Annotated in this window: 123 protein-coding genes, 1 tRNA gene, 1 other RNA gene, 1 pseudogene and 1 other annotated feature (1 of these 127 only partly in view); of the genes and pseudogenes, 53 read left to right on the top strand and 73 right to left on the bottom strand. The window is 60.1% G+C overall.

Features of this window, described 5'->3' with window-relative positions:
• The 4 genes from B7Y89_RS06835 to B7Y89_RS06820 all read left to right on the top strand — a co-directional run.
• Positions 1-137, top strand: partial view of a TonB-dependent receptor gene (locus B7Y89_RS06835; RefSeq protein ID WP_292936992.1) — the final stretch only. The gene continues 2359 nt to the left of window position 1, outside the view; the window shows 137 of its 2496 coding nt (coding positions 2360-2496); its start codon lies beyond the left edge, outside the window; it ends in the stop codon at positions 135-137.
• Between the two features lie 82 nt (positions 138-219).
• Positions 220-735, top strand: a complete 516-nt coding sequence (locus B7Y89_RS06830; protein ID WP_292936990.1) for a Rid family hydrolase — start codon at positions 220-222, stop codon at positions 733-735.
• A complete protein-coding gene (locus tag B7Y89_RS06825; RefSeq protein ID WP_292936988.1) occupies positions 732-1178 on the top strand; it encodes a cytochrome c in 447 nt (148 codons plus the stop codon). The genes B7Y89_RS06830 and B7Y89_RS06825 overlap by 4 nt, the downstream gene beginning before the upstream one ends.
• Before the next feature lie 33 nt (positions 1179-1211).
• A complete protein-coding gene (locus tag B7Y89_RS06820; RefSeq protein WP_292936986.1) occupies positions 1212-2804 on the top strand; it encodes a flavin monoamine oxidase family protein in 1593 nt (530 codons plus the stop codon).
• A gap of 73 nt (positions 2805-2877) precedes the next feature.
• On the opposite strand, the gene B7Y89_RS06815 is transcribed toward B7Y89_RS06820, so the two are convergent.
• Positions 2878-3189, bottom strand: a complete 312-nt coding sequence (locus B7Y89_RS06815) for a UrcA family protein (RefSeq protein ID WP_292936984.1) — start codon at positions 3187-3189, stop codon at positions 2878-2880.
• A gap of 251 nt (positions 3190-3440) precedes the next feature.
• A complete protein-coding gene (locus tag B7Y89_RS06810) occupies positions 3441-3896 on the bottom strand; it encodes a peptidylprolyl isomerase (protein WP_292936982.1) in 456 nt (151 codons plus the stop codon).
• Between the two features lie 111 nt (positions 3897-4007).
• On the opposite strand from B7Y89_RS06810, the gene mgtE reads away from it, so the two are divergent.
• From mgtE to B7Y89_RS06790, 4 genes are all read left to right on the top strand, one after another.
• A complete protein-coding gene (gene mgtE / locus B7Y89_RS06805; protein WP_292936980.1) occupies positions 4008-5456 on the top strand; it encodes a magnesium transporter in 1449 nt (482 codons plus the stop codon).
• Positions 5457-5471: 15 nt separating this feature from the next.
• Positions 5472-5879 (top strand): DUF1489 domain-containing protein, encoded by a 408-nt coding sequence (locus B7Y89_RS06800; RefSeq protein WP_292936978.1) that lies wholly within the window; start codon positions 5472-5474, stop codon positions 5877-5879.
• 91 nt (positions 5880-5970) lie between these two features.
• A complete protein-coding gene (locus B7Y89_RS06795; protein ID WP_292936976.1) occupies positions 5971-6243 on the top strand; it encodes an antitoxin of toxin-antitoxin stability system in 273 nt (90 codons plus the stop codon).
• A 2-nt stretch (positions 6244-6245) separates the two neighbouring features.
• Positions 6246-6530: a type II toxin-antitoxin system RelE/ParE family toxin gene (locus B7Y89_RS06790; RefSeq protein ID WP_292936974.1), complete on the top strand. Its 285-nt coding sequence runs from the start codon at positions 6246-6248 to the stop codon at positions 6528-6530.
• Positions 6531-6662: 132 nt separating this feature from the next.
• Here the strand turns inward: B7Y89_RS06790 and B7Y89_RS06785 are convergent, their stop codons facing one another.
• From B7Y89_RS06785 to mutY, 5 genes are all read right to left on the bottom strand, one after another.
• Positions 6663-7589 carry a restriction endonuclease gene (locus tag B7Y89_RS06785; protein WP_292936972.1) on the bottom strand — a complete coding sequence of 309 codons (927 nt, stop codon included), beginning with the start codon at positions 7587-7589 and terminating at the stop codon, positions 6663-6665.
• A 72-nt stretch (positions 7590-7661) separates the two neighbouring features.
• A complete protein-coding gene (locus B7Y89_RS06780; protein WP_292936970.1) occupies positions 7662-9158 on the bottom strand; it encodes a SulP family inorganic anion transporter in 1497 nt (498 codons plus the stop codon).
• Positions 9159-9221: 63 nt separating this feature from the next.
• Positions 9222-9277, bottom strand: a sequence feature (sul1 is cis-regulatory element that is thought to sense ions involved in sulfur or methionine metabolism; They are found in Alphaproteobacteria).
• Between the two features lie 52 nt (positions 9278-9329).
• Positions 9330-10211: an NAD(+) diphosphatase gene (gene nudC / locus B7Y89_RS06775; RefSeq protein WP_292936968.1), complete on the bottom strand. Its 882-nt coding sequence runs from the start codon at positions 10209-10211 to the stop codon at positions 9330-9332.
• Entirely contained in the window at positions 10211-11506 is a 1296-nt protein-coding gene (locus tag B7Y89_RS06770; RefSeq protein ID WP_292936967.1) for a serine hydrolase domain-containing protein, read from the bottom strand. The genes nudC and B7Y89_RS06770 overlap by 1 nt, the downstream gene beginning before the upstream one ends.
• Positions 11503-12570 (bottom strand): A/G-specific adenine glycosylase, encoded by a 1068-nt coding sequence (gene mutY, locus B7Y89_RS06765; RefSeq protein WP_292936966.1) that lies wholly within the window; start codon positions 12568-12570, stop codon positions 11503-11505. Before mutY ends, B7Y89_RS06770 begins: the two co-directional genes overlap by 4 nt.
• A gap of 29 nt (positions 12571-12599) precedes the next feature.
• Between mutY and B7Y89_RS06760 the strand changes: the two genes are divergently transcribed.
• The 5 genes from B7Y89_RS06760 (at position 12600) to B7Y89_RS06740 (ending at position 19128) form a co-directional block, all read left to right on the top strand.
• Positions 12600-13193 (top strand): DUF721 domain-containing protein, encoded by a 594-nt coding sequence (locus B7Y89_RS06760; protein ID WP_292936965.1) that lies wholly within the window; start codon positions 12600-12602, stop codon positions 13191-13193.
• 1 nt (position 13194) lies between these two features.
• Positions 13195-13911 carry a thioredoxin domain-containing protein gene (locus B7Y89_RS06755; RefSeq protein ID WP_292936963.1) on the top strand — a complete coding sequence of 239 codons (717 nt, stop codon included), beginning with the start codon at positions 13195-13197 and terminating at the stop codon, positions 13909-13911.
• 86 nt (positions 13912-13997) lie between these two features.
• On the top strand, positions 13998-14747 hold the full coding sequence (locus tag B7Y89_RS06750) for a thioredoxin domain-containing protein (RefSeq protein WP_292936962.1): 750 nt from the start codon (positions 13998-14000) through the stop codon (positions 14745-14747).
• Between the two features lie 30 nt (positions 14748-14777).
• The gene (smc, locus tag B7Y89_RS06745; protein WP_292936960.1) at positions 14778-18218 is read left to right on the top strand and encodes a chromosome segregation protein SMC; all 3441 of its coding nucleotides are present in this window, start codon (positions 14778-14780) and stop codon (positions 18216-18218) included.
• 79 nt (positions 18219-18297) lie between these two features.
• Complete coding sequence (locus B7Y89_RS06740) at positions 18298-19128, top strand: arylamine N-acetyltransferase (RefSeq protein ID WP_292936958.1); 831 nt, start codon at positions 18298-18300, stop codon at positions 19126-19128.
• On the opposite strand, the gene ubiA is transcribed toward B7Y89_RS06740, so the two are convergent.
• The gene (ubiA, locus tag B7Y89_RS06735; RefSeq protein WP_292936956.1) at positions 19107-20021 is read right to left on the bottom strand and encodes a 4-hydroxybenzoate octaprenyltransferase; all 915 of its coding nucleotides are present in this window, start codon (positions 20019-20021) and stop codon (positions 19107-19109) included. The genes B7Y89_RS06740 and ubiA overlap by 22 nt on opposite strands.
• A gap of 47 nt (positions 20022-20068) precedes the next feature.
• Here ubiA and B7Y89_RS06730 point away from each other — a divergent pair, with 47 nt between their 5' ends.
• The 3 genes from B7Y89_RS06730 (at position 20069) to B7Y89_RS06720 (ending at position 22573) form a co-directional block, all read left to right on the top strand.
• Entirely contained in the window at positions 20069-20821 is a 753-nt protein-coding gene (locus B7Y89_RS06730) for a 16S rRNA (uracil(1498)-N(3))-methyltransferase (protein ID WP_292936954.1), read from the top strand.
• Positions 20822-20900: 79 nt separating this feature from the next.
• Positions 20901-22274, top strand: a complete 1374-nt coding sequence (locus B7Y89_RS06725) for a glutamate--cysteine ligase (RefSeq protein ID WP_292936952.1) — start codon at positions 20901-20903, stop codon at positions 22272-22274.
• Positions 22274-22573 (top strand): putative quinol monooxygenase, encoded by a 300-nt coding sequence (locus tag B7Y89_RS06720; protein WP_292936950.1) that lies wholly within the window; start codon positions 22274-22276, stop codon positions 22571-22573. The genes B7Y89_RS06725 and B7Y89_RS06720 overlap by 1 nt, the downstream gene beginning before the upstream one ends.
• 2 nt (positions 22574-22575) lie before the next feature.
• Here the strand turns inward: B7Y89_RS06720 and B7Y89_RS06715 are convergent, their stop codons facing one another.
• The 5 genes from B7Y89_RS06715 to B7Y89_RS06695 form a co-directional block, all read right to left on the bottom strand.
• The gene (locus B7Y89_RS06715; protein WP_292936949.1) at positions 22576-23910 is read right to left on the bottom strand and encodes an isoprenylcysteine carboxylmethyltransferase family protein; all 1335 of its coding nucleotides are present in this window, start codon (positions 23908-23910) and stop codon (positions 22576-22578) included.
• A 152-nt stretch (positions 23911-24062) separates the two neighbouring features.
• A complete protein-coding gene (locus B7Y89_RS06710) occupies positions 24063-25409 on the bottom strand; it encodes a PQQ-like beta-propeller repeat protein (protein ID WP_292936947.1) in 1347 nt (448 codons plus the stop codon).
• Between the two features lie 20 nt (positions 25410-25429).
• Positions 25430-26200, bottom strand: coding sequence for a tetratricopeptide repeat protein (locus B7Y89_RS06705; RefSeq protein ID WP_292936945.1), 771 nt, complete (start codon positions 26198-26200; stop codon positions 25430-25432).
• Positions 26201-26328: 128 nt separating this feature from the next.
• Entirely contained in the window at positions 26329-27483 is a 1155-nt protein-coding gene (locus B7Y89_RS06700; RefSeq protein ID WP_292936943.1) for a glycosyltransferase family 4 protein, read from the bottom strand.
• Positions 27480-28337 (bottom strand): alpha/beta hydrolase, encoded by an 858-nt coding sequence (locus B7Y89_RS06695; protein ID WP_292936941.1) that lies wholly within the window; start codon positions 28335-28337, stop codon positions 27480-27482. The genes B7Y89_RS06700 and B7Y89_RS06695 overlap by 4 nt, the downstream gene beginning before the upstream one ends.
• 84 nt (positions 28338-28421) lie before the next feature.
• Here B7Y89_RS06695 and B7Y89_RS06690 point away from each other — a divergent pair, with 84 nt between their 5' ends.
• Positions 28422-29831 carry a protein adenylyltransferase SelO family protein gene (locus B7Y89_RS06690; protein ID WP_292937052.1) on the top strand — a complete coding sequence of 470 codons (1410 nt, stop codon included), beginning with the start codon at positions 28422-28424 and terminating at the stop codon, positions 29829-29831.
• A gap of 99 nt (positions 29832-29930) precedes the next feature.
• Positions 29931-31346, top strand: coding sequence for a succinylglutamate-semialdehyde dehydrogenase (gene astD / locus B7Y89_RS06685; RefSeq protein ID WP_292936939.1), 1416 nt, complete (start codon positions 29931-29933; stop codon positions 31344-31346).
• A gap of 19 nt (positions 31347-31365) precedes the next feature.
• Here astD and B7Y89_RS06680 read toward each other — a convergent pair whose 3' ends face one another.
• A complete protein-coding gene (locus B7Y89_RS06680; RefSeq protein ID WP_292936937.1) occupies positions 31366-31596 on the bottom strand; it encodes a hypothetical protein in 231 nt (76 codons plus the stop codon).
• Positions 31597-31702: 106 nt separating this feature from the next.
• Positions 31703-32137, bottom strand: coding sequence for a glycine zipper 2TM domain-containing protein (locus tag B7Y89_RS06675; protein WP_292936935.1), 435 nt, complete (start codon positions 32135-32137; stop codon positions 31703-31705).
• Positions 32138-32341: 204 nt separating this feature from the next.
• Between B7Y89_RS06675 and rarD the strand changes: the two genes are divergently transcribed.
• Positions 32342-33235, top strand: a complete 894-nt coding sequence (rarD, locus tag B7Y89_RS06670) for an EamA family transporter RarD (RefSeq protein WP_292936933.1) — start codon at positions 32342-32344, stop codon at positions 33233-33235.
• Here the strand turns inward: rarD and pyrC are convergent.
• Entirely contained in the window at positions 33215-34249 is a 1035-nt protein-coding gene (gene pyrC / locus B7Y89_RS06665) for a dihydroorotase (RefSeq protein WP_292936931.1), read from the bottom strand. The genes rarD and pyrC overlap by 21 nt on opposite strands.
• A gap of 38 nt (positions 34250-34287) precedes the next feature.
• Here pyrC and B7Y89_RS06660 point away from each other — a divergent pair, with 38 nt between their 5' ends.
• Positions 34288-35013, top strand: a complete 726-nt coding sequence (locus B7Y89_RS06660) for a folate-binding protein (protein WP_292936929.1) — start codon at positions 34288-34290, stop codon at positions 35011-35013.
• Here the strand turns inward: B7Y89_RS06660 and B7Y89_RS06655 are convergent.
• Positions 34997-35584: a helix-turn-helix domain-containing protein gene (locus B7Y89_RS06655; RefSeq protein WP_292936927.1), complete on the bottom strand. Its 588-nt coding sequence runs from the start codon at positions 35582-35584 to the stop codon at positions 34997-34999. The two genes, B7Y89_RS06660 and B7Y89_RS06655, sit on opposite strands and share 17 nt — an antisense overlap.
• Before the next feature lie 37 nt (positions 35585-35621).
• Between B7Y89_RS06655 and B7Y89_RS06650 the strand changes: the two genes are divergently transcribed.
• Positions 35622-36506: a metal-dependent hydrolase gene (locus B7Y89_RS06650; protein ID WP_292937050.1), complete on the top strand. Its 885-nt coding sequence runs from the start codon at positions 35622-35624 to the stop codon at positions 36504-36506.
• Between the two features lie 317 nt (positions 36507-36823).
• On the opposite strand, the gene B7Y89_RS06645 is transcribed toward B7Y89_RS06650, so the two are convergent.
• The 3 genes from B7Y89_RS06645 to rplU all read right to left on the bottom strand — a co-directional run bounded on the left by B7Y89_RS06645 (position 36824) and on the right by rplU (position 38222).
• The gene (locus B7Y89_RS06645) at positions 36824-37399 is read right to left on the bottom strand and encodes a GNAT family N-acetyltransferase (RefSeq protein ID WP_292936925.1); all 576 of its coding nucleotides are present in this window, start codon (positions 37397-37399) and stop codon (positions 36824-36826) included.
• 232 nt (positions 37400-37631) lie between these two features.
• The gene (rpmA, locus tag B7Y89_RS06640; protein WP_292936923.1) at positions 37632-37901 is read right to left on the bottom strand and encodes a 50S ribosomal protein L27; all 270 of its coding nucleotides are present in this window, start codon (positions 37899-37901) and stop codon (positions 37632-37634) included.
• 24 nt (positions 37902-37925) lie between these two features.
• Positions 37926-38222, bottom strand: coding sequence for a 50S ribosomal protein L21 (gene rplU, locus B7Y89_RS06635; protein ID WP_292936921.1), 297 nt, complete (start codon positions 38220-38222; stop codon positions 37926-37928).
• A gap of 191 nt (positions 38223-38413) precedes the next feature.
• On the opposite strand from rplU, the gene B7Y89_RS06630 reads away from it, so the two are divergent.
• The gene (locus B7Y89_RS06630) at positions 38414-39013 is read left to right on the top strand and encodes a hypothetical protein (protein ID WP_292936919.1); all 600 of its coding nucleotides are present in this window, start codon (positions 38414-38416) and stop codon (positions 39011-39013) included.
• A 19-nt stretch (positions 39014-39032) separates the two neighbouring features.
• Here the strand turns inward: B7Y89_RS06630 and B7Y89_RS06625 are convergent, their stop codons facing one another.
• The 15 genes from B7Y89_RS06625 to coxB all read right to left on the bottom strand — a co-directional run bounded on the left by B7Y89_RS06625 (position 39033) and on the right by coxB (position 51118).
• Positions 39033-39476 carry a molybdenum cofactor biosynthesis protein MoaE gene (locus tag B7Y89_RS06625; protein WP_292937048.1) on the bottom strand — a complete coding sequence of 148 codons (444 nt, stop codon included), beginning with the start codon at positions 39474-39476 and terminating at the stop codon, positions 39033-39035.
• A 1-nt stretch (position 39477) separates the two neighbouring features.
• On the bottom strand, positions 39478-39714 hold the full coding sequence (locus tag B7Y89_RS06620) for a MoaD/ThiS family protein (protein ID WP_292936917.1): 237 nt from the start codon (positions 39712-39714) through the stop codon (positions 39478-39480).
• Positions 39715-39717: 3 nt separating this feature from the next.
• Positions 39718-40731 carry a GTP 3',8-cyclase MoaA gene (gene moaA, locus B7Y89_RS06615; protein WP_292937046.1) on the bottom strand — a complete coding sequence of 338 codons (1014 nt, stop codon included), beginning with the start codon at positions 40729-40731 and terminating at the stop codon, positions 39718-39720.
• 2 nt (positions 40732-40733) lie between these two features.
• Positions 40734-41498 carry an SDR family oxidoreductase gene (locus tag B7Y89_RS06610; RefSeq protein WP_292936915.1) on the bottom strand — a complete coding sequence of 255 codons (765 nt, stop codon included), beginning with the start codon at positions 41496-41498 and terminating at the stop codon, positions 40734-40736.
• A complete protein-coding gene (locus B7Y89_RS06605) occupies positions 41498-41872 on the bottom strand; it encodes a dihydroneopterin aldolase (RefSeq protein WP_292936913.1) in 375 nt (124 codons plus the stop codon). The genes B7Y89_RS06610 and B7Y89_RS06605 overlap by 1 nt, the downstream gene beginning before the upstream one ends.
• A 379-nt stretch (positions 41873-42251) precedes the next feature.
• Entirely contained in the window at positions 42252-43136 is an 885-nt protein-coding gene (locus tag B7Y89_RS06600) for a class I SAM-dependent methyltransferase (RefSeq protein WP_292936911.1), read from the bottom strand.
• 5 nt (positions 43137-43141) lie between these two features.
• A complete protein-coding gene (gene thrC, locus B7Y89_RS06595; RefSeq protein WP_292936909.1) occupies positions 43142-44548 on the bottom strand; it encodes a threonine synthase in 1407 nt (468 codons plus the stop codon).
• A 62-nt stretch (positions 44549-44610) separates the two neighbouring features.
• Entirely contained in the window at positions 44611-45177 is a 567-nt protein-coding gene (locus tag B7Y89_RS06590; protein WP_292936908.1) for an SURF1 family cytochrome oxidase biogenesis protein, read from the bottom strand.
• Positions 45177-45560 carry a DUF983 domain-containing protein gene (locus B7Y89_RS06585; protein WP_292936907.1) on the bottom strand — a complete coding sequence of 128 codons (384 nt, stop codon included), beginning with the start codon at positions 45558-45560 and terminating at the stop codon, positions 45177-45179. The genes B7Y89_RS06590 and B7Y89_RS06585 overlap by 1 nt, the downstream gene beginning before the upstream one ends.
• Positions 45560-46381 (bottom strand): cytochrome c oxidase subunit 3, encoded by an 822-nt coding sequence (locus tag B7Y89_RS06580; RefSeq protein ID WP_292937044.1) that lies wholly within the window; start codon positions 46379-46381, stop codon positions 45560-45562. The genes B7Y89_RS06585 and B7Y89_RS06580 overlap by 1 nt, the downstream gene beginning before the upstream one ends.
• Positions 46382-46462: 81 nt before the next feature.
• A complete protein-coding gene (locus B7Y89_RS06575; RefSeq protein ID WP_292936906.1) occupies positions 46463-47092 on the bottom strand; it encodes a cytochrome c oxidase assembly protein in 630 nt (209 codons plus the stop codon).
• 1 nt (position 47093) lies between these two features.
• Positions 47094-47264, bottom strand: a complete 171-nt coding sequence (locus tag B7Y89_RS06570) for a hypothetical protein (protein WP_292936905.1) — start codon at positions 47262-47264, stop codon at positions 47094-47096.
• Positions 47264-48178, bottom strand: coding sequence for a heme o synthase (locus tag B7Y89_RS06565; protein WP_292936903.1), 915 nt, complete (start codon positions 48176-48178; stop codon positions 47264-47266). The genes B7Y89_RS06570 and B7Y89_RS06565 overlap by 1 nt, the downstream gene beginning before the upstream one ends.
• 189 nt (positions 48179-48367) lie before the next feature.
• Positions 48368-50059 (bottom strand): cytochrome c oxidase subunit I, encoded by a 1692-nt coding sequence (gene ctaD / locus B7Y89_RS06560; RefSeq protein WP_292936902.1) that lies wholly within the window; start codon positions 50057-50059, stop codon positions 48368-48370.
• A 30-nt stretch (positions 50060-50089) separates the two neighbouring features.
• Complete coding sequence (coxB, locus tag B7Y89_RS06555; protein ID WP_292936900.1) at positions 50090-51118, bottom strand: cytochrome c oxidase subunit II; 1029 nt, start codon at positions 51116-51118, stop codon at positions 50090-50092.
• A 267-nt stretch (positions 51119-51385) separates the two neighbouring features.
• Between coxB and pyrE the strand changes: the two genes are divergently transcribed.
• From pyrE to B7Y89_RS06505, 10 genes are all read left to right on the top strand, one after another.
• Positions 51386-51967, top strand: coding sequence for an orotate phosphoribosyltransferase (pyrE, locus tag B7Y89_RS06550; protein WP_292936898.1), 582 nt, complete (start codon positions 51386-51388; stop codon positions 51965-51967).
• A 6-nt stretch (positions 51968-51973) separates the two neighbouring features.
• Positions 51974-53086 (top strand): serine hydrolase domain-containing protein, encoded by a 1113-nt coding sequence (locus tag B7Y89_RS06545; RefSeq protein WP_292936896.1) that lies wholly within the window; start codon positions 51974-51976, stop codon positions 53084-53086.
• A complete protein-coding gene (locus B7Y89_RS06540) occupies positions 53083-53826 on the top strand; it encodes a pyridoxine 5'-phosphate synthase (RefSeq protein WP_292936895.1) in 744 nt (247 codons plus the stop codon). Before B7Y89_RS06545 ends, B7Y89_RS06540 begins: the two co-directional genes overlap by 4 nt.
• A 10-nt stretch (positions 53827-53836) precedes the next feature.
• Positions 53837-54256, top strand: coding sequence for a holo-ACP synthase (gene acpS, locus B7Y89_RS06535; protein WP_292936893.1), 420 nt, complete (start codon positions 53837-53839; stop codon positions 54254-54256).
• Positions 54257-54288: 32 nt separating this feature from the next.
• Entirely contained in the window at positions 54289-55155 is an 867-nt protein-coding gene (gene lepB, locus B7Y89_RS06530) for a signal peptidase I (RefSeq protein ID WP_292937043.1), read from the top strand.
• A gap of 6 nt (positions 55156-55161) precedes the next feature.
• On the top strand, positions 55162-56235 hold the full coding sequence (locus B7Y89_RS06525; protein ID WP_292936891.1) for an AI-2E family transporter: 1074 nt from the start codon (positions 55162-55164) through the stop codon (positions 56233-56235).
• Between the two features lie 16 nt (positions 56236-56251).
• Positions 56252-57370 (top strand): DUF3089 domain-containing protein, encoded by a 1119-nt coding sequence (locus B7Y89_RS06520; protein ID WP_292936889.1) that lies wholly within the window; start codon positions 56252-56254, stop codon positions 57368-57370.
• Entirely contained in the window at positions 57346-57834 is a 489-nt protein-coding gene (ruvX, locus tag B7Y89_RS06515; protein WP_292936887.1) for a Holliday junction resolvase RuvX, read from the top strand. Before B7Y89_RS06520 ends, ruvX begins: the two co-directional genes overlap by 25 nt.
• Positions 57835-57981: 147 nt before the next feature.
• Positions 57982-58401, top strand: a complete 420-nt coding sequence (locus B7Y89_RS06510; RefSeq protein WP_292937041.1) for a PaaI family thioesterase — start codon at positions 57982-57984, stop codon at positions 58399-58401.
• Positions 58398-58817 carry a PaaI family thioesterase gene (locus B7Y89_RS06505; protein ID WP_292936885.1) on the top strand — a complete coding sequence of 140 codons (420 nt, stop codon included), beginning with the start codon at positions 58398-58400 and terminating at the stop codon, positions 58815-58817. Before B7Y89_RS06510 ends, B7Y89_RS06505 begins: the two co-directional genes overlap by 4 nt.
• Positions 58818-58842: 25 nt before the next feature.
• Here the strand turns inward: B7Y89_RS06505 and B7Y89_RS06500 are convergent, their stop codons facing one another.
• Genes B7Y89_RS06500 through B7Y89_RS06485 form a run of 4 tightly spaced genes read right to left on the bottom strand, consistent with a single transcriptional unit; the run spans position 58843 to position 61822 of the window.
• The gene (locus B7Y89_RS06500) at positions 58843-59175 is read right to left on the bottom strand and encodes a DUF2794 domain-containing protein (protein WP_292937040.1); all 333 of its coding nucleotides are present in this window, start codon (positions 59173-59175) and stop codon (positions 58843-58845) included.
• 35 nt (positions 59176-59210) lie between these two features.
• Positions 59211-59930, bottom strand: coding sequence for a serine O-acetyltransferase EpsC (epsC, locus tag B7Y89_RS06495; RefSeq protein WP_292936883.1), 720 nt, complete (start codon positions 59928-59930; stop codon positions 59211-59213).
• Between the two features lie 26 nt (positions 59931-59956).
• Positions 59957-60568, bottom strand: coding sequence for a DnaA/Hda family protein (locus B7Y89_RS06490; protein WP_292936881.1), 612 nt, complete (start codon positions 60566-60568; stop codon positions 59957-59959).
• Between the two features lie 33 nt (positions 60569-60601).
• Complete coding sequence (locus B7Y89_RS06485; protein WP_292936879.1) at positions 60602-61822, bottom strand: heavy-metal-associated domain-containing protein; 1221 nt, start codon at positions 61820-61822, stop codon at positions 60602-60604.
• Between the two features lie 160 nt (positions 61823-61982).
• Between B7Y89_RS06485 and purM the strand changes: the two genes are divergently transcribed.
• Together purM and purN are read left to right on the top strand one after the other, a co-directional pair.
• On the top strand, positions 61983-63089 hold the full coding sequence (purM, locus tag B7Y89_RS06480) for a phosphoribosylformylglycinamidine cyclo-ligase (protein WP_292936878.1): 1107 nt from the start codon (positions 61983-61985) through the stop codon (positions 63087-63089).
• Positions 63082-64023 (top strand): phosphoribosylglycinamide formyltransferase, encoded by a 942-nt coding sequence (purN, locus tag B7Y89_RS06475; protein ID WP_292936876.1) that lies wholly within the window; start codon positions 63082-63084, stop codon positions 64021-64023. Before purM ends, purN begins: the two co-directional genes overlap by 8 nt.
• A 9-nt stretch (positions 64024-64032) precedes the next feature.
• On the opposite strand, the gene B7Y89_RS06470 is transcribed toward purN, so the two are convergent.
• From B7Y89_RS06470 to ndk, 3 genes are all read right to left on the bottom strand, one after another.
• Entirely contained in the window at positions 64033-64290 is a 258-nt protein-coding gene (locus B7Y89_RS06470) for a hypothetical protein (RefSeq protein WP_292936875.1), read from the bottom strand.
• A 101-nt stretch (positions 64291-64391) separates the two neighbouring features.
• Entirely contained in the window at positions 64392-66719 is a 2328-nt protein-coding gene (locus B7Y89_RS06465) for a TonB-dependent receptor (RefSeq protein ID WP_292936873.1), read from the bottom strand.
• A 216-nt stretch (positions 66720-66935) separates the two neighbouring features.
• On the bottom strand, positions 66936-67358 hold the full coding sequence (gene ndk, locus B7Y89_RS06460) for a nucleoside-diphosphate kinase (protein WP_292936871.1): 423 nt from the start codon (positions 67356-67358) through the stop codon (positions 66936-66938).
• Between the two features lie 198 nt (positions 67359-67556).
• Between ndk and B7Y89_RS06455 the strand changes: the two genes are divergently transcribed.
• Positions 67557-67856 (top strand): GIY-YIG nuclease family protein, encoded by a 300-nt coding sequence (locus B7Y89_RS06455; RefSeq protein ID WP_292936869.1) that lies wholly within the window; start codon positions 67557-67559, stop codon positions 67854-67856.
• A gap of 107 nt (positions 67857-67963) precedes the next feature.
• Here the strand turns inward: B7Y89_RS06455 and B7Y89_RS06450 are convergent, their stop codons facing one another.
• Genes B7Y89_RS06450 through B7Y89_RS06440 form a run of 3 tightly spaced genes read right to left on the bottom strand, consistent with a single transcriptional unit; the run spans position 67964 to position 70011 of the window.
• Positions 67964-68395 (bottom strand): DNA polymerase III subunit chi, encoded by a 432-nt coding sequence (locus tag B7Y89_RS06450; protein ID WP_292936867.1) that lies wholly within the window; start codon positions 68393-68395, stop codon positions 67964-67966.
• Complete coding sequence (locus tag B7Y89_RS06445; protein ID WP_292936865.1) at positions 68395-68547, bottom strand: DUF2256 domain-containing protein; 153 nt, start codon at positions 68545-68547, stop codon at positions 68395-68397. Before B7Y89_RS06445 ends, B7Y89_RS06450 begins: the two co-directional genes overlap by 1 nt.
• A 6-nt stretch (positions 68548-68553) precedes the next feature.
• On the bottom strand, positions 68554-70011 hold the full coding sequence (locus B7Y89_RS06440; RefSeq protein WP_292936863.1) for a leucyl aminopeptidase: 1458 nt from the start codon (positions 70009-70011) through the stop codon (positions 68554-68556).
• A gap of 174 nt (positions 70012-70185) precedes the next feature.
• Between B7Y89_RS06440 and lptD the strand changes: the two genes are divergently transcribed.
• From lptD to rsmA, 4 genes are all read left to right on the top strand, one after another.
• Positions 70186-72432, top strand: a complete 2247-nt coding sequence (gene lptD / locus B7Y89_RS06435; RefSeq protein WP_292936861.1) for an LPS assembly protein LptD — start codon at positions 70186-70188, stop codon at positions 72430-72432.
• 184 nt (positions 72433-72616) lie between these two features.
• Complete coding sequence (locus tag B7Y89_RS06430; RefSeq protein WP_292937039.1) at positions 72617-73903, top strand: peptidylprolyl isomerase; 1287 nt, start codon at positions 72617-72619, stop codon at positions 73901-73903.
• Positions 73904-73941: 38 nt separating this feature from the next.
• On the top strand, positions 73942-74943 hold the full coding sequence (gene pdxA / locus B7Y89_RS06425; protein ID WP_292936859.1) for a 4-hydroxythreonine-4-phosphate dehydrogenase PdxA: 1002 nt from the start codon (positions 73942-73944) through the stop codon (positions 74941-74943).
• Complete coding sequence (gene rsmA / locus B7Y89_RS06420) at positions 74940-75764, top strand: 16S rRNA (adenine(1518)-N(6)/adenine(1519)-N(6))-dimethyltransferase RsmA (protein ID WP_292936858.1); 825 nt, start codon at positions 74940-74942, stop codon at positions 75762-75764. Before pdxA ends, rsmA begins: the two co-directional genes overlap by 4 nt.
• 185 nt (positions 75765-75949) lie before the next feature.
• On the opposite strand, the gene B7Y89_RS06415 is transcribed toward rsmA, so the two are convergent.
• Positions 75950-78079 (bottom strand): malate synthase G, encoded by a 2130-nt coding sequence (locus B7Y89_RS06415; protein ID WP_292936856.1) that lies wholly within the window; start codon positions 78077-78079, stop codon positions 75950-75952.
• Positions 78080-78266: 187 nt separating this feature from the next.
• Here B7Y89_RS06415 and B7Y89_RS06410 point away from each other — a divergent pair, with 187 nt between their 5' ends.
• The 4 genes from B7Y89_RS06410 (at position 78267) to B7Y89_RS06395 (ending at position 82190) form a co-directional block, all read left to right on the top strand.
• A complete protein-coding gene (locus tag B7Y89_RS06410; RefSeq protein ID WP_292936854.1) occupies positions 78267-79472 on the top strand; it encodes a hydrolase in 1206 nt (401 codons plus the stop codon).
• On the top strand, positions 79472-80509 hold the full coding sequence (locus tag B7Y89_RS06405; protein WP_292936852.1) for an arginine N-succinyltransferase: 1038 nt from the start codon (positions 79472-79474) through the stop codon (positions 80507-80509). Before B7Y89_RS06410 ends, B7Y89_RS06405 begins: the two co-directional genes overlap by 1 nt.
• A 28-nt stretch (positions 80510-80537) precedes the next feature.
• Complete coding sequence (locus B7Y89_RS06400) at positions 80538-81803, top strand: N-succinylarginine dihydrolase (RefSeq protein WP_292936851.1); 1266 nt, start codon at positions 80538-80540, stop codon at positions 81801-81803.
• Between the two features lie 138 nt (positions 81804-81941).
• Positions 81942-82190, top strand: a complete 249-nt coding sequence (locus B7Y89_RS06395) for a hypothetical protein (protein WP_292936849.1) — start codon at positions 81942-81944, stop codon at positions 82188-82190.
• A gap of 31 nt (positions 82191-82221) precedes the next feature.
• Here B7Y89_RS06395 and B7Y89_RS06390 read toward each other — a convergent pair whose 3' ends face one another.
• Genes B7Y89_RS06390 through B7Y89_RS06370 form a run of 5 tightly spaced genes read right to left on the bottom strand, consistent with a single transcriptional unit; the run spans position 82222 to position 85747 of the window.
• Positions 82222-83001, bottom strand: a complete 780-nt coding sequence (locus B7Y89_RS06390; RefSeq protein ID WP_292936847.1) for an SDR family oxidoreductase — start codon at positions 82999-83001, stop codon at positions 82222-82224.
• A 22-nt stretch (positions 83002-83023) separates the two neighbouring features.
• The gene (locus tag B7Y89_RS06385) at positions 83024-83575 is read right to left on the bottom strand and encodes an NUDIX hydrolase (RefSeq protein WP_292936845.1); all 552 of its coding nucleotides are present in this window, start codon (positions 83573-83575) and stop codon (positions 83024-83026) included.
• Positions 83572-84252, bottom strand: coding sequence for a hypothetical protein (locus B7Y89_RS06380; protein ID WP_292936844.1), 681 nt, complete (start codon positions 84250-84252; stop codon positions 83572-83574). The genes B7Y89_RS06385 and B7Y89_RS06380 overlap by 4 nt, the downstream gene beginning before the upstream one ends.
• Before the next feature lie 12 nt (positions 84253-84264).
• Entirely contained in the window at positions 84265-85098 is an 834-nt protein-coding gene (locus B7Y89_RS06375; RefSeq protein WP_292936842.1) for a YgcG family protein, read from the bottom strand.
• Position 85099: 1 nt separating this feature from the next.
• Complete coding sequence (locus B7Y89_RS06370) at positions 85100-85747, bottom strand: LemA family protein (protein WP_292936840.1); 648 nt, start codon at positions 85745-85747, stop codon at positions 85100-85102.
• Between the two features lie 176 nt (positions 85748-85923).
• On the opposite strand from B7Y89_RS06370, the gene mscL reads away from it, so the two are divergent.
• Together mscL and ssrA are read left to right on the top strand one after the other, a co-directional pair.
• Positions 85924-86367, top strand: coding sequence for a large conductance mechanosensitive channel protein MscL (gene mscL, locus B7Y89_RS06365; protein ID WP_292936838.1), 444 nt, complete (start codon positions 85924-85926; stop codon positions 86365-86367).
• A 44-nt stretch (positions 86368-86411) separates the two neighbouring features.
• Positions 86412-86780, top strand: a transfer-messenger RNA (tmRNA) gene (gene ssrA, locus B7Y89_RS06360).
• 222 nt (positions 86781-87002) lie between these two features.
• On the opposite strand, the gene B7Y89_RS06355 is transcribed toward ssrA, so the two are convergent.
• Positions 87003-88115: an S-(hydroxymethyl)glutathione dehydrogenase/class III alcohol dehydrogenase gene (locus B7Y89_RS06355; RefSeq protein ID WP_292936836.1), complete on the bottom strand. Its 1113-nt coding sequence runs from the start codon at positions 88113-88115 to the stop codon at positions 87003-87005.
• 97 nt (positions 88116-88212) lie between these two features.
• Between B7Y89_RS06355 and B7Y89_RS06350 the strand changes: the two genes are divergently transcribed.
• The 5 genes and pseudogenes from B7Y89_RS06350 (at position 88213) to B7Y89_RS06330 (ending at position 93823) form a co-directional block, all read left to right on the top strand.
• Positions 88213-89100: a LysR family transcriptional regulator gene (locus B7Y89_RS06350; protein ID WP_292936834.1), complete on the top strand. Its 888-nt coding sequence runs from the start codon at positions 88213-88215 to the stop codon at positions 89098-89100.
• 204 nt (positions 89101-89304) lie between these two features.
• Positions 89305-90099 (top strand): thioesterase family protein, encoded by a 795-nt coding sequence (locus B7Y89_RS06345; protein ID WP_292936832.1) that lies wholly within the window; start codon positions 89305-89307, stop codon positions 90097-90099.
• 13 nt (positions 90100-90112) lie between these two features.
• Complete coding sequence (locus B7Y89_RS06340; RefSeq protein ID WP_292936830.1) at positions 90113-91345, top strand: serine hydrolase; 1233 nt, start codon at positions 90113-90115, stop codon at positions 91343-91345.
• 35 nt (positions 91346-91380) lie between these two features.
• Positions 91381-92619: pseudogene (locus B7Y89_RS06335) on the top strand (3-hydroxyacyl-CoA dehydrogenase NAD-binding domain-containing protein); the annotation flags it as partial.
• Between the two features lie 28 nt (positions 92620-92647).
• Positions 92648-93823 carry an acetyl-CoA C-acyltransferase gene (locus B7Y89_RS06330; RefSeq protein WP_292936828.1) on the top strand — a complete coding sequence of 392 codons (1176 nt, stop codon included), beginning with the start codon at positions 92648-92650 and terminating at the stop codon, positions 93821-93823.
• A 7-nt stretch (positions 93824-93830) separates the two neighbouring features.
• Here B7Y89_RS06330 and B7Y89_RS06325 read toward each other — a convergent pair whose 3' ends face one another.
• Both B7Y89_RS06325 and der read right to left on the bottom strand, forming a co-directional pair.
• Entirely contained in the window at positions 93831-94256 is a 426-nt protein-coding gene (locus tag B7Y89_RS06325; protein ID WP_292936826.1) for a DUF983 domain-containing protein, read from the bottom strand.
• 12 nt (positions 94257-94268) lie between these two features.
• Complete coding sequence (gene der / locus B7Y89_RS06320) at positions 94269-95657, bottom strand: ribosome biogenesis GTPase Der (protein WP_292936824.1); 1389 nt, start codon at positions 95655-95657, stop codon at positions 94269-94271.
• 124 nt (positions 95658-95781) lie between these two features.
• Here der and B7Y89_RS06315 point away from each other — a divergent pair, with 124 nt between their 5' ends.
• Positions 95782-96555, top strand: a complete 774-nt coding sequence (locus tag B7Y89_RS06315; RefSeq protein WP_292936822.1) for a CHAP domain-containing protein — start codon at positions 95782-95784, stop codon at positions 96553-96555.
• Positions 96556-96561: 6 nt separating this feature from the next.
• On the opposite strand, the gene mmsB is transcribed toward B7Y89_RS06315, so the two are convergent.
• From mmsB to B7Y89_RS06290, 5 genes are all read right to left on the bottom strand, one after another.
• Positions 96562-97431: a 3-hydroxyisobutyrate dehydrogenase gene (gene mmsB / locus B7Y89_RS06310; RefSeq protein ID WP_292936820.1), complete on the bottom strand. Its 870-nt coding sequence runs from the start codon at positions 97429-97431 to the stop codon at positions 96562-96564.
• Between the two features lie 128 nt (positions 97432-97559).
• A complete protein-coding gene (locus tag B7Y89_RS06305) occupies positions 97560-98342 on the bottom strand; it encodes an enoyl-CoA hydratase-related protein (RefSeq protein ID WP_292936818.1) in 783 nt (260 codons plus the stop codon).
• Complete coding sequence (locus tag B7Y89_RS06300) at positions 98339-99385, bottom strand: enoyl-CoA hydratase/isomerase family protein (RefSeq protein WP_292936816.1); 1047 nt, start codon at positions 99383-99385, stop codon at positions 98339-98341. Before B7Y89_RS06300 ends, B7Y89_RS06305 begins: the two co-directional genes overlap by 4 nt.
• Positions 99382-100524 carry an acyl-CoA dehydrogenase family protein gene (locus B7Y89_RS06295; protein WP_292936814.1) on the bottom strand — a complete coding sequence of 381 codons (1143 nt, stop codon included), beginning with the start codon at positions 100522-100524 and terminating at the stop codon, positions 99382-99384. The genes B7Y89_RS06300 and B7Y89_RS06295 overlap by 4 nt, the downstream gene beginning before the upstream one ends.
• 135 nt (positions 100525-100659) lie before the next feature.
• Positions 100660-102078, bottom strand: coding sequence for an aldehyde dehydrogenase family protein (locus B7Y89_RS06290; RefSeq protein WP_292936812.1), 1419 nt, complete (start codon positions 102076-102078; stop codon positions 100660-100662).
• A 186-nt stretch (positions 102079-102264) separates the two neighbouring features.
• Here B7Y89_RS06290 and B7Y89_RS06285 point away from each other — a divergent pair, with 186 nt between their 5' ends.
• A complete protein-coding gene (locus tag B7Y89_RS06285) occupies positions 102265-103158 on the top strand; it encodes a LysR family transcriptional regulator (RefSeq protein ID WP_292936810.1) in 894 nt (297 codons plus the stop codon).
• A 17-nt stretch (positions 103159-103175) separates the two neighbouring features.
• Here the strand turns inward: B7Y89_RS06285 and B7Y89_RS06280 are convergent, their stop codons facing one another.
• Entirely contained in the window at positions 103176-103502 is a 327-nt protein-coding gene (locus B7Y89_RS06280; RefSeq protein WP_292936809.1) for a DUF3297 family protein, read from the bottom strand.
• Between the two features lie 97 nt (positions 103503-103599).
• Here B7Y89_RS06280 and B7Y89_RS06275 point away from each other — a divergent pair.
• Positions 103600-103674 (top strand) — tRNA-Val (locus tag B7Y89_RS06275).
• 16 nt (positions 103675-103690) lie between these two features.
• On the opposite strand, the gene B7Y89_RS06270 is transcribed toward B7Y89_RS06275, so the two are convergent.
• The 13 genes from B7Y89_RS06270 to B7Y89_RS06210 form a co-directional block, all read right to left on the bottom strand.
• Positions 103691-104905, bottom strand: coding sequence for a tyrosine-type recombinase/integrase (locus B7Y89_RS06270; RefSeq protein ID WP_292936807.1), 1215 nt, complete (start codon positions 104903-104905; stop codon positions 103691-103693).
• A gap of 139 nt (positions 104906-105044) precedes the next feature.
• Positions 105045-105290, bottom strand: coding sequence for a phosphopantetheine-binding protein (locus B7Y89_RS06265; RefSeq protein ID WP_292936805.1), 246 nt, complete (start codon positions 105288-105290; stop codon positions 105045-105047).
• Positions 105287-105580, bottom strand: a complete 294-nt coding sequence (locus tag B7Y89_RS06260; protein ID WP_292936803.1) for a hypothetical protein — start codon at positions 105578-105580, stop codon at positions 105287-105289. The genes B7Y89_RS06265 and B7Y89_RS06260 overlap by 4 nt, the downstream gene beginning before the upstream one ends.
• The gene (locus B7Y89_RS06255; RefSeq protein ID WP_292936801.1) at positions 105573-105812 is read right to left on the bottom strand and encodes a hypothetical protein; all 240 of its coding nucleotides are present in this window, start codon (positions 105810-105812) and stop codon (positions 105573-105575) included. The genes B7Y89_RS06260 and B7Y89_RS06255 overlap by 8 nt, the downstream gene beginning before the upstream one ends.
• Entirely contained in the window at positions 105809-106417 is a 609-nt protein-coding gene (locus tag B7Y89_RS06250) for a hypothetical protein (protein WP_292936799.1), read from the bottom strand. Before B7Y89_RS06250 ends, B7Y89_RS06255 begins: the two co-directional genes overlap by 4 nt.
• Positions 106414-106542, bottom strand: coding sequence for a hypothetical protein (locus B7Y89_RS06245; protein WP_292936797.1), 129 nt, complete (start codon positions 106540-106542; stop codon positions 106414-106416). Before B7Y89_RS06245 ends, B7Y89_RS06250 begins: the two co-directional genes overlap by 4 nt.
• A complete protein-coding gene (locus tag B7Y89_RS06240) occupies positions 106539-107006 on the bottom strand; it encodes a hypothetical protein (protein ID WP_292936795.1) in 468 nt (155 codons plus the stop codon). The genes B7Y89_RS06245 and B7Y89_RS06240 overlap by 4 nt, the downstream gene beginning before the upstream one ends.
• Positions 107006-107242, bottom strand: coding sequence for a hypothetical protein (locus B7Y89_RS06235; RefSeq protein ID WP_292936793.1), 237 nt, complete (start codon positions 107240-107242; stop codon positions 107006-107008). The genes B7Y89_RS06240 and B7Y89_RS06235 overlap by 1 nt, the downstream gene beginning before the upstream one ends.
• A gap of 88 nt (positions 107243-107330) precedes the next feature.
• Positions 107331-107576, bottom strand: a complete 246-nt coding sequence (locus B7Y89_RS06230; protein WP_292936791.1) for a hypothetical protein — start codon at positions 107574-107576, stop codon at positions 107331-107333.
• Positions 107576-107980, bottom strand: a complete 405-nt coding sequence (locus tag B7Y89_RS06225) for a single-stranded DNA-binding protein (RefSeq protein ID WP_292936789.1) — start codon at positions 107978-107980, stop codon at positions 107576-107578. The genes B7Y89_RS06230 and B7Y89_RS06225 overlap by 1 nt, the downstream gene beginning before the upstream one ends.
• A gap of 11 nt (positions 107981-107991) precedes the next feature.
• On the bottom strand, positions 107992-108648 hold the full coding sequence (locus B7Y89_RS06220) for a hypothetical protein (RefSeq protein WP_292936787.1): 657 nt from the start codon (positions 108646-108648) through the stop codon (positions 107992-107994).
• The gene (locus tag B7Y89_RS06215) at positions 108645-109274 is read right to left on the bottom strand and encodes an ERF family protein (RefSeq protein WP_292936785.1); all 630 of its coding nucleotides are present in this window, start codon (positions 109272-109274) and stop codon (positions 108645-108647) included. Before B7Y89_RS06215 ends, B7Y89_RS06220 begins: the two co-directional genes overlap by 4 nt.
• A complete protein-coding gene (locus B7Y89_RS06210) occupies positions 109271-109468 on the bottom strand; it encodes a hypothetical protein (protein ID WP_292936783.1) in 198 nt (65 codons plus the stop codon). The genes B7Y89_RS06215 and B7Y89_RS06210 overlap by 4 nt, the downstream gene beginning before the upstream one ends.
• Between the last annotated feature and the right edge of the window lie 92 nt (positions 109469-109560).

Genomic DNA, 109560 nt, shown 5'->3' with positions numbered 1-109560 from the left:
ACCTTCTGCCAGTGGCGGTCGGTCCGGGCATTTCGCCCTATATCAACGGCGGCACAACCGTGAACAGCCCATACGGCCACGGCACGTATGGTAGCAACGGCGGGTATTACTACGCGCGCATGAACTTCAAGTTCTGATCAACTGCGGGGCGGGGTTGGCACGATGCCTTCCCTGCCCTGCCCATTTTTAAACCTGAAAAGAACAACGCGAGGATTTGAAATGATGAGGAAACTTCAGGCGCTGGTGTTCACTGCCGCATTGCTGGCGGGCGGCATGGGTTCCGCGCAAGCCGCATCACCCAAGGCGAAAGCCAAGCCTGTTGTAACCCGCACCAAGAGCAACCCGAATTCGCTGATATCATCATCGGCAACCATCCCGCCGGGCAGCACGATCATTTACCTGTCAGGATCAACCGCATCACCGATTGATCCGGCCAAGCCCGAAGAACTGGGCGACACGCGGCAACAGACGCTGAACATTCTGACCAAGATGAAGGCGCAACTGGAATCACTGGGTCTTGGCATGGGCGATCTGGTGAAGATGAACGTGTTTTTGGTGGGCACGCCTGAAAATGGCGGACGGATGGATGCGCCTGCCATGAACGAAGTGTTCAAGACCTTCTTTGGCACCCCCGAACAGCCCAACGCACCAACACGTTCAACCGTGCAAGTGGCAGCGCTGGGCCGCCCTTACGTGCTGGTCGAGATCGAAGGCATTGCAGCCAAGGCACCATGACGATGGGTGTGATCATGCGGTTGGGCGCGCTGGGCCTTGGCGCGGTGACACTGGCCGCTGCCGTAGGTTTGCGCGCACAAGATGCGCCGGGCGGCGGGCCTTCTGCGGTGGAAGTCTCGGCCGAGGGCAGGCAAGTGTACGAGCAGATTTGCCAGGCCTGCCACATGGCCGATGCAATGGGCGGCGGCGGAGCAGGCGCAAAAATACCGGCGCTGGCAGGCAATCCGCGCCTTGCCGACAAGGATTACGGTACGATCATCCTGCTGAAAGGCAGAGGCGGGATGCCGTGGTTCTCCGACATTCTGACGCCGGAGCAAATGGCGGCCGTGCTGACTTATGTGCGCGGTCATTTCAACGATTACAAAGACCCGGTCACCCTTGCCGATGTCGAACGGGTGAATGTGGCGTCGCCGCCGGTTCCGGATTGTAACTGCACACAGTGATTTCCGGCATCTGCCGGCACCTCAGGGGGTTTTATGGACGATACAGTAATGCCGCAGACGCGGCGCGACCTGCTGCGCATGATCGGCACGACCGGAGGCGGGCTTGCCATGTATCAGGCGATGACGGTGCTGGGCCATGCCGCCGAGACGCAGTTTACCGGGCCGCCAATGCTTTCAGGCGCGCGCAAAGGGGCAAGCGTGCTGGTGCTGGGCGCGGGCCTGGCCGGGATGCTGGCCGCCTATGAACTGACCAAGGCAGGGTACAAGGTGACCGTCCTGGAATTTCAGGACCGGCCCGGCGGGCGCAACATCTCTATCCGTGGCGGCGACAAAGTGGCCGAGACAGACGGATCGGTGCAGGACTGCACGTTTGCGCCGGGCAATTACCTGAACCCCGGCCCATGGCGCATACCCCACCATCACCGCACGCTGCTGCATTATTGCAAGCAGTTCGGGGTAGAACTTGAGCCGTTTATCCAGTTGAACCACAACGCATTTGTCCACCGCACGAAAGCCTTTGGTGGCAAGCCGCAGCGCTATCGTGAAGTAGCGACCGATTTCAAGGGCCACGTTTCCGAATTGATGGCCAAGGCACTTAACGCCGGGTCTCTGGATGACAAGCTGACCAAGGAAGACAAAGACAAACTGCTGGTGGCAATGCGCGAATGGGGCATGCTGGACAAAAACATGGCCTATACCAGCGACCTCAAGGTTTCAGGCCAGCGCGGCTATGACAAGGCGCCCGGCGGCGGCGTGGGCGGTGCACCGACGCCATCGACCGTAAACAGCTTGCCCGATGTGCTGGCATCCAATGTGTGGACGCAGATGGGCTTCTTCTTCACCAATGTGATGCAAACGACGATGTTCCAGCCCAAGGGCGGCATGGACATGATCGGCAAGGGTTTTTATCGCCAGATCGCCAAGATGGTGCGGCTGAACACGCGCGTGACGGCGCTTTCGCAGAACGCAACGGGCGTGACCGCTGCGTGGGAAGACGCCAAGACCGGGCAGAAGGGATCAACCAGCGCGGACTATTGCGTCTGCACGATTCCGGCGACGATCCTGAACCAAATCGAATTGCAAGTGGGTGCGCCGATGAAGGCAGCTTTGAAGGCCCTGCCCTATTCGAACTCGGTCAAAATCGGCCTCGAAATGCGGCGCCGGTTCTGGGAGGAGGATTATTCGATCTATGGCGGCCACAGCTTCACCGATCAGGCAATTGGCCTGATTTCCTATCCGAACAACAACTTCTTCAAGGATGGCCCCGCCGTGCTTCTGGGATCTTTTGCCAGTGGTGCGGGCGGGTATCAGCTGGCGGGGATGACTCACGCCAAGCGCATTGAAGCAGCGCTCGAGCAAGGATCGGTGTTTCACCCTGCGGAGTATCGCAAGGAGTTCGTCTCGGGCACGTCCTATGCATGGAGCCGCGCGCCGTGGATTATGGGATGCTGCGCCACCTGGACCGAAGAAAGCCGCGCAGCGCATTACCAGAACTTGTGCGCAATGGATGGCCGCATCGTGATGGCGGGCGAGCATGCGTCCTATTATGGCTGCTGGATGGAAGGCGCACTGTTATCTTCGCTGGATGCAGTGACGCGGTTGCACCAGCGGGCTTTGGCTGGATAGCTTGATCGGGCGGGCCAAAATGAACGGACCCTCCCCCGGCCCCTCCCGCATGCGGGAGGGGGGAAGAAGGGGATTACAGGCCCGCCATGCGCTTGTTGGCAGCATTGGTCAGGGCGGCGATTTTAATGGCTGCATCGCGGCGCATTTCTTTGCGGCACTGCAGGTTTGGCTGCGGGCCAACACTGAGTCGGTCAGTGGGGTTGCACGCTTCGATGATGGCAAGATCGATCTGCTTGCGAAGTTTGGTGACTTGGCCCGGATCGGTCAAATCATAACCATCGCTGGCAATAGCGAGATCGAAGGTTTCACGCTGGGACGTGGCTGATGCCGGCAGTGCGGTGCACAGCGCCGCAGCAGCCGCAAGGGCTGCAACAAAGGTTTTCATTTCAACACTCCTGCGAAGGAAATGGACCATTTTTGGCCCTGTTTTATCGCCCGACTGCCAACGTGATTGGTGGCCCGCCAGCATCCCGGACAAGTGTCAAGATATACCTCTGCGTGTTTCGCTGCAAGGGGCGACGTTTTGCAAATTGTTGCGGGATGGATTTAACCAATGTACGCAGCATAAAGGCGGTGCGCAGCAAAAAGGGGCGGTGGCCGCGTGGCCCCGCCCCTTTTCAATGCTTTGCGATGAAATCAGGCAGCTACGATGGCAGCCTTGCTGATGGCACCTGGCTTCGCTGGTGGCTCACCCTTGGGCAGGGCATCGACGTGTTCCATGCCGCTGATGACCTGACCCCAAACGGTGTACTGCTTGTCAAGGAAGCGGGCATCATCAAAGCAGATGAAGAACTGGCTGTTGGCCGAGTTTGGTGCGCTGGTGCGCGCCATTGAACAAACGCCGCGCACATGCGGTTCGGCGTTGAATTCAGCCTTGAGGTCTGGCTTGCTTGAGCCGCCCATGCCGGTGCCCTGCGGACAGCCGCCCTGCGCCATGAAGCCGGGGATTACGCGATGGAACTTTACGCCATCGTAAAAGCCTTCGCCAACCAGTTCCTTGATCCGTTCAACGTGACCGGGCGCAAGGTCTGGACGCAACTTGATTACTACATCGCCTGAATCGAGCGAAAGTACGAGATTTTCGTCAGCCATTTGTCGCAATTCCTTCCTGTTTGACGCCGATATAGGGCGTTGGAAAAGAAAGTCACGCAAAGCAAGCCAAGGCGGTTTGCTTTTATCGGTCAGGAGGCTAACCCCGCCGCAATGCAGCGCGATGAAGACCTTCTTGAATCACGGCTTTCGGGCGTGGACGATGATGTCCCGGCGGCAGAGCCTGCGCGCAATGCCGAAAGCCTTGATGAACAGGACAATACCCTGCGCCCCGGCTTTGTCCGCAAAGTTTCAGAAGCGCTGGAAAGCGGCGATCACGAACGGGTTTACAACCTTGTAGAGCCGCTGCACCCCGCCGACATCGCCGATTTGTTCGAGCTGATTAATCGGGATGAGCGCGTTGCCTTGGCCCGCGCCATCAACGATCTGATGGGCGGCGAAGTCTTCGCCGAGTTGAACGACCACGTCCGCGAATTGCTTGTCGACGAGCTTGACCCCGATGAAGTGGCCGAGCTTGCCGAGCAGATGGAGACGGATGACGCCGTCGCCCTGATCGAAGACTTGGACGAGGAAGACCAGCAGGCTGTCCTTGCCGAGATGGAGCCGGAAGACCGCGCGGCCATCGAATCAGCCCTGTCCTACCCCGAAGAAACCGCCGGCCGCCTGATGAGCCGCGATCTGATCGCGGTGCCCGAGGCGATGACGGTCGGCGATCTGATCGATTTCCTGCGCCGCAACGATGATCTGCCGACCGAATTCTGGGAAGTGTTCATCGTTGATCACAAGCACCATCCGCTGGGCACGTGCCAGCTTTCGTGGATATTGCGGGCGCCGCGCGGAGTACTTCTGGCCGATGTGATGAAACGCGACCAGACGCTTATCCCGGTGGCGATGGATCAGGAAGAAGTCGCGCTGCGCTTCCAGAAGTACGCGCTGATTTCGGCCGCCGTGGTCGATGAAAGCGGGCGGCTGGTGGGCCAGATCACCGTCGATGACATTGTCCACATCATTCAGGAAGAGGCGAGCGAGGATATCCTGCGCCTGTCCGGTGCCGGTGATGGCGACATTAACGAGCCGATCATGCTGACAGTGCGCACGCGCCTGACATGGCTGGTGGTGAACCTTGGCACGGCATTGCTGGCGGCATCGGTTGTGGGTCTGTTCCAAGGCGCGATTGCCAGATTTGCGCTGCTGGCGGTGCTGATGCCGATTGTATCGGGCATGGGCGGCAATGCGGGCACGCAAACGCTGGCCGTGATCGTGCGCGCAATTGCCACCAATCAGCTGACCAGTTCAAACACGCTGCGCATGATCTTCCGCGAATTGCGCATCGCCACGGCCAACGGGCTGACGCTGGGTGTGCTGGTGGGCAGCGGCACCGCGCTGCTGTTCGGCAATCCGTTGCTGGGCGCGGTGATTGGCACCGCGATGATCATCAACAATCTGGTGGCGGGCCTTGCCGGGATCATGGTGCCCGTTACGCTTGACCGGCTGAAAGTGGACCCGGCTGTCTCATCTGCCGTATTCGTGACAATGGCCACCGATGTCATGGGCTTCTTCTCGTTCCTTGGCCTTGCCGTGTTAAGCGGGCTTGCTGCCTGATCTGGAAGAACCCCAATGCCGTTGCACATGACCAAAGTCGCCTATGGCGCGCAATCGCTGGCCGAACTGCACGAATGGTTTGCGGCAGGCGGACGGCGCGGCGATGCCAAAGCCGCGCGGCTGACAACCAAGAACCGCCCCAAGCGCGCCGATGAAATGATCGGCAGTTCGCTTTTCTGGATTCACAAGCACCAACTGGTCGCGCGCTCCGAAATCCTCGGCTTTGAAGAGGCTGAAGGCGGTCGCACCAATATCGTGATCTCCACCAGACTGATCGACGTCCACCCCCGCCCCAAACGCGCCCACCAAGGCTGGCGCTACCTCGAAGACTCCGACGCTCCCCGCGATCTGGCCGATGGCGAAACAGGCGAAGTGCTGCCCGCGCAAATTGCGGCGGATCTGGCGAAGCTGGGGTTGGTTTAGGGGGTTGGAAAGTGGTCAGGGAGCGCGCCCGCCTTGCGACAATGGTAGTGACGGTGTATACACCATGTCATTACTTAAGGGAGTTGCAGTCATGGCCAAGGAAGCCGTTTTCACGATGAAGCTGGAAGCCGATCTGCGGGCAGATTTCATGGCTGAAACAGATGCCCTGCATCGACCCGCCTCGCAGGTCGTGCGCGAATTGATGCGCGACTTTATCGAGCAGCAGCGCCTCAAACGGGAACATAGCGCCTTTGTCGAGCGCAAGGTGGTCAAGGCCCGCACGTCGATGCATGCAGGCGACGGACTTGGCAATGATGAGGTTGAAGCGGAGTTCGCCAACCGCCGCGCGCGCGTTTCCCGCTAGCGATGAAAGTTCTCTGGACGCCCGAAGCGCGCCAAGACCGCGCCGAAATATGGGACTATCTTTCTACGCGCGATAGCCGCGCTGCCATCAGGCTTGATGACCTCTTCAGCGAGGCCGCTGCCCGACTTGCTGATTTCCCGATGCTGGGTCACGAAGGCGAAGTGTCCGGTACGCGCGAACTGACGCCACATGCCAGTTACCGATTGGTCTATGAGATTTACAGCGACACCGTCTGGGTTCTCGCCATCATTCACACCAAGCGCCAGTGGCCACCGCTTCGCGATTGATGATCTGGTTTGAGTTTGGCGGGTTGATGGCGCGATGCTATGGTTATCGGTGTTAAGTCCGCTGAATATCATCAGCCAACGGCAAAATGCTGAGCTTTTTACACCCGCCACCGTCATGCCAAGTAAAGAGCCTCATGCTTCGTCTGCAAAGAAGTCTTCGTCCAAGCGCTTTACTTCGATTATTCGGCTGGCACGAACACCGACGCCGAACTCCACCATCAATTCTGTAAGTCGTGCGCCATCGATGAGAATGATGCGCTGCTGCAAACCTCGCGCATAGGCCAAAGCTTGCTTGCTGAAGGTTGACGTGGTGACGAAAACACCCTTGTTCGCACCAAGGCCCACGAGGCTGCCAACAAAACCTTGAACTTCGGGGCGCCCAACAGGTGAACTAGCCCCATAGCGTTTGGCTTGGACATAGATCCGGTCAAGCCCTAGCCGATCTTCGTCAATGATGCCGTCGATGCCGCCATCGCCTGACTTGCCCAATTGCCGCGCAGCATCCTCGTGGGAACCGCCATAACCCATTGCGACGAGCAATTCGACAATGAGACGTTCAAAGAACGCTGGCGATTGCTCCAAGACCCTTTGCAACAAGTCAGCTTTTAAAGCCGAAGTGAGCACAGCATAAGCCGCGTCGATCTGTTCTTCAGGTGTTGCATCGGAAGATGTAGCAGCCAACGCTGCGGACACTTGGTCTGGTTCCACGTTGGCCCCTGCCTGACCATGAAATTCGGCAAAGGCGGGAATTTCCTTTAAAGTTTCAACATCAATCCTGCTTGGCTTTTTGGCAAGCAGCGCCAAGCCGGCAGGAGTAGCAACGAAAACACCACGCCTCGGGCTATCAACCAACCCAGCCTTTGACATATAAAACTTTGCCCAATGCACGCGATTATGAAGCAGTCGTTGCTTTCCGCTCGGCAGCATCTCTTCACGTTCATCTTGCGACAGCCCCAGCCTATCAGCAATTATTTGTGCGGCAACTGGAACACGTGTCTCGCCTTCGGCAGCCAACGACAACACCGGAAGCATGAGAGTTTGGTAGTCAGGAATAGCCATCTATTGCGAGTATCAAACCGGTCAATTACCGCAAAGCGCAATTTCAACTATCAAACAAGCAACAGCCACTAATCAATGCGGCACCACGCCCAACTCTACCCCCGTCTTGTCATGCAACGCAAAGCGGTCGATGATGTCGGCGCTGGCTTCGTTGTACCCGATGACTTCGACGGTGCGGCCTGCGCGGCGGAGGCGGTCTACGATTTTGTCTAGCGCGCCGACGGCGGAGATGTCCCAGAAGTGGGCGCGCGATACGTCTATGATGACGGATGCTGCGCTGTCTTCATCGTTGAACGCGCGGGTGAAACGGTCGACCGAGGCGAAGAAGATTTCACCGCGCACATTGTAGGTGGCGGTGATGCCATCGGCAGAGGAGTTGCGCTCTACCGCGAACATGCGCTGCACTTTGCCGGCGAAGAAGATGCCTGAGAGCAACACCCCTGCCAGCACGCCGAGCGACAGGTCCTTGGTGGCGACGACGACGACGACCGTGGTGAGCATCACCACCGATGATGTGGGCGGATGGCGGCGCAAGTTGGCGATGGAGTTCCAGCTGAACGTGCCGATGGACACCATGATCATCACCGCAACCAGCGCGGGCATCGGCACGCGCCCGACCCACGGGCCAAGCACGGCCAGCAGGAACAACAGAAACGCGCCCGAAACGAAGGTGGACAAGCGGCCCCGCCCGCCTGAGGTGACGTTGATCACAGACTGGCCGATCATCGCGCAGCCGCCCATGCCGCCGAACAGCGCGGCGACGATGTTCGCCCCGCCCTGCCCTGCACATTCGCGCTGCTTGTTGCTGTCAGTATGCGTCATGTCATCGACGATCTGCGCGGTCAGCATCGATTCGAGCAGGCCAACTGCGGCCATCGTCAGCGAATAGGGCGCGATGATTTGCAGCGTTTCCCATGTTAGCGGGATGTTGGGCAGCGCAAAGCTGGGCAGGCCTTCGGGCAGCTTGCCCATATCGCCGACAGAATTGACCGGCAGCCCCATCCAGATGCTGAGCGCGGTAAGCACAAGGATCGCGACGAGCGGCGATGGCACGGCGGTGGTAAGACGCGGCAGCAGGTAAATGATCGCCAGTGCAGCGGCGACCATCGCATAAGTCTCCCAACCGACGTTGATAAGCTGCGGCAATTGCGCGACGAAAATTAGGATCGCTAAGGCGTTGACGAAGCCGGTAATAACCGAGCGCGAAACGAACTGCATCAGCAGATCAAGCCGGAGCGCGCCCGCGATCATCTGGAACATTCCCATCAGCACGGTGGCGGCGAACAGGTATTCAACGCCATGATCGCGCACCAGCGGGATAACCAGCACCGAGATGGCAGCCGTAGCGGCAGAGATCATGCCGGGGCGTCCACCGATGAACGATATGACCATCGCGATGGCGACCGAGGCATAAAGCCCGACGCGCGGATCAACGCCTGCGATGATTGAAAAGCCGATGGCTTCGGGGATGAGCGCCAGCGCAACGACGATCCCGGCAAGCACATCGCGGCGGATACCGGCAGGTCCATCGAACCATTCGCGGCGGTAATTGGCAAATTTTTCAGACATTGGAATTCCACATCAGGGCGCATGGCGCGGACTTGGCGCGCAGGGACTGGGCTGCATGCATGATGTTGTCCGGCGGATCGGCGGCCGGAAGAGCCACCCGGAATTTCACCGGGTCCTTACGAATGCACACTCTTTAGGCAAAGGAACGGGCTTTTGGCAAGCCCGCGCCCCTCAGCGCTCCAACCACCACTTCAACAAGTGATGCGCCACGGCGAACGGCGGCGGCGCTATGAATGCGCCGTCTTCGGCTCCGGTCATGGCGTAGGCGACTTCTTCGCGGGTGAACCAGCGGGCGTCGTCGAGTTCGGTTTCGTCGATTACGATGGTCTTGTCATCGGCATAGGCGTGGCAGCCGATCATCAGGGATGAGGGGAACGGCCAAGGCTGGCTTGCGACATATTCCACCGCACGCGCCTTTACCCCTGCTTCTTCGAGGACTTCGCGTTTTACCGCGCCTTCAAGGCTTTCGCCGGGTTCGACAAAGCCTGCGAGCGCGGAATAGCGGCGCGGGGGGAAGCGGGGCTGGCGGCCAAGCAGGAGTTCGCCTTCGCATTCGACGGTCATGATCGTGACCGGATCGACGCGGGGGAAGTGTTCGGCCTTGCATGCATCGTTGGTGCATGAACGCTGCCAGCCGCCCTTCGTCAGCACCGTGGCGCTGCCGCAGCGGGCGCAGAAGCGGTGGCGGGCGTGCCAATCGACCAGACTGCGCGCGCCGCCGTAGATGGCAAGGTCTGCAGGCGAAAGCGCGCCCATTGCGGACCACAAGCGCGGGTTTGGCGGGGCGACGCTGCCGATGATGGACGGGGTAACTTGGGCAAAACAGCCGCGCCCGTCGTCCATCAGGCCAAGGAACACGAGTTCTGCGGCAGGATCGGCATCGGCCAATGTGCCCCAATCGAGGCCGCCATCAGGCGCGATGACCGGATCGATGCCTTCCAGCTTAAGCAATCGCGCGCGCCAGTCCATCAGCGCGTTCAGACGTTCGGCATCGGCGCGGATGTGATCGGCGCGGTCAAGGCCTTGGCCTGCAAATGCGATCGAGATGTCCATTAAGCTGCGGCTTTCTTTGGTGTGATGTCGGCCAGCACGGCCTTGGCAAATTCGCGGTGCACCGGATAGGCCTCGGACGGCATATATTGCGTATACATTCCGGCGCGAATGCCGACGCGCAAGTTGACGAAGCCGACGGTTCCGGCAGCCCCTGCCCAGCCATATGTGCCCGCATCTTCGCCAAGGCCGACCGAGCCGCCTGCACCAAAGCCATTGCCTTTGATGAAAGAGCGCGACAGATCAGCGCCTTGCGGCAATAGATTGCTGGTGCCGAGGCGCACGGCAGCCTCGCTCATCACCTGGCGCCCGTCAATTTTGCCAAAGCCCAGAATCATCGCCAGGAACCGGTCATAATCGCGCGGGGATGATACAAGGCCCGCCCCGCCGAATGGATAGGGCGGCTGATCGAGATAGACCGAGGTTTTTCCCGGATCGATGGGCAGGAGCATGCCACCTGCAACGGCATAGTTGGTGGTCAGGCGCGCGGCCTGTGCTTCGGGTACGCGGAACCATGTGGATGCCATGCCGATAGGGGCGAACAGGCGTTCTTGCAGGAACACGTCAAAAGGCTGACCCGACACAATTTCAATAACGCGCCCCAGCAGATCAAGCCCGACCGAATAGCTCCATGTCGTGCCGGGTTCATAGACCAGCGGCATGGTGGCCAGCCCTTCGGCAAATTCGGCAAGGCTGGACAGCGGCTTGAACATTTCAAGACCGGGCAATGGCATCCGGCTGGCCTGTCCCGGAACAAGCCCTGCCTTGATAAAGGCGTCCTTGATCGGGCCTTTCTGGATGATCGAATAGCCAAGCCCTGCCGTGTGCGTCAGCAGGTGACGCACCGTGATCTGCGTTTTGGCAGGGCGCAGATCGGTGATCGAACCATCGGGCGTGACCTGCACCTGCATCTTGGCAAAGGCGGGGATGAAATCGGCGATGGGCTGATCAAGGCGCATTTTGCCTTCATCAACCAGCATCATCGCGGCCATGCCGGTGATCGGCTTGGTCATCGAATAGATGCGGAAAAGGCTGTCCATATCAAGCAGGGCATCGCTGTTTCTGGCCAGAGTGCCGCGCGCAATATCCAGCGGAGCGGCGCTGCTGCCCTGCCCCAGTGCGGCGATCATGCCAGGTAGTTTTCCGGTGCCGACATAAGCATCGATCAGGCCGGTGACAGCGGGAAAGCGCGCTTCGGCAGCGGCATTGGCAAAGGCCATGCGCGGCAATGCGGCACTTCCCGCCAGCGCCGCCAATGATCCGATAAGGCCACGGCGCGAAATGGTCATGGCATTCATCCGGCATCCCTCTCTGCAATTGCTAGCCGCGCTGTTTTGGCAAACACGGTGGGCAATCCGGCGGCTTCGATCTGGTCAACCGGCCACCATTCTCCGGCTGGAAGATTATCCAATTCTGCCGCGCCGCAAAGCATCAATTGCAATTCGAGATCGAAATGGGTGAAGCTGTGCCGCACGACGCCGCCGGTCTGCCATGTTCCGCCAAGCGCGTCTGCACCATCGCTGCGCGCAGACCATGCATCATCGGGCAGCGCGCGCATGCCGCCCAACATGCCGCTGGGTGGGCGTTTGACCAACAGGACTTTGCCTTCGCGTTCAATCCAATAGGCATGGCCGGTGCGGGTGGGCTTGGGCTTCTTGGCAGCTTTCACCGGCAACCGTTCAGGCGCGCCATCGGCCACGGCACGGCAATGGACGCGCAAGGGGCATAGCATGCAGCGCGGACTGCGCGCGGTGCAGATGGTTGCGCCAAGGTCCATCATGGCCTGCGCAAAATCTCCGGCGCGGGCATCGGGTGTGGCTTGCCCTGCGGCAAAACGGATGGCGGGCTTGGCAGCGGGCAGCGGTTCATCAATGGCGAACAAGCGGGCAATGACGCGTTCGACATTGGCATCCACCACAACGGCGCGCCTTCCGAACGCTATCGCGGCAACGGCAGCGGCGGTATATTCGCCAAGACCGGGAAGCGCGCGCAAGGCTTCTTCGGTATCGGGGAACTTGCCGCCCATCGCCGCCACCGCGCGGGCGCAAGCGAGCAGATTGCGCGCGCGGGCGTAATAGCCAAGGCCGGCCCATGCTGCCATGACATCAGCATCATCGGCGGCGGCCAGATCGGTGACCGTGGGCCAGCGTTCGGTAAATTTGGCAAAGTAAGGCCCCACCGCCGCAACTGTGGTTTGCTGAAGCATGACTTCAGACAGCCACACCTTGTAAGGATCAGTGCCCGAACCTCCGGGGGCGATACGCCATGGCAGACGACGCGCGTTGGCATCGTACCAGACGAGCAAATCAGGCGCGATTTGTGCGGGATCGCAATTAGGGGTGGGTTGCGCTCTGGCTTGCATGGCAGCGCTATGGCATGGGGACAATCGATATGGAAAGCCCACCTTCGGACACTACGAAACGCAAAACCCGCGCCCCTGCAAAGACGGCTGCGGCCAAGCCTGCTGCGGGTAAGCCATACGCCGGAAAACCGTATGAACGCCCGCGCGGGGGCGAGGCACGGCAGATTGCAGATCTGATGCCTGCCATCGGGCGTACCGCGTTCCGCCGCTTCGGCTTTGTGCAATCAAGCGTTGTAACGCGCTGGCCGGAGATAGTGGGCGAGCGCCATGCGCGGCATTGCATGCCTGAATCCATCCGCTTTCCGCCCGGTGAAAAGGCTGATGGCATCCTGCAACTGGTGGTGACGCCTGCGCACGCCACGATCATCCAGCACGTCATCCCCGAAATCATGGACCGCGTGAACCGGTTTTTCGGCTATCGTGCAGTGGCGCGGGTGAAGATACGGCAAGGCGTGGTTCAGGCGCCAAAGGCAAAAGAAGCACCGCGCACCGCGCCGCCATCGCTGAAGCCAATCCCCATCGAATTGGGGGATTCGCTGCGCGACATTGGCGATCCTGAATTGCGCACGGTATTGGAAAGCCTCGCCCGGAGTCTGGACGAGGTAAGCAAGGGACGGAACTGACGTGAAACGGGCGATGGCAACGGTGGCGCTGGCTTTTGGCGCATTGGTGACGCTGACAGGTGCAGGGCCAGGAGCAAATAAGCCCGCCAAGCCGGTAGCGCGCGGCAATTGGGTTGCGACAGCGGCAGTCACACGGCAGGGCTATCATGTGCTGGGCAATCAGGCCGCGCCGTTGCGGCTGGTCGAATATGTCAGTTATACCTGCCCGCATTGCGCACAGTTTGAAGTGCAATCCGAAGCGCAGTTGAAAATCGGACTGGTGGGATTGGGCAAGGGCGCTGTCGAAATCCGCAATTTTGTGCGTGATCCGATTGATATGACCGTGGCCTTGTTGACCAATTGCGTTGCGCCCGCACGGTTTTTCCCGCTGCACACAGCCTTCATGCGCAATCAGGCCAAATGGATCGTGCCCGCAACCAATTCAACCGAGGCCCAGCGCCAGCGTTGGAGCACAGGGCCATTCGTCAACCGTACCCGCGCCATCGCCAGCGATTTCAAATTCTATGAATTCATGGAAGCGCGCGGCGTAAACCGTGTTGCGACAGAGCGCTGCCTCGCCAACGAAACGCTGGCCAAGAAACTGGCCGCGCAAACGCAAGAGGCGGTTGAAAAGTACAACGTGAACGGCACACCAAGCTTCATGCTGGACGGGGTATTGCTGGCCGGAACGCACGATTGGGCTTCACTGAAACCGCAACTGGATGCGCGGGTGCGGTAAAATCCGTCGCGTAAGCCCACCCCCTTCAAACCCGCGCGACAATCGGCTAGCGTCGTGCAAAATCCAGACATGGGAATATCCAGACGATGAAATTCGCCCGCGCCTTGCTTCTTGCAACCCTTCCTTTGACACTTGGCCTTGCCGCATGCGGTGACAAGACGGGCGCTGCCGGGGGCGAAGCCGCGAGCGCGGAACCTATCGCCAAAATCGCAGCGCCCGCAGGCAAAAGCTGGACCGAAACCTTCGCTGCAACGCCTGAGGGCGGATATGTGATGGGCAACCCCGATGCGCCAATCAAGCTGATCGAATATGGCGCGCTATCGTGTTCGCACTGTGCCGAGTTCTCGGAAAAGGGTTTTCCCAAGCTGCGGGACGATTACATCGCATCGGGCCGCGTCAGCTATGAATTGCGGCTGTTCCTGCTGAACGCGCTGGATATGCCCGCAGTGCTGCTGGCAAGCTGCGGTTCACCCGAAGCGACGATCCCGCTGTCGGAACAGTTCTGGGGCTGGCAGAAGAACATGTTTACCAACCTGCAAAAGGATGAAGCCGCGTTCCAGCGCGTTTCAACTCTGCCCGTTGACCAGCGCTTTGCCGGAATCGCGCAGCTTTCGGGCATGAGCGAGTTCTTTGCATCGCGCGGCATTGCAGCCGCACAAGGATCAGCCTGTCTGGCCGACACTGCCAAGGCCACGAAGCTGGCCGCAACGACCGAGCAGTGGAGCAAGGAATATGACATTACCGGCACGCCTACGTTCTTCCTGAACGGCAGCAAGACCACTGTAGGAACATGGGCGGAGCTTGAGCCTTTGCTGCAAAAGGCGGGTGCCCGTTAAGCGTTAGGCGAAGGGCCGGGGGCGCGTTCGATGCAGATCAGGCGATTGAAGCTGGCGGGCTTCAAAAGCTTTGTCGAGCCTGCCGAACTGCGCATCGAACCCGGCCTGACAGGTGTTGTCGGCCCCAACGGCTGCGGCAAATCCAACCTGCTGGAGGCGATCCGGTGGGTCATGGGCGAAAGCTCGGCCAAATCCATGCGCGGTGGCGGCATGGAAGACGTGATCTTCGCAGGCACGGCCACCCGCCCTGCCCGCGCCTTTGCCGAAGTGCTGCTGACCGCCGAAACTGACCCATCCGGGCCATTTGGCGGTGAACTGGAAGTGGTCCGCCGGATCGAGCGGGGCGCAGGCAGCGCCTATCGCGTGAACGGACGCGATGTGCGGGCCAAAGATGTGGCGCTGGTCTTTGCCGATGCTGCCACGGGCGCGCACTGCCCTGCATTGGTCAGCCAGGGGCGCATTGCGGCTGTCATCGCGGCAAAGCCTGCCGAACGGCGCATGATGCTGGAGGAGGCGGCGGGGATTGCCGGCCTTCACGTCCGCCGCCGCGATGCCGAACAAAAACTGCGAGCGACAGAGACCAATCTTGAGCGGCTGGTCGATATGCTGTCCGGCCTTGAGACACAGATCGCAGCCCTGCGACGGCAAGCGCGCGCAGCCGAACGCTATATCTCGGTCAGTGACAAGATCCGGCTTGCCGAAGCGCGGCTGGTGTTTGCACGCTGGCGCGATGCGGCGGCAGCGGCGGATGCAGCGCGCAAGGAAGCGCGCGCTGCAGACGACAGGGTAAGCGCAGCGCAAGACCTTGCAAAAGCAGCACAAGATGCGCAGCACAAGGCCGCTGCGGCTCTGGCCAAGGCCCGCGATGATGTGTTTGACCGGCGGCAGGATTCGGCGGCGCATGGCCAACGGATGGCTTCGCTATCCGCGCAACTGGAAGCGGCGGAACAGCGGGTAGCCGACATCGAACGCCAACTTGCGCGGATTGAACAGGACCGCAGCAGCGCCGACCAGCTTACCGCAGACGCCGCCGAAGCGATCGCGCGGCTTGAAGGCGAGCTGGCTACGGCAGAAGCAACGCTGAAAGCCGATGAGGCGCGGCGGCCGATCCTGATGGCCGCGGCAGATGACGCAGACCGTGCGGCGCGCGGAGCAGAAGTCGCACTGGCACAACGCGTGGCTGAGCAAGCCGGAATAGACGCTGAATGGCGCGTGGCTGAAGCCGCAGTCGTGGCGGCGCATGCGCGATTGACGCGGGTTGAGGGCGATGCGGCGCGGCTGTCTCAACAGGCCGAAGCGTTGGCACGAGAAGCTGACCCGTCAGCGCAAATTGCACAGGCAGAGTTCCAGCGAACCGGGGCCGCAGCGGCTTTGGCAGCGGCAGAGGACGAGCGGACCGAACTGACGGCCAAACGCGAAGCCCTTTCGGCGCAGCGCGACGCGTTGAGCAATGCGCTGGCGCAAGCGCGGGCAGAGCTTTCGGGCGTCGAGCGTGAGGCAGAGGCCTTGGCGCGAGACAAGGCTGCGCGCGAAAAGGCGGCAGTGGCAAAAGGGCGCGGAGCTTCGGCGATTGCAGGCACGCGGGTGGCTTCGGGCTATGAACGCGCTGTGGCCGCAGTTCTGGGGCGCGATGCGGCGGCTCCGGTGGGGCCTGCGCCTGGAGATGCTGAGGGGCGGTTTTGGACGGGCGCCGATGCGCCGTCGCCATTAGCGGATTCACTTGCGCATCAGATTACGCAGTGTCCGCCCGAACTCACCGCACGGCTGGCACTGGTGCGGGTGGTTGATCGCGATGAAGGGCAAGCACTAGCTCCGGGCGAATGGCTGGTGACAAAGGCCGGGCACTTGCGCCGGTGGGACGGGTTTGTGGCGCGCGGCGAAGGCGCGGCAGAAGCAGCCGCGATGGAAGCGGCCAACCGGCTGACCGAGCTTGAAGCATTGCTGCCTGCACGGCGCGAAGCCTTGGCGCTGGCCGAAGCGGCGTTTGCGGCGGCGCGCGATGCTCTCAGCGATGTGCAAGCGCGGCTGGGTGCAGTCGAAAAAGCGATTTCCACCGCTTCGGATGCTGAACGTGCAGCCTTGCGAGCGCTGGATGCTGCCGACGCAGCACGGCTGCGGCTGGAACAGCGCAAGGCCGAAATTGCGCGGGTTCAGGCCGATCTGGCCGAACAGCGCAGGTCTGCGGAGGCTGAGGCCAAGGCCACGCAGGACAAGCGTGCCAGCTTGCCAGATCCGGCAGCAGGGCGTGCGGCGCTGGAAACAGCGCGAGCGCGCAATGATGCGGCACGACAAGGCTTGCAAACAACCGCTGCGGCGATGGCCTCGCTTGAGCAGACTATCGCCGTGGGCCGTGAACGGCTGGCTGGCCTGAAGGGCGATGCAAGGGCGTGGTCGGCTCGCGCGGGCGATGCGGCCAAACGCCTTGCCGAGATGACCGGTCGGCGCGAGGAACTGGAAGCCGAGCGCGCGATCCTGGCAGCCAAGCCTGCAGGGCTGATCCGTGAGATAGATGAAGGCGAGGCGATTGGCGCGCGTCTGACGACGGGCCTTGCCGCTGCAGAAGTGGCGCTGACGCAATGCGACGCCGCTGCAAAGGCTGCAGACGTGGCGTTGAGCGAGGCCAACGAGGCCTTGGCCACCGCGCGCGAGGGCCGCGCAGGCGCAGCCGCGCGAGCGGAGAACGAGGACGCGCGGCGGCAGGAAATGGCGGGCATTTCGGGCGAGCGGTTCCAGTGCCCTCCCCCGCTATTGCCGCAGCGGTTTGAATTTGATTCTGCAACTGTCGCATCGGCGGGCGATGAATCAGCGGCACTGGACCGGCTGGTCGCTGAACGCGAGCGGATTGGCCCGGTCAATCTGGTGGCGGCTGACGAACTGGCCGAGGCAGAAGCGCGCCACGGCACAAGTGTTGCAGAACAAGCGGAATTGACCGAAGCAGTGCACCGTCTGCGCGGATCCATCGGCAATCTGAACCGCGAAGGGCGTGAACGGTTGCGCGCGGCGTTCGAGGCGGTGGACGGCCATTTCCGCCGTCTATTCAGCCGCCTGTTCGGCGGAGGAGAGGCGCATCTTGCATTGGTGGACAGCGACGATCCGCTGGAGGCAGGCCTTGAAATCTTCGCCCAACCACCCGGCAAGCGCCTGCAATCACTGACACTTCTTTCAGGCGGCGAACAGGCGCTGACCGCCGTCGCGCTGATTTTTGCCCTGTTCCTGACCAATCCTGCCCCGATCTGCGTGCTGGACGAAGTGGACGCGCCGCTGGACGATGCCAACATCGAACGCTTCTGCGACTTGCTCGATGCGATGGTGGCGGAAACCAAGACCCGTTACCTGATCGTCACCCACAACGCCGTGACTATGAGCCGCATGCACCGCCTGTTTGGCGTGACGATGGTGGAACGCGGCGTATCGCGGCTTGTCAGCGTGGATTTGGGCGGGGCGGTCGAGTTGCTGGAAGCGGCGGGTTGAGATTTCCAATTCTGCCGCGCTCGTTTTGTTTGTTTCCGTAAGCATACATCATAATCCAAAACTTGTGCCGGACGTTCTGATGGTTGTTCCACTCACGTTTTTGCAATTGCAGGCCTATTTTGATCGCATTGGCTTTGCATACCCTGTTGCAGCTGATTTTCAGACGCTCGACGCCATCATCCGCGCCCACACGCAGGCCATCCCCTTCGAGAACATCGACGTACAACTGGGCCGCAGGCTGACTACTGATCCCGACGCAGCCTTTTTTAAGCTGGTGGAGCGGCGGCGCGGGGGCTGGTGTTATGAGCATAATGGCGTGCTGGGCGCTGCCTTGGCGGCGATTGGCTTTGACGTTGTGCGGATCAGCGCTGGCGTGATGCGGCAGGTGCGCGGTGATGCTGCGATGGGATCGCATTTGTGTCTGCTGGTGGACGGGCGCTGGCTGGTGGATGCGGGCTTTGGCAGTTGGATTGGCGCGCCAGTGCCGCTGGAGGAAGGCGAGTGGCTTCATGCGCCGCTGCCTGTGCGTCTGGCGCGTACGGATGACGCGATGTGGCGGCTTTCGGTAGAGCCGGTGGCGATGTCTTATGACTTCGACGCCAAAGCTGCGGATGAGGCTGAACTTGCGCGGATGTGCGTTTGGCAAGCCAGCGATCCGGCATCGGTGTTTGTGCAGAACCTGACGGTACAGCGGCGCGGTGGCGGGCGCTATTTCATGCTGCGTGGCAAAGTGCTCTCAGAGATCACTGCGAAAGGCGAAGCGCGGCGGGAATTGGGTTCAGCAGGTGAACTGGTTGCCTGTTTGCGCGATGTGTTCCTGCTGGATACGCCCGAGGCGGCTGACATGTGGTCGGCGATCTGTGCGCGGCATGAGGCGTTGTTCGGCGATCAGGCGCTGCCCACCACATAACACGCCGCTGCCATCAGCAACCCGGCAAACCGGTTGGAGCGGAATTTGGCAAGCGGATCGACGCCGTCCTCTTTCAGTGTGGCCACTTGCCAGCCAAGGTGCAGCGCCACAGGCACAAGCGCCAGCAAAGCTACAGCATCGGGCCGGACGAGCCACACCGCACCGCCCCAGCACGCCAGCGCCATGCCGTAAAGCGCGGTGACACCTGCCCTTACCTGCTTTCCGAAGGACAGTGCTGACGAACCGATGCCAACCAGCGCATCGTCCTCACGGTCTTGCAGGGCGTAGATCGTGTCATAGGCCATGCACCAAGCCCAGCAGCCCGCATAAAGCAGGCCAAGCGGGCCGAGGCGTTCGAAACCGGTCGCCTCAACCCAACCGACAGGTGCCCCCCATGTAAACACTAGGCCAAGCCACGCTTGCGGCCAGCCGGTGATGCGCTTCATGAACGGATAGGCGGCGACAAGGCCAAGGCTGCCAAGCGCGACAAGCTGCGCCTCCCACCGCAATTGCAGGAGCACGATCAGTCCGACGGCACATAAGATCAGCAACCAGCCCCAAGCCGCTCGCTTGGAAACCGCACCGCTGGCAATGGGACGCAAGGCCGTGCGCGCGACGCGGGCATCGAGATCGGCATCGACAATATCGTTATAAACGCAGCCTGCGCCACGCATGGCGATGGCACCTGCCAGCATCCATGCCAGAATGCCCCACCGCGCGGTTCCGCCTGCCAGAAACAGACCCCATGCGCAGGGCCAGAACAGCAGCCACCAGCCGATGGGCCGGTCAAACCGCGCCAGCAGCGCATAATCGCGCAACGGCTGTGGCAGGCGGGCGACGAGGCCCTTGTGCTCGCTATCGGGGACGATCTGTGCGGAAGTTGCCGGGTCCATGGCGAGAAGCCTTACCGTCTGTGGTGAAATCCGCTAGGCCGATATTGATGACAGCTACTCCCGCCTGGCCGCCCAAGAGCGCACCGCGCCTGTTTGTTGATACGACGCTGACAGAGAGCATGCGGCTGCCGATCGAGGGCGGGCAGGCGCATTATCTGGGCAAGGTCATGCGGATTGCGCCAAACGATGCGGTGATCCTGTGCGATGACCGGACCGGCGAATGGGTGGCGCGGGTTACGCAAGTCGACAAGCGCGTGGTGGTGGTCGAGGTGGAGCGGCAAAGCCGTCCGCGCGAAGATGTGCCTGACTTCTGGCTGTGCGCGGCGCTGTTGAAAAAGCTGAACTTTGATCTGGTGCTGGAAAAAGCGACCGAACTGGGCGTGGCCAAAGTGGTGCCGGTGGTGACGCGACGTTGTGTGGCGGTCAAGCTGAACCCCGAACGTGCGCGCACGATCATGACCGAGGCCGCAGAACAATGCGCGCGCACCGCCCTGCCCGCGCTGGGGGAAACGGCAAAGCTGGAGCACATGCTGCGCGATTGGCCCGATGGGCGCACGCTGTTCTTTGCTGACGAGAACGGCGGGATGCCGGTGGCAAAGGCGTTTGTGCAATCAGGCACGGCTCCCGCTGCGCTGCTGGTGGGGCCTGAGGGCGGCTTTGACGAGACAGAACGCGCCCTGATTCGCGCGCACCCCGCCGCCGTGGCAATTGCGCTGGGGCCACGTATCCTTCGCGGGGAAACCGCGTCAATTGCCGGAACCGCGCTGTGGATGGGGTTGCAGGGCGATTGGGGCGCGTAAAATTGCCGCCAATGGCGCAATGGTCATTCCCAAGAATTCTGCTGGTCTAAAGCCTTGCGGGGCATTATCGGCAACGGCCATGAGCACGCGGCAAGTTTCAGATCGCAACGATCCTATCATCGAGAACCGCGACATGTTGGTCGCGCCCATGCAGAAGGGTGAAAAGCCCGCTGAACGCTGGCGCATCGGCACCGAGCATGAGAAGTTCGTCTATCGCACGGCTGACCGGCGCGCGCCTTCCTACACGGAACAGGGCGGGATTCGCGATCTGTTGATGGCGATGACCGAGTTCGGCTGGGAACCGGTGCTGGAAGGCGGCAATGTCATTGCGATGAGCGGGCCTGACGGCGCGATCAGCCTTGAACCTGCGGGACAACTGGAACTTTCAGGCGCACCACTGGAAAACCTGCATCAGACCTGTGCGGAAACCGGGCGGCATCTGGCGCAAGTAAAGACCATCGGCGACAAGCTGGGATTGGGCTATCTGGGTCTGGGCCTGTGGCCGGACAAGACCCGCGAAGAGCTGCCTGTGATGCCCAAGGGCCGTTATGACATCATGCTGCGGCACATGCCGCGCGTGGGATCGATGGGCCTCGACATGATGCTCCGGACTTGTACCATCCAGGTCAACCTCGACTATTCGAGCGAGGCTGACATGGTGAAGAAGTTCCGCACCAGTCTGGCCTTGCAGCCGTTGGCGACGGCGCTGTTTGCCAATTCCCCGTTCCTTGAAGGCAAGCCCAACGGCCTGCTGTCCTATCGCAGCCACATCTGGACCGATACCGATCCTGCGCGCACGGGGATGCTGTCATTCGTGTTCGATGAAGACTTCGGGTACGAACGGTATGTGGACTACATGCTCGATGTGCCGATGTATTTTGTTTACCGCGATGGCAAATATATCGACGCCTCGGGGCTTTCTTTCCGTGACTTCCTTGATGGCAAGCTTTCGGTTTTGCCGGGAGAAAAGCCCAAGGCATCGGACTGGGTCGATCATCTCTCAACCGCGTTTCCCGAAGTGCGGCTGAAGTCGTTCCTTGAAATGCGCGGGGCAGATGGTGGGCCTTGGAACCGGATTTGCGCACTGCCTGCGCTGTGGGTAGGCCTGCTGTATGACCAGACAGCGCTGGATGCAGCGTGGGATCTGGTGAAGGATTGGGACATGGACGGGCGCGAGAAATTGCGCGCAGAAGTGCCCAAGCTGGGGCTGGACGCTGCTCTGCCGGGTGGCGGAAAGTTGCGCGACATTGCGGCAGAGGTTCTGGCCATTTCCCGCAGCGGGCTTTCCGCGCGCAACCGCCTGAACGATGCAGGGGACAATGAAACCGGATATCTTCAGCCGCTCGACGAGATTGTTTCAAGCGGTCTGACCCCGGCTGAGCGTTTGCTAAACTTGTACAACGGCGAATGGGGCGGCGATCTTTCGCGGATTTACGCGGAAAAAAGTTTCTGATGATTATCGTGCTGGGCAGCTTCCGCCTTCCGCTGGAAAGTTTTGAAGCCGCCCTGCCAATGATGGCAAAAGTGATCGCGGCCACGCGGGCAGAAGACGGCTGCATCCTCTATGCCTATTCGCGTGATATGGTTGATGCAGGGCTGGTGCGCGTTGCCGAAAAGTGGCGGGACTGCGCGGCGCTGGATGCCCATTTCCAGACCGACCACATGAAGGTGTGGGCGCAGGAACGCGCCACCCTTGGCCTGAGTGAACGTGACATACGCGTGTTTGAAAGCGACGAGGGCGTCGCTGTCTGACCTTACTCGGCTGGCTGGATGACTGGCCGGTGTGACGTTACCGCTTTTGACAGTCGGCGCAGCACACGCGTGATGGGACCGTGCTCGTCCATCCACGCATGGTATTCGCGGTACTTGGCATCTTCGGCCAGCAAGTGCTTTTCTTCGGTACGCGCGCGCCAGTAATAGATCGCGCTGACAAGCCCGAGGATGACCGTATTGCGGATGGCATCCACCATTGACCCGCTGGTGACAAGGAACGGCAGCGATGCCAGCCACCAATAAGTGTTCTTCGACAGATAGGCCGGGTGGCGGGTGAAGGCATAAGGCCCGTTTGTCAGGACACCGCGATAGGTCAGGTTTGAGAAGCGCAGACCGAATGCAACCGTCGCCCAGGCATAGACGGCGGTCAGGAACACCAGCGCGCCTGCCCATAGCCACAGCAGCGTATCGTGGCCTTGCAGCCAGTACATCCATTCAGCGCCATTGTGGCGGTAATCCAGCACATCGCCTTCGCCCATCAGAATGAACGGGGGATAGCAGATCAGCGCCGCAACCCATGCGCCAAGGTGCGGATTGGCCGAGCGGATTTGCGAATCCAGCGGCTTGCAGGTGAGAAGATAGCCAACCATGGCGATCTGCACATCAACCATGAACATCGTTTCGATGAGCAGTATGGCCAGCGCGACGGGATCGTGCGTGACCGAAGCCCAGTCATAGCGCACCACCGCGCCAAACCCGCCGGGGACGATGGAAATCATGAAGGCGCAGAAGAAGCCCTTCACCGCCCACGACAACCAGTGGCGCTTTACTTCGGCAGCATCCCAAGGTTCGCGGCCGATCAGCATTGCGCCAAAGTGCCATGCGCCGTCCCGCGGGTTTACCAGTACCCGGTCCAGCCAGAGGACATAAGGAATGGCACCCAGAAACAGGAACGGAACAGCGCTTTCCAGCACTTCCATCGCGAAAACATATTGCCCGCGCCAGTACCAGCGGGCGATGCAATAAGCGAAGCCGATCAACGCCCAGGTGGCCCACAGCCCGGCGATTTTGGTGATCGAAATATCGACAACATCGCGCAAGGGGCGCGGGGATGACCAATCTATGCCGGTGGAAGGACGGCGGTGGACTTTGTCCACCAGCAGCGACCAGCCGACCATGCCTGCACCTGAAAACACCATCGCGGCCATGGCAGCGGCAGGGCCGTCCATGACCTCACGCGGACCGGGCAATCCGAAAGCCTCGCCAATCGCAGGCCAGTAGCGGCACACCAGCACCCAGAAGGCAAGGCCGACAAGGCCGGCAATGCCGACGCCTGCGGAGACATCGGATGGCGGAGGAGAGGGGCGCGTGGTCATGACGGGCCCTGCTTAGCCTGAAACGGTTAGCAATCCGTTGTGATGTGTTGAGCGGCAGAATGCCCACCCCGCTGCGACCAAATTCGCCAATGGCTCATTAAGTCTCGCTCCCTCCCGTTTACGGGAGGGGGCGGGGGTGGGCTGTTCTCGTCTTAACGGAACGCGGTGATTTTGCCGCCGTCGTCAAGGATGTAAAGCGTCTGGTTGGCCACGATCGGAGCGAGGCTGATAGCAGAGCCGAGGTTGGTGAATTTGCTTACCGTGCCGTCAGTGACCGATGCGCTCATCACTTCGCCGCGCGAATTGGCCACCCACAGGCGGTTGCCCGCAAGGACGGGACCGGTCCAGAAGATCGGGTTCTTCTTTTTCTTTTCGTTCTTGAAACGCTGAAGCTCGGTCATCCAGCGGACTTTGCCGTTGGCCTTGGCAATGCACAGCAGCTTGCCTTCATCCGTCAGCGTAAAGATCCAGTCACCCGCGATGGCGGGGGTGGAAATGCCCGCAAGGTTCAGTTCCCAGATGCGCTGGCCGGTGACCAGTTCATAAGCTGCCATGCGTCCACCCTGCCCCAAGGCATAAACGCGGCCACGTTCAATGATGGGATCGGCATCAACATCGGTCAGCGTCGAAACGCTGGTGGCGATGCTGGTGCGGGCCAGGGCATCGGCCCACAACTGACGGCCGTTTTCATAGCGGTAAGCAACCAGTTCGCCCGAGGAATAACCCGCAACGATGGTGCCTTGGCCAGCGGCAGGGGCGGCCACGCCGAACACGTTGGTCTGGCCGACAGAGGCGTTTTCATTCCAAAGCACCGCGCCATCGGTGGCGTTGAGCGCAAGGATCTGGTTGTCCTGCGTCATCACCATCACCTGGCCAAAGGCAACCGTGGGGAAACCGCGCAATGGACCAGCAGGCTTTACGCGCCATTTGATAGCGCCGTTGGCAGCATCAAGCGCGGCGACTTCGCCCACGCCATTCGTTACGTAGACAAGGCCTTCATCATAAGCAGCGCCGCCGCCGAAGGATGAACCCGAGTTCTGCTTTTCAGCCTCGACCGACGTGGTCCATGCGCGCGCACCGGTTGCGGCATCGAATGCGTGGACCATGCCGTCTGTGTCCATCGCAAACAGTTTGCCGCCACCGACAACGGGTGAAGCCGCAAGACGCCGCGAGGAAGATGAGCCTTTGATGCCGACGCTCCACGCCTTGGTGGGCGAAGTGCCCAGCGCAACGTGGCCGTAAGATTTGCTGGCATTGCCGCCGCCTTGGGCGAAATCAGCGTTCACTTCGGGCAAGGGCAGGACGACTTGCGTCAGGCCGATCGTCTCGTCAACTTTGGTGCCTGCTTCGATCTTGGACAGGATCGGGGTGCGCTGGCCGATGGTCGGGGTGGTCTTGACCTTGTCCTTGCCGCCGATAATGCCGCAGCTGCCCAAAGCGAGCGCGAGGACCAGAGCACTGGCGACAGTGGCGCGGCGAAGGGTGGGTGTAGACTTCATGGCGTGTCGTCCTTGCGTGTTCATTGTACCGCTGGCAGCGAGGTCTCGCTCGGGTCTTCAACGGCGTCGACGCCAAGCAGGCCAGCCATCTGGCGGGCACGGCGGCGCAGTGAATCAGGTGCGGTCTTGTCCTTGGCAATCTGCGCAAACAGCGCGCCTGCCAGATCATTCTTGCCTTGCTTGAGATAAGCCGTTCCCACAACTTCTGCGGCATTGGCAAACCAGGCGTTACCCGGGACAGCAAGAGGCTTCAGGCGCTCGACCACCTTTTCGGGGCCGATCTTGTCAAACGTCAGCGCCACTTCGCGGATCGAGGCGAGATCGCGGTAGGCCTGCGGGGCATCTACATCTGCGGCGACAGCGGCGAACGCTTTGGCAGCTTCGTCAGTCTTGCTCTGTTCAGCCAGAATGCCGGCTTCGAGCAATTTGGCCGAGGCGCGGTAGCCAGCGCCACTGTCCTTGGCCAGCGGGGCAAGTTCGGTTGTCGCGCCTTTGAGGTTGCGCGCTTCCAGTTGATCAAGCGCTTTGGTGAGCACTTCACCTTGTTCACCCGCCACGGTATTGGTGTGGTTTTGATACCAAAGCCAACCGGCCAGCCCGAGCAAGCCCGCCACAATCAGCGCACCGACAGGTTTGCCATAGCGTTGCAGCGCGGTGAACACCTGGTCTTCACGCAGCGCATCATCAACTTCGCGCAGGAAAGCATCACCACCAGACGCCCCCCCTCGCCCATCATCGCGGGCCGGGAGTTGATCAGGAGAGGACTGCGGACGATCAGGACGGAGAGCCAAGTCAGCGCTTTCAAATAGTGCGGATGAAGATTGCTAGCGTTTGTCTGGCGCGCTGTTTAGCGGATGGGACCGCCTTTTCAACGGAATTGATTCTGTACGATCCTTGCGTGAACCCTGGGTGAAGAAGATCACGGGAACGAGGCCCGCCCCATAGCCCGCGCATAGAGCGCGGCATAGTGGCGCGCCATCACGGTTTCATCATAATGGTCGCGGGCACGAATGCGGTTGGCATCGCCAATGCGGCGGCGTTGAAGGTCATCCGACGCAAGCGCCGCGATGGCATTGGCAAGGGCGGCGTCATCGCCGGGAGCACTGATAAAGGGCCGGTTGGGTTCGCTGACCATTTCCGCAATATCGCCCACGGCGGGGCTGGCGACAGGCAGGCCCGCCGCCATCGCTTCAAGGACCGAAAGGGGGGCCTGTTCACTGTCCGATGACAATGCAAACACATCGAACAGGCCAATGGCAGCAGCAGGATCGGCGACGTGACCGGGCAAATGGACGCGGTGGCCAATTTCAAGGCGTGTGGCTTCGGCCAGAATTGCCTCACGCTCGGGCCCTTCGCCCAGGATCACAAGATGCCATTCAGGCGGAAGGCCCTGCATGGCGCGGACAAGGCGCGGCAGGTTTTTTACCGCGCGCAGGCCCGCCAATGTGCCAACCCACTTTTCGCCCGCACGCTTGACCACGCGGGGCAGAACGTCGGGGCGAGGCTTGCGCCCGTAAGCGCTGGTTTCAATGCCATTGGCGATGCGGTGGACGCGCGCAGCGGGCTGTCGCCACGTCTTGAGCGCGATCTCTTCCAACTGGCGCGAGGGCACCACCAAAGCCGAGGCGCGGGACAAAGCGACCATCCGGTACCAATTACGGCTGCGCTTCAGACCGCCTGCTTCATCGGCATTAAAGCCGTCTTCGTGATGGATCAGCGGGGCCAGACCCATGGTCGGGCCGAAGACGGCATGGGCAAACACCGCGTCCATTGCCCCCCAGTTGTATGTCAGGACCAGATCGAAACCCTGCATGGCGCGCGCAAGCTTTTGCAGGCGGGCGATGCGCAGTTTTCCGGCAAGCGGCGGGAAGCCGAACGGGAAATAGGCCGCAACGCGCTTATCAATCAGGCCCTTTGCCCCCATCGCGCCGGGCTGGGCCGAGACGATGTGATGTTCCACCCCGCGATGAAAGCGGTTCATCAATGCGACAGCGCGGCGTTCCTTGCCGCCTGCATCAAACGTGGAATGAAGGTGGAGCACCTTGATCGGCGCACCCTTTGCAACCGACTTCATGCCACGCGTTCAAGCAATCGTTCGATTGCGGCAACCGATTCAGCCTCATCCAGCGTGGGGGCGTGGCCAATGCGGGGGAGCGTGAGCAATTCAACACCGGGGCGCGTGGCCATCTTGGCGGCAACATGCGCTTCGAGAATGTCCGAGGTTTCGCCGCGCAAAAGCAGCAGGGGCCGCGTGGCCAGCGCATCATACATCGGCCACATATCCACTTGCGGGGCCGCGCCTTGCGGTTCTTCGAATGGCTCGGCAATCTTCATGTCATAATCGAACGCAATGCGCCCGCCGGTACCAAGCGCCATGATACGCTTGGCATAGCGCAGCCAATCGGTGATTTCCCAATCGGGATAGACATCGCCGCTGCTTTCCTGAAGCGCGCGCGCGGCATGCATCCACGTTTCAAAATTGCGCCCTTGGCCAACGTAGCCGCGAATCCGTTCAAGGCCGCTTGCCGAAAGTTCGGGGCCGATGTCATTCAGAACCGCCGCCGCGATCCGGTCAGGGTTGCTGATCGCCAGCAGCATCGTCAACAATCCGCCAAGCGAGGTGCCCACGGCTACGAACCGGTCAATGCCCTCTTGCGCCAGCAGCGCTTCGACATCCTGCAAGTATTGCAGGGGCTGATAGGTCATCGGATCTTTGGCATAATCGCTATCGCCGCGCCCGCGCATTTCAGGGCACAGCACGCGCCATCTTCCCGCAAGACGCGCGGCGAGGTCTTCAAAATCACGGGCATTGCGCGTGAGACCGGGCAAGCAGATGACCGGCGGACGGCTGGAATCACCGTCATATAGCCGGAAATGCAGGCGCAGCCCGTCGCCGCTGGTCCAATAACGATCTTCGTATTCCGCCATGATCGTAGTGAAACCGCCTCTGTTTGGCCCAAGATTGAACGAACCCGCTTGCAGACGGGCCTTGCTATGCCCACTATTGCAGGGATGCAGCCGCTCCCGCAAGACGCGATCTATCGCGCATCGCCCCGGATCATGGCGCTGGCAGACTGGATAGGCGATCCGGTGCGCGCAGCGGACTTTCCCGAAACCCGCCTGCGCTGGCGAAATGACCGTGCCGCGGCGGACGTTGGCCTGCATCATTTGAGCGACGAGGAGTGGCTGCGCCACTTTGGCCGGTTTGATCCCCTGCCCGATAATATGCCAGAGCCGCTGGCGCTGCGTTACCACGGGCACCAGTTCCGCGTTTACAATCCGGACCTTGGCGATGGGCGCGGCTTTACCTTTGCGCAAATGCTGGATGGCGACGGACGCTTGATGGACCTTGGCACCAAAGGTTCAGGGCAAACACCGTGGAGCAGGCAGGGTGACGGGCGGCTGACGCTGAAAGGCGCCATGCGCGAGATTTTGGCGACCGAAATGCTTGCGGCACAAGGGGTTAACACCAGCCGCACGTTCAGCGTGATCGAAACCGGCGAAGCGCTGTATCGCGGGGATGAACCTTCGCCGACACGGTCTGCGGTGATGGTGCGGCTGAGCCATGGGCACATCCGAATCGGCACGTTTCAACGGCTAAGCGCGTTGCAGCTTGAGGACGAGATGGCGCAACTGGTCGCCTATTGCCTTACCAATTTCCCCGGCGCTGCCATTCCTGACGCGCCACATCCGGCTGTGCGGTTTTTCAACCAGGTTATTGAACGCATGGCCGATATGGCGGCGAGCTACATGGTCGCAGGGTTCGTCCATGGCGTGCTGAATTCGGACAACATGAACGTGACCGGCGAAAGTTTTGATTATGGGCCGTGGCGCTGGCTGCCAAAGTGGGAGCCGGGCTTTACGGCGGCCTATTTCGATCATCAGGGGCTTTATGCTTATGGCCGCCAGCCTGAAGCGGTTCATTGGAATTGCGGGCAATTGGCGGTGGCGCTGCGGTCTTTGGTGGAAGCAGCGCCATTGATCGAGGCGCTGAACCGCTATCCTGAACTGTACCAGCAAGCCATGGCGCGGCGGTGGTGCTGGCGGTTGGGGGTTGTGCCGCGCGGGTTGGAAGAGGACACCGCGCTGATCGGCGCATGCGAGGCCGCGATGGCCGCTGAAGGCGCGGGGCCAGACGCGTTCTTCTTTGCCCATCGCGGTGGGCGCGGGGTGTTTGCAGATACGGCCGAAGGCGCAGCGCTGAAGGCAGCACTCGCGCCGTATACCGCGACCGATGCCAGCCATGCCTATTGGGCTGATGATGCGCCACAAACGATGCTGATTGACGAGGTCGAAGCGATTTGGCAGCCGATTGCCGAAGCCGATGATTGGTCAGCCCTTCATACCAAGGTAGCAGCAATCCGGCGGATGGGCGAAGCGATGGGCGATAGGCCCCATCCACAGGGCCACGCGCCTGTCTGACAAAGCAATATTGCCTAATTGCAATGCAAAGTGTTTAAAAGCCGCGTTAAGGATTTGTGTTACAAGCCCGACGAACCAAGCAAAAAGACAGGCTGATCTGTGGCAGTTGCCGAAATCATATCTTACGAACCCGCCACCGGCGAGGAAATGTGGCGCGGCAAGGTCGGCGATGTCGACGATGTGGTAGCGCGCGCGCGGCGAGCCTGGCCTGCATGGGCGGCCCAACCGCTTGCCACGCGAATCGAACTTGTGCGGCGGTTCGCCAACGAAGTGCGCAAAGAATCGGACAAGTTGGCCGAGATGATCGCGCGCGAAACCGGCAAACCGATGTGGGAGGCGCGCACCGAAGTTGAAAGCGTCATCAACAAGGTCGAGATTTCCATCCGCGCTTATGCGGAACGCACATCGCAACGCAAACTGGATTCCGCATTGCAGGGCACATCGGCCCTGCGTCACAAACCACATGGCGTAATGGCTGTGCTGGGGCCGTACAATTTCCCCGCGCATCTGCCCAATGGCCATATCGTGCCGGCCCTGATTGCCGGCAACGTGGTGGTGTTCAAACCTTCGGAAAAGACGCCGGCAACGGGTGAACTACTGGCCTTGTGCTTCAATCGCGCCGGGATTTCAGCGGCGGTGGTGCAAATGCTGATCGGCGGTCCTGATACAGGACAGGAACTGGTTACGCATGAAGGAGTGGACGGCGTTTTGTTCACCGGATCTGCTCATGCCGGAATCGCGATCAATCGCAAACTGGCAGGCAATCCCGGCAAAATGGTTGCGCTGGAAATGGGCGGCAACAATCCCATTGTGATGTGGGACACACCCAAAATGCAGGACGCGGTGTCGCTGATTGCGCAATCGTCCTTCACCAGCGCGGGCCAGCGCTGCACCGCCGCGCGCCGGTTGATCGTCAAGGAATCGATCTATGATGAAGTGATCGACGGGGTAAAACGCCTGGCCGATCGCATCATTGTTGGCGCACCGTTTGACGATCCGCCGCCATACATGGGGCCGGTAATTGACAACCGCACCGCCGATGGCCTGACCGAAAGCTTCGTCTATCTGCTGTCGTCAGGCGGCCGCCCGATCAAGCATATGGTGCGCTTGCGTGATGATTTGCCGTTCCTGTCGCCTGCCATCATCGATGTGACGGGCGTAGCAGATCGGCCCGACGTGGAACTGTTTGGCCCACTGCTCCAAGTGGTCAAAGTGAACGATTTTGACGAAGCGATTGCCGAGGCGAACAGCACCCGCTTTGGCCTGTCCGCATCGTTGATTGGCGGCACACCGCAGGATTACAACCGCTTTTGGGCAAACATCCGTGCAGGCGTGATTAACTGGAACCGCCCCACCAATGGCGCAAGTTCAGGCGCGCCGTTTGGCGGCGTGGGCTTGTCCGGCAATCACCGGCCAAGCGCCTTTTACGCGGCTGATTACTGCGCCTATCCGGTGGCATCAACCGAGATGGACCAACCGCGCGCCAGCATCGGCGTTGGGCTGCGCAGTGATTAGCAAGCCCTGACTCTACGCCCTACTTTTCCGCGGGATTGGGGAACGGCAGAGCCGGATCAACCGGACCGCCGGGAATCACTGCCATATTGCGCATGTTTTGCTGGGTAAGGTCAGGATCAACCAGCAATTGCCCTTCCAAAGCCTCGGCCATCACAGGGTCAAGCGCCTCGCCATCTTGCTGGGCAGGTGCCGCGCCACACGCCGCCAATGACAGCATAAGCATCAGCAAGATCAAGCGCGGCAAAATCATGCGACAGTATTACCGCAAGTATGGTTAATAAAAAGGAGCGCTTTCCCTTAGAGAAAGCGCTCCTTGACCGACCCTGCGATACGACCCGAAGGGTGGCTGATCCGGTTTAGCGGCAGCGTGATCCGCCACGGTCAACTTCACGACCGAGCAGCGCGCCACCGGCAGCGCCCAGAACGGCGCCAAGCGTGCGATCACCGCGACGGCCTGCTACTTCGCGGCCCAGCAAGGCCCCCGCTGCGCCACCGACCAGCAAGCCCGTGGTGCCATCCGAGCGGCGGCAGTAGTCGCGGCCATCATTGCCCCGCCACGATGCACGATCACCGCGCCAGTCACGGCGATCATTGCGCCAATCGCGACGGTTATCGCGGCGGCCATCACGCCAATCCCGGCGACCTTCGTAGCGATCATCATCCCAGCCCTGCCATTGGGTGGCAACGACTGCCGATGGGCCGTGCGAAGCCGTGGCGGCAACAGCAGGAACAGCGGTTGCAACAGTCGAGACTGCGATCAATGCGAGGGCTGCATTCTTGAGATTGAACATGGGCCTTCTCCTCTTATTGAGGACGCACCGGGCTGTCCGAGATCGTCCTGAAGCTTTCGTTGGTTCATGTTTACGCGTCGCAACCTGAACGATCCGCAACCGAAGCGTCAGAATTGGAAATTGCGATAAAGCGAGCGCTAGTAGCGACAAATCGTGTTTGCAAAGGGGCTTGGCGTGTCTCTGCGATGCTGCCAAGGCAGAATTATGAACCATACGCCCGCATTGCGACGCGGATTGACAGCCGCGATCGCAGCCTATGTCTGTTGGGGCCTGCTCCCGCTGTATTTTCGGGCATTGCATGCCGTACCACCCTTCGAACTGGTCGGCTGGCGCGTGGTGTTCACAGTGCCCGTCTGCCTTGTGATCATTGCCGTGCGAAAGCAGGCCGCCGAAGTCTTTGCCGCCTTGAAAAATCCCCGCGTGCTTGGGCAGTTGGCATTAAGCGCGGGGCTGATCGGTGCGAATTGGCTGATCTATGTGATGGCAATCAACAGCGGCCACGTGCTGGCGACAAGCCTTGGCTATTACATCAATCCGCTCATCAATGTGCTGTTGGGCACGATGCTTCTGGGCGAGCGGTTGAGCCGGGTGCAATGGGCCGCCGTAGCACTGGCCGGGCTTGGTATTGCGCTGTTGCTGGCTGGCGCCCTCGACACTTTGGCAATCGCCCTGTCGCTTGCATTCACTTTTGCGTTTTACGGATTTGTGCGCAAGCAAGCCCCGGTCAGTTCCGTCCCCGGTTTGACCGTTGAGACTGCACTGCTCCTTTTGCCCGCGATCATGATCGTCTTTCTGGCGTCAGAATCGCCGCAAGGTTCAAGCCTTGGCAAAGATGATTCGGACACGTTGCTGTTACTGGCATCCGGGATAGCCACAGCAGTCCCGCTGCTGCTGTTTGCTGTCGCAGCACGCGCTATGCCATTGTCGACGCTTGGCTTTGTTCAGTTTCTTGCGCCCACGATCAGCTTCGTTCTGGGCCTGACCGTGTTTGGCGAAACGCTGGATAACACACGGCTGGCGTGTTTTGCGCTGATCTGGGCAGCAATCGCGCTTTACAGTTGGGACATGCTGCGCCGTTCAGGCCAAGCGCCAGCGTAGCGTTTCGCCCGCATGGAACGGCACGATGATGGTGCCGTTGGCGTCCACGGTATCTGGCACGGTGATCGGCGCTTTCTCAAGGGTGATCGTCGCGTCATTCACCGGCAAGCCATAAAACGCCGGGCCATTGAGCGAGGCAAAAGCTTCGAATTTGTCGAGCGCGCCTTCATCGTCAAAGACAGTGACATAGCTTTCAAGCGCATAGGGCGCGTTGAATATCCCCGCGCAGCCGCACGACGCTTCTTTCAAATGCTTGGCATGGGGCGCGGTATCCGTGCCGAGAAAGACGCGGGATGATCCTGAAGTAGCAAGTTTGCGCAGGGCCAGACGGTGCTTTTCACGCTTGGCCACGGGCAGGCAGAATGCGTGGGGACGGATCCCGCCAACCAGCATGGCGTTGCGGTTGATGTGCAAGTGCTGCGGGGTGATCGTCGCGGCAATTGTCTCGCCTGAACCTTCGACGAAATCCGCCGCTTCTTGCGTGGTGATATGTTCAAACACGATTTTGAGCGCGGGCATATCGGCCACAAGACGCAACAACGTCCGTTCGATGAACACGGCTTCGCGGTCAAATATATCGACGTGATTGTCGGTTACTTCACCGTGAATCAGCAGCGGCATGCCAATGGCCTGCATCTTTTCCAGCACCGGATAGATGTTGCGGATGTCCGTCACCCCATGGGCCGAACCGGTGGTGGCGTGGGCGGGGTAAAGCTTGGCGGCAACGAACGTGCCCGATGCAAAGCCGCGTTCCACTTCGGCAGGATCAGTGCCATCGGTCAGGTACAGCGTCATCAGCGGCGTAAAATCGCTGCCTTCAGGCCGTGCGGCAAGAATCCGATCCCGATAAGCGGCGACACCGGCAACGTCCGTCATCGGCGGCGACAGATTGGGCATGACGATGGCGCGGGCAAACTGGCGCGCCGTGTACGGGACAACGCCTTTAAGCAGGCCATTGTCGCGCAAGTGTACGTGCCAATCATCGGGGCGGCGGATCGTCAGCGTTTCAGTCATCCCTTCCCCTTAGCGGTGCGGCTTCCTATGTTCCAGCCATGACCCGTCTTTTCGAGCGCGCGCTGATCCGCCTTTCCCCCGAATATCCCGCAGAGGACGTGGCCGCGTTCTTGCAAGGGCTGGTGACCAATGACGTGAAGGGCGTTTTGCCCGTCTGGGCCGGGCTGCTTTCACCCCAAGGCAAAGTGCTGTTCGATTTTCTGGTGTGGCCGGACGGGGATGGCTTGCTGCTGGATTGTGAGGCGAGCGCTGCAGATGCCTTGGCCAAGCGGCTGACACTGTACCGCCTGCGCCGGAAAATCGGCATCGCGCGGGCAGATGATCTGGCAGTGCATTGGGCGAATCACATGGGCGATGCCGGCGCGCGCGACCCACGGCTTGCCGCGCTGGGGCAGCGCTGGATCGCTCCGGTGAGTAATTCGGACACGCCAGCCGATGACGCCTGGACCGCGCACCGCTTGTCTCTTGGCGTTACCGAAGGGCAGGCCGAACTGGGCGACGTGTTGTGGCTGGAATGCAACGCGGTCGATCTGAACGGGGTCAGCTTCACCAAGGGCTGCTATGTCGGCCAGGAAAACACCGCCCGGATGAACTGGCGGCAGAAGGTCAACCGGCGCTTGCTGGTGGTGCCACTGGAGCGTTCAGACGAATCGCGACGGCGCGTTGCCTATCCAGCATTGGGATTGGCGGTGGATCACCGGCGAGTTGACGCTATACCCGCCGATCTTGCGCCTGCATGGATGGACCTTACCCCTCAGGAATGATCGGGGCGGCCTGCATACCTTCAACCAGCATTTTTTCGGCGCGATCGCGCCCGGCCTCGCGCGGCAGGTTAAGTGCGCCTGCCAATGGGCCACCCATCAACGCATCACCCAGTGCCATGAGGACAAGCGCCAAAGTGTTGCTGCGCTGGGTATCCGATCCATATTCGTCCAGATCGACCACCAGATCATGAATCGTATCAACGATGGGGTCGAGCGCGTCTTCATTGCCCGAAAGCAGCATCCACGAGGTAAGTGCGCCAGCACCCTCTTTCCCGAAGGCGTCAAACGTCAGGTCAACGACGTCGCGCGGGCTGCCAATGCCAGAACGGCTGGCAATCACGGCTTCGCGAATCGTGGCGCAGATGGTTTCTGCTAAGTGTTTTGCCAGAGCCTTTTGTAGACCGGACGCTGATCCGAAGTGGTGTAGCAGGTTCGCGTGCGTACGCCCGATTCGTCCGGCCACGGCTTTAAGCGTCACCGCTTGCGGCCCGGTTTCCACCAACAGTCCGCGCGCGGCTTCAAGCGCAGCCATACGGCTTTCTTCGGGCGGAAGACGCTTCCTTATTGACATTGGTGTAAGCACGCCTAAATTATCGCTCATGACAGCCATGACCCCCGCTATCGCCCTAGAGCGCACCGCAGCTTCCGGCAAGACGGTGCCCACGCCTCATGACCTGACGATCACGATCCGTGACCGCCGGTTTGGCCGCAACGCGCCCCCCGGACGTTGGTGGCTGAACAACGATCCCGTGGCAACAGCATGGCACAACGCGCTGTCTGCAACGTTCCCCCGGGGCGAGGCGTTCTTCATCGAATCGGTCAAGGCCCACCGCGATGGAGCGCCGCCCAAGTTGGAGGCCGAGATTCGCGCCTTCATCAAACAGGAAATCAATCACACGCGCGAACATGTCGCATTCAACCGCATGGCCGAAGCGGCGGGCTATGACATCGCCAAGATCGACAAGCGCGTCGAAGAAATGCTGGCCCTGACCAAGGATCGTCCGGTCATCGTCAATCTGGCCGCCACGATGGCGCTGGAACATTATACCGCGATGATGGCGCACGAATTCCTCGCCAACCCCGCTCACTTCGCCGGAGCCGAACAGGAAGCCGCCAATATGTGGCGCTGGCATGCGATGGAGGAAATCGAGCACAAGGGTGTGGCATATGACACCTGGCTGCATGCAACCCGGGGCTGGAGCCGGTTCAAGCGCTGGAAGGTCAAATCGCTGATGATGGTGATCGTGACCAAGAACTTCTTCACCCATCGCGTTGAAGATACGCTGGATCTGCTGGCGCAGGACGGTCTGACCGGGGCAAAGTGGAAGTGGCGTCTGGCAGCCTATTTGCTCTGGAAGCCGGGCGTTGTACGCCGCGTATTCCCCGCATGGCTCAGCTATTTCATGCCCGGCTTCCATCCGTGGCAGCATGATGACCGGGCGCTGATCGCCAAGATGGACAGCGAATTTCCCGACGCGGTGATGGGGCGATAGTTGCGAGAGGTCGTATCGGCGGTCGGTACTTTGTGCCTTCCTTGCTGCGACTGATTTCGCCCGCGGGACTTGAGGGTCTTACGCAGAGACGCAGAGAAGAAGTGGAGCCGCAAAGGGGGCAGGTTTGATGGCGAAGCCGCTTTCCGGACCAGAACGTCGCGGTTGGTGCGAGGCTGGATTTTCAGGTGGCCTTGCGGCCCGGCCTGACATCTCTGCGCCTCAACTTCTTCTCCGCGTCTCTGCGTGAAACCTGCAACGCTGTTTTCGGAGCGCTGCAGCGCCCACCCCGCTTGCGCGCAGGGTGAGTTGTTGCTCTTTTACGCCGCGCGCAAGGTTCGCATCGGATTGAACCCGCCATCTTCCGGCCCGTCGCTTTGCGTTGCCGGACATAAATCAATCGCATGCATCACAGTCGGTTCGGCTTGGGGCCGGGCAGCGCTGCGCCTCAAGCGAATCTCTCCGGTCGGGCGAAAGCCGATCTTCGACAAAACCCGGGCTGATGCTGCATTATCTATGAAATGGCGACCGACAATACGCCGATGGCCAAGCGTTGGCGCCAGAGAGAGCAGCGCGCGGACCGCTTCAGTGGCATAACCGTTGTTCCAATGCTGGCGCGCGATCCAATAGCCGATCACGGTTTCGCCATCCTCTTCAGCCAGACCGGCGCAGCCGATCAGCCGCGTACCAGTTGCACCGGGGAGCGTAACAAAAAACTGTGGATGACGCATGCCCTGAGCGCTGGCGGCAAAACTGCGGGCTTCGTCCGGACCATAAGGCCACGGCGCGCACGCAAGGTTGCGGACAATAGCTTCGTCGTCGAGCAATGCGTGAAGCTCGGCCCAGTCTTCCGGCCAGCTGGGCCGCAGGAACAGCCGTTCGCTGCGAATGAACATCTCAGTCTCCTAACCTCGGCCCCTCACCTCTCAGCGCCGTTAAGCGATTGAAGTGACAGCCATGTTGCGCCTTGCGCCCAAACGATTTTTAATCGCGTCAGGGCGCTGTGGCATGTGAGTCTGAGGGAGACATGAAAAGAGGGAGACGGGCTGGGCCCTCTCCCTCTATCGGCCAATCAGCAACGATTGGCGGGGCCACCCCATCGGGACGGCCCTTTGAACGACCATCCGGTTATTCTGCTGCTTGCGCCATCACGTCGACCGAAACATATTTGCGGTCAAGCTTGCCACCGTGGAAACGCACGCGACCTTCGGTCAGTGCGAACAGGGTGTGATCCTTGCCCATACCGACGTTGACGCCTGGATATACGCGGGTGCCGCGCTGACGGATGATGATGTTGCCGCCGATCACTTCCTGACCGCCGAACTTCTTAACGCCAAGGCGGCGGCCTGCTGAGTCGCGACCGTTGCGCGAAGAGCCGCCTGCTTTCTTATGTGCCATCTCGAATAACTCCGAACTGTTCGCTTAGGCGACGGACAGGATGCGCAGCAGGGTCATCTGCTGGCGGTGGCCGTTCTTGCGACGATAGTTGTGACGGCGACGCTTCTTGAAAACGATCACCTTTTCCGACTTCGCCTGTGCAATGATCTCGGCCGAAACCGTGATCGCAGCAGCGTCAGCGAGGGTATCGCCTTCACCGGCAAGAAGAATATCACCCAACGTGATCGTATCACCGGCTTCACCAGCCAGCTTTTCGACCGCGATCTTGTCTCCGGCGGCAACCCGATACTGCTTGCCGCCCGTGCGCACGATTGCGAACATGGTTTCTACTATCCGTTCCAAATGCCAAGGTTGCCCATGGCGATCCACTTGAGGCACCCTACGCCTGCGAATCGCTGACAGCGGGCAACATACCGTTTCCCCGCACGAATGTGGGGCCCCGGAAAGAAGGGGGCGGATAATCCAACCCCCGCCTTGTGTCAATGCCGACTGATGCGTGGATCGCCCTGAAAATGCAGATCTGCTGGGTAATCGCTGAAGGTTACGCTGGCGAGACTTACCAGCCATGCTATGGCGCGGCCATGGCAAAGTGCAATCCCCACCTCGCTCTTCTCGCAATCGCGAGTCTCACCGTACTTTCAGGCGGCTGTGCGCCAAGGTCCGATTTTCCTTCGCTTGCACGGCGACCGGCTGAGGATATCTATGCCTCGGCGCGGGCAGCACAAGCCGCACCAATCCCCCAACCGGGCGTTTCCGAAGGCCTGACAGAGCGGCTTGCCAGCCTGCGCTCTGCTGCGCGCGAGGCACATGAGATGTTTCTCACGCGCCAAGCTGCCGCGACCCGCGCGGTAAGTGCCGCTGCGGGCGCTGCGAAGGGCGCTGAGGCATGGTCGGTGGCATCAGTGGCAGTGGCAGGCCTCGAATCGGCACGCTCTCGCCTCGGCCTTCCGCTGGCCGATCTGGACCGGCTGGAAGTGCAGGCGAGCAATCTCGTGGCTGACGGCGCTGAGGCGGACTTCAAGGCCGTGCGTGAGACGCGGGCGGAAGTCGAGGCTTTGGCAGCGAGCGAGACGAGTGTGATCGATTCGCTACTTGGCCGTTTGGCGGGCTAAGCTAGGTTTACTATCGGGCCTACCGCCAGCGCTCCAGATCGTCGTGATCCTGTTCACGCGGTTCGATCCAGCGCCATCCATCGGCAGTTTTTTCCCGCTTCCAGAACCAGCTTTCGCTTTTAAGGTGGTCCATCGCGAAATCGGCCGCCTCAAAAGCATCGCGGCGATGGCGCGCGGCGGCGGCAACCAGCACTATCGGATCGCCGGGCAACATTACCCCGCTGCGGTGCACGATCAACAGCCCCTCAAGCGGCCAGCGCGCCTGCGTGATGCGCGCAAGTTCCACCATGCCGGGAAGTGTCATCGGACCATAGTGCTTAAGCTCCAGCGCCTCTACACCGCCGCCTTCGCGCACTTGCCCAAGGAAGGTGACGATCCCGCCGGATGTTGGATGCTTGGCATTGAACGCGGCAATTTCAGCCACAGGGTCCAGCGCCGATTCGGCCAAGCGCACATCGGCCATATCAGCCACCGCTTACCGGCGGCAGAAACGCCAGTTCATCATCCTCGCCCAGCACAATCCCGCCCATATCGGTGAGCAAACGCCCATTGAGCGCCATCCGCACTTTTTCGCCCAGCAATTGCACGGCGAGTGCAGGATCAAGTGCGGCAAGGATATGTTCGACAGGGCCGGATGCAACGGACATTTCGCCGGTGCCCGCGATGTCCTCAAGCCGCCCCAGGAATATCAGTCTGGCCATGGCTTAGCCGCCGGTGGTGGACATGTGGCGCGAAACAGCGGGTGCGCCGCCGGGACGGTCAATCACAAAGGAATGGCGCTCCTGCTTTTCGCCCATCGCGCGGGCAAACGCACGGGCCAATTGCTCATCAGGGTTTTCAGACCGCAGCGCAGCGCGCAGATCAACCCGGCCTTCGCCGCCAAGGCACATGTAAAGCTGGCCCGTGGCGGTCACGCGTACGCGGTTGCACCCTTCGCAGAAATTGCCCGTCAGCGGCGTGATAAAGCCAAGCCGCCCGCCGGTTTGCGCAATATCGACATAGCGCGCGGGCCCGCCAGAGCGGGCATCGCTTGGCGTCAGCGTCCAGCGCTTTTCCAGATCGCGGCGAACCGCATCCAAGGGCAGGTAATGGTCGAAGCGGTCGCCCTCGACTTCGCCCAAGGGCATGACTTCTATCAACGTTACGTCATGGCCTTCACCATGCGCCCATGTGATGAGGTCGGGCAGCGTGGCCTCGTTGATGTCCTTGAGCGCGACGGCGTTGATCTTGACCTTGAGACCCGCCGCCTTGGCTGCGGCGATGCCTTCCAGCACTTGCGGCAGCATGTCACGGCGTGCGAGGCTGGCAAAAGCGGCGCGGTCCAGCGTATCGAGCGATACGTTGATGCGTTTGACACCCGCCGCCGCCAGATCATCGGCAAATTCGGCAAGGCGGGTGCCATTGGTGGTAAGGGTCAGCTCGTCAAGGCCATCCCCCAGCTTGCGGCCCAGCGCCTGCACCAGCTGGATCATGTCACGCCGGACCAGTGGCTCACCGCCGGTCAGCCGGATCTTGCGCACGCCGCGTTCGATGAAGGCGAGTGCCAGCCGGTGCATTTCTTCCAGCGTGAGCACTTCGGCGCGAGGCAGAAACTCCATGCGCTCAGGCATGCAATAGGCGCAGCGCAGATCGCAACGGTCCGTCACCGACAAGCGCAGATACGTGATTCGCCGCGCAAAACGGTCAATCAGGGGCGCCCTGGCGGTGGGAGAGGTGATACTCACTTCTCCATGTATACGAAGTCTCGCGGGTAAGATTCAAGGTTTGCGCCCGCATCGACGAAAATAGTCTGTCCGGTGACCGAACGCGCCTGTGCCAGATAGTAGACGGCATCGGCGATTTCGTCTGCTCCGGGCAGGCGCTTGAGCGGCATGATGTCTTCCAACCGCTGCCACTGTGCGGCATCGTAGTCGGACGTGGGCAAGATCAGGCCGGGGGCCACACCATTGATTCGCACGCGCGGGGCCATTGCGCGGGCCAATGTGCGCACCGAGGCATGTAGCGCCTGTTTTGAAAGGGTATAACTTATCTGGTCGGGCACCGGGTTCATCACCCGCTGATCAAGGATATTGACCACGCTGCCGTTGCGATCGCCCAGGGCTTCAGCAAAGGCGCGCGTCAGCAAAAGCGGGGCGAACAGATTGACGCGGAAGTGCTGCTCCAGTTCGGCGCTGGTGATCGTATCGGCGCGGTCATCGTGAAATAGTGAAGCGGAGTTGACAAGCAAATCGGGCGAACGGCCCGCAAGGGTTGCCACTTCGTCCATCAGGCGCGGGGCGAACGCCGGATCATCAAGATCGCCCGCAACGGGATAAACCGCTGCGCCCAGCCATTCCAGTTGCGCCTTGAATTCGGCATCGAATGTGGTCGCGCGGTGGGCATGAAGCGCCAAGTCCCAGCCTTCGGTTGCCAACTTGCGCGCAATGGCACCGCCTATCCGCTTCCAACCGCCAGTAACAAGTGCCAGCGGGCGCATGTCAGCCATCAGGCGCGACGCTGACGCGTGAGGGTGATCCCGATTTCTTCACCGTTTTCGCTGATCGCCAGCTTCACGATCTTCACCTCGACCCACATAATCCGATCATCCTGCAAGAACAGCGTTTCGCAAATGTGGTCTGCCACGGCTTCGATCAGCTTGAAATGCACCCCCTCGGGCAAGCCTTCGCTCGCCGCGAATTTGAGGTCCATGTAATTCTTGCTGGCGGTAAGCGGGCAATCGGGCGTGTAGCGGTCCTGCACTTTGAGGCCGACACGCATAGAAATGCGCAAAGGCTGCGGACGGCCCGTCTCCTCCGAATAGATCCCGGTCAGGACATCGGTTTCAAGATTGGCGACTTCGAGGATCAGGGTGTCTGACATGGTTCGCGCGTCTGACACTGCGCGCTCGCCTTGTCCACACGGCTTTTGCGTTGTCGCGAAGCGAAATAGCCAGCGTTTCGATTTTCTGCTTCAAGAGCGATGCGGTGCTTTTGCCGCGATCCAATGGAGAACTGCCAATGTCGTTTGGTGACTTGTGCCTTTTCCTTGGGGTCTTGTTCGCTTTTGCCACCCTTGTTTTAAAGGTGGTTGAAGTGGCTGGCCGCAAGAGAGGCTAACGGGCGGGGGGTGCGCTGCAACGCATCCCCCAAACGAAGAAACCCCCACCGCTGCAACGGTAGGGGTTTGATCCAATGGCAAGAGCCAATGTCGTTTGGTTCATTTTGAGTAGCAGAACCGGCTACTGAAATCAATCCGCGCGTTAAATCCTCCAGCGCGCGAAGATCGCAGTCGGCAGCAAACGTCCATGCGGGCCTTCTTCGCGAATCGACAAGTCGCCGTGTTCGATGGTGCCGGGCAAGTGCTTGAGCGCCTCGGCGAGCAGTCCGGCGATGGCGAGCGAGGACATGCGCACGGCATAGACCGTGAGGAACAGGAAGCGGCTATCGGCATCGAGCAATTGTGCGCAATCGGCGATGAGGTTCGGCAGGTTTTCTTCGAGCCGCCACACTTCGCCATCAGGGCCGCGCCCGAACTTGGGCGGATCGAGGATAATGCCGTCATAACGCTTCGTCCGGCGCACTTCGCGCGCGGCAAACTTGGCCGCATCATCCACGATCCAGCGCACAGGCCGGTCAGCCATGCCGGAAAGCTCGGCATTGACGCGAGCCTGGGCTACGGACTTCTTGGAAGCGTCAACGTGGGTTACGGGGCCATACTGGCTGAGCGAGAGTGTGCCGACACCGGTGTAACCGAACAGGTTGAGGGTCGAAGCGTCGGTCTTGTCGCCAAGTTGCTCGCCCATCCAGTCCCACACCGGGGCCATATCGGGGAAGAAGCCGAGGTGCCGGAACGGCGTGCACGATGCCTGGAAGCGCACATCGCCGCGCCCCAGTTCCCAGCCATCGCGCGGGACAGGGCCGTTGTATTGCCAGCGGCCGCCGCCGTCTTCGTCCGAACCCGGCACAAATTCGGCATCGGCAGGCCATTCGGGAATGTTCGGGCTCCACAGGGCCTGTGCTTCGGGCCGGATGAAGCGATATTTGCCATAACGCTCCAGCTTCCGGCCATTGCCCGAATCGAGCAGGGCGAAATCGTCCCAGCCCGCACCGATCATCAGCTTTGGCTGGACATCAAGCGTCGCCATCGGGCTCAGCCGTTCCGGGCCGTGGCACGTGACGTAACGTAAGCGGCGATTTCATCGTAGCCGCCGGTCAGATGATCGCAGCGTTCCTCGCGGTCAAACAGGTCACCCACGCGGGCGGGTAAGCCGGGGCGCAGGCCGGTCGCGCGCTCAACCGCATCGACGAACTTGGCAGGATGCGCCGTTGCCAGTGTAACGATGGGGACGCCTGCTGGAATGCCCTGTGCCACGCGCGCTGCGTGAAGCGCGATGGCGGTGTGCGGATCCAGCACTTCGCCGCACGCCTCGTAAGCCCAGCGCATGGCGTTGGCCATATCGCCTGCATCGGCGCGGGCAGAACTGAACAGCGCGGCCGATGATTCGCGCTGCGCGTTGGTAAGCTGGATTGCCTTGGTCGCCTCGAACGTGCGCATCTGTTCGGCCAGGGCTGCACCATCGCGCCCGCAGCCATCAAACAGCAGGCGTTCAAAGTTGGATGACACCTGAATGTCCATCGATGGTGCAGCGGTAGCGGTAACCGTGCTGGCCGAGTAATCGCCGGTCGAGAGCGCGCGGTGCAGGATGTCGTTGACGTTTGTCGCCACGATCAGCCGTTCGATGGGCAAGCCCATCTTGGCTGCGGCATAGCCTGCAAACACATCGCCGAAATTGCCGGTGGGGACCGAAAACGCGACCTTGCGCTGGGGCGCACCCAATTGCAGCGCGGCGTAGAAGTAATAGACCACTTGCGCCATCAACCGCGCCCAGTTGATCGAATTGACCGCCGCAATGCCGAACCGGCCAGTGATGGCGGCATCATTGAACATGCGCTTCACCGTGGCTTGCGCATCGTCAAAGCTGCCATCAATGGCGATGTTATAGACGTTGGGCGCGATTACCGTGGTCATCTGGCGGCGCTGCACATCGGACACGCGGCCATGCGGGTGAAGCATGAAGATATCGACTTTGGCACGGCCCGCCACTGCATCAATCGCGGCAGAGCCGGTATCGCCGGACGTTGCGCCAACGATGGTCAGATGATCGTCACCCCGCGCCAGAAATTCCTCGAACAGCAGGCCGAGCAATTGCAGGGCCACGTCCTTGAACGCCAAGGTGGGGCCGTGGAACAGTTCGAGCACCCATTGCGTTTCATCGAGCTGCTTGAGCGGGACAACAGCGGCATGGGCGAAGCGGCCATAGGCCTTTTCACACAATTCCAGCAGGCGTTCGGGCGTCAGGCAATCGCCAACGAAGGGCAGCATGATCTTCTGCGCCAGTTGCGCGTAAGGCAGCCCGGCCATCGCAGCGATCTCGTCGGCGCTGAACTGCGGCCACGTTTCGGGCACGTAAAGCCCGCCATCCGAGGCAAGGCCTGCGAGCGTGACGCCCTGAAAATCGAGCGAGGGCGCCTTCCCCCGTGTGCTGACGTACTTCATGGGAATGGGCGGTTAGCGATAGGGGGCGCTTGTGGCAAGGATTCTGGATGATGCGGCGGACATCACCGCTCTCGCCACCGTTTGCGCAGGGCGATGGCATAGATCGCGAGCGCGACGAGCGCGAAGAATAGCCACTGCACCGCATAGGCGAGATGGTTGTTGGGGATATCATTCGGATCGGGGCGCGCGCTGGCGGCGAGTCCGGCTTGCGGCGGATCGGCAATCAGCTTGGGGCCGGGCGCAATCCATCCGGTCACTTTGCCTCCTCTCCACGGCACGATTGCCGGTGACTGTGCAAGGCCGAGGACAACCTCGACGTTGCTGCCGGTTGCGGTCTTGCATGTGACGATTTGCGCGATCCCTGCATCGCCCTTGGCATTCCGGCCAGACCGCGACGTGGGACTGGCGGCAGAAACGCAATCAATGGACGAGCGATGATAGAGCGCAGCTTCAACCTCGTCAGGCTCTTTTGGGAACGACACGGCAGCAGAGGACGCTTGCGCCGCTGCATAGCGCGCCAACATCGCGTCCTTTTCATGCATCCGATCAAGTTGCCAAAGCCCCAAACGAATCATCACACCTACGGCAATCAGCACAATGATCGTTGGCAAAACTGGCACACGGCGCATCACAACAGCTTTCCCTTTTGCAGCCGCGCCATCAGCACGATCGTTTTGGCAATGCGCAGCGCGCCGATCACCGCGACAGGTACGACAATACCCCACAGTGCGACCAGCACCCACACGGGCAACTGCACCGCTTCGTCCAGCTTTAACGAGGCTAAGATCAACAACACGGTGACCGGCAGGACAACGAGGTAAAGACCCCTGCCCTTGGGCTCAAACCGCCCAAACTCTTGCCCGCAAGCGTTGCATCGGTCCACCAGATTCGCCGGGCCATCCCACAAGCCGCGCTGGCCGCAGCAGGGACACAAACCGAAAAGGGCAGCCTGGGTAATTCCCGGCTGCCCCTTCGTGTTGCGATTGCCTTTGGGGCTTTCGCCGTTTGGCATCAGTGGACCGGATAGCCCCAGCTGCCCCACACATAGATGGCGACGAACAGGAACAGCCACACCACGTCAACGAAGTGCCAGTACCAGGCCGCTGCTTCGAAACCGAAGTGCTGGCGCGGGGTGAAGTGGCCCTTGTAAGCGCGGATCAGGCAAACGATCAGGAAGATCGTGCCCACGACCACGTGGAAGCCGTGGAAGCCGGTTGCCATGTAGAACGACGATCCGAACGTGTTCACGCCGAATGCGAACGGTGCAACCGAATATTCGTAAGCCTGGATGGCCGAGAACACGAGGCCGAGGATGATCGTGGCCCACAGGCCCTTCTTGAGGCCATCGCGATCACCATGGATCAGCGCGTGGTGCGCCCAGGTGAGCGTGGTGCCTGAGCAGAGCAGGATCAGCGTGTTGAGCAATGGCAGATCGAACGGATCCATCACAGCTTCAATTGCCTTTGGCGGCCATTGGCCGGCAACCGATTCGGCCAGTTCCGAAGGGAACAGCGAGAAATCGAAGAAGGCCCAGAACCAGCCGACAAAGAACATCACTTCGGAAGCGATGAACAGGATCATGCCATAACGCTGGTGAAGCTGCACAACCGGCGTGTGATCGCCCGCATGCGCTTCTTTGATGACTTTGCCCCACCACGAAAAGAACGTGACGATCACGCCCAGCAGGCCGAGGAAAAATGTGGCGGTGCCACCAGCCATGTCGTGCATCCAGAAGACGCCGCCCGTAGCCATGATCAACGCCGAAAATGCGCCGACAACCGGCCAGATGTCGGGCGGCAGAATGTGATAATCGTGGTTCTTAGCGCCGGCCATGATCGTCGAAATCCCCCAGTCAAGTCTGGTCATGTAAGTGTGGATCGAACGCTAGGTTCGAACCGCTGGTATTGGTGGCCTTTATCGCCGCACTCGCGCCGGGTCCAGAGGCTTTTCCATCGATAGTGCAATGGGCTTCTCAAGCGCAGCGGCGGCAGACTCGGCTGTTTCGGTAAAGGTGTAGCTCAGCGTGATCTCTTCGATGTTTTTGGCTGCCGGATCATCAAGGATCGCGGGATCAACATAATAGATCACCGGCATGCGAACATCTTGTCCTGCCAACAGCTTTTGTTCGGTGAAGCAAAAGCACTGGATTTTATTGAAATACTTGCCAGCCTGTTCGGGCGAAACGTTAAACATCGCCGTGCCGGTAATCGTCCGGCCTGTCAGGTTGCGCGCGCGATAGGTTGCGATCTTCCGCTCACCCAGCTTTAGGTCCTGCTTGATCTGTTCTGGCTTGAATTCCCAAGGTAAGGTCTTGGCGACATTGGCGTCAAAACGCACTGTCACAACTTTAGCGGCAACCTTGATGCCCGATGCGGTCACCGCATCCGCACGCTGCGTTGTGCCGCCGTAACCGGTCACCTGACAAAACAGACGATAAAGGGGCACAGAGGCATAGCCCAGCCCCAGCATTGCCACAGCGCCGCCCGCTGCCAGAAGTCCGACACGCCGGTTCTTGCGCGGATCGGCAATAACGCGCGCGCTCATATCAACCGGCTCCGCCCGTCTGCGCTGTGATTTTTACGATCGAAATGGCGAAGAACAGGATCGCGAAGGATATCAGGACGATGCCGAGCACCTTGTTGCGGCCGCGTTGGCGCTTGCGATAAAGTTCCGTCTGCTCGCGCGTCATCGGCTCAAACTTTTGCGGTTCAATCATTACAACCAGCCTTGTACCGTGGCCACGCGGTCTACGACCAACATGCCGAACAAAACGAAAAGATAGAGTATCGAATACCCGAACAGCCGCTTTTCAGGCAGCATGCCGTCACCCGGTACAGACACCCGCATGCCAACCTTGATGGACAGGGCAACAAACACCAAGCCCAACGCAAGCGCAGACAAGCCGTAGATAATTCCTGCTCCGCCAATCCACCACGGCGCCAGCGTAACCGGCAGCAACGCCACGGCATAAGCCGCAATCTGGTGGCGGGTTGACCGCTCTCCGGCAACAACAGGCATCATCGGTATGCCCACTTTCGCATAATCGATCTGCACAAACAGGGCGAGTGCCCAGAAGTGTGGCGGGGTCCACATAAAGATGATGGCGAACAGCAGCACCGGCATCAATGTGATGTCACCAGTGACGGCAACCCACCCGATCAGGGGAGGAAAGGCCCCTGCTCCGCCACCGATCACGATGTTCTGCGGGGTGCGCGGCTTAAGCCAGACAGTGTAGATCCAGGCATAATAAAATATTGAAAACGCGAGGATAGCAGCGGCCAGCCAACCGACGCCAAGTCCCATTGTCAAAACAGAACCGCCCGACAGCACAAAGCCGAAATCACGCGCAGATGTGGCAACCATACGGCCCGAAGGTACCGGGCGCGCGGCGGTACGCTTCATCCCTGCGTCAAGATCAGCCTCCCACCACTGGTTCAGCGCAGCAGCGCCACCTGCGCCCACTGCGATACAAAGGATCGCGGTGAAGCCGATGACCGGGTGGATGTGGCCCGGCGCAGCAAACAGCCCGCAAATGCCGGTGAAAATCACCAAAGTCATCACGCGCGGCTTGGTCAGCGCAAAGAAATCGCGCCAATCGGCGGGGAGCGGAAGGGTTTGGCCTGTGTGCATGATTGGCCGGGCCTATACCTGCGCTTTGAGCGAGAGGAAAGCGAAAGGGGACGAGTCGGTGAATGATCGGAAGCTTATGCGCTTCAAGGCATGTTTTGATCGCTTCATCCAGACGGTCAAGCTTGCTTCCAACAACGAAAAAGGCCCCCGGGTTTCCCCGGAGGCCTGTTTTCATTCGTGGGATCGAACTCAGTGCGCGTGCGCAGCGTCGTCGATCACGGGAAGGGTTTCGAACTGGTGGAACGGCGGTGGTGAAGACAAAGTCCACTCCAGCGTCGTCGCGCCTTCGCCCCAATAATTGCCCACAGCCTTTTTCCCGGCAAGGAAAGCATAGGCCATGTTGACGAAGAAGATCACAATCGACGCAGCCATGATGACATAGCCGTACGATGCAATTTCGTTCCAGTAAGAATATGCCTGCGCATAGTCCGGGTAACGACGTGGCATACCCTGAACACCCAGGAAGTGCATCGGGAAGAACAGGGTGTTCACGCCGATGAAGAATACCCAGAACTGCAAATGGCTGAGGAATTCGGAGTGCATCCGGCCGCTCATCTTCGGGAACCAGTAGAAGAACCCGGCGAAGAGCGATGTGACCGCACCCAGCGACAGCACGTAGTGGAAGTGGGCAACAACGTAGTACGTGTCGTGCAGGTTATCGTCGATGCCGCCATTGGCAAGCACAACGCCGGTCACGCCGCCGACGGTGAACAGGAAGATGAAGCCCATCGCCCATACCATTGGCGATTTGAATTCAAGGCTGCCGCCCCACATCGTCGCAATCCACGAGAAGATCTTGATGCCGGTAGGCACTGCGATCACCATGGTGGCGGCGGTGAAGTACATCTTGGTGTTTACGTCGAGACCGGTGGTGTACATGTGGTGTGCCCACACGATGAACCCGACCACGCCGATGGCGACCATGGCGTATGCCATCCCGAGGTAACCGAACACGGGCTTCTTCGAGAAGGTCGAGATGATCTGGCTGATGATGCCGAAGCCCGGCAAGATCATGATATAAACTTCGGGATGGCCGAAGAACCAGAACAAGTGCTGGTAAAGGACGGGGTCCCCGCCGCCAGCAGGATCAAAGAAGGTCGTGCCGAAGTTGCGGTCTGTCAGCAGCATGGTGATGGCAGCAGCCAGAACCGGCAGAGCCAGCAGCAACAGGAACGCGGTGACCAGCACCGACCATACGAACAGCGGCATCTTGTGCAGGGTCATCCCCGGCGCGCGCATGTTGAAGATGGTGGTGATGAAGTTCACCGCACCAAGGATCGAACCTGCGCCCGAAAGGTGAAGCGAGAAGATGGCGAAATCAACAGCAGGACCAACCGAGCCCGAGGTGGAAAGCGGTGCATAGACCGTCCAGCCCGTGCCAGCGCCCTGACCGGTGCCGCCGGGCATGAACGCCGACATCATCAACGAACAGAAGCCCACGAAGGTCAGCCAGAACGACACGTTGTTCATGCGCGGGAAGGCCATGTCCGGTGCGCCGATCATGATCGGAACAAACCAGTTGCCAAAGCCGCCGATGATGGCTGGCATGACCATGAAGAACACCATGATCAGGCCGTGAGCCGTGATCAGCACGTTCCACAGGTGGAGCTGCTGGTCAAAAGTCGGGTTCGCAGTGCCCAGAAGATCAGCGAAATAGCCGAGGTACTGGATGCCCGGCTGCGCCAGTTCGGCACGCATGATGCCGGAAACGGCACCACCGATGACGCCTGCGAAAATTGCAAAGATCAGGTACAGCGTACCGATATCTTTGTGGTTGGTTGACATGAACCAGCGGGCGAAAAAGCCCGGCTTGTGGTCATGATCGTGATCGTGCGCATGATCGTGCGCATCGAAGCCTTCGTTTGCGGGTATGGTGGCCATATCGGTCAAACCTTGTCCATTAACCTAGCGTCAGGCCGCAGGCGCTGCAGGAGCAGCGTCAGCAGCCGGGGCGGGGGCAGCAGGTGCAGCAGCGGTTTCCGCCGCAGGACCAACCGTACCGCCGGGTTGGGTCTTCACCCAAGCCTCGAACTTGTCACGCGGCAGTGCTTCGACCGCGATTGGCATGTAGCCGTGACGGGCACCGCACAGTTCGGAGCACTGGCCGTAATAAAGACCCGGCTCCTTGATGATCAGCACCTTTTCGTTGATGCGGCCGGGCACAGCGTCAAGCTTGAACCACAGCGAAGGCACCGCGAATGCGTGGATTACATCCGAACCGATGGTCTGGATGCGGATCGGCTCGCCGGCAGGGACGACCATTCGGTTGTCCACGGCAAGCTGCGAAGGCTCACCAGCTTTCAGCGCATCAGCGTCCGACAACATGTTCGAAATGACTTCGAAGCCGCCGTTGTCAGGGTAGGTATAGCCCCAATACCACTGATAGCCGGTCACCTTGACAGTGACTGCGCCCTTGGGTGCCGGTTCATACTGGTTGGCCAGCAGGCGGATCGATGGAACCGCAATGACCACAAGGATCAACACCGGAACCAGAGTCCAGACCACTTCGATCAGCGTGTTGTGGCTGGTTTTCGAAGCGACCGGATTGGCGCGCTTGTTGAACTTGGCCATCACTACAAACAGCAGGCCCAGTACCAGCAGCGAGATGACGACGATTACCGGCATCAGCAGATAGTCGTGCATCCACAGCGCTTGTTCGCCGGTGTCCGAATACTGGTCCTGGAAGGTCCACCCCTTGTCAACCGGCTGACCTTTGCCAGGCGTCGGTTTCATGGGAACGTAGTAGCCCTTATCAACGGTTGCGGCGGCTGCATCAGCAGCAGGCGCTGCCGAATCAGGTGCGGCAACCACAGGCGCCGCAGCGGCAACCGGCGCAACGGGTGCAGCGGCAAAAGCCTGCGTTCCCAACGTCAGTGCGGCAACAACGCCAAGGGTCCTAATTGCTTTGCCCATGGAGCGGGCGGTATCAGCAAGACTCATCGTCTAAGTTTCCGCTTTTCCCTGTTTGCGAGCGCTTGCACGCTGCACCAAATGGCGCTTTCACGCCGTGTCTAAGTCCTTCGAATGGTCCGGCCTATACGCGCGCTTGTAATAAGCCTCAAGCGGTTGGATGCATATTTTTCCGCGCAACCGCACACCCATTCGGGCAATGCCCTTTCGACCACCAACCAGCACTGTCGAAAAGAGTTGCCGCAGCCTTGCGCAACCGCCATTTGCGCAGGCACATTCATGACCTTCAGGTGCCCCATGCTCGAAGACGACATTCTTTCCGAATTCCGCGCCAGCCAAGCCTTGTTGGAAGGGCACTTCCTCCTCTCGTCAGGGCGGCATAGCGCCCATTACCTGCAATGTGCCCGCGTACTGATGGACCCGATGCGCGCATCCCGGCTGGCAGTAGCAATCGCCCAAAAACTGCCGCGCGACATTCGTGCGCAGATCCAGAAGGTTGTGGCTCCGGCCATGGGCGGCGTCATCATCGGCCATGAAATGGGTCGCGCGCTGGGTGTTGAAGCAATGTTCGTCGAACGCCCGACAGGCACATTCGAACTGCGCCGCGGCTTTTCTTTGAACCCCGGCGACAAGGTACTGATGGTCGAAGACGTCGTCACCACCGGCCTTTCCAGCCGCGAGGCCATTGCCGCGATTGAAGCCGCTGGCGGCGAAGTCATCGCTGCTGCGTCACTGATCGACCGTTCGGCAGGCGCGGTTGACCTTGGCGTACCGTTCTTCCCGCTGGTGGCCTTGAACTTCCCCACATACGCCCCGGACGAATTGCCCGCCGAACTGGCCGCGACGCCTGCAATCAAGCCTGGCAGCCGGAAGGAATAGGCGCGCATGACCAGGTTCCTTGGATTTGCGGCGCTGCTGACGTTGGTATCCGTTTCGGCCAACGCGCAGCCCGCAGCGCCGCCGAAGCTGGATGTTGCAGCGATAACCACCGCACTAAACCCCGACGCCGCGCCCGGCACGATCCTGATCGCGCGCGGCGACAGGATCATATTCGAAAGCACGATCGGCACATACGCCCCCGGCGGCACTGCCCTGCACCAGTTGGGCGCGGTTTGGCGATGGGCATCGGTGACCAAGCAGATCACCGCCACTATCGCCATGCAGGAAGTCGCAGCTGGACGGCTCGATCTTGATGCACCGATCACGCGCTACCTGCCTGACAGCAAGGCACCCTATGCAAACCGCATCACTTCGCGGATGCTGATGCAGCACGTCTCCGGACTGCCGCGGACCGAAGACGGCCCTATCGGTAGGGACGATTGGTCAACCTTTTATATCGTTGACCCCGGCACCCCGGAAACCGGGCGGACTTGGTGCGAAGGGCCAACTGCCCGAGAACCGCTGTCCGGATTCTTTTACGGTGATTGCGATTTCATCATGATGGGAGCGGTGATCGAGGCAACCAGCGGCAAGTCTTACGCCGCCTTGATTGCCGAACGCATCACACAGCCGCTCGGCCTAACCAGCATCGGCCTGTTCCCCCGAGCAGACCCCACGGTAGCAGGCTTTATCGGAGGGAAACCTGAATCATCAGCGTTCCGGCTTGAGAATTTCGGCGCTGCGGGCGCGCTTTATGGGACAACCCATGATCTGCTCGCCTTTGATCGCGCACTGATGACCGGCAAGCTGTTGCCGAAGACAGAGCGGAACGTGATGTGGGACGGCAAGCCCGAATATGGCTTTGCCGCGCTGGGCCAGTGGTCGTTTAGCGTGCCCCTGAAGGATTGCGGCAACACGCCTGTTCGCATTGTCGAGCGGCGCGGCTTTATTGGCGGTGTGGTACTGCGCAATATCATCCTGCCAGATCTGGACATGGTGATCATCATGACATCGAACCGCGCCGAGGCCGAAGCTGCCTTTGGCGAGATTTGGCAGCAGGCGGGCATCACCCATGACGTGATGCGCGCCGCCTTGTGTGCGACAGGAACCCCGCTTTGACACCTCTCCATACCCCACCCCGCCTCCGTTTGGGCGTGAACATCGATCACGTCGCCACCATCCGTAACGCCCGCGGCGGGGATCATCCCGATCCCGTGCGCGCGGCGCAAATCGTTGCCAGTGTGGGCGGCGATGGCATAACCGCGCACTTGCGCGAGGACCGGCGCCATATCCGCGACGAGGACCTGGCCCGCATTCAAGCCGCGACAAACTTGCCGCTGAACCTTGAGATGGCCGCAACCGACGAGATGGTCGAAATAGCGCTACGCCATCGCCCCCACGCCGCCTGCATCGTGCCCGAACGGCGCGAGGAACGCACGACCGAGGGCGGGCTTGATGCCGCAGGACTGCACAACCGTCTGGCACCGATTGTCTCACGCCTGACCGACGCCGGAATCCGTGTAAGCCTGTTCATCGCACCCGAACCGCGCCAGATCGAAGCGGCGATGAAGTTGGGCGCGCCGGTGGTGGAACTCCATACCGGCGAATATGCCCATGCCGAAGGCGAAGCGGTGGCGGTGGAGCTTAAACGCATTGCCGACATGGCAGCATTGGCGGCACGCAACGGCATTGAACCCCACGCGGGGCACGGCCTGACCTATGAAAACGTCCAGCCGATTGCCGCCATCCCGCAACTGGCCGAACTGAACATCGGGCACTATCTGATCGGTGAGGCAATCTTTGTCGGGCTGGAATCAGCCGTGCGGCGGATGCGCGATTTGATGGACGATGCGCGGTGAGATACCTTGCATGATCATCGCCATCGGATCAGACCTTTGCAACATTGAGCGGATCCAGAACTCGCTTGATCGATTTGGCGAACGCTTCGTCAACCGCGTGTTTACCGATGTTGAGAAAGCCAAAGCGGAACGCCGTCCCTTTACCAAGGCCGGTACGCTGGCCAAACGCTTTGCCGCCAAGGAAGCATTTTCCAAAGCGGTTGGAACCGGGTTCAAGGCGGGCGTGTTCATGAAGGACATCGGCGTGGTCAACGCAAAGTCAGGCGCGCCGACGCTGGCCTTTACCGGCGGCGCAGCGGCAAGACTTGCCGCGATTACGCCCGAAGGCCATGAAGCCTTCGTCCATCTCACGCTGACCGATGATCATCCTTGGGCCCAAGCCTTTGTGGTAATCGAGGCCCGCCCTGTAACGCGAAACGCCCAAACTTGACCGAAACTGACGCCCAAACGCCCAACGAAGATTTGTCCCCTCCCCCGCCGCCACCCGGCAGCGGGATTGACTGGTGGGGCGAGATTCGCGGGCTGTTGGCGATGTTGATAGCAGTTGTGCTGTTTCACAGTTTCATCGCCAAACCGTTCTATATCCCGTCGATTTCGATGATGCCCAACTTGTTGGTGGGTGACAGGTTGATCGTGTCGAAATACCCCTACGGCTGGTCGTGGGTATCAGCGTCGTTCCACGTGCTGCCACGCGGCGACAACCGTATTATCCCCGCAACGCCGCAATATGGCGATGTGGTGATCGCAGTGCCGCCTGACCGCGATGAAGACTATATCAAGCGCGTCATAGCCCTGCCGGGAGATCGTATCGCGGTGATTCACGGCCAGATCATCCTGAATGGCAAGCTGGTGCCGCAACAGGTGGAACCGGCGCTGCACATACCCGCTGATCCGCAACTGTCCTGCGACGGCGCACCGTGTTACGACATGTTCGAACGCTATCGCACGCGACTGGCCGATGGGCGCGAGGTTTACGAACTGCCCGCGTTTCGCGAGACACTACCCAATGGCGCCAGTTATGTGGTCATCGATCATACCGATCAGGTGCTCGACAATTACCCCGAAACACGTGTGCCCGAAGGCCATGTGTTCCTGATGGGCGACAATCGCGATCATTCCGCCGATAGCCGCGCTTCGGTTGAGGAACGCGGATTGGGAGGCCCTGTGCCGCTGGCCAGTGTGGGCGGCCGTGCCGAGTTCATCACCTTTTCGCTCGACGGCAGCGAAACCATGAACCCGCTAACGTGGTGGTCCGCATTGCGCGGTAGGCGCGCTTGGAGCAAACTGCGCCCGGAAATCCGGCAACCGGGCCGTCCGGCGGAGCGTTGAACCACCATGGATCAGGCCGAAACTCCCCCGCATAGCAGCGCCAACGCTGGCCCGACCGATATATCGGACGGCCTGATAAGGCGTGAGGCCAAGAAAGCCGCGGTGTGGCTGACGGTCGCAGGGCTGTTCGCGCTTGTCGTGATACTGGCCCAGCCGATCATGGTGATCATTGGCGGCATAGTGTTTGCAGCGATGATCGACGGCGGACAGCGCCTTATCGCGCGCGTTGCGCCGTTTCTGCCGCGAGGCGTGCGGATTGCGCTGGTACTGTTGGGCACCTTGGCCTTTTTCGTCTGGTTGGTGACTTTTGCAGGTGGCGAAATCGCCGCACAAGCCGCCGAATTTCCCTCGCTTGTCGAAATGCAAGTTGGCCGATTGATGATCTGGGCCGAAAGCCACGGCATCTCGCGGCAAGACTTCAACTTGCAGCAAGTGGCAGGCCAGGTGCTGGGCAGCGTCGGCCAGGTGACCAGTGCCTTGGGCGGCTTGTTTGGCGGATTTACCACGGCTTTTCTGATTTTCATTCTGTCGATCTACTTCGTGATCGAGCCTGATCTGTACCGGCGCGGCTTTGCGTGGATGTTGCCCGAAGAAAGCCGCGATCACTTTGAAGGCACTGCGATCCGCATGGGCCGGGCGCTGCGCATGCTGCTTTTCGGGCGCTTGCTCGGCATGGCGGTTGAAGGCGTGGCGACGTGGGCCATGCTGGCGTGGTGGGGCGTGCCGATGGCAGCGCTCTTGGGTCTGCTTACCGGCCTGCTGGCGTTTCTGCCCAACATTGGCGCCCCGATTTCCGGCCTATTGATGATTATTGTCGGATTTTCTGGCGGCACTGAAATGGGCCTGTATTGCATTGCCGTCTATATCATCGTGCAGACGGTGGATGGTAATGTGATTGTGCCAATGGTGGCCAAACGTACCGCTGATCTGGCCCCGGCGCTCGTGCTGGCGGCGCAGTTGGTGTTTGGCCTGTTGTTCGGCATTCTAGGGCTTATGCTGGCAGACCCGATCGTGGCGATGATCAAGATCGCGCTGGAACGGCAAGCCGCGCGCAATGACGCCAATCGTGTTACCGACTGAACAAAGGAGCTGAATTTTGGCGCGCAAGTTCCTGTATTTGATCGTTATTTTGGTTGCTTTGGTCTTGGCGGTACTGCTGGTGCTGCGCATTTGGTCCACCGAGCTGACGCGCTATGCCTTTGTTCCGCAAGTGGCATTCAAGCAAGCAGAGGCCTTGCCTGCAGGCGCATATGCCAATCGCGCGATGTGGATTTCGCGGCCAGACATTGGCGCGAAAGACCCCGCGCAGTGGGCTCCGCAAGGCGTTGCGCGTCAGCAGGGCAAGGCGGCGGTGTTCTTTATTCACCCGTCATCCTATCTCGCCCGCAAATATTGGAACGCCCCCGTCAACGAACCCGACAGCGCGCGCCGTGCGGATGATTTCGTCAATGCGATGGCTTCTGCATTCAACGGGCAGGCGCAAGTGTGGGCGCCGCGCTATCGCCAAGCGGCGTTTGGTGCATTCCTGACAGACCAGCCCGAAGCCCAACAGGCATTGGATCTGGCTTATGCCGATGTGGTCTTGGCCTTTGATGCGTTTCTGGCAGCCACGCCGAAAGATGCGCCCATCGTGCTGGCAGGGCACAGCCAGGGCGCACTGCACCTGATGCGCTTGCTGAAAGACCGCATCGCCGGAACTCCGCTGGCCGCGCGCGTGGCTGCTGCCTATCCAATCGGATGGCCTATTTCTGTCGCGCATGATCTGCCCGTGATGGGCTTGCCATCCTGCACCGCACCCGATCAAAAAGGCTGCTTGATGACGTGGAGCAGCTTTGCCGAACCTGCCGATCCGGCTATGATTATCGATGCCTATCGCGCGCGTCCGGGCCTTGACGGGCAAGCCAAGGGCACAGACGCCGTGCTTTGCACCAATCCGCTGACCGGGCGCACTGGCGGCAGTGCTCCGGCATCGGTCAATCTGGGCACGCTCCGGCCAAATACCGCTGGTATGGGCGGGGAAATCATCACCAAAGCCGTCCCTGCACGCTGTGATGTCAAGACCGGCCTGTTGATGCTCGGCGATCCGCCGGACCTTGGTGCATTTGTGCTGCCGGGTAACAATTATCATGTTTATGACATACCGTTGTTCTGGATGAACCTGCGTGCCGATGTGGCGCGGCGGGCCCAAGCATGGGAAGCATCTCGCCAGCCGTGATTTGCGAATCCGTCATCGATATGCGCGCGGCCCTGCCTGAAGGCGGCGCGCTGCTGGGCCTTGATACGGGCACCAAGACAATTGGCTTGGCGCTCTGCGATCCGCAATGGCGCTTTGCCACGGCTGGAAAGACCATCCGGCGCACCAAATTCGCCGCTGACAAAGCGCAACTCAAGGCGTTGATTGCCGAACGCCACGTCAAAGGGCTGGTCATCGGCTTGCCGCTCAACATGGATGGATCAGGCAGTCCGCGATCTCAAGGCGCGCGGGCCATGGCGCGCAATCTGGAGGACCTTGGCCTGCCCATCCTGATGTGGGACGAACGCTGGACCACGCAGGCAGCCGAACGTGCGATGATCGAACAGGATTTCAGCCGCGCCAAGCGCGCTGAAAGGATCGATTCGCACGCCGCCGCGCTGATTTTGCAAGGGGCCATCGATGCGCTGGCGGGAAGCGCGTTTTAGTTTCAGATTAATCGAACGCTTAATCGCTTGTAATCACATCGCTGGCGCTGCAAGAATTTCCCGATGACGATTCCACCGACCGATTTGGGTGAACGCCCGCTCTATCCACCTGGCTTGGGCTTCGATCCTGAAACGATCAATTCCAAGATGACCAGCTTTGGCCACACCGGTTTTCTGGGCATGCGGTACAAAACCCATGCCGACAACTGGGTCGAACTGGAACTGCCGTGGCGTGAAGATCTGGTGGGCGATGCTGAAACCGGTGTGCTGGCATCAGGCCCGATCGTCAGCCTGCTGGATAATGCCACGTCCATGGCCGTGTGGGTCCATCGCAACAGCTTCCGGCCGCAAGTAACGCTGGATTTGCGGATAGATTACATTCGCGCCGCGACACCGGGAAAAACGGTCGTCGCCTGGGCTGAATGCTATCAACTTAAGCAATCCATGGCGTTTGTGCGGGGGATTGCGCACGATGGTGACATTAGCGATCCGGTCGCGCACGCTGCCGGTATCTTCATCCAGGTCGATGCTGAAGGCTGGAGCCGTGAAACGGTGGGTGCGGAATGACGGACGATCTGATTGCAAAGCTGTCTGCACAATTGCCGCCCTATGCAAAAGCCATGGGTATGACGGTTGATCATATGGCAGAAGGTGCGCCAGTCCTGACCATGGATTACTCCAGCCGTGCCGTGGGCCGTCCCGGCTTTCTGCACGGCGGTGCGATTGCGGGTATGCTGGAAATTGCCGCGATTGCGTCTTTGCGCGCACATCTGGGCGACGAAGGCATGACCGTGCGGTTCAAGCCCATCAACATATCGGTCGAATACTTGCGCGGCGGGGTGCAGGCGCAAACTTTTGCCATGGGCAGTGTCATCCGCGCCGGACGCCGCATTGCCAACGTCCGTGCCGAAGCGTGGCAGGCCGACCGTGACAAGCCCTTGGCCAGTTGCTGGATGAACTTCCTGCTCAAGCCGAAAAGTTAAGCTCGTTGATGCCGAGCGGCCCGGCTTAATCTTCAACCACTTTCATCAGCCGCCGTTCCAGAGGGGATAGCACGCCCGCCAGATCATGCCCGCGCTTCAACACTTGTCCTGCTTCGCCAAACAGCGCCCACATGCCCTGCTTGCTGCGCAATGACGGGCGCTTTTCGATCCGGGCTGTGGGCCGTTCAGCGGTGCGTTTGAACGCGGCAAAGCTGGCAGCGTCCTTACCGAAATCCATCGCATAATCGCGCCAGAATCCGGCGGCTACCATACGGCCATACAAATCAAGGATACGCAACAGTTCGGGTCGGTCAAACGCCACTTGCGATGGCGGGCGCGCGTGCGGGAACGGCAGAATCGTGCCCGGCGTGCCGGGATCAGATCCGCCCACGCTCAGTTGCGGGTCCTCCGACCGGCCGGCGGCGGTGCGGGCGTAATGCCATCATCGCTTGCCTGCTTTGCGATCAGCGCTGAGACTTGCGCCTTAAGCGTGGCAACTTCCGCTTCCAGATCATCCACCCGGTTGCCGCCTTGCGGCTCGCACGGCTCTTTGCAGGGCGTGCCATAAGGGATGAACTCTTTGAGCCACGTTTCCGCCGGCACCAAAGTTGACCGCGCCTTCAGGCCGATCATCGTGGCGCCTTCGGGCACGTCGTCTGTCACCACAGCATTTGCACCGACGCGTGCGCGTGGACCGACTGTGATGGGGCCAAGTATCTGCGCGCCTGACCCGATGATGGCGTTATCGCACAAAGTCGGGTGACGCTTGCCGGGAATGCCGTTGGCTGGATTGGTGCCGCCCAATGTAACGCACTGGTAAATTGTTACATTGTCACCAATTTCGCAAGTTTCACCAATCACGGTAAAGCCATGGTCGATAAACAGGTGCTTGCCGATCTTGGCACCGGGATGAATGTCGATTGCCGTCAGGAACCGCGAAAAGTGGTTCACTGCGCGAGCAGCGAAGTAGAGCTTTGCCTCAAACAGCCAATGCGCAATGCGGTGCAGGCCCACGGCCAGAAGCCCCGGATAAAGCAGGATTTCCCAACGCGAACGCGGCGCGGGATCGCGCGAGCGGATCGAGTCGAGATAGGCGATCAGGCTGTTGAACATGCCCCAATTCTCTCTCTTTCAACCGCTTAAAGCAAGCGCGGTTGGAATTCCCCGGAACGCTCGGCCAGGGCGTCGCGCACAAGGGATATGGTGACGGGTGCCTTACGCTCAAGGGACAGGCGGTCAATTGTTTCTATAAGTGTCTCGATTCCGGCATGGCTGCGCTCAAGCCGTGGCAGCAAATATGCCATCACTTGATCGTTCAGGTTCAGCCCGCGCCGCGTGGCATGTTCGGCAATAAGCCCCGCTGCCAATTCATCGTCAGGCGCGCCAATCTCGATCAACAGCGCTGATCCCAACCGCGAAGCAAGGTCTGGCAAAGCAATCGTCCAGCCTCCTGGCGCGCTATTGCTGACCAGCAACAACGGACGCCCATCTGCCTGGGCGCGGTTCCAGCGGTGGAACAAATCGTTTTCAGGCAACGTATCGGCGTCGTCAATCGCATCGCCCGCGCCGCTCTCGGCAAACCAGCGCGCCAGCAGACTTTTGCCCGAACGTGGCGGGCCCGCCAGAATTGCAGTGCGAAAGGGCCAACTGTCTGCGGATTGCAAAGCCTCAATCACGGGCACAAGTGACGGGCCGAGCACGACATTCTCGGCACCGCGCGCGGTGACCAGCGGAAGGGCAATTTGCGACATTGTAGGGGCTATACGCTTAAAATCAGCACATGGTCACTTACGGATCGAAAGCGCATCGGCGCCTGCACTTACCCGCCAGCCTTGCGTCTTGAGCGCTGCAGCCAAAGCATCAATCTCGCCTGCATACGTCACACGCATGACCGACGTGCCACCGATGGCGGTCGACGTCGTGATTGCACTTTTCACGCCGGACAATCCGCGCAATGCCGCAATCCCTGCATCGAAGGCCGCGCCATCAGGCGTCGCAAACTGGACGGTTACCGTCGAAGTCACCGCCGCCGAAGCCGTTGCTGCCGCCGTTGGCGCAGCATCTGGCCCTGTCTGCGCGTCAGACGCAGCACGCGCCGGACCTTCAGCAGCAATTAACTGGTCGATCAGCGCAGGGTCAATCTGCGGCGCAATGTTCAACGTAGGATCAGGGCGCAACATCCCGCCTGCCAGTGCATCGCTAAACAGCCGGTCAAGCTTGCCAATCGCCTGTTCCAGCATCTTGGGCACTTCGGCTTCATTGCGCGCGGTCAGCGTGAAACTGCCCAGGAACAGGTTATCAGGGCCAAAGCGCGCAGTGAACGTGCCGCGCACCGGACCACCGGGATATTCCCGATCCAGCCTCGCCAGAGGCATGATCACATCGGCCGCGCCAAATTCGTCCAGAATCACCCGCCACCAATTGCGGCTGCGGCGGTCAAGCTGGCCTGCGGTCAGCAGCAGCGAATCAGAACCTGCGCCAGCGGGCCGCACATAATCGATCGCGCTGTTGCCGGTGCGATATTCCGCCCACGCCTTTTGCCACGGATTGCGCGTTTCAAACACGGTAGCCACGCCGCCCTGATAGAGCACCGGAATGACCAGCATCGGCGCAGAGCGCGCGCGGGCACCGGTCATCCCCAAACGCTCACTGGTGCGCGTCCGGTCAAAAATTACGCCAAGCCGCGCGATGTAGCGGCGCGGACCGATCTGTTCTTGTTCGACCACAATCGCAGAGATCATCGATTCGAGCGTCGAATCATCAATGCCGGGCGCTGCACCACCGCTGCCGTTTGCTTCCCACAGCTTGGCCCAGCCCAGCCTAGCGGCTTCACGCCAACCATTGGTGCGCGCGTCTTCGGCATTATCGCCGCTGACGTTCACCTCAATCCCACGAATCTCGAAATCGCCATTGCTGGCAATCGGCGGAATCCCGCGATCCCCTTCGATTTGCGCAAGCAATGCAACCCCGCCCAGCCCCGTAAACAGGGCCAGTCCAAGCAGCAAAGCTTTACGATTCCGGGCGTTTTCGAAGGGCAACCGCAATGCGACCAAGGGAACTCCAGAACCAGTTTGACCGCGATCTTGGGGACAAGGCGGCTTGTCTGTGCGCTTTTGCCCAAAGGCAAGTGGAAATCCAAGCAGGAAAGCGCTAGGCGCGCGTTCCATGAGCGATCAGGATAAAAAGCCGCAGAGCTATAGCTACGCCCAAGCTGGCGTGAACATTGCCGCGGGCAACGCACTGGTGAAAGCCATCGGCCCCCTTGCCAAGTCCACCGCACGCCCCGGCGCAGACGCGGAACTGGGCGGCTTCGGCGGGTTCTTTGACCTGAAGGCGGCGGGCTATAAAGACCCGCTGCTGGTGGCGGGCAATGATGGCGTAGGCACCAAGGTAAAGCTGGCAATTGACCATGACCGCCATGACCAGATCGGCATCGATCTGGTGGCCATGTGCGTCAACGATCTGATCGTTCAGGGCGCGGAACCGCTGTTCTTCCTCGATTATTTCGCTACAGGCAGGCTTGATAACGGCGTGGCCGAACGCGTGGTTGCGGGCATTGCAGAAGGCTGCAAGATTGCCGGATGCGCGCTGATCGGCGGCGAAACTGCTGAAATGCCCGGCATGTATGCCGATGGCGATTATGACCTTGCCGGGTTTTGCGTAGGCGCGGTTGAGCGTGGCGAGCAATTGACCGGTGACCGTGTGGCCGCTGGCGACGTGCTGCTCGGCCTTGCTTCATCTGGCGTCCATTCCAACGGTTATTCGCTGGTGCGCCGTCTTGCCGCAGACAAGGGCTGGAAGTTGGACCGCCCTGCTCTGTTCGATAACGAACGCCTCCTGATCGATTATCTGATCGAGCCGACTCGCATTTACGTAAAAACGCTGCTCCCATTCATCCGGTCTGGCCGGATCAATGCGCTGGCCCACATCACTGGCGGCGGTTTGCTGGAAAACGTGCCGCGCGTCCTGCCGCGCGGCCTTCATGCGCTTATAAACGCTGATAGCTGGGAACAGAGCCGCCTGATGGCGTTCCTCCAGGCGCAAGGCCATATCGAACCTGAGGAAATGGCGCGCACGTTCAACTGTGGCATCGGCATGGTTCTGGCAGTTTCGCCCGAAGCCGCTGACGATTTGGCCGCAGACCTTGCTGGGGCTGGCGAACAGGTGTTCCGCATTGGCGAAATCGTTGCAGGCGAAAAGGGTTGCACCGTCACCGGAAGCGTCGAAACATGGTCAGCGCGCGAACCATGGGAAGCTGTACACCTTGGCTAAGCGGACGCCTGTTGCGGTATTCATTTCGGGCAGCGGCACCAACATGGCCGCGCTGCTTTATGCCAGCCGCGCTGCTGATTGCCCTTACGAGATCGTCCTTGTCCTTTCGAACAATCCCGATGCGTCCGGCCTGAAACTGGCTGAGGCCGAAGGTGTCGCGACGTTTTGCTTGCCGCACAAGGGCATCCCGCGCGCCGAACACGATGCCCTGATGGAAGCCCAAGTGCTGGCGTCAGGCGCGCGTTTGATTGCTCTGGCAGGGTATATGCGCATCCTCAGCCCTGAATTCGTGGGTCGCTGGGAAGGCAGGATGCTGAACATCCACCCGTCATTGCTGCCCAAATACAAGGGCCTGCACACCCATGACCGTGCGATTGAGTCAGGTGATTCGCATGGCGGATGCACGGTACACCTCGTCACCGCCGAACTGGATGACGGGCCAGTGCTGGGACAAATCCCGGTAGCGATCATTCCGGGCGATACAGGCGATACATTGGCCGCCCGTGTGCTGTTTGCCGAACACCAGCTTTATTCGCGAACCCTTGCCGCCTACGTTTCGCGGGAAAGTGATGCTGATTGGCTGCTCGAAAAGGTCCGCAGTCTGGCATTGGCGCTTCCCGAAGTTGAAGAGCGTGAAAGCCATGGCGCACCCGGCTGGCGTGTCGGCGGAAAATACTTCGCCTATTTCAACGACCAGCACCACGGCACACCCCACATCGCCTTGCTCATCAAAACCAGCGGGCAGGATGAATTGGCGGCATTGATCGAACAAGATCCAGACATGTGGTTCCGTCCGGCCTATTATGGTGCCAGCGGGTGGGCGGGGCTAATCCTCAACCGCGCTGATGTAGACTGGGACCACGCGGCAGACTGGCTTCGACGCAGTTGGGCCGCAACCGCCCCGCGCCGACTTGCCGCAATGCTGGAATTTTAGGTTCAGTTGTCAGATTTGATCTGCGCTAACTTGGGGGCGGCTTTCACGCGTGCCTTGATATCGCACGGTTGGATCGCTTGAATCGCCGGCAATTATGACAAAATCGTCGTGAACTTCCACCAGTTCTCCGACGAATGGCATGTCTTCAAACATGGCATTGCCAACTACACGATAGCTAACCGTGTCCCCCACTTTGAACGTGCTCGCGTCAAAATTGAACGCGAAAGGGCAATCATCGCCGCCTGCGTTGTTTCCCATGCCTTGCATAACTGATTCTCCCAGTGGCCAAGCCCATAACAAAAAGGGCCGCCGGAGTGAACCGGCGGCCCGTAAAGTTCCTTGTCCTCGCGATGCGGGGACAGGGTGGATCAGAATTCGTAGCCGAGCGTCACGCCATACGTGCGCGGCGGCATGAGCGTGCCACCGATTGCACGGCTGGTAGAGATCGCGAAACTGCCGGCATAGACCAGTTCATTGGTGATATTGCGCATCCAGAAGTTGGCCGAGAATTGGTCACCGGGGTGGCGGTACATCACATTGGCATCAAGCTGGATATAGCCGTCCTGCGCCATGCGATCATCGTTGAATTCGGTGTGATACTGCTTGCTGCGATAGGCAAAGTTGGTGCCCAAGCGAACCGTGCCGCCATTGCTGACGTCAATGTCATAAGTCGGAGCCAGGTTGACGCTCCACTTGGGGCTCATGCGCGTGGCATTGCCTGACAAGTCTTTCACCAGCAGCGCTTCGTTTGCACCCGGCGCGAAGAGACGCGGATCAAGCGGGTCGGAAGCTGTAAAGCTGGTAAATTCCGAATGGAGATAATTCACCGAAGCTGACATCGTAAACGCACCGGCGCGATAAAGCAGATCGAATTCAGCACCATAGGCTTCGGATACAGCAGCGTTGGTCAAAGTGCTGGTGAAGAACGGCGGTGCCGGGATTGGGCGGGTCAGCGAGAATTGACCGTCCTTCAAACGCTGGAAGAACACGGCAAGGTTGGCGCTGAGGCCACCGGCTGCATACTTCGCACCAACTTCAAATGCTTCGACCTTTTCAGGATTCACGAACGGCAGCGGCTGGGTTGGCGAAAGGCGGCGGGTAGAGCCGATTTCGGCAGTGCCGCTTTTGAAGCCGCGCGACCAGTTGCCGTAAAGCATCAAATCGTCGTTCGGACGATATTCAAAACCAAGCGAAGGCGAGAAATCGTCCCAGCTCTTGGTGGCGTCCCACTGCAACGGATCAAGCACCAATCGGTTCAGTGCAGGCGAGCCAAGACCCGTGTTGTTGCGCAGACGGCGCTCTTCCCAGCTGTAACGTGCGCCGCCCTTGACCGAGAATTTGTCGGACAAATCATAAGTCACATTGGCGAATGCGGCATAGGCGCGGATATCAAGCTGGCCATCAAACTGGATGCGGAACGGATCGGTGTTGGTCAGAACATCAAGGCCGATGTGGTTTTCAGTACGGACGTTTTCGTCCAGATAGAACAGGCCGAACACACCGTGGAACTTGTCCGTATCGACGTTGGCTTGCAATTCCTGGCTGAACTGGTGCTGGAACACCGGCTGCCAGTGATTGGCACTGCTCTGCAGTGCGTTGGTCTGTGCCAAGGCATAGCCAAGGTAAGACGACATATCGAAATCATGGAAGAAGATTGCGTCAAACGCACGGTAGCTGGTCAGCGATTTGAACGACAGCGAATCGCTGGCATCAACCGTGATAGCAGCAGTCAATGCCCATTGTTCACGATCGTTGATCGGATCAAAATTTGTGTTGATGTTGCGGGGGTTGGCCGCGAAGCTGGCCTGGCTGCCGTCAAGATTGCGGCGCTGGCCAAGCGCGCTCAACCCGTCATTCTGCGGGATCGCATCGTTCAACACGCCGGGGAATGACACTTCGCGGAACTTGATCGCCAGCGAACGGTCGTCTTCGCTGTGATATTCGCCGGTCAGCAGGATATTCACCGAATCCGAAGGCAGGAATTCCAGATGCGCACGGCCCGACCACTGGTTCAGGTTGTCGATTTCATTGCCAGTGAATTCGTTGACGCCAAAACCGTCACGCTTGATGCGCTGCACGGCCAGACGGCCACGAACGCCTTCGGCAATGGGGCCACCGATGGCCGCATCAGTTTGGATCAGCAGGGCATCGCCGCCAAACGACTGGCGGATATAGCCGTCCAGCGTGTCGGTTGGCTTGGCTGTGATCAGGTTTACCGCACCGCCCGTGGCGTTACGGCCATAGAGCGTGCCCTGTGGGCCGCGCAGCACTTCAACGCGCTGAAGATCGAACATCGAGCCAAGCTGTGCCTGGGCCAGCGATACGACAACGCCATCAACGTGCAGCGCAACTGACGGATCAACACCCGCGAGCGAGCTTGACAGCCCGATGCCGCGAATGAACAGCTTGGCAAAGTTGAAGTCATTGCCGAAGCTGATTGACGGCACCAGCGCCTGAAGCCCTTCAAGCGTGACGGTATTGTTGGCCGCAAGTTGCTCGGTCCCGACTGCGGTAACCGAAAGCGAAACGTCCGAAAGCGATTGCGCGCGCTTTTGTGCGGTAACAATGATTTCGCCACCGTTTTCGGCAACTTCGGTCGCCTCTTGGGCAAAGGCGGGTTGCGCTACGGCAAAAGCTGCCGCTGCGATGATGCTGGCACGCGAAAAAAGGCGCGCAGGTGCACGGTTGGTGCTCACAGGTATCCTCCCTGATTGGACTCATGATCGAGCCGCACGTTCTCATAATGGAACGCTGCCACCTTACCATTGGTAAGCGACACATACAATTTCAGCTCCGTGATGCCGCGCTCATTTCAACAAAGCGTTGCAGGAATGCAACAATCAGGGATGTAAGTAAAAAGGGCCGGAGCATCGCTGCCCCGGCCCTTTTGCCACGTCAGATCGAAAGGACGATCAGCCGACGATTTCTTCCGGCTTGAAGAAGTAAGCGATTTCAATTGCTGCGTTCTCGTCCGAATCCGAACCGTGGACGGTGTTGGCTTCGATTGATTCGGCCAGTTCCTTGCGGATCGTACCGGGTTCGGCATTGGCCGGGTTGGTTGCGCCCATGATGTCGCGGTTACGCTGCATTGCGTTCTCGCCTTCGAGAACCTGCACCACAACCGGGCCAGAGATCATGAATTCAACCAGTTCGCCAAAGAAAGGGCGTTCTTTGTGAACGGCATAGAAGCCTTCGGCCTGTTCACGGGTCATGTGAATACGCTTTGAAGCAACAACGCGCAGGCCCGCTTCTTCCAGCATCTTGACGACAGCGCCAGTGATGTTGCGACGCGTTGCGTCAGGCTTGATGATCGAAAAAGTGCGGGTAACCGCCATGGGAAATTCCTTGCGAAAGGGACAATTCAGTTGGCCGCGCCCCTAGCGAGGTTTGTGCCGCGGTGCAAGGTTGGGTGGTATGGGAGATAAAGCCTCAGCCCGGCTCAAGGCCGGGCCGCCGACAGGTGCAGCCATTCTCGTAGCAACTCACGTCGGCCCGGACTTGATCCGGGCTGAGGCTTCTTGTTTCATGAACTGATGGACCAAGAACAACATGGCGGCTGGGTCTATATCATGGCCGATCATTATCGCGGTTCGATGTATGTTGGCGTTACAGCACACTTGGCTCGGCGAATTTTTCAGCACCGTGGTGGCACCGGGTCCGATTATTGCGCGAAAAACAAGCTGCACCGTCTGATCTGGACTGAACGCGGCGATACTATCGAAGAGTGCATCGCGCATGAGAAACGCTTGAAACGCTGGCGGCGTGAGTGGAAGTTTGAGCTTATTGAACGCGGCAATCCCGATTGGACGGACCTTTATGCGCTTCTGATCTGACAGTTGAAGGAAAGCCTCAGCCCGGGTCAGGCCCGGGCCGACGTCAACTTTACAGCAGTCCTGACATCATCGTCGGCCCGGACTTGATCCGGGCTGAGGCTTTGTTCTTATGGCCCCTCGACCCACTTGCCGCCGTCCTGCCGCCAATAGCGCCGCTCCACGCCTTCGCGTGTGCCCAGCATGCGCCAGCAGCCGCGTGCGTCATCAATGCGGTCTGGCGGGAACAGCAGGAAAACGCGCGTGAAATCGCCATCACGCCATACACCATCGGCCAGGGCCATGAACTTTGCGCCATTTACCGCCGCAACATCAGACGAAAGCAGGATCGGCTGGCGCGCCGCATGGGGATCAGCGGCATGACCATTGGCCAGAAACGTCTCGGGCAGACGCGTCCATAGTGCCTCGCTCGCGCGCTTTAACTGCGCGGCATCGTCTGACACCACCAGCAATCGCTCCCCCGTCGCCAGTGTGTTGCGCGCAATCAGCGGCAACACCTGTTCGACAGCGTCTTTGGTCAGCTGGTAGAAATCGACGCGCATCAGGCCACTTTTCCTTTGCCGCTACGGCAGCGATCAGAACAGAACTTCACGTTGTCCCAATCACGCTCCCACTTTTTGCGCCAGGCAAAGGGCAGGCCGCAACCTGCGCAAATCTTGGTTGGCAGATCGGATTTGCGCCGCATTTTTGGCACAGGCTATCAGGCCTCCAGCACGTCGCGAACGTATTGATCGAGCAGGCGCACGCCAAACCCTGTTGCGCCCTTGTCCCAGGTCTGGCCGGGCTTGTCGGCCCATACCATGCCTGCGATGTCGAGATGCGCCCAAGCCACGCCTTTGTCGATATAGCGGTGCAGGAACTGCGCTGCGGTGATCGACCCACCATAGCGCGGTCCCACGTTCTTCATATCGGCAATCGGGCTGTCGATCAGCTTGTCATAGCCTGCGCCAATCGGGAAACGCCACAGCTTGTCGCCGCAGGTCTTGCCCGCTGTATCAAGGCGCGCGGCCAGCGCATCGTCATTGGCAAACATGCCGCCATATTCATGGCCCAACGACACGATGATCGCGCCGGTCAGCGTCGCCAGATCGATGATCGTGGCGGGCGCATATTCCTTTTGCACCCATGTGAGCGCATCGCACAGCACCAGACGGCCCTCGGCATCGGTGTTGATCACCTCGATGGTCTGGCCGGACATGGATGTGACCACATCACCGGGCCGCTGCGCGTTGCCATCGGGCATGTTCTCGACAAGGCCGCACACGCCGATCACATCGGCCTTGGCCTTGCGCAGCGCCAGCGTCAGCATTGCGCCTGCCACTGCGCCTGCACCGCCCATGTCCCACTTCATGTCTTCCATACCGGCCGCAGGCTTGATCGATATGCCGCCGGTGTCGAACGTCACGCCCTTGCCGACAAATGCAGTCGGCTTGTCCACGTCCGCACCCTTCCAGCGCATCGCCAGAAGTTGGGGTTCGCGTACCGATCCTTGCGAAACGCCCAGCAGCGCACCCATGCCCAAGGCTGTCATTTCGGCAAGGCCCAGCACCAGAATTTCGACGCCGGTGCCTTCAAGCCGTGCCTTCACCCGTTCGACAAAGCTTGCAGGATAAATGACATTGGCCGGTTCCGCGACAAGTTCACGCGTCAATTCAACACCTTGCGCCACTGCGCTTTCAATCTCCCAAGCTGCAGCCGTGCCTTCAGGGGCGTTGACCGCAATCACGTCAGCCAGCGAACGCTTCTGTTCATCGGTCAGCTTGGTGCGATAGACATCGTGCCGCCACCCGCGCAGCCGCGCGCCCAGCAAAACTGCCGCAGCTTCCACACCGGAAAGGCCCGAGCCGGTAAAATCAATCGCCAGCGCCGCTTCGCCCGATGTCAGATACTTCGCCGTCAGTGCCGCACCTGCCTTTTCCAACGCAGGCAGCCTGTCAGCGCCTGAAGCCTTGCCAATCCCGACAAGCGCCAACCGCACAACACCTGCATCGCCATTGACGAAGGCTTCGAACACTTGCGCTGTTTTGCCTGTAAAGCGCGCCGCTCCTGCACCTTCACGCACGACCGCATCAATATCGGCGGGCAGCGCATCTTGCGAAACCAGCCGCGCGATCAGACGAGGCAATGGGGCATCGCTGGTACGGAAAACGACGTTCATTAAAGGAACTCCTGTCGGAAAAGGCGGCACACTTTGACGCAAAGCTTGGCCAAGGCTGCATTTGTGTAATTGCAGTTAGGGTGCACTGGTGCGATAGGCAAGCGCATGCAACCCGCCCGGCGGCCGCAGCCGCAAGCCCTTGATCGACGCTTGCGTCTTGCGCACGTAACGCGAATGGCTCTTTGGCCCGCGTCTACGCTTGTGTTTGCAGCGTTTTCCGCCAATCCCGCACTGGCGCAAGCAGCGCCTGCCCTTAATGCCGCAGCGCAAACTTCAACGCCTTCTGCAACCGGCGAATCAGCCACAGAAGACCTTGTCCGGTTCGAAGCCGACAAAGTGCGCTATGATAGCGAAAGCGAAGTGGTCACCGCAAACGGCGGCGTCGTCCTGCGCCATGTCGATCAGACCGTGCGCGCTGATAATGTGGTGTGGGACCGCAAGACCGGGCAGATATTGGCCACCGGCAACATCCGATTTGTCGATATTGATGGCAACATCGTCTATACCGACAAGGTCGAATTGACCGACACGTTCAAGGCGGGCGCGATTGAAGACCTGCTGATTGTGTTGCGCGCAGGCGGCAGGCTGGCTGCCGAAAGCGGCGCGCGCGATGACAACGGCAACATGACACTGGATCAAGTGGCCTATTCCGGCTGCTCGGTCGAAGACAGCAAAGGCTGCGCCAAAAAGCCCAGTTGGGAAGTGACCGCCGCCCGCGTGTTCTTTGACGCCAAGGAAAAGCGGGTCAAATATTACGGCGCAACGCTGCGCATGTTCGGCATCCCCATCCTGCCACTGCCAGGCCTTGGCCACACATCCGATTTTCGTGCGGAAAGCGGCTTGCTGATTCCCGATTTCCGGCTAGGCGCGGCCAACGGCGCTGAAATCAGCGAGACATGGTACTGGCGTATTGCCGACAATCGCGATCTGGCGGTGACGGGCACGTTCTACACTGGGTCGCTGCCGATGCTGACCGCAAAGTACCGGCATCTGACCAATCTGGGCGCGTTCCAGATCACCGGTTATGCCACCCGAAGCGGGCTGATCCCGCTGGGCGCGCCAATTAACACAACGCCCACCGGCCAGCAATCATGGCGCGGCTATATTGAAGCCAACGGCAAGCTGCAGTTCTCGCCCGAATGGAGCCTGACCGGCTATGGCCGTCTGGCGTCTGACCGCACGTTCCTGCGCCGTTACGACATAAGCCGTGATGACCGTTTGCGTTCATCGCTGAATATCGAACGGATCGACGATAGCAGCTATTTCAGCATAGCAGGTTGGGCCACGCAGACGGTGCGCGTCAACGATCCGCAAGGGCTGGTGCCGCTGGCCCTTCCCGCGATCGATTATCGCCGCCGCCTGACGGTTGAAGGGCTGCCGGGCCGGTTTGAACTGCAGGCCAACAGCCTTGCCATCGTGCGTACTGCCGGACAGGACAGCCAGCGCGCCTTTGCCCGCGCGCAGTGGGATTTGCGCACGATTACGGGCATGGGGCAGGAAGTGACGCTGACGGGCCTTGTGCGCGGCGATGTCTATCACAGTTCTGACAACGCGCTTACCGCAACGCCCACTTATCGCGGGCTGGAAGGCTGGCAGACACGCGGCATCGCCACCGCAGCGCTTGACGTGAAATGGCCGTTCGTCGGCAGCCTGTTTGGCGGCGCGCAAGTGCTGACCCCGCGCTTTCAGGTCGTGGCCACCCCCGGCGTGCGCAACTTTGAAATCCCCAACGAGGATTCGCGCTCGGTCGATCTGGAAGACACCAACCTGTTCTCGCTCAACCGCTTTCCGGGGCATGACCGGATCGAGGACGGCGTGCGCTTCACTTACGGCTTTGACTGGAGCTTCCAGCGCCCCGGCCTGCGCGTCACGACCACGCTGGGCCAAAGCTACCGCCTGTCTAACCAGACCGCGCTCCTGCCCGAAGGCACCGGCCTCAGCCGCCGTACATCAGACTTTGTGGGCCGCACCACCGTGCGGTTCGGCGATATCGTGAAGCTGACGCACCGCTATCGGCTGGACAAGGACAGCTTTGCCCTGCGCCGCAATGAAGCGGACGTCACGCTGGGCAATCATCGCCGCTATCTGGAGGCGGGCTATCTCAAGCTGAACCGCAACATCGCCAGCACATTTGAAGATTTGCAGGATCGCGAAGAACTGCGCTTTGCCGCACGCACGCCGATCACACGGACATTCTCGGTGTTCGGATCAACCATCATCAACCTGACCAACCGCAACGAAGACCCGACCGGCTCTTCGGACGGCTACCAGATGCTGCGCCACCGGCTGGGCGTGGCATGGACCGATGATTGCCTCGATCTGTCATTCACCTGGCGGCGTGATTACGTGAACATCGGGGATGCAGTGCGCGGAAACTCGTTCCAGATTTCGCTTTCACTCAAGAACCTCGGGGTGAAATAGCCCGCCATCTTGCCCTTTTGCGCACGATACGCCACTCATCGTGGGTTAAGCCGCTTGCGGTCACAAGCCCAAGAGTACCAAACGGCAGCCGTTTGAGCGCCAGTTCGACAGGACGATACCTCTGACTATGATGTCCAGACTGAAAATCACCCGCACGATTGGCACTGCCGCGCTCGCCTTCGGTATGGCTGCTGTTGCCGTCACTCCGGTATTGGCACAGGGCGCAAATTCGCCGCTCAACATTCCGGCCAACCCGGTAATGTTCGGCAAGAACGATCCCAACGTCCGCCGCGCCACAGCGATTGTGAATGGTGAAATTGTAACCGGCACCGACGTTGAACAGCGTCTGGCGCTGATCGTTTCGGCCAATGGTAACAAAGTGGATGGTGAGGAACTGGATCGTCTGCGCATGCAGGTCTTGCGCAACCTGATCGATGAAACACTGCAAATTCAAGAAGCCAAAGCGGCTGATGTGCCGGTGGACGATGCGCAGGTCGATGCCACATATGATCGCGTGGCCAGCCAGAACTTTGGACAGACTCCTGAAGCGATGGAAAAGTACCTCGCTCGCGTTGGTTCGTCTTCGGCATCGCTGAAGCGCCAGATCCGGGGCGAACTGGCATGGCAGAACCTGCTGCGCCGCAACGTCCAGCCCTTCGTCAACGTGGCCGAAGGCGAAGTGACCGAAATGATGCAGCGTTTGCAGGCATCAAAGGGCACCGAGGAATACCGTATCGGTGAAATCTTCCTTGCCGCCAGTGACGTGAACAAGACGCAAGTCTTTGCAAATGCAGAAAAGATCGTTGAGCAGTTAAAGGGCGGCGGCAGCTTTGTCGCCTATGCCCGCCAGTACTCCGAAGCCTCCACCGCTGCTGTCGGCGGTGATCTCGGCTGGATCCGTCTGGCCCAGCTTCCGCCCGAACTGGGCGCTGCGGCCACTGGCATGGCGCCGGGACAGTTGGCAGGCCCTATTGAAATTCGTGGCGGCTTTTCGATCCTGTACCTGATCGACAAACGGCAAGTGCTGACCGCCGATCCTCGCGACGCGCTGCTCAGCCTCAAGCAAATCTCTATCGAATTTCCCAAAGGCCTCAGCAATGATGCTGCGGGCAAAAAGGCCGCTGAATTTGCCGCCATGGTCAAGACGATCAAGGGCTGTGGTGATGCCGAAACGCAAGCCACCAAAATTGGCGCTTCGGTTGTCGCCAATGACCAGATCAAGGCGCGCGATCTGCCGGGTGCGCTGCAAGACACCTTGCTGGCCCTGCCCGTTGGCCAGACCACACCACCGTTCGGCTCCATCGAAGAAGGCGTTCGTGTGCTGATGCTGTGCGGCCGTGATGATCCGCAAGTCGCCAGCGGACCAAGCTTCGATGAACTGATGTCGCAGATCGAAGATGACCGCGTCAACAAGCGCGCGCAAACATACTTGCGCGATCTTCGCCGCGATGCGGTGATTGAATACAACTGATTGTCGCCAAGCGGCGCTTGAGCGTTTAGGGGAAGCGCATGACGCTTCCCCTCGCCCTTTCCATCGGAGATCCCGCAGGCATCGGCCCCGAACTGGCCGCAGCCGCTTGGGACATGCGCAAGGCAGAGCATTTGCCGGCGTTTTTTGTGGTAGGCTCTGCCCGCGTGATCGAAGAAGCCGCGCGCCGACGCGGCCTCAACGTACCGGTCTGCGCAGTTAAAGCGCCCGATGAAGTGGCCGGATGTTTTGACCAAGGCCTGCCCGTGCTCGATATCGGCGATGTCGATTACACCCCCGGCGCACCTTGCGATGCCGGAGCCACGCTGGCGCTCAATGCCCTTGCCGCAGCCACCGGCCTCGTCCGTTCAGGCGCAGCAGCCGCGCTCGTCACCGGCCCCATCGCCAAAAGCCGCCTGGCGCGCGTTGGCTTTCACTATCCGGGGCAAACCGAATATGTCGCGCAAGCTTGCGGCATTCTACCCGAAAACGCCGTCATGATGCTGGCTGGCCCCAACTTGCGCGTGGTGCCCATTACTGTCCATGTGGCGCTGCGCGATGTGCCGGATTTGCTGACCAACGAACTGATCCGCAACCGCGCTGCCATCACCGCAAGCGCACTCACCCGCGATTTCGGGATTGCAAACCCGCGCCTCGCCGTTGCAGGCCTGAACCCCCATGCGGGCGAAGATGGCAGGATGGGGCACGAAGATGCCGACATCGTCGCGCCCGCTGTTGCACTGTTGCAAGCGGCGGGCATCAACGCGTTCGGCCCGCTTCCACCTGACACAATGTTCCATGCCGAAGCCCGCGCCGCCTATGATGCGGCAATTTGCATGTACCATGATCAAGCGCTTATCCCGATGAAAGCATTGGATTTTGATGCGGGCGTCAACGTCACGCTGGGCCTGCCGATCATCCGCACCTCGCCCGATCACGGCACAGCGTTTGGCATTGCCGGAACCGGCACCGCGCGCGTCGGCCCCACCGTGGCAGCGTTGCGGATGGCGGGCGAATGCGCGATGCGAAGGATGAACCCTTGACCGACACCCTCCCCCCCTTGCGCGACGTGGTCAACCGTCACGGGTTGATTGCCACCAAAGCGCTGGGCCAGAATTTCCTGTTCGATGAACAATTGCTCAGCCGTATCGCCACGGTTCCGGGCAAGCTGAAGGGCGAAAACGTCCTTGAAGTAGGTCCCGGGCCCGGGGGCCTCACCCGCGCCTTGCTGCGTGCAGGGGCAAACGTGACGGCAATCGAAATGGACAAGCGCTGTTTGCCCGCGCTTGCCGAACTGGCAGAAGCGTTCCCCGGCCAGTTGACCGTAATTCAGGGCGATGCCACCAAAATCGCGCCCGAAACGCTGTTTGATGGTGCATGGCATGTCGCCGCAAACCTGCCCTACAATGTGGGCACGATGCTGTTCACCGGCTGGCTTTCGGGGCAGGCGTGGCCGCCGCAGTGGAAATCGCTGACGCTGATGTTCCAGCAGGAGGTCGCCGAACGCATTATCGCAGCGCCGGGATCAGATGCTTATGGCCGTCTGGCCGTGCTGGCCCAATGGCGCTCCACCCCTCGCATCGCCATGAAAGTGCACCGCAGCGCTTTCACCCCGCCGCCCAAAGTGATGTCGGCCATCATCCATGTTGAACCTGCCGCCATGCCCGAAGGCGTCTCGGCCCGCATGCTGGAACGCGTGACCGAAGCCGCATTCGGCCAACGCCGCAAAATGCTGCGCCAGTCGCTGAAGGGTCTGCCCGGCGCGATTGATGCGCTGGAAGTACTGGGCATCGACAGCCAGCGCCGCGCCGAAACCTTGGATGTGGCAGAGTTTGTGAGCATCGCGCGGGTGCTGACGAAGTAGAATTGTTTCGCGCAGAGGCGCAAAGTTCCGCAGAGATTTACGGACGAGCCGCAGGCCGCATTTTCATCATTGCGACGCATCGCAAGCTCAAAAGCGGCTTTGCCGCACACGCTCGGTCTCTGCGGAACTCTGCGCCTCTGCGCGAAATAGAAAGGGCGAGCTTTGAAGCCCGCCCTTTCCCAATGTTAGGCCAGTTCAGCCACTTTCGCCACAGCCGCCTTTTTCTTCAAACGCCACGCGTGCAGCAGCGGTTCGGTGTAGCCGTTGGGCTGTTCCACCCCGTTGAACACCAGATCGCAGGCCGCGCGGAAGGCAAAGCTGTCTTCCCAGTTTCCGGCCATTGGTTCATACAGCGCATCGTTCGCGTTTTGCGCATCAACCTTGGCCGCCATGCGCTTCAGGCTGTCCATCACTTGTGCGTTGGTGGCCACGCCATGCAGCAACCAGTTCGCCATGTGCTGGCTGGAAATGCGCAGCGTCGCGCGGTCCTCCATCAGGCCCACGTCATTGATATCGGGCACTTTTGAACAACCTACGCCCTGATCAATCCAGCGCACGACATAGCCGAGCAGGCCTTGCGCGTTGTTGTCCAGTTCCTCGCGCACTTCGTCTTCGGACCAGTTCGTGCCGTCAGCCAGCGGGATCGCCAGCAGCGCATCAAGATCGGGTGTGCGTTCTGCCAGCACCGACTTCTGCACATCGAACACATCAACCTGATGATAGTGCATCGCGTGCAAGGTTGCCGCTGTGGGCGATGGAACCCACGCCGTATTCGCGCCGGTGCGGGGATGCGCGATCTTCTGTTCCATCATGTCGTGCATCATATCGGGCGCGGCCCACATGCCCTTGCCGATTTGCGCCTTGCCCGAAAGGCCTTGCGCCAAACCGATGCAGACATTGCGTTTTTCATAGGCCGCAATCCAGCCCGAACCCTTGATCGCGCCCTTGCGGATCATCGCGCCGGCCTGCATCGAGGTGTGGATTTCATCGCCCGTCCGGTCAAGGAAGCCGGTGTTGATGAACACGATACGGTCCCGCACCGCCTTGATGCACGAGGCCAGATTGGCCGATGTCCGCCGCTCTTCATCCATCACGCCCACCTTCACGGTGTGGCGCTCAAGCCCCAGCAAGTCCTCGACCGCGTTGAACAGGTCGTTGGTAAAGGCAACTTCTTCCGGCCCATGCATCTTGGGCTTCACGATATAGATGCTGCCCTTGCGGCTGTTGCGCAACGGCCCTAGCCCCTTCACATCATGCATGCCGATGGCCGACGTGATCACCGCGTCCATGATGCCTTCGGGAATTTCGCTGCCATCAGCCAGCAGGATCGCCGGATTGGTCATCAGATGGCCAACATTGCGCACAAACAGCAAGCTGCGCCCCGGCAACGTCAGCGTGGCTCCATCGGGCGCCGTCCAGGTCCGGTCAGCCTCCAGCTTGCGGCTCATGGTCTTGCCGCCCTTTTCGAAGCGCGCCTCCAGATCGCCGCGCATCAGGCCCAGCCAGTTGCGATAGGCCAGCAACTTGTCTTCGGCATCCACAGCCGCCACGGAATCTTCAAGATCGACAATCGCCGTCAGCGCGGATTCCATCACGATATCGGCAATGCCCGCCTTGTCGTCCTTTCCCACCGGATGCGTGCAGTCCAACACCACTTCGGCATGAAGGCCATTGTTGCGCAGCAGGATGCTACCGGGCTTTTGCCCCGCTAACTGCCCTGCATCGGCCAATGGCGGCACGCCTTCGCCATCCCAGTCATTCCAGCCCATCCCTGTCAGCGGGAAAGTATGGTCAAGGAACACACGGCCAGCACGAACGACTGCCGCACCGCGATCAGCGTCATAACCGCCGCCGCGCGCAGGCGGCGCATCCAGCGCATCGGTGCCGTACCACGCATCATAAAGGCTGCCCCAACGCGCATTGGCGGCGTTCAGAACGAAGCGATCATTCAGCACCGGGACAACCAGTTGCGGCCCTGCCATCGTGGCAATTTCAGGGTCGACGTTTTGCGTACCGATTGCAAACGCCTCAGGCTCGGCCACCAGATAGCCGATTTCGGTCAGGAACGCGCGGTATTCGGCCATAACCACCGGCTTGCCCTTGCGGTCACGGTGCCAGGCATCGATCCTTGCCTGCAAGCTGTCACGCTTGGCCAGAAGCGCGCGGTTTACCGGAGTAAATTGGCCGACAAGCTGCGCAAAGCCCTGCCAAAAGGCATTGGCATCAAGCCCGAGGGGGCCAAGCACTTCGCTGTCGATAAACCGGCTAAGCTGCGCGTCAACTTTAAGGCCGCTACGCTCGATACGTTCGTTCATTTCACCCATTTCCATTCGCTCATGTCAACGTCCACGCCCAACAGGACATGCGCCGAATCTGTAGAACCTGGGGAGGAACGTTCCAGCCTATGCATCACTGCAATGTGTTTTGCAATGACATGGGCAGGAGATCGCCAAAGGACATAGCACTTCACCCCGCCCCCATGACGCGCTACGAAGGTTACAGATGCAACAGCTTTCCGCCAAAGAGCACGGCCTGATTGCCGCAATTGACGCCGCCGCGATGCTGGCCCGCGTCGAACGGTGGTGCGCCATCAATACCGGCACCGGCAACCTTTCCGGCCTCGCCCGCCAGTGGGATCTTCTGGCCGATGCATTTTCTGCCTTGCCGGGCATAGTGCGCAAGGTCGAACCCGCAACCGTCACTGCAATCGCGGCAGACGGAAGCGAGGTGCAAACGGCCAATGGCGCGCATCTGGTCCTGTCCGTCCGGCCCGATGCGCCGCGCCGCTATCTGCTGACGGGCCATATGGACACGGTATTTGCGCCCACGCACCCGTTCCAGACATTGACATGGCTGGATAGCGAAACCCTGAACGGACCCGGCGTGGCCGATATGAAAGGCGGCATCGCCGTAATCCTTGCCGCCCTGACCACATTTGAAACCAGCCCCGCCGCCGCGCAAGTCGGCTATGACGTGCTGATCAATGCGGACGAGGAAACCGGCAGCTTGTCATCGGCTGCGCTCATTGCCGAACTGGCATCGGGCAAAGCCGCAGCGCTGACCTATGAACCCTCTGCCCTGCCAGATGGCACATTGGCAGGAGAGCGCCCCGGCAGCGGCAATTACAGCGCCGTCATCACCGGCCGTAGTGCCCATGCCGGACGCAATCCGCAGGACGGGCGCAACGCCATCCTTGCAGCGGCTGATCTTGCCCTGCGCCTGAAAGCGCTTGAAGAACCGGGCCTTACCGTCAATCCTGCCAGAATCGATGGCGGCAGCGCCAACAATGTCGTGCCCGATCATGCGGTGCTGCGTTTCAATGTGCGCCCGCGCTTGCCTGAAATGGCCCAAGCTTTCGCAGCGTCCCTGCGCGAAGCTGTGCGCGTGATCGAAAAGCTGCATGATGTCTCCATCCACCTCCACGGCGGCGTGTCCCGCGCGCCCAAACCTTTGACGGCCGAGGCCGAAGCCCTGTTCGGTCTGGTGCGCGAATGCGGGCAGGCGCTGGGCCAGCCGATCCGCTGGCAGGCATCGGGCGGAGTGTGCGACGGCAACAACATTGCCGCATGCGGGGTGCCTGTTGTCGATACGATGGGCGTGCGCGGGGGCGCAATCCATTCGGATCAGGAATACCTGATCGTGCCGTCCTTGGCAGAACGTGCCGCATTATCGGCGCTGGTTCTGCACCGGCTATCTGGGGGAAGCTGATGACATTCCGTATTCGCGCCGCGCGCGCCAGTGATCTGCAATCGCTGTATGAAATGGCCAAGCTTACCGGCGGCGGCTTCACCAATCTGCCCGCAGACCGCAAATCGCTGACCACCAAGCTTGAGCGCGCCTGCCAGGCCTATGCCAACAAGGAGGATGGCGATCCGCAAAATCTGAAAGATGAACTGTTCGTGCTCGTGCTGGAAGACAGCGCCACCGGCGAAGTGCGCGGAACGTGCCAGATCTTTACCAGCGTGGGGCGGCAGTGGCCGTTCTATTCCTATCGCAAGGCCACGCTGACGCAGCATTCCAAGGAACTGAACCGCACCTTCCGCGCCGAGATGCTGGGCCTTGTCACCGATCTTGAAGGATCAAGCGAAGTCGGCGGCCTGTTCCTGCATCCATCGGAACGCGCAGGGGGCCTTGGCATGTTGCTGGCGCGCAGCCGCTATCTGTTCATCGCAATGCATCGCCAACGCTTTGCCGACAAAATCCTCGCAGAATTGCGCGGCGCCATTGATGAACGCGGAGGCTCTCCATTCTGGGATGGCGTTGCGGGCCGGTTTTTCGGCATGAGCTTTCAGGAAGCAGACTATTTCAACGCGATCAACGGCAACCAGTTCATCGCCGATCTGATGCCCAAGCACCCTGTCTATATCGCGATGCTGCCCGAAAGCGCGCGCACAGCCATCGGCTTGCCCCACCCTTCCGGCCGCGCGGCCATGCGCATGCTTGAGGACGAAGGCTTTTCGTATGAAGGCTATATCGATATTTTCGACGGCGGCCCCACCATGACCGCACGCACCGACCGCGTTCGTTCCATCTGCGAGGCGCAAACCACAGTCGTCACCCACGTTCGCGCGCCTGAACGCGATGGCGGCGCGGTCAAGGCTCTGGTCGCAACGGGCCGCCTTGCCGATTACCGCTGCACTTTTGCCGAAGTTGCCAATACGCCCGATGGCCTTGTGCTTGATCCGGTTGCAGCCGCTGCACTCGACGTCTCGGCAGGCGATATGGTCTGGCACATCCCGCGATAAGCGCGCCCCCTGATTTTGGAAATGGTTCATGCCCCTCGTTGAAATCAACTTCGATGGCCTTGTTGGCCCAAGCCACAATTACGCGGGCCTCAGCCTTGGCAATCTGGCTTCGGCAAGTCATGCGGGCGAGGCATCCTATCCGCGCGCTGCCGCCCTGCAAGGCATTGCCAAGATGCGCCATAATATGGGCCTTGGCCTGATGCAGGGCCTGTTTGCGCCCCTGCCCCGCCCCAACCCCGTACTGTTGGACGCCTTGGGCCTGAACGCGATTGACGAGGTCGATCCGGCGCAGCGCCGGTTGCGCGCTGCGGCATGGTCTGCCTCGTCCATGTGGACCGCCAATGCCGCCACGGTCAGCCCCTCGCCCGATACCGCCGACGGGCGCTGCCACCTTACGGCCGCCAACCTTGTAACTATGCCGCACCGGTCGCAGGAATGGCCGGACACCGTGCGCCAGTTGCGTCTGGCCTTTGCCGACACCGCCCATTTTGCCGTGCACGATGCCGTGCCGGCGTGCTTTGGCGATGAAGGCGCGGCCAATCACATGCGGATGTGTGTGGCCCATGATGCCCCCGGCCTTGAACTGTTCGTCTATGGCAAGCCCGGCGGCGCATTCCCCGCGCGCCAGCATGAACAGGCAAGCCGCGCCGTTGCCCGCCTGCACGGGCTTGATCCCGCACGCTGCCTGTTCATCGAACAGTCGGGCGAAGCCATCGCCGCAGGGGCGTTCCACAACGATGTCGTCGCGGTTGCCAATGAACGCGTGCTGTTCACGCACGAACAGGCTTTCGCCGATCCCGAAGGCACCTATGCGGCAATCCGGACAAGGTTGCCGCAAGCAGAAATCGTCGTCGTGCCCGCCTCGGCGGTAAGCTTGGCGGATGCTATCCAAAGTTATCTGTTCAATGCGCAACTGCTCACCCTGCCAACCGGCGAAATGGGCCTCGTCATTCCGCTCGAAGCATGGGAAATGCCCTCGGTGCGAAGCTGGCTCGATGGCATGCTAGCATCCAACGGCCCCATCCGCCGCGTCCTGCCGGTGGATGTGCGCCAATCGATGGCCAATGGCGGTGGCCCTGCCTGTCTGCGGCTGCGTGTTGTTGCTGATCCTGCGACGATTGACCCGCGTTTCCTGCTGGATGAAGCCAAAGCCGCGCTGGTGGAACGCGTTGTCGCCGCACACTGGCCAGAACAGATCGACCCCGCTGATCTTGGCACACCGTCATTGGCCGAAAGCGTGATTTCAGCCCGCGCTGCGCTGCTGAATGCATTGAATCTTGGGGAACTTTCCTGATCCCTGCGGCGTACCCCATGGACAGGCCCTGTCGCTGGAATTTACAGTGAACGAAAGTTTAACAAGCAATAATCCAGCAAAACAGGGAATGGCACGATGATTGCAGTGCTTATTGGCAAAAGAGGATCAGTACCCCGAATGCTAAACAAGATTGCTCGCCTGTTCGTCATCAAAACCCGCTTCGAGGCGTTTGCGATCATCTATGCGCTGTCGCTGGGCGCGGTTGAACGCGGACAGGCCTACCTTACCCAATACCCCGGCTTTGGCGGCAAGCTGTTGTTTGCTGCTGCCACGGGCGCGGTGTTCATGGGCGGTGCAAAAATCCTTGATGCTGTGCGTATGGAACGCGAAGCTGCAGAACAAATCGCTGAAACCGCAAAGATTTAAGAGGTCGCGATTAGCAATACCGGACGCGCGCTCACATGGCGGAAATGCCACCGTCCAGCTTTAATTCGGCCCCTGTCATGAAGCGGCTTTCATCACTGGCAAGGTAAAGCACGCCCGCCGCAATATCGTCCGGAACGCCAACCCGGCCAAGCGGCACTTGGCGGGCCAGCTTGACCATCACCACTGACTTTTCAAGGTTTGCATTTGCGCTGATATCATCAAGGATCGGGGTATCAACGAACGTCGGGTGCACCGAATTGCAGCGGATATCCCAACCACGTTTGGCGCAATAGAGCGCGACCGATTTGGACAGCATCCACACCGCCGCCTTGCTGGCATTATAGCCGGGCATGGAATCCGATGCGATCAGCCCCGCGATCGAACTGATGTTGACGATTGATGCGGGCTGGCTATCGCGCAATAATGGCAGCGCCTTTTGGCAGCCAAGGAAAACGCTGTCGACGTTGATGGCAAAGCCGCGATGCCATTCCTCCAACGTGCAGGTTTCAATATTGCCGCGCACGCTCACGCCCGCATTATTGACGAGCACCGATAACCCGCCCATTTTCTCCGCTGCCAGCGCGATGGCCGCATCCCAATCAAACGGACTGGTTACATCATGGCGCATGGCAAAGGCCGTGCCTGCGCCCAGTTCGGTGTTGATCGCATCGGCTGTTGCCTTTGCGCCGTCACCGTTGATATCCGTGAGCAGAACCTTGGCACCTTCGCGCGCCAGCATCCATGCATGCGCCGCGCCAAGGCCTTGGGCAGCGCCGGTGATCAGGGCCTTCTTGCCGCTTACTCTACCCATTGGCGCTCTCCGGATGTGGTTGTTATGTTGAGGCGCCGAGGATGCCGGGCGAGAGCAACAACAGCATCCGCGTATCAATGGCATAGCCTTCGGCACGTTTGGCCGCGATAAAGCTTGTAATCTCGCTCAACACAACTCGGTGCACGGTAATGCCTTCGCCTTCCAAGCCGCCGCCTTCTGACACTTTTTCCAGATCCAGCGCACGGAACAGAGTGAAAGCTTCTGTCACCATCCCCGGCGAGGAATAAAACTCACCTAGCGATTCAACCCGGCCCGGACGATAGCCGGTTTCCTCTTCCAATTCGCGCGCGGCCGCTATGGCTGCATCCTCGTTCTCGGAACCTGCCTCATCACCGATCAACCCGGCGGGCAATTCGATGCAAGGCCGGCCCAGCGGCACGCGAAATTGTTCAACCAGCAGGACATGGCCATCATCAACCGCGAGGATCACCGCCGCCCGAATGTTGCGACTGCGCCCGACATATTCCCAGCGCCCGCGCGTTTTTGCGACAATATAGCGTCCTTCCCAACGAATTTCTTCGGGCTGGTCACGGTATTCATCTTCCAAACTCATACTTCAATCAACCTGTCAGGCAGTTCGTTGACATCATCTTTGCCGCGCGGAAAGTGTTGGCCAAGCACTTTGCCAACTTCGCCCACAGCAGCGGCCATACCTTGCGCCATGTGGCCTTGGCGCAGCGGATCAAGCATCGCCTTCATCGCATAGCCCCACGTTTCGGGTGAAACTTTGGACGCAATGGCAGCATCGGCGATAATCTCGGCGCGGTGTTCGGCAAGGCTCAGGTAAATCAATACGCCGGTGTGACCAGAGGTGCGGCTTTCTGCGCCCACCCGAAAACACGTCAGCGCGCGTTCCCGTACGCGGGCATTGCGCACCCGGCGCGGGGTGAGCCACAGGCCAAGCGGGGTAAAGCGCAGCACAAGATAGACCGTCATGAATTTCAGCGTGCCCGAAACCAACGCAAGGCCAAGCACAGCGCGCGGGGTCCATTCAAACGCCCACAGACCAAGCAGGTTTTCGATCAGCGGCAGCGTAACTCCCGCGCCAAGTTCCAGCGCGCATAGCGCTGCAAATGCCGCAAACGCGGCCCAAGCCAGCGCGACATCGCGGTATGTGTCAGACCGGGCGGTCACGATGGTCACGATTTCGCCCGCGCTATGTGCCTCGGCTGCGGCAACAGCATCGGACACCAGCTTATGGTCGGCGGCTGTCATTTTCGGTTGTGCCATCACCCGTCCCGCTTACCAGTCACCAGACGCGCCGCCGCCACCGGAATCGCCTCCGCCAAATCCGCCGAAGCCGCCGCCGCCATCGCCGCCACCACCGCCCCATCCGCCGCTTCCATGGGATGCAGAGCGCGCAATTTCGCTCAAGCCCCAAAGCACGATGCCGGGATCAATGCCGCTGCGGCGCTGGCCATATCCGCGATTGCGTCGTCCGAAGATCGCAATGGCCACAATGATCAATACGATCCAGAAAATCGCGCTGGCAAACGTCCCGCCTACGCTTGGTGATCCTTCGCGTTGTGCCGCAGCCGCCGCTTCGGCAACGGCTTTGGCGTCTGCCGGATTGCGGCTTAACTGCGTCAGGATCTGATCGACACCGGCGTTAATCCCGCCGGGGTAATCGCCCGCCTTGAAACGCGGGGTAACTGCCGATGCAATGATCCGTCCGGCCAGCACATCGGGCATGAACTCTTCCAGCCCATACCCCACTTCAATCCGCACCCGCCGATCATTGGGCGCAATCAGAAACAGCAGGCCCTGGTCCGTGCCCTGCCCGCCAACACCCCACGTGCGAAACAGTGTGTTGGTGTAATTCGCAACATCATCGCCATCGAGCGAAGCGATAGTGGCAACGATGATCGCGCGCCCGGTCTGCGCGTTATAGGCCGCAAGGCGCTGGGTCAGCGCGGCTTCCTGATCGTCAGGAATGATGTTTGCCTGATCCAGCACAGGGCCAGCAGGCTTGGGCGGCACGGCTGCGTGTGCTGTCCCGGCCAGAACCAGAAACAGCACAGCGCATGCACGAAGGAATGCCCGCAATTGGGGGAATGCCCGCAATTGGGCGGTCATATCAATTGCCCGATGCTGCCGGAGCAGGAGCCGCAGCTGCTGGCGCAGGCGCGTTCATGTCAAAATTCACTGTCGGCGCAACTTCCGAACCGGAAGCCGCCTTGAACGGAACCATCGGCTTTGCGCCATGGATCAGCTTGGCACCGATGGCGTCGGGGAAGGTACGGATCGTGGTGTTATAGGCCTGAACCGCTTCGTTGTAACGCGTGCGCGAAACGTTGATGCGGTTTTCGGTACCTTCCAACTGAACCATCAGATCAGCAAAGCGCGCCTGGCTTTGCAATTGCGGATAGTTTTCCACCACAGTGCGCAACTGGCCCAGCGCCTGCGTCAACTGGTTTTGTGCGTTCTGGAATTTTTCGAACTCGGCAGGGTTCGAAAGATCGTCCGTGGTAATGTTGATCGATGTGGCCGCAGCGCGCGCATTGGTCACGTTGGTCAGGATCGTGGTTTCAGAAGCGGCTGCGCCCTTGGCGGTTGAAACCAGATTCGGGATCAGATCGGCGCGGCGCTGGTACGAACTTTCCACATCGGCCCAGCGGGCCTTGGCCTCTTCCTCAGCCGTCGGGACCGAATTGATCCCGCAGCCGGCAAGGCTGGCGGCGGCAACAGTTGCAAACGCGATTGTGCTGAAGCGAATAGCGGCCATCGGCATCGTACCCCTTAGATGGACCGCACACGCGATCCGGTATGGCGCAAGAGATAGCGTAAGCCAGCCGCACTTCAAGGGTGTCTCGGCTTTGCAACCGATTGAGGCTTGAAGCATCAGCAATCGGCTGGCAACAAGGCCACTGCATTATAGTTAAGATTGAGTAGGGGGAAATTATGGGAATGCTCGGTGAATTCAAGACGTTCATTGCACGCGGTAATGTACTGGATCTGGCAGTTGGTGTGATTATCGGCGCTGCTTTTGGTAAAGTCGTAACTTCGCTTACCGAAAGCGTGATTATGCCGGTGGTCGGCTTCGTTTCGGGCGGGAAGGATTTTACCAACCTGTTCATTCAATTGGGTGATTTGCCTGCTGACTTTAAAGGCGATGCAGCCAGCTATGCTGACTTGAAAGCCGCTGGCGTGGCGATGATCGGTTATGGCGATTTCATCACCCAGATCGTGAATTTCGTGATTCTGGCGTTCGTCGTGTTCCTGATCGTCAAAGGCGCAAACAAGGTCATCGCCAAGCCTGTCGAAGAAGCACCTGCAGTCCCTGTTGGCCCCAGCGAAATCGAACTGCTGGCCGAAATCCGCGATGCGCTGAAGGCCAAAGGCTGAAGCTTACCGATAAAACGGATGTTAAAGGGGCGGGAGAAATCCTGCCCCTTTTCATTTGGCACAACCACCCTATATGAGGTCCTGCCGGTTCAGGCCGGCTATGGTGATAAACTGCGGCGTGCAATAGGCACAGCGGACCCGGGGGCGGTACCCGGCGGCTCCACCATCACTACAGGTTCCTTGTTGGACCTGGCCTTGTTGTCGCAAGGGTGTTGATGGGGCCGAACTAGGATCGACGTGTGTTGAAAAGCGCTGTTTTTGCCCAGGCTGAGTAACCTGTTATAGGCTCACAACTCACAAGTGCCAACGACAACGAAGCACTTGCTCTCGCAGCATAATTCTAGGGGCTAACGCCCTGAAGTTATAAAGCGTGAGCACGGTTCGGACCGAACCGGGTAACAGAATCGGAAACCGGGGGCTGGGGGCGAGCCTAGCAACAGAATCGCCCTATTTCCTCCCCACACCGCGAGCAAACCGATCGTCACCCCGGCGAAGGACCGGGGCCCATGCCCTATCGCACGACCCTGCTCTCACGTGTATTGCCTTTTTACGCAAAAAGGGCCGGATGAACCAACGCATCACCCGGCCCCATCTCAGTCTTCAAGACAATGTAAGCCGTGTAATCCTGTTCAGGTTCAGAACACCACAACTGAACGGATTGATTTGCCAGCGTGCATCAAATCAAACGCAGTGTTGATTTCTTCAAGCCCCATGACATGCGTGATCATCGGGTCGATTTCGATCTTGCCGGTCATGTACATGTCGACAATCTTGGGCACGTCCGTGCGGCCTTTGGCCCCGCCGAACGCGGTGCCGCGCCAGTTGCGCCCCGTCACAAGCTGGAACGGGCGCGTCGAAATTTCCTTACCCGCTTCTGCCACGCCGATGATGATGCTGGTGCCCCATCCGCGATGGCAGGCTTCCAGTGCGGTGCGCATCACTTCGGTATTGCCCGTCGCATCGAAGGTGTAATCCGCACCGCCGTCAGTCAATTCGACGATCTTGGCGACCGTATCTTCGCGGCTGAGGCCTTTGGAATTGAGGAAGTCGGTCATGCCGAACTTGCGGCCCCATTCTTCACGGTCGGGGTTGATGTCCACACCGATAATCTTGTTCGCACCCGCCAGACGCGCGCCCTGGATCACGTTCAGACCGATACCGCCAAGGCCGAAGATCACGACATTATCGCCGACTTGCACTTTGGCAGTGTTGATCACCGCGCCAACGCCGGTGGTGACACCGCAGCCGATATAGCATGACGATTGGAACGGCGCGTCCTCACGGATTTTGGCGACCGCGATTTCGGGCAGCACGGTGAAGTTCGAGAAGGTGGAGCAGCCCATGTAATGGAAGATGGTCTGGCCCTTGTATGAAAAGCGGCTGGTGCCATCGGGCATCAGGCCCTTGCCCTGCGTCGCGCGGATCGCGGTGCACAAGTTGGTCTTGCCCGACAGGCATGATTTGCACTGGCGGCATTCGGGTGTGTAAAGCGGGATCACGTGATCGCCGGGCTTGACCGAGGTGACCCCTGCGCCAACTTCGCGGACAACGCCTGCGCCTTCATGGCCCAGAACGCTGGGAAACAGGCCTTCGCTATCAAAGCCGTCAAGCGTGTAGGCATCGGTGTGGCAAATGCCGGTGGCCATGATTTCGACCAGAACTTCGCCCGCTTTGGGGCCTTCGAGGTCAAGCTCGACAATTTCGAGCGGCTGTTTGGGGGCGAACGCAACGGCGGCGCGGGTCTTCATATCTCGGTCTCCCTGTGATGTGAGCGGGGCGATAGCATAATTGCAGTGAACCTGTTAAATTGCCCAATACGATAAACACTGTTGCAAGACGAGAACAATGAGCAGCCGTTGGGATGGGTTTGATGAAGTGGTGGCCGTGGCCGATACGGGTACATTCGTGGGGGCGGCCAAACGATTGGGCACATCGACATCGCATGTGAGCCGCGCCGTGGCCCGGCTTGAGCAAAGCCTTGGCGCACAGTTTTTCCACCGCACCACTCGCGCCGTCAGCCTGACCGACACCGGACGCACACTGGTCGATCAATTCCGCCGCCTGATCGCCGAACGCGACGAAGCCATCGCCATGTTAGACCTGCAGGGCGAACCCCAAGGGCAATTGCGCATTACCTGCCCCACCGCATTGGGAGAGCGGTTCATAGCGCCGATCGTGCGCGGCTATGTCCAGCAATATCCGAAGCTTGCGGTTGATCTGGACCTGACCAACCGCGTGGTTGATTTGGTGCCAGAAGGCTTTGACCTGGCCATACGCACCGGCACTTTGCCCGACAGCCGCCTGATCCGAACCCAGGTGGCCACGCGCGGCATCGTGACATGTGCCGCGCCCGATTACCTCACACGTCGCGGTGTGCCAAAGTCTGTCGATGACCTGGAGCAGCACGAATGCTTGCTAGCCACTGCGGATGTCTGGCGCTTTCGCGTGGATGGTGAGCCCCGGACATTGCGCCCGCGCGGGCGCTGGCGCTGCAATAACGGCGAAGCGGTGGTCGAGGCGACACTGGCGGGCATGGGCTTGTGCCAATTGCCCGCGTTTTATGTAAACCGCGCCATTACGGAGGGACGGTTAACGGAAGTTTTGCAAGCCCACCGCCCCGATGACGATCCGATCTGGGCCGTCTATCCGCAGCGTCGCCATTTGCTACCCAAAGTGCAGCGGCTGATTGATCTGTTACGGCTGGATTTGCCAGTTGCTTTGTCGCCGCGCTGACAGCCGCAGCCCTGCAAAAAAAATTCGGCACTGCGATGCCAGCATGCCGTAGCGTAAGCTGCACAAGTGGCGAATTTGCGCGGGTCTCAGGGCTTTCCCTTAACGTAAAGCTGCATTAGCACAAGGCCGTCCCAGAGTCGCAGCAACGCGCAAGGAGAGGTCATTGCAAGGTTACGCCACCCACTTGTTACAAGCGCTCATCCGATGAGCAGCGCCGCATCGACGCTTGCAATAGGCCACATCGGCACGGGACTGGAACACGTTGGCGACCGCTTTGTCGCCAAGGACGTGAACGGCTGGCTGCAAGGCCGCACAATGTATGGCGGGGCGTCAACATTCCTTGCCTATTCCGCCATTCGCAAGGCCATCCCTGATCTGCCATCGTTGCGTGCTGCGCAGATCGGCTTTGTCGCTCCGGTGGGGGCAGATGTGGAAATTGCGGTCAGCGTGATGCGCCAAGGCAAAAACATCAGCCAAATCCAGACCGACCTATATTGCGAGGGCACGCTAGCCCAGCGAGGGATGTGGATCTTTGGCGGCGCACGGCCTGCGAATGGTTCAGTGACGGCCAGCAAGGTCGCTGGCTTAACCCCGGTTGAAGAGCGCGAGCCAATTCCGACCCCGGCCGGGCAACACTTCGTTCAAAATCTCGAAATGCGCTATGCCGAAGCCAAAGGCGGTGAGCGCCCCGGCGTGGTCAGCCGCTGGATACGTTTGAAGGACCGCGACGGCCTTGATACGATGGCCGAACTTGTCTTGCTGGGCGATGCCTTGCCGCCCGGTTCGATCCGCGCAATGGAGCGCAGCGGACCGATCAGTTCCATCAACTGGGCCTTCACGCTGCTGGGCGACAAGCCAGCCACACGCGATGGTTGGTGGCTGCTGGAATCAACATCGAACCACATGGCCGAAGGCTTTGACAGCGAAACCATGCGGATGTGGAATGCAGATGGCGTAGAAGTGATGCGCGGGCTGCAAAGCGTCGCGATATTCGGGTGATGGAGCCGACCTGATGAACCTTGCTGATCCTGCATCGCTAGGCCTTGATAGCGCCCGCCTTGACCGGATCGGCGCATTCCTGGACGAGCGATATGTGACCACTGGCCGCTTGCCGGGCGTTGACCTGCTGGTCGCGCGGGAGGGTCAGGCGGTCTATCGCCACACCTCGGGTTCGGCGCGCGCCGACGGCACGCCCATGGCCGCTGACAGCATTTTTCGCATCGCATCGATGACCAAGCCGCTAACAGCCGTGGCCTTCATGATGCTGGTGGAAGAAGGCAGGATTGCGCTAGACGACCCGGTGACGAAAGTTGTGCCGGAATTTGCCAATCTGGGCGTTTATACAGGCGGCGGCGGAGAGATGGATTTCTTTCCCGCCAGACCTGCTCCGGCCATGCGGATGGTCGATCTGCTTACGCACATGTCCGGCCTGACTTATGGTTTGCAGAACCGCACCAATGTCGACGCGGCATATCGCAAAGGGCGGTTGGACGGACACCCAAGCCTGCCGGGCAATGATCACTTCATCGCCGAACTGGCCAAACTTCCGTTGGAATTTGAACCGGGGCAAGGCTGGAATTATTCGGTCGGCAGCGATGTGCTCGGCGTGATCGTCGCGCGGCTTTCGGGGATGAGCTTGGGCGAATTTTTCGCAAAACATTTATTTGCGCCGCTGGGCATGGTTGATACCGCCTTTTCCTGCCCGTCAGACAAAGCGCACCGGCTGACCGATGCCTTCGCTTACCGCAAAGGTGAGGCGCCGCCGCTCTTTGATTCCGCCATAAAATCTAGCACCTTGCGCGACGCGCGGTTTGAAAGCGGCGGAGGTGGGTTGCTGTCGACCACAGCTGATTACCACCGCTTTTGCCAAATGTTGGTGAATGGTGGCGCTGTGGACGGTGTCCGCATCCTCAGCCCCAAGACGCTGCAATTGATGACTGCCAATCATTTGCCCGGTGGCGCAGACCTGACCCAAGTCTCGCGATCACTGTTCAGTGAAGCGTATAATGCAGGCGCAGGCTTCGGCCTTGGCTTTGGCGTGACCATCGATCCCGCGCGCGCCTTGGTGCCGGGCTCTGTTGGCGAGTTTTATTGGGGCGGAGTTTTTTCAACCGCGTTCATGGTTGATCCGGTCGAGAAGCTGCACATGGTATTCATGACGCAGCTTTACCCCTCATTCGTTTACCCCATCCGGCGTCAGTTGAAGACGCTGATCTATAGCGCGCTGACCACAAGCCGCGCCTGAACTGGAGAGAGCCGATGTCCGAAGCAATACCCGGTGCGAAAGAGCACATCGACGCCGCCCGCAAGCTGGCCGCAACGATTGACGACATTCCTGCCGATACCGCCCTGCTGCCAATCGCCAGCGTTGGCGTGATTGGTGCAGGCACAATGGGCGGCGGCATCACGATGAATTTCCTGACCGCCGGTATCCCTGTAACCATCGTGGAAATGACGCAGGAAGCGCTTGATCGCGGCGTTGCGACGATGGCCAAGAATTACGAAAACACCGTAAAGCGCGGCAAGATGGAGGCCGCCGATGCGCAGGCCGCAATGGGCCGCCTTACGCCGTCGCTCGATTTTGGTGCGCTGGCCGATGCCGACCTGATCATCGAGGCTGTCTATGAAAGCATGGACGTGAAGAAGGACGTGTTCGGCAAACTGGACAAGGTGGCAAAGCCCGGCGCGATTCTCGCATCGAACACCAGCTATCTTGATGTGAACGAAATTGCCGCTGCAACGGGCCGTCCCGAAGCAGTTCTGGGCATGCACTTCTTCTCGCCCGCCAACGTGATGAAACTGCTGGAAGTGGTGCGCGGGGCAAAAACCGGCGCGGCCCAACTGGCAACCGTCATGGCGCTATCGGTCAAAATTGGCAAAGTGCCGGTCGTTTCAGGCGTATGCCATGGCTTTATCGGCAACCGCATGCTCAGCCCGCGTCAGGCACAAGCCCTTGCGCTGATCATGGAAGGCGCAAATTACTGGGATGTGGACGAAGCCTTGCTCGAATTCGGCTTCCCGATGGGGCCGTGGCAAATGGCCGATCTGGCGGGCCTCGACATTGGCTGGCACCGCGATCCCGCACGCATTGAATCTGTGCGCGATGCCCTTTGCGCAGCAGGGCGCTGGGGCCAGAAGACCAAAAAGGGCTTTTACGATTACGACGACAACCGCCAGCGCACGCCGTCTGACGAAGTGAAGGCCGTGATCGCGCAATTCGCCGCAAAAGAAGGCAAACCACAGCGCGCAATCGACAAGCACGAGATCCGCGAGCGCTTGCTCTATTCCATGATCAGCGAGGGCGCTCTTATCCTTGACGAAGGCATTTCACAGCGGGCGAGCGACATCGATACGGTGTGGCTCAACGGTTATGGCTGGCCAGCGTGGACCGGCGGGCCGATGTTCTGGGCCGATCACATCGGGCTGGATACGGTTGTCGCTGGCTTGAAAAAGCACGGGCTTCCGGTCGCTCCGCTGCTGGAGCGCAAAGCGGCGGCTGGCGAAAAATTCAACGCCTGAACCCCATTCAATCAAAAGGAGCTTCACGATGCGTGACGCCGTAATCGTATCTGCTGCCCGCACACCCATTGGCCGTGCCTACAAGGGGGCGTTCAATGCAACGCCGGGGGCATCGCTGGGCGCGTTATCGCTGCAAGCCGCCGTCGCCCGCGCAGGGATTGATCCTGCCGAAGTGGATGACGTGCTGTGGGGCAGCGCGCTGCAACAAGGTGAGCAAGCCGCCAATATCGCGCGTCTGGTGGCGCTGAAGGCAGGCCTGCCGGTGACCACATCGGGGATGAGTATGGACCGCCAATGCTCATCGGGCCTGATGACAATCGCCACTGCATCAAAGCAAGTCGTGATCGACCGCATGGACGTGGTGGCAGCAGGCGGTCAGGAATCGATCAGTCTGGTGCAGACCAAAGAAATGCGCATGGCCTTCGATCCCAGCCTGATGGCGATGCACAAGGCGATCTACATGCCGATGCTGCAAACCGCCGAAGTGGTTGGCAAGCGCTATGGCATTTCCCGCGAGGCTTGTGACGAATACGCCTTTCAATCGCAAATGCGCACCGCAGCAGCGCAAGCGGCGGGCAAGTTCGATGACGAGATCGTGGCGGTTGATACCCGCATGGGCGTGCAGAACAAGGAAACCGGCGAGGTCACCTTTCAGGATATCCACCTGACCAAGGATGAAGGTAACCGCCCTTCAACCACGCTGGAAAGCCTGACCGCGCTGAAGCCCGTGATCGAGAGCGGCATCGTAACCGCAGGCAACGCCAGCCAGCTTTCCGATGGATCAGCCGCCGTGGTGATCATGGAAGCCGCCCTTGCCGCAAAGCGCGGGCTGGCTCCGCTTGGCCGTTATGTCGGCATGGCGGTTGCAGGCACTGAGCCGGACGAAATGGGCATCGGCCCGGTCTTCGCTATACCCAAGCTGCTATCGCGCTTTGGCCTGACCATGGCTGACATCGGACTGTGGGAACTGAACGAGGCCTTCGCGGTGCAAGTGCTGTACTGCCGCGACAAGCTGGGCATTCCCGATGACCTGCTCAACGTCAACGGCGGCGCCATCTCTATCGGTCACCCTTATGGCATGACCGGCGCGCGCGGCGTGATGCACGCCCTGATCGAAGGCAAACGCCGTGGTGCAAAGCACGTGGTCGTGACGATGTGCGTCGGCGGCGGCATGGGCGCGGCAGGACTGTTCGAGGTCTTGTAAGCGCGGCTTAAGTGACCCCCGCCTCGGCCTTGCCGGGTGCGGGGGAAAAGCCGTTGAGGCCAAGCCACCATTGCAGAGCGATTACGGCGCCTTTGGCGGGCTGTAACAGCGCTATCAGCAAAGTCACGGCCATCACGGCAACGATGATCATCATCACCCAACCCGGAATTGCCGTGTTCAGGCCCAGTTCGATGATCACCGGGGCCATGATGTGGCCGGTGAGCAGAATCGAAATGTAGGGCGGAATGTCGTCTGCCGCGTGCAGCGTCCAGTTCTGATTACACCTGCGGCAGCGCTCAACCGGTTTAAGGAAGCGCGCAAACAATTGCGTTTCGCCACAGCGCGGGCATTTGCCCTTTATGCCGCGCCACAACGCCCCGCCAACCCCCTGTGGGAGCATAGCGAGGTTTATCGGCAGGGCGGCGGTAGGCATTTTTTGTGTGCCTTATGTCTTGGCGAACGGGTTTTTCGGGCTGCGCAGCGTAAGGCGGATCGGCACGGCATCAAAACCGAGTTCGCGGCGCATGCCGTTGATCAGATAACGCCGGTAGCTTTCGGGCAATTGATCGAGACGGGTGCCGAACAGGACGAAGCCTGGGGGGCGCGTCTTGGCCTGCGTGATATAGCGCAGCTTGATGCGGCGGCCACCGGGCGCGGGTGGTGGATTGGCAGCGAGCGCATCATCGAACCAGCGGTTGAGCGCGGCAGTGGGCACGCGCTTTGACCATGCGGCGCGGATTTCGAACGCGGCGGAAAGCATTTCATCAAGGCCCTTGCCAGTGCGGCCCGAGATGGCGAGCAGCGGAACGCCGCGCACCTGCGCCAAGCCGTCTTCCAATGCTGCGCGGATGCCCTGGAACAGGCCCGATGGATCTTCGGCGATGTCCCACTTGTTGATGCAGATCATCAGCGCGCGCCCTTCTTCGAGCACCATCGAGGCGATCTTGAGGTCCTGATGTTCCAGCCCGCGCGTGGAATCGAGCATCAACACGACGACTTCGGCAAAGTCGATGGCGTGGCGCGCATCGGCGACCGACATCTTTTCCAGCTTGTCGACAACGTTCGACTTTTTACGCATGCCTGCCGTGTCAATCAGGCGGACGGGGCGATAGCCTTCGCGCTTGGGATCAAACCACTGCCAGTCAATCGCAATCGAATCGCGCGTGATACCTGCTTCCGGCCCGGTCAGCAGGCGGTCTTCGCCGAGCATCTTGTTGATCAGCGTAGATTTGCCCGCGTTCGGGCGTCCGACGATAGCAAGTTTGAGGACCGATTCGGGATCGAACTCCTCTTCATCGTCAAGCGAGGGGATGTCGTCGTCGTCAGCTTCGGCTTGCTTGGCTTCGATCAGTGGACGCAACGCTTCGAATAGATCGGCAAGGCCTTGCCCGTGCTCGGCCGAGAAAGCGATAGGTTCACCAAAGCCCAGAGAAAAGGCATCAAAAATGCCGGGATCACCCTGACGGCCCTCGGCCTTGTTGGCCATCAGCACGATGGGAACGCGGTTCTGGCGCAAATAGCGGGCGATTTCCTCGTCAAGTGGAGTGACACCTGCGCGCGCATCGATGACGAACAGAGCAACGTCTGCGCCCACCAGCGAGGCTTCGGTCTGCTTGCGCATCCGGCCCGTCAACGTATCGGGATCGGTGTCTTCCCAGCCTGCCGTATCGACGATGGTGAAATCGAGGCCGAGCAGCGTGGCATCGCCAAAGCGGCGGTCACGTGTGACGCCGGGCTGATCATCGACCAGTGCGAGCTTTTTGCCGACGAGTCGGTTGAAAATGGTGGACTTGCCCACGTTAGGGCGTCCGATAATGATAACCTGTGGGCGCATGGGCCTCCCGTGGCTGTTCCGGCGCGCGAACGCAAGCGCGGCGTTAAGTCCGGAAGTTTGATTATCACGGAATTAACCATTGGTATAAGGCTCACCATAACCCAACCGGCAGATAACTGCCGGCATGGCTATAAGGTTTGTCCCCGTTACCGTCCTTTGCGGCTTCGCCCTTTTTGGGAGCGGGACCTATGCGGCCGAATTCACCGATTCTGCGCGGTTTGGCGTGCCTTCGGGCAAAAATGGCCAGGGTTCACCCTACCTTGAATGCGTGCCATATGCCCGCGCCGTTAGCGGCATTCGCATCTATGGCGATGCCTTGACATGGTGGGCACAGGCCGAGGGCCGCTATGCGCGCGGAAATCGTCCCAAAGTGGGCGCAGTGATGAGCTTCAGGCCGCATGGCCGCATGGAATTGGGCCATGTCGCCGCCGTCAGCCGCATTATCGATTCGCGCAACGTCCTGCTGCGCCACGCCAACTGGTCCGAGATCGACGGACGGCGCGGACAGATTGAGGACAATGTGCGTGCTGTGGACGTATCACCCGGTAACGATTGGAGCCAGGTCCGCGTCTGGTATGCGCCGATTGGCGATCTGGGCACAACCGCATGGCCGGTGAACGGATTTATCTATCCCGATAAGCCCGGACGGTCTGAACGGCTGACGGTCCTGTCATCTGCCGATGTTTCGCAAAAGGTGAAAGTCAGCGATGCGCCGGTTTCGCGGATCGGCGCAGACTTTTTGCGCGGCATCCGGCCAGAAGTCGCGGTTCCCTCAGCGATGGGGCGTCGCCAGGTAAGCTATGGCGCGCAAAAGCCGCTGCTGCCCCGCCCGGCCAAGCGCAACGCGGCGCTGGGCGATGACCCGATTGGCCGGATCATCGCCAGTCGCACGAAATAACGCCAATTACAGCGTTTTGATAATGGCCGAGAAATCGAGGCCAGCGTTGCCTGCATCAGCGAACGCCGCGTAAAGTTCTTCAGCCCGCGCGCCCATCGGCACTTGCGCGCCCGCATCGCTCGCCGCTGCCATCGCCAGCCTCAAGTCCTTAAGCATCAGCGCAGTGGCAAAGCCGCCCTGATAGTCGTTGTCTGCAGGGGTCTTTGGACCGACGCCGGGAACCGGGCAATACGAAGTCATCGACCAGCACTGGCCCGAGGCCTTGGACGAAATATCATAGAAGGTTTGCAGATCAAGGCCGAGCTTTTCAGCCATGGCAAACGTCTCACACGTGGCGACCATCGATGCGCCCAGCAGCATGTTGTTGCAAATCTTGGCAGCTTGGCCTGCACCGCTTGTGCCTGCATAAATGACTGTCTTGCCCATTGCACCAAGGATAGTTTCAGCGCGGGCGAAAGCATCATCGCTGCCACCGACCATGAACGTCAGCGTGCCGCCATTGGCTGCAGCGATCCCGCCAGAAACCGGCGCATCAACCATGGCATAGCCTGCTTCATCTGCTGCCGCTGCAACTTCGCGCGCGCTGGCAACGTCGATAGTCGAGCAATCTAGCAGGAGCGCGGTAACAGGCGCATGGCCGATCACGTCCGAGCCATAGACCGACTTCACGATGGCGCCATTGGGCAGCATCGAGACGACGGCATCGGCGCCCTGAACGGCTTCCTTGACCGAAGTGTACGTGGTGCAGCCGTTTTCCTGCGCGCGGGTGAGCGCGGCTTCGGCAAGATCGAAAGCGTGAACATCGTGCCCCGCCTTTACAAGGTTTGCGGCCATGCCGCCGCCCATATTGCCAAGTCCGATGAATGCGATTTTCATTGTGAATCTCCGCTCCCGCTTGCGGGAGGGGCCGAGGGAGGGCCTGTTCCCGCTGGGATTAAAGGTTGAGCGAAGGCAACATGCCCTCCCCTAACCCCTCCCGCATGCGGGAGGGGGACTTACCGTGATTAGCGACCAGTCCAGACGCCGGGGCGTTTTTCGATGAAGGCTTTCATGCCTTCGACTTTGTCTTCGGTGGCGGTCAGTATCTGGAAGGCGCGGCGTTCGAACAGCAGGCCCTGATCGAGCGTGGTTTCAAACGCGGCGTTGACCATTTCCTTGTTCACCATTGCGGCCATCGGCGGCATCGCGGCGATGGTGGCAGCGGCCTTCAGGGCTTCGGCCAACAGATCGGCAAGCGGCACGATCCGGCTGACAAGGCCTGAGCGTTCCGCTTCAACAGCATCCATCATTCGTCCGGTCAGGCACATGTCCATCGACTTTGCCTTGCCCACCGCGCGGGTCAGGCGCTGCGATCCGCCCATGCCGGGGGCAACGCCCAGCTTGATTTCGGGCTGGCCGAACTTGGCCGTGTCCGACGCGATGATGAAATCAGCCATCATTGCCAATTCGCAACCGCCGCCCAGTGCAAAGCCATTGACTGCGGCGATCCACGGTTTACGCGTGGCCTTGACCACGTGGCTGGTCCACTGCGAGAAGAAGTCTTCGTTAAAGAAATCCGAAGCCGGTTTGTCAGCCATTTCCTTGATATCGGCGCCTGCGGCAAATGCCTTTTCGCCTGATCCGGTAAGGACGGCGCAACGCTGCGATGGATCGGCCTGATAGGCCGCGAAAGCATCGATCAGGTCCGCCAGAACTTGCGTGTTCAAGGCGTTGAGCGCCTGCGGGCGGTTGAGCGTGATCAGGGTAACGGCACCCTGCTGTTCGACGAGGATCGTTTCATAGCTCATAGCGGTTTCCATTCGTCAGCAGCGCCCAGTGGCGCAAATATGGCATCAAGCAGATCGTCGGTCACGCCTTCGGGCGTTGCGGGCGACCATTGGGGCGCGTTGTCCTTGTCGACAATGACGGCGCGAACACCTTCGGAAAAATCGGGCAGAACCAGCACCCGCGCGGCAATGCGGTATTCCATCACCATGTTGGCGGCAAAGTCTGGCAAGGTCAGGCTGGTGGCGAGTTGGCGCAGCGCAACTTTGCAGGTCTGCGGGCTTTTGGTGGCAAGCGTTGCCAAGGTAGCCTCGGCAAAGTCAGATCCATCCGCAGTCAGGGCTGCGAGAATGTCCTCGTAACGGTCCGAGGCAAACAGACGCTCGATATCCTTGGCATGGGCCGCAATCTTCGGCTCAGGCGGGACCGCTGAGGCTTCGCGCAAGATCGTGGCAATCGCGGCAGGATCAGCTGCGATCCGAGCTTTTACATCGGCAAGGTTTTCCGCCGGAATATAGTGCGTGGCAAGGCCTGCCCAAACGCATTCCGCGCCATCGAACCGTGCGCCGGTGAGCGCCAGATACTGCCCGATCCGTCCCTTGAGACGCGAAAGGAACCAGCCGCCGCCCACATCGGGAAACAGGCCAATGCCCGTTTCGGGCATGGCAAAGCGCGTGGCTTCGGTCGCCACGCGATACGTTGCAGGGCCAGACAAACCAACGCCGCCGCCCATGGTGATGCCGTCCATGAACGTAACCACAGGCTTGCCGTACGTCATCAACAGATGATTGAGCTGGTATTCGTCGTGGAAGAACTTGCGGCCGCTCTCTCCGCCGTCGTTCAAGGCAGAGTTGCGCAAATAGGAAATGTCCCCGCCCGCGCAAAAGCCGCGGCCTTCGGAATGATCGATCAGGACCGCGCCAACAGCTGGATCATTGCGCCAAGCCAGCAATGCGGCTGTCATCATGTGCACCATATCGATGGTCAGCGCATGGATCGCCTTGGGCCGATTGAGCGAAACAACGCCTGCTGCGCCATCAAGCTTTACAAGAACATCGTTGGTCACTTCAGCAAGTCCCTTCCAACGATCATGCTCATAACCTCGTTCGTGCCTTCAAGGATGCGGTGAACGCGCAAATCGCGCCAGAAGCGTTCGATCGGGTAATCGCGCAAATAGCCGTAACCACCAAACATCTGCAGCGCGCGATCAACAATCGACGAGCCACTGTCGGTCGCCAGCTTCTTGGCCATGGCCGAAAAGCGGGTCTTGTCGGGGGCCCCGGACGTAACCTTGGCAGCGGCAAGATAAAGCAGTGCGCGTGCAGCTTCGAGATCGGTCGCCATATCCGCAATCTGGAACTGGGTGTTCTGGAATTCAGCAATCGCCTTGCCGAACTGGCGGCGATCCTTGACGTAGCCGACCGCCTCATCAAGGCAGCGTTGCGCGCCGCCCAGCGAACAAGCGCCGATGTTCAGGCGGCCACCATCCAGCCCCGCCATGGCGAAGCGGAAACCATCGCCCTCATCGCCGACACGATTGGCCACCGGCACGCGAGCGTTGTCGAACACGACTTGCGCTGTGGGCGAAGCGTTCCAGCCAAGCTTCTTTTCGGGCGCACCAAAGCTGACGCCGGGCGTGTCCTTGTCCACCACGATGCATGAGATGCCCTTGGGGCCATCTGCGCCGGTGCGAACCATGACCACGTAAACGTCGTTCATGCCACCGCCTGAGATGAACTGCTTGGTGCCGTTCAACACATAATCGTCGCCATCGCGGCGCGCGGTGGTCTTGAGCGCCGCAGCGTCCGAGCCGGAGCCGGGTTCGGTCAGGCAGTAGCTGGCCATCAGGTCCATGGTGACAAGCCCAGGCAAATAGCGCGCCTTGACCTCATCGCCACCAAATGAATCAATCATCCACGCGGCCATATTGTGAATCGAGATGAACGCGGACGTGGTTGGGCAGCCATAAGCCATGGCCTCCATGATCAGCGCCGATTCAAGGCGACCGAGGCCGATACCGCCCGATTCCTCGCTGACATAGATCGCGGCAAAGCCGAGTTCGGCCGCCGCCTTAACCGTCTCACGCGGGAAGACATGATCTTCATCCCATTGCGCGGCGAACGGAGTAATCGCGTCAGCGGTAAAGCGGCGGGCCATTTCCTGAATGGCAATCTGGTCTTCGGTCAGCGCGAATTGATCTGTCATGGCTGGCTCGCATATCCTCTATGTTCTGCGTGGGTTGCTAGGCGGTATGCCGCGCAACGTCCAGAACCCTGCACCAAATGCAAATGCACCCCCGCAGCGCAATATGGCTGCAGGGGTGATTTTGCATCGGCAAGGTCAAGCGAGCTTGGCGATCACATCGCCGAACAGAACCTCGTCGCTTGGCAGGACCTTGGCCTGCGCCAGAGGCTTGGAAACCCACGTTTCGTTGATCAGGTCACGCCACGTGATGTTGTTGTTGGTGCCATTGCCACCCCAGCTTCCGCAACCCAGCGAGAAGGTCTGGCGCATGCCGTTCCACAAGTTACCGCTGTTCGAAGCCGACTGTGGCTGGTTGACCATGACGCGGCTGGTGCGGGTGCCATTGGCCAGCTTCATGATGTTGGCATCGGACTGCGAATAGATACCGCAGCTATGGCCCTGCCCCTGATATGCCTGAATGGCGTTGGTCAGCGCGATCGCTTCGTCGATATCCTTCGCGCGATAAAGCGCCATTGTAACCGTCATCTTCTCGCCCGAGAATGGATGATCAGGGCCAGTGCCGGTTTCGGGCACGATGAAGAAGATCTTGCCTTCGGGCAGGCCGAAACCCGCCATCCCGGCAATTTTTTCAGCAGGCTGCGCCACGGCGTTGGCATTGATGTGGCCATCGACCCAGATCACGTTCTGCAACAACGTCTTTTCTTCAGGGGTCACGATGTAACCGCCCTGATGCTGAAGCTTCACAAGCATCTCGTCGTAAATGGCGTCGAGCAGGATGACGCTGTTGTCTGACGAACACGACGCGGCAAGATCCAGCGTCTTGGAAATGCGGATTTTCTCGGCAGCGTCATCCAGATCCGCCGTTTCATCAACCGTGATCACTGCATTGCCCACGCCAACGCCCAGCGCCGGAGTGCCGGACGAATAGGCTGCCTTGACCATCGGTGTGCCGCCGGTGGCCAGCACGCGGTCGCACTGGCGCATAAGTTCGTTGGTCTTTTCAACCGAAGGAATATCGATGCTGAGCACCAGGTCGGCCGGCGCGCCCATCTTGACGATGGCTTCGCGCATAAGATCGCAGATCAGCTTGTTGGTCAGCTTGGCGCGCGGGTGCGGTGCGACGATGATCGAGTTGCGGCCCTTCACAGCGGAAATCGCCTTGATCACAGGCGTTGCTTCGGGGTTGGTCGAAGGCGAAAGCGCACCGATCACGCCAACCGGCTTGGCGATCTTGACGATGTTGCGAACGGGATCTTCTTCCAGCACGCCAACTGACTTGTCGTCGATGATATCGTACAAGGTTGCGCGGGTCTTGCGGAAGATCTTGAGGTACTTGCCATCGTAATTGCCAAGCTGCGTTTCATCGACGGTATGCTGGGCAATCTTCTCGGCGACATCTTCACGCGCGACCGACCACACCATCGCGCGGATAAGCGCATCGACCTGCTCTTGCGTGTAGTTCGCGATCTGGGCCTGCGCGGCGCGCGAACGGGCAACAAGTGCCGCAATTTCAGTGGCTTCGGGTGACAGTGCAGTGGGTTGGGCGACGGCCATGATGCATCCTTGGCTTTCAGGATTGGGCAACCACGCCATGCGATGGCGGGTCTGGCTGCTCAAATCCCCTCGTTAAATTTATCGCAGTTGCCTGCACCCTCTCACGTTTGCAGGCAAGCCCACTTAATGCAATGCTAACCTGCAAAAATGCAGGTATCGTGCAGGTGACGGGGGAAGAGGTGCGCAATGGCCATCAATTGGAACGATCTTCAGGACTTTCTGGCGATTGCGCGCGCGGGCCAGTTGTCGCGAGCGGCGGCACAATTGGGCATAGATGCGACAACGATGGGCCGCCGCCTGCGCCGTCTTGAAACCCGCCTTGGCACGACTCTTTTCGAACAGACACGGCAAGGTCAGGTGCTGACCGAGGCTGGTGAGCGCATGCTCGAAGAAGTAGAGGCGATGGAGCAATCCGCGCGCCGCATTTCCGAAAACACCGAATCCGGCGCTGGCGCTGGCGGGCTGTTGCGAGTCAGTCTGTCCGAAGGGTTCGGCACATGGCTGGTGGCAGCACGCCTCGGCAGCTTTACCCAGCAGCACCCGCGCTTGATGATCGATCTGGTCGCATCCAGCGGCTTTCTCAGCCCGTCCAAGCGGGAAGCCGACCTTGCCGTAACCTTGTCGCGCCCCCGCGCAGGGCCAGTGATCGCAGGCAAGCTATCAGACTATGCCTTGCGCCTTTACGCTTCGACCGAATATCTCGAACAGCATGGCGTGCCGCAAAAGCCCACAGACCTTGCCGATGGCCACCCGCTCGTCGGCTATATTCCCGATCTGCTTTACGCGCCGGAGCTGCGTTATCTGGCAGAAATCGAGCAAAACCTGTCAGCCACGGTTCGCTCGTCCTCGATCAATGCGCAGCACAGCATTATTGCAGCAGGCGCAGGCATCGGCGTACTGCCATGCTTCATCGGCGATTCCGACAAGCGGCTCGTACCAGTCTTGCCAGAACGCTGCATTACGCGGACATTCTGGCTGGTGACGCACAAGGATACGCACAATCTGGCGCGTGTGCGGGCGTTCAAAGACTGGCTGATGGCGCTGGTGGCGCAAGAGCGCGGGCGGTTGCTACCGCGCTAAGCCGCGCGCAATTGGCCTCAGGCTTTGGCGACAGGCGCGCCTTCGCCAAGATCTTCAAACCAGGCCTCAACCGGGCCATTCAGCTTGATCGTCAAAGGATTGCCCTTGCGGTCCATGGCCTTACCAGCTTGAACACGCACCCAACCTTCGGAAATGCAATATTCCTCAACATTGGTTCGGACCACTTCCTTAAAGCGGATGCCAATTCCGCGCCGCAGTTTCTCTTCATCGAAATATGGGCTGCGCGGGTTTATCGCAAGCCGGTCCGGCGGCACATCGGCGCCAGAGTTTACGGGCGCTGCACTATCGGGAGCGGTTTCGGGCTGGAGCGTTTCATCAGTCATGGCAGCCGCAATTATCTTGATTGCCCCACTTGTCAATCAAGCCCCGCCGTCGTAATGGCCCGCCCCTGTCCGGCAGACCTGAAAAGTCCGCCCCGACGGGCGCGTAGCTCAGTGGTAGAGCACACCCTTCACACGGGTGGGGTCGCAGGTTCAATCCCTGCCGCGCCCACCATTGAACAATAGAGAAACTAAGGCTTTTCACGCCTTCTTGCAACAAATTTCTGACCCCCTTGTTTGATGGTGGTCAGTTCGTGGTCAGAGTTGTAAAGTTTGGCCAGTGCATGGATTTCAGTCCAAAGCGTGGTCAGGGCCTTTGTGACCGACTGCAATCTGGTTGGGTCGTATTTTGCGTAAATGCGAGTCGTACGCGCTAATTTGCCCTCATGCCCCAACATCTCGACAATATCGCGCTCTGGCACGGCTGGGTCAGCGTATAGGATCGTCGCCACGGTATGCCGGATGGTCTTGGGGTGAACGTCATCCGAAAGGCCGAGTGTGCGTCGCATGATCCGCCACGCTGTTCTGCGTGACGCAACAGTTGCGCCCCCTTCCCGCACCCACTTGCGCAGAACATGGCGAAGCGGGCGGATTGCTGGAATGATGGCGTTGCGCTTTTTGGTCTGCGGCGATGCGCCTGGTTGAAGGTCAATCAATCCCGTGGCTTCAATAAACTGCTTGCGCGGATCGAACTTAAGCGCCGCTTGTGGGCGAACGGCAGAAGCAAATTGCAGCGCGACGAACCTGAACAAGTCAATGTTGTGGCTGGCATACCAAGCGATACGCGCCATTTCGTCCTTAGTCAGAACTCGGTCGCGTGGTGGCGATGCGTAGCGTTCATCAAGATCGGCAATGCGTGGGGCAAGCGGGATGCGCATATTGGCGACGGCATGATGAACGGCGGCGCGAATGTCGTTGATGTTTCGCTGCACGGTTGCACCTGCAACACCTTCGCTTTTGTAGTCGAACGTCTCGCCAAACCATTCCAGATTAAAGCCGTGTGGAGCCATTCGCCATTCGCGGAACCGCTCAAATAGCGTTGGCGTTAGATCGGTGATCACCGCGCCCACCCCTGCCCTATCCTGCATAAGGAACGCGGCGAAGGTTCGCAGGGAGCGGCCTGTTTGGTCATTGTTGACTGTCTTGCTGCCCTTCTCGCGCCAGTAATTGACGAGGTGCGCAATAACGTTGGCTTCATGCGCTTGCTGCTTTCCGAGTGATCGAAGCTCAAACAGGTGCGCATCAAGTATGGCCTTCGCCTTCGTCAGTTCGGTCGTGCGAGTGCTGCGATAAATGACCGTGCCTCGTTCGGGACGGGCAATTTGCCAGACACCTTTCGCCCTGCCGTCGCGGCGGTAGTCGAGCCAAAATTCTCCGACGACATAAGGGGAGTTTTCGCGGGGCATAATTCCTGTGTCTCCGCACGGGCAAGGGTATCTAGTAGGCCGTGCTGCGCTACCAATTCGCGGATTTGTTCAAGGGTCAAGTTCGTGCCGCTTTCCTTTCGGAGTGCGCGCCTGATTTTCTCGGCTATTCTGTGCGCAGTCATACGCCCACCTTCCACGGTTCACGCTGGTCAACAGCCCGCACAGTCTCCACCACATCGGCAAGCGTCTGCCAGCGTTCGTAATCGGTGTCGGAAACGTATGTGCCGGCGCAATCCTCGATCAGCATGGCGATCTCCTGCATATCCAACTGGTCAAGCCCGATGCTGCGAAACGAGGCGTCTAGGTCATCGTGGGGGATGCCTTGTTCGGTTAGGTAGGTGGTTATTTCGGGGGGGAGGGTCATGGCTCAATCCTCGCATACAGGCGCTCAAGGGGCCGGTTTACGTCAACGGCGGTGCAACCAAGCGCCATCATGCATTGACGGCCAATGTCTTCAGCGCGGCTCATGCGTGGCGGCAATGATTGGTGGTCAAACTTTTCCAGCCATGACTGCAAGCGCGCCTGCATTTCAACAGCGCAAGGTTCGCCTTCCCACCATCCGGTCACTTCATAGGTGTGGCCGTGCAGTCTGCCATCGGGGCCGGTGTGCGCGACTTGTAATATGGCGCTGGCTCCGGTTAGTGCCTTAGTCATGCTGGGCAGGCCATGCTTCGGGGTCTGCAAGCGCGGCGATCAGGTCTTCTGCCATCTGCGGATTTTCCGACCGGATGCTGTCCGCGTATGCGCGAAGTGCAAAAGTTGCGTGCGGGTCTGCTCCAGAATAATCCAGAACGATATAGCGGGCACCTTCGCGAATGAGCTTCCCATCGCGGCGGGTGACGTAAAAGCGGTCTTCAAATCCGCCCGTGGTTGCGCGTGTTTTCATGCTGCTTCCTCGTCAAATAGTGTTGCGATTTGTCCGCGCCCTGCGATTGCGTGGCGCATGTGTGAATATCGAGCGAGGCCGGTTCCGTCGGCGCTGTCGGCACCAAGCCGCTCAAAGTGCGCCCATCGGTCGGGGTGATTGACGCGGCCCACATGAACGTGCTTGCCCAAGACTTTCGCGGTCCTGATTATGGCCTCAACATGGGGGCCACATTTCCAGCTGGTGGAACCGCCGATAAAAACGGCTGCGATCTGTGCCCAAGGAATAGGCAGGCTCTCTTGCCCGTCCTGACAAACCAGCGCCAAACGCCAGCCTGCCATTTGCGGTGCGAAGTGGGCGAACAGTTCAAGCGTCCGTTGCGCGTTGCCGACAATATCAGGCACGGCAACAAACAGGCAGTTATCGCGGTGATGTTCTTCGCGCTTTAGCAGGCTGAAAAGGCCGGGAACGTCCAGCTCCTTAAACCCGCCGTTGTCGATGGCCCAAGGGCGCGAAGGGTCACGCAACCGATAGCGTGTGAGCGGCGTCAACAACTGCCCGACTGGCAAGCCTATCTCGCGTTCGCATTCATCAAGGTCTTGGCCGTTGTCGAGCAGTGCGATCATCGCCCCACAACCTCCTCAAGCAAATCCATCAATTCAACGCCTGCCCAATATTCGGACGGGTTGCGTTTAAGCGCCTTCTCGGCATCTTCGGCTTTGCGTTCATGCGCCCATTTGGCGTAGGTCATGCGGCCTCCTTCTGCCGGTAGCGCTTCTGATATGCTGCCAAGTCCGGCGATGGGTCGGTAAGGTGCAAGCCTTGCTCAAGGCACTCGCGCTGCACGGCGTCCAAGAATGCCACCATCTGCCTAACCTTCATGGCGCTGGTCACATCGATCATGTCCATGAAGGCCACCTTTTCCTGATATGGCAGGGGGCGAATATGCTTGTCATAGGTGGCGCGAAATTCGGGGCTGGCTTCGCGTAAGATCGGAACGCCAAAGCGCAGTTTCCAATCACGCTGCAATTCAGCGCCAGTCCGGTCGCCAAGCTGCATCGCGGCCTCGTTTGCCCAAAGCCATTGCAGTTTGTTTTGTTCGCTGGTCCGGTCGCGGCCCTGTACCCATTCGACTGTGATCGGGAGGGTAAGGTTTCCAAGCAACCGGCCAAGGTCGATTAGATCGGCCTCGTTTGCGATGATTCGGTGAGGCATTATACCAGTTCCCCCTTGTCGCCTTTCCATGCCTGCCAGTAGGCGGCGGCTGCATTCATCGCGGTTTCACGGGTTAGGCCAATCGCAGACCAGCCTTTGACCGTGTGAAGTTGATGATGCTTTCTGCACAATGGAATTGCGTTGTGGTCTGATGCCTTGGTGCCCATGCCTTTGCTGTCAGGATCGGGCGTATGTGCGGCCTCTAGGTTGCCTTCACAGTCGCCACGGTCTGCCATTGCGCAAGGACGGCCTCGCAGCCATTGGTGATAGGCTTTCTGGACTTTCCAAGCAGGGCGGGCCGCGTTCTTTTTGCGTGGCCTTGTGTCAATCCGCATGGCTGGTTTCCCATACTTCTGGACTGCGCAAGTTCCACAACCGGACCGCTTCCAATTTCAATTCGTGCAGGTGGTGTTCGTCAGTTGCGCCACTAAAGTGCATTTCACCAAACGGGCCTTCACACTGGCAACGGTCGCAAGCAACTGCGCCATTTTGAAAAAACAGGAAGTTGTTCCCGCAAAATGGGCAGTCGTCCGCGCCTGCAAGTTCTTGATGGAAAGTCGTGATTGCCATCACCACACCGTGTCGTTGCGGAAAAATGGAATCGAATCGTCCAAATCATCGCCACCAAACCCGCCTGCATGGCCTTGGCTTCCGTCCGGTTCGCGGCGCTGGTCACTGCCCTGCGGTGTTCCCATGATCGTCACATGATCGGCGCGGCACTGGATATATGTTTTGCCGTTATGCTCCCGCGTGGACATTTCGCCCGACACGGCAACCTTGCTGCCCTTGCGCAGAATGCGGGCCAGCCCTTCGGCTCCCTTGCCCCACTTGGTTACATCAACCCATGTGGTGCTTTTGTTTTCGCCGTAGCCTGTGGAGACGCCAACCGAGAATGAGCAACGCTCGGTCCCGTTCTGCGCGGTCTTAAATTCGGCGTCTTTGCCGGTGTTTCCGGCCAATGTTAGGATGAGCACTGGTAGTCCTTTCAGAAACCAACCGCGACAAAGCGGCTGTGAATTGCGCGGACGGTTTCAACGTCTCGCTTGCAGTAGTCTGCGATCTTGGCGTGTTCGCCGTTGGCCCATGCGGCGGCGACCATCGAACCATCGAAGTCACCCTTGCCGGCAAGGCCAAGTGCATCGGCAAGACGATCCTGGCTGATTGTGTTGCGGACGCCCGCCCATGCGGTCATCGTGTCAAATATGTCTTGCGACCACGGCTTGATGTCGCGCGGGATGATCGTTGGGATGCGGACGCCAAGGACAATTGACCGGCACAGAATGAACCGCATGTCGAACGCGGCGACGTTGTGACCAATGAAACAGGCCATTCCCATCTTGGGCAGCGCGTCGAAAAACTGCTGCAAGATGATCGGTTCGCGGTCCGTGGTTTCCGCCGATAGCGAAACAGTCGGGCCGTCCTCGATTGCATAGCCAATGCAGCAAATGTGCCCATAGGCGGGGTCAAAACTGGTCTTGGCGACTGCCTCGTCTGTGGCGGTTTCGGCGTTTTCCTCCAGCCACTGCATGATGCTTTCCGGCTTCTTGATCGTTGCCGGTGGCTTGATGTTCTCCCGAACCTTGGCGCGATATTCCGGCGTCTGGTTCGGGATTGTCTCAAGATCGATATAAATGTTCTTCATGCTGGTTCCTCCACCATCGCAGCCAGCTTCTTGTTCAGCATGGCGCGGGCGCGGTCGAATTGGGCGGCGGGTAAATCCTTCACGCTCGGCACTTTGAACGCGGTGCAGAATGCCTTGCTGTCCGAATGCGTCTGCGTGATTAGATCGGTGATGATGGCCCATTGCATGTCTGTGAGGGGGCCTTCGGGCACATCGGCACGTTGTGCTGGCGCGGGTGCGGATTTAGCCTGTGTGGACTTTACAGCGGCGTTTCCGTCGTCGTCCTCTGTTGCCAAGCCAAAGGCCGTTTGCAGGCCATAGCGGCGGGCATAAGAGAGCGCAGAACCGAAACCTTGCGCGTCCTTCTTGGTGGCTGGCATGAACACGCAACCGGCGCTCATTTCCTGCCCGCTCTCGTGAATGTAGAACGTTTCGATCATCGCGCCGTTTTCGTTTTCGTGCTGGTGCTGACGATACCAAAGGCCGTGCCTTGTGATCGGCTCAAGTGCTTCGATCACGGCGGCAAGATCGGCATACTTGGACTTGAACGCGGGGTTAGCCTTGTTCTTCTTGGCGCTCTCCAGTTCGGGGAGTGCTTTTGCCAACGCTGCAATCAGCGACGGTTCAATTGTGGCTACAGCGTTCATGATGATGCCTTTCCACCGCGCGCCTCGAACGCGGTGCTAGGGGAGGGAGCGCTTTCAGCGGGGGGCTGTGAGGCAGCGCGGGCGGAACGAAGGGCGTAAAAATCAGCGTCGGTCTTGGTCATCGGAAGGATCATGTTGACCGGTGCGTTGATGGTCTTGCCGCATTGGGTGATCAGGGCTTTGATGATGTTCACTTGGCGCGCTCCTCAAGCATGGCGTCGGCCATTGCGTAGGCACGAATTGCGCAAGTCTCGTCGTCCCTGATTTCGCTAAAACTGGCACATGC

Source organism: Novosphingobium sp. 32-60-15, assembly GCF_002280675.1.
Lineage (GTDB): Bacteria > Pseudomonadota > Alphaproteobacteria > Sphingomonadales > Sphingomonadaceae > Novosphingobium.
Note: the sequence above shows the minus strand (reverse complement) of the source record. Positions and strands in the feature narration are given on the sequence as shown.

What these genes read in the sequence shown, in the direction of transcription:
- B7Y89_RS06830 (WP_292936990.1), top strand. Translation starts at nt 220, where the DNA reads ATGATGAGGAAACTTCAGGCGCTGGTGTTCACTGCCGCATTGCTGGCG.
- B7Y89_RS06825 (WP_292936988.1), top strand. Translation starts at nt 732, where the DNA reads ATGACGATGGGTGTGATCATGCGGTTGGGCGCGCTGGGCCTTGGCGCG.
- B7Y89_RS06820 (WP_292936986.1), top strand. Translation starts at nt 1,212, where the DNA reads ATGGACGATACAGTAATGCCGCAGACGCGGCGCGACCTGCTGCGCATG.
- B7Y89_RS06815 (WP_292936984.1), bottom strand. Translation starts at nt 3,189, where the DNA reads ATGAAAACCTTTGTTGCAGCCCTTGCGGCTGCTGCGGCGCTGTGCACC.
- B7Y89_RS06810 (WP_292936982.1), bottom strand. Translation starts at nt 3,896, where the DNA reads ATGGCTGACGAAAATCTCGTACTTTCGCTCGATTCAGGCGATGTAGTA.
- mgtE (WP_292936980.1), top strand. Translation starts at nt 4,008, where the DNA reads ATGCAGCGCGATGAAGACCTTCTTGAATCACGGCTTTCGGGCGTGGAC.
- B7Y89_RS06800 (WP_292936978.1), top strand. Translation starts at nt 5,472, where the DNA reads ATGCCGTTGCACATGACCAAAGTCGCCTATGGCGCGCAATCGCTGGCC.
- B7Y89_RS06795 (WP_292936976.1), top strand. Translation starts at nt 5,971, where the DNA reads ATGGCCAAGGAAGCCGTTTTCACGATGAAGCTGGAAGCCGATCTGCGG.
- B7Y89_RS06790 (WP_292936974.1), top strand. Translation starts at nt 6,246, where the DNA reads ATGAAAGTTCTCTGGACGCCCGAAGCGCGCCAAGACCGCGCCGAAATA.
- B7Y89_RS06785 (WP_292936972.1), bottom strand. Translation starts at nt 7,589, where the DNA reads ATGGCTATTCCTGACTACCAAACTCTCATGCTTCCGGTGTTGTCGTTG.
- B7Y89_RS06780 (WP_292936970.1), bottom strand. Translation starts at nt 9,158, where the DNA reads ATGTCTGAAAAATTTGCCAATTACCGCCGCGAATGGTTCGATGGACCT.
- nudC (WP_292936968.1), bottom strand. Translation starts at nt 10,211, where the DNA reads ATGGACATCTCGATCGCATTTGCAGGCCAAGGCCTTGACCGCGCCGAT.
- B7Y89_RS06770 (WP_292936967.1), bottom strand. Translation starts at nt 11,506, where the DNA reads ATGAATGCCATGACCATTTCGCGCCGTGGCCTTATCGGATCATTGGCG.
- mutY (WP_292936966.1), bottom strand. Translation starts at nt 12,570, where the DNA reads ATGCAAGCCAGAGCGCAACCCACCCCTAATTGCGATCCCGCACAAATC.
- B7Y89_RS06760 (WP_292936965.1), top strand. Translation starts at nt 12,600, where the DNA reads ATGGAAAGCCCACCTTCGGACACTACGAAACGCAAAACCCGCGCCCCT.
- B7Y89_RS06750 (WP_292936962.1), top strand. Translation starts at nt 13,998, where the DNA reads ATGAAATTCGCCCGCGCCTTGCTTCTTGCAACCCTTCCTTTGACACTT.
- smc (WP_292936960.1), top strand. Translation starts at nt 14,778, where the DNA reads ATGCAGATCAGGCGATTGAAGCTGGCGGGCTTCAAAAGCTTTGTCGAG.
- B7Y89_RS06740 (WP_292936958.1), top strand. Translation starts at nt 18,298, where the DNA reads ATGGTTGTTCCACTCACGTTTTTGCAATTGCAGGCCTATTTTGATCGC.
- ubiA (WP_292936956.1), bottom strand. Translation starts at nt 20,021, where the DNA reads ATGGACCCGGCAACTTCCGCACAGATCGTCCCCGATAGCGAGCACAAG.
- B7Y89_RS06730 (WP_292936954.1), top strand. Translation starts at nt 20,069, where the DNA reads ATGACAGCTACTCCCGCCTGGCCGCCCAAGAGCGCACCGCGCCTGTTT.
- B7Y89_RS06725 (WP_292936952.1), top strand. Translation starts at nt 20,901, where the DNA reads ATGAGCACGCGGCAAGTTTCAGATCGCAACGATCCTATCATCGAGAAC.
- B7Y89_RS06720 (WP_292936950.1), top strand. Translation starts at nt 22,274, where the DNA reads ATGATTATCGTGCTGGGCAGCTTCCGCCTTCCGCTGGAAAGTTTTGAA.
- B7Y89_RS06715 (WP_292936949.1), bottom strand. Translation starts at nt 23,910, where the DNA reads ATGACCACGCGCCCCTCTCCTCCGCCATCCGATGTCTCCGCAGGCGTC.
- B7Y89_RS06710 (WP_292936947.1), bottom strand. Translation starts at nt 25,409, where the DNA reads ATGAAGTCTACACCCACCCTTCGCCGCGCCACTGTCGCCAGTGCTCTG.
- B7Y89_RS06700 (WP_292936943.1), bottom strand. Translation starts at nt 27,483, where the DNA reads ATGAAGTCGGTTGCAAAGGGTGCGCCGATCAAGGTGCTCCACCTTCAT.
- B7Y89_RS06695 (WP_292936941.1), bottom strand. Translation starts at nt 28,337, where the DNA reads ATGGCGGAATACGAAGATCGTTATTGGACCAGCGGCGACGGGCTGCGC.
- B7Y89_RS06690 (WP_292937052.1), top strand. Translation starts at nt 28,422, where the DNA reads ATGCAGCCGCTCCCGCAAGACGCGATCTATCGCGCATCGCCCCGGATC.
- B7Y89_RS06680 (WP_292936937.1), bottom strand. Translation starts at nt 31,596, where the DNA reads ATGATTTTGCCGCGCTTGATCTTGCTGATGCTTATGCTGTCATTGGCG.
- B7Y89_RS06675 (WP_292936935.1), bottom strand. Translation starts at nt 32,137, where the DNA reads ATGTTCAATCTCAAGAATGCAGCCCTCGCATTGATCGCAGTCTCGACT.
- rarD (WP_292936933.1), top strand. Translation starts at nt 32,342, where the DNA reads ATGAACCATACGCCCGCATTGCGACGCGGATTGACAGCCGCGATCGCA.
- pyrC (WP_292936931.1), bottom strand. Translation starts at nt 34,249, where the DNA reads ATGACTGAAACGCTGACGATCCGCCGCCCCGATGATTGGCACGTACAC.
- B7Y89_RS06660 (WP_292936929.1), top strand. Translation starts at nt 34,288, where the DNA reads ATGACCCGTCTTTTCGAGCGCGCGCTGATCCGCCTTTCCCCCGAATAT.
- B7Y89_RS06655 (WP_292936927.1), bottom strand. Translation starts at nt 35,584, where the DNA reads ATGTCAATAAGGAAGCGTCTTCCGCCCGAAGAAAGCCGTATGGCTGCG.
- B7Y89_RS06650 (WP_292937050.1), top strand. Translation starts at nt 35,622, where the DNA reads ATGACCCCCGCTATCGCCCTAGAGCGCACCGCAGCTTCCGGCAAGACG.
- B7Y89_RS06645 (WP_292936925.1), bottom strand. Translation starts at nt 37,399, where the DNA reads ATGTTCATTCGCAGCGAACGGCTGTTCCTGCGGCCCAGCTGGCCGGAA.
- rpmA (WP_292936923.1), bottom strand. Translation starts at nt 37,901, where the DNA reads ATGGCACATAAGAAAGCAGGCGGCTCTTCGCGCAACGGTCGCGACTCA.
- rplU (WP_292936921.1), bottom strand. Translation starts at nt 38,222, where the DNA reads ATGTTCGCAATCGTGCGCACGGGCGGCAAGCAGTATCGGGTTGCCGCC.
- B7Y89_RS06630 (WP_292936919.1), top strand. Translation starts at nt 38,414, where the DNA reads ATGCAGATCTGCTGGGTAATCGCTGAAGGTTACGCTGGCGAGACTTAC.
- B7Y89_RS06625 (WP_292937048.1), bottom strand. Translation starts at nt 39,476, where the DNA reads ATGGCCGATGTGCGCTTGGCCGAATCGGCGCTGGACCCTGTGGCTGAA.
- B7Y89_RS06620 (WP_292936917.1), bottom strand. Translation starts at nt 39,714, where the DNA reads ATGGCCAGACTGATATTCCTGGGGCGGCTTGAGGACATCGCGGGCACC.
- B7Y89_RS06610 (WP_292936915.1), bottom strand. Translation starts at nt 41,498, where the DNA reads ATGGCTGACATGCGCCCGCTGGCACTTGTTACTGGCGGTTGGAAGCGG.
- B7Y89_RS06605 (WP_292936913.1), bottom strand. Translation starts at nt 41,872, where the DNA reads ATGTCAGACACCCTGATCCTCGAAGTCGCCAATCTTGAAACCGATGTC.
- B7Y89_RS06600 (WP_292936911.1), bottom strand. Translation starts at nt 43,136, where the DNA reads ATGGCGACGCTTGATGTCCAGCCAAAGCTGATGATCGGTGCGGGCTGG.
- thrC (WP_292936909.1), bottom strand. Translation starts at nt 44,548, where the DNA reads ATGAAGTACGTCAGCACACGGGGGAAGGCGCCCTCGCTCGATTTTCAG.
- B7Y89_RS06590 (WP_292936908.1), bottom strand. Translation starts at nt 45,177, where the DNA reads ATGCGCCGTGTGCCAGTTTTGCCAACGATCATTGTGCTGATTGCCGTA.
- B7Y89_RS06585 (WP_292936907.1), bottom strand. Translation starts at nt 45,560, where the DNA reads ATGCCAAACGGCGAAAGCCCCAAAGGCAATCGCAACACGAAGGGGCAG.
- B7Y89_RS06580 (WP_292937044.1), bottom strand. Translation starts at nt 46,381, where the DNA reads ATGGCCGGCGCTAAGAACCACGATTATCACATTCTGCCGCCCGACATC.
- B7Y89_RS06575 (WP_292936906.1), bottom strand. Translation starts at nt 47,092, where the DNA reads ATGAGCGCGCGCGTTATTGCCGATCCGCGCAAGAACCGGCGTGTCGGA.
- B7Y89_RS06570 (WP_292936905.1), bottom strand. Translation starts at nt 47,264, where the DNA reads ATGATTGAACCGCAAAAGTTTGAGCCGATGACGCGCGAGCAGACGGAA.
- B7Y89_RS06565 (WP_292936903.1), bottom strand. Translation starts at nt 48,178, where the DNA reads ATGCACACAGGCCAAACCCTTCCGCTCCCCGCCGATTGGCGCGATTTC.
- ctaD (WP_292936902.1), bottom strand. Translation starts at nt 50,059, where the DNA reads ATGGCCACCATACCCGCAAACGAAGGCTTCGATGCGCACGATCATGCG.
- coxB (WP_292936900.1), bottom strand. Translation starts at nt 51,118, where the DNA reads ATGAGTCTTGCTGATACCGCCCGCTCCATGGGCAAAGCAATTAGGACC.
- pyrE (WP_292936898.1), top strand. Translation starts at nt 51,386, where the DNA reads ATGCTCGAAGACGACATTCTTTCCGAATTCCGCGCCAGCCAAGCCTTG.
- B7Y89_RS06545 (WP_292936896.1), top strand. Translation starts at nt 51,974, where the DNA reads ATGACCAGGTTCCTTGGATTTGCGGCGCTGCTGACGTTGGTATCCGTT.
- acpS (WP_292936893.1), top strand. Translation starts at nt 53,837, where the DNA reads ATGATCATCGCCATCGGATCAGACCTTTGCAACATTGAGCGGATCCAG.
- B7Y89_RS06525 (WP_292936891.1), top strand. Translation starts at nt 55,162, where the DNA reads ATGGATCAGGCCGAAACTCCCCCGCATAGCAGCGCCAACGCTGGCCCG.
- ruvX (WP_292936887.1), top strand. Translation starts at nt 57,346, where the DNA reads ATGGGAAGCATCTCGCCAGCCGTGATTTGCGAATCCGTCATCGATATG.
- B7Y89_RS06510 (WP_292937041.1), top strand. Translation starts at nt 57,982, where the DNA reads ATGACCAGCTTTGGCCACACCGGTTTTCTGGGCATGCGGTACAAAACC.
- B7Y89_RS06505 (WP_292936885.1), top strand. Translation starts at nt 58,398, where the DNA reads ATGACGGACGATCTGATTGCAAAGCTGTCTGCACAATTGCCGCCCTAT.
- epsC (WP_292936883.1), bottom strand. Translation starts at nt 59,930, where the DNA reads ATGTTCAACAGCCTGATCGCCTATCTCGACTCGATCCGCTCGCGCGAT.
- B7Y89_RS06490 (WP_292936881.1), bottom strand. Translation starts at nt 60,568, where the DNA reads ATGTCGCAAATTGCCCTTCCGCTGGTCACCGCGCGCGGTGCCGAGAAT.
- purM (WP_292936878.1), top strand. Translation starts at nt 61,983, where the DNA reads ATGAGCGATCAGGATAAAAAGCCGCAGAGCTATAGCTACGCCCAAGCT.
- B7Y89_RS06470 (WP_292936875.1), bottom strand. Translation starts at nt 64,290, where the DNA reads ATGCAAGGCATGGGAAACAACGCAGGCGGCGATGATTGCCCTTTCGCG.
- ndk (WP_292936871.1), bottom strand. Translation starts at nt 67,358, where the DNA reads ATGGCGGTTACCCGCACTTTTTCGATCATCAAGCCTGACGCAACGCGT.
- B7Y89_RS06455 (WP_292936869.1), top strand. Translation starts at nt 67,557, where the DNA reads ATGGACCAAGAACAACATGGCGGCTGGGTCTATATCATGGCCGATCAT.
- B7Y89_RS06450 (WP_292936867.1), bottom strand. Translation starts at nt 68,395, where the DNA reads ATGCGCGTCGATTTCTACCAGCTGACCAAAGACGCTGTCGAACAGGTG.
- B7Y89_RS06440 (WP_292936863.1), bottom strand. Translation starts at nt 70,011, where the DNA reads ATGAACGTCGTTTTCCGTACCAGCGATGCCCCATTGCCTCGTCTGATC.
- lptD (WP_292936861.1), top strand. Translation starts at nt 70,186, where the DNA reads ATGGCTCTTTGGCCCGCGTCTACGCTTGTGTTTGCAGCGTTTTCCGCC.
- B7Y89_RS06430 (WP_292937039.1), top strand. Translation starts at nt 72,617, where the DNA reads ATGGCTGCTGTTGCCGTCACTCCGGTATTGGCACAGGGCGCAAATTCG.
- pdxA (WP_292936859.1), top strand. Translation starts at nt 73,942, where the DNA reads ATGACGCTTCCCCTCGCCCTTTCCATCGGAGATCCCGCAGGCATCGGC.
- B7Y89_RS06415 (WP_292936856.1), bottom strand. Translation starts at nt 78,079, where the DNA reads ATGAACGAACGTATCGAGCGTAGCGGCCTTAAAGTTGACGCGCAGCTT.
- B7Y89_RS06410 (WP_292936854.1), top strand. Translation starts at nt 78,267, where the DNA reads ATGCAACAGCTTTCCGCCAAAGAGCACGGCCTGATTGCCGCAATTGAC.
- B7Y89_RS06405 (WP_292936852.1), top strand. Translation starts at nt 79,472, where the DNA reads ATGACATTCCGTATTCGCGCCGCGCGCGCCAGTGATCTGCAATCGCTG.
- B7Y89_RS06400 (WP_292936851.1), top strand. Translation starts at nt 80,538, where the DNA reads ATGCCCCTCGTTGAAATCAACTTCGATGGCCTTGTTGGCCCAAGCCAC.
- B7Y89_RS06395 (WP_292936849.1), top strand. Translation starts at nt 81,942, where the DNA reads ATGCTAAACAAGATTGCTCGCCTGTTCGTCATCAAAACCCGCTTCGAG.
- B7Y89_RS06390 (WP_292936847.1), bottom strand. Translation starts at nt 83,001, where the DNA reads ATGGGTAGAGTAAGCGGCAAGAAGGCCCTGATCACCGGCGCTGCCCAA.
- B7Y89_RS06385 (WP_292936845.1), bottom strand. Translation starts at nt 83,575, where the DNA reads ATGAGTTTGGAAGATGAATACCGTGACCAGCCCGAAGAAATTCGTTGG.
- B7Y89_RS06380 (WP_292936844.1), bottom strand. Translation starts at nt 84,252, where the DNA reads ATGGCACAACCGAAAATGACAGCCGCCGACCATAAGCTGGTGTCCGAT.
- B7Y89_RS06375 (WP_292936842.1), bottom strand. Translation starts at nt 85,098, where the DNA reads ATGACCGCCCAATTGCGGGCATTCCCCCAATTGCGGGCATTCCTTCGT.
- B7Y89_RS06370 (WP_292936840.1), bottom strand. Translation starts at nt 85,747, where the DNA reads ATGGCCGCTATTCGCTTCAGCACAATCGCGTTTGCAACTGTTGCCGCC.
- mscL (WP_292936838.1), top strand. Translation starts at nt 85,924, where the DNA reads ATGGGAATGCTCGGTGAATTCAAGACGTTCATTGCACGCGGTAATGTA.
- B7Y89_RS06355 (WP_292936836.1), bottom strand. Translation starts at nt 88,115, where the DNA reads ATGAAGACCCGCGCCGCCGTTGCGTTCGCCCCCAAACAGCCGCTCGAA.
- B7Y89_RS06350 (WP_292936834.1), top strand. Translation starts at nt 88,213, where the DNA reads ATGAGCAGCCGTTGGGATGGGTTTGATGAAGTGGTGGCCGTGGCCGAT.
- B7Y89_RS06345 (WP_292936832.1), top strand. Translation starts at nt 89,305, where the DNA reads ATGAGCAGCGCCGCATCGACGCTTGCAATAGGCCACATCGGCACGGGA.
- B7Y89_RS06340 (WP_292936830.1), top strand. Translation starts at nt 90,113, where the DNA reads ATGAACCTTGCTGATCCTGCATCGCTAGGCCTTGATAGCGCCCGCCTT.
- B7Y89_RS06330 (WP_292936828.1), top strand. Translation starts at nt 92,648, where the DNA reads ATGCGTGACGCCGTAATCGTATCTGCTGCCCGCACACCCATTGGCCGT.
- B7Y89_RS06325 (WP_292936826.1), bottom strand. Translation starts at nt 94,256, where the DNA reads ATGCCTACCGCCGCCCTGCCGATAAACCTCGCTATGCTCCCACAGGGG.
- der (WP_292936824.1), bottom strand. Translation starts at nt 95,657, where the DNA reads ATGCGCCCACAGGTTATCATTATCGGACGCCCTAACGTGGGCAAGTCC.
- B7Y89_RS06315 (WP_292936822.1), top strand. Translation starts at nt 95,782, where the DNA reads ATGGCTATAAGGTTTGTCCCCGTTACCGTCCTTTGCGGCTTCGCCCTT.
- mmsB (WP_292936820.1), bottom strand. Translation starts at nt 97,431, where the DNA reads ATGAAAATCGCATTCATCGGACTTGGCAATATGGGCGGCGGCATGGCC.
- B7Y89_RS06305 (WP_292936818.1), bottom strand. Translation starts at nt 98,342, where the DNA reads ATGAGCTATGAAACGATCCTCGTCGAACAGCAGGGTGCCGTTACCCTG.
- B7Y89_RS06295 (WP_292936814.1), bottom strand. Translation starts at nt 100,524, where the DNA reads ATGACAGATCAATTCGCGCTGACCGAAGACCAGATTGCCATTCAGGAA.
- B7Y89_RS06290 (WP_292936812.1), bottom strand. Translation starts at nt 102,078, where the DNA reads ATGGCCGTCGCCCAACCCACTGCACTGTCACCCGAAGCCACTGAAATT.
- B7Y89_RS06285 (WP_292936810.1), top strand. Translation starts at nt 102,265, where the DNA reads ATGGCCATCAATTGGAACGATCTTCAGGACTTTCTGGCGATTGCGCGC.
- B7Y89_RS06280 (WP_292936809.1), bottom strand. Translation starts at nt 103,502, where the DNA reads ATGACTGATGAAACGCTCCAGCCCGAAACCGCTCCCGATAGTGCAGCG.
- B7Y89_RS06270 (WP_292936807.1), bottom strand. Translation starts at nt 104,905, where the DNA reads ATGCCCCGCGAAAACTCCCCTTATGTCGTCGGAGAATTTTGGCTCGAC.
- B7Y89_RS06265 (WP_292936805.1), bottom strand. Translation starts at nt 105,290, where the DNA reads ATGACCCTCCCCCCCGAAATAACCACCTACCTAACCGAACAAGGCATC.
- B7Y89_RS06260 (WP_292936803.1), bottom strand. Translation starts at nt 105,580, where the DNA reads ATGACTAAGGCACTAACCGGAGCCAGCGCCATATTACAAGTCGCGCAC.
- B7Y89_RS06255 (WP_292936801.1), bottom strand. Translation starts at nt 105,812, where the DNA reads ATGAAAACACGCGCAACCACGGGCGGATTTGAAGACCGCTTTTACGTC.
- B7Y89_RS06250 (WP_292936799.1), bottom strand. Translation starts at nt 106,417, where the DNA reads ATGATCGCACTGCTCGACAACGGCCAAGACCTTGATGAATGCGAACGC.
- B7Y89_RS06245 (WP_292936797.1), bottom strand. Translation starts at nt 106,542, where the DNA reads ATGACCTACGCCAAATGGGCGCATGAACGCAAAGCCGAAGATGCCGAG.
- B7Y89_RS06240 (WP_292936795.1), bottom strand. Translation starts at nt 107,006, where the DNA reads ATGCCTCACCGAATCATCGCAAACGAGGCCGATCTAATCGACCTTGGC.
- B7Y89_RS06235 (WP_292936793.1), bottom strand. Translation starts at nt 107,242, where the DNA reads ATGGCAGACCGTGGCGACTGTGAAGGCAACCTAGAGGCCGCACATACG.
- B7Y89_RS06230 (WP_292936791.1), bottom strand. Translation starts at nt 107,576, where the DNA reads ATGGCAATCACGACTTTCCATCAAGAACTTGCAGGCGCGGACGACTGC.
- B7Y89_RS06220 (WP_292936787.1), bottom strand. Translation starts at nt 108,648, where the DNA reads ATGAAGAACATTTATATCGATCTTGAGACAATCCCGAACCAGACGCCG.
- B7Y89_RS06215 (WP_292936785.1), bottom strand. Translation starts at nt 109,274, where the DNA reads ATGAACGCTGTAGCCACAATTGAACCGTCGCTGATTGCAGCGTTGGCA.